Source organism: Polynucleobacter sp. JS-Fieb-80-E5 (assembly GCF_018882015.1).
Taxonomy (GTDB): domain Bacteria; phylum Pseudomonadota; class Gammaproteobacteria; order Burkholderiales; family Burkholderiaceae; genus Polynucleobacter.
Genome location: NZ_JACVPH010000003.1, coordinates 1 through 115,343 on the forward strand (window position 1 = coordinate 1; position 115,343 = coordinate 115,343).

104 protein-coding genes, 1 tRNA gene and 1 pseudogene (1 of these 106 running past the window's edge) are annotated in these 115,343 nt (G+C 45.7%); 76 read left to right on the forward strand and 30 right to left on the reverse strand.

What is annotated here, in order from left to right; all coding sequences use genetic code 11:
• Positions 1 to 132 precede the first annotated feature (132 nt).
• Entirely contained in the window at positions 133 to 414 is a 282-nt protein-coding gene (locus ICN44_RS04920; protein WP_028819441.1) for a transposase, read from the reverse strand.
• A 74-nt stretch (positions 415 to 488) separates the two neighbouring features.
• On the opposite strand from ICN44_RS04920, the pseudogene ICN44_RS04925 reads away from it, so the two are divergent.
• Both ICN44_RS04925 and gspF read left to right on the forward strand, forming a co-directional pair.
• A pseudogene (locus ICN44_RS04925) lies at positions 489 to 1,136 on the forward strand (GspE/PulE family protein); the annotation flags it as partial.
• Positions 1,137 to 1,148: 12 nt separating this feature from the next.
• On the forward strand, positions 1,149 to 2,369 hold the full coding sequence (gene gspF, locus ICN44_RS04930; RefSeq protein ID WP_216262963.1) for a type II secretion system inner membrane protein GspF: 1,221 nt from the start codon (positions 1,149 to 1,151) through the stop codon (positions 2,367 to 2,369).
• Between the two features lie 67 nt (positions 2,370 to 2,436).
• Here the strand turns inward: gspF and ICN44_RS04935 are convergent, their stop codons facing one another.
• Positions 2,437 to 3,129 carry a TetR/AcrR family transcriptional regulator gene (locus ICN44_RS04935; RefSeq protein ID WP_216262964.1) on the reverse strand — a complete coding sequence of 231 codons (693 nt, stop codon included), beginning with the start codon at positions 3,127 to 3,129 and terminating at the stop codon, positions 2,437 to 2,439.
• Positions 3,130 to 3,227: 98 nt separating this feature from the next.
• Between ICN44_RS04935 and ICN44_RS04940 the strand changes: the two genes are divergently transcribed.
• Genes ICN44_RS04940 through ICN44_RS04950 form a run of 3 tightly spaced genes read left to right on the forward strand, consistent with a single transcriptional unit; the run spans position 3,228 to position 7,419 of the window.
• Positions 3,228 to 4,427 carry a YHYH protein gene (locus ICN44_RS04940; RefSeq protein ID WP_216262965.1) on the forward strand — a complete coding sequence of 400 codons (1,200 nt, stop codon included), beginning with the start codon at positions 3,228 to 3,230 and terminating at the stop codon, positions 4,425 to 4,427.
• Between the two features lie 39 nt (positions 4,428 to 4,466).
• Complete coding sequence (locus ICN44_RS04945) at positions 4,467 to 5,555, forward strand: hypothetical protein (RefSeq protein WP_216262966.1); 1,089 nt, start codon at positions 4,467 to 4,469, stop codon at positions 5,553 to 5,555.
• Between the two features lies 1 nt (position 5,556).
• The gene (locus tag ICN44_RS04950) at positions 5,557 to 7,419 is read left to right on the forward strand and encodes a multicopper oxidase family protein (protein ID WP_216262967.1); all 1,863 of its coding nucleotides are present in this window, start codon (positions 5,557 to 5,559) and stop codon (positions 7,417 to 7,419) included.
• A 21-nt stretch (positions 7,420 to 7,440) separates the two neighbouring features.
• On the opposite strand, the gene ICN44_RS04955 is transcribed toward ICN44_RS04950, so the two are convergent.
• From ICN44_RS04955 to ICN44_RS04965, 3 genes are all read right to left on the reverse strand, one after another.
• Positions 7,441 to 8,133 carry a TetR/AcrR family transcriptional regulator gene (locus tag ICN44_RS04955; protein ID WP_216262968.1) on the reverse strand — a complete coding sequence of 231 codons (693 nt, stop codon included), beginning with the start codon at positions 8,131 to 8,133 and terminating at the stop codon, positions 7,441 to 7,443.
• A gap of 56 nt (positions 8,134 to 8,189) precedes the next feature.
• A complete protein-coding gene (locus ICN44_RS04960; RefSeq protein ID WP_216262969.1) occupies positions 8,190 to 8,813 on the reverse strand; it encodes a hypothetical protein in 624 nt (207 codons plus the stop codon).
• A gap of 158 nt (positions 8,814 to 8,971) precedes the next feature.
• Positions 8,972 to 9,595 (reverse strand): hypothetical protein, encoded by a 624-nt coding sequence (locus ICN44_RS04965; RefSeq protein WP_216262970.1) that lies wholly within the window; start codon positions 9,593 to 9,595, stop codon positions 8,972 to 8,974.
• A gap of 198 nt (positions 9,596 to 9,793) precedes the next feature.
• On the opposite strand from ICN44_RS04965, the gene ICN44_RS04970 reads away from it, so the two are divergent.
• The 6 genes from ICN44_RS04970 to ICN44_RS04995 all read left to right on the forward strand — a co-directional run bounded on the left by ICN44_RS04970 (position 9,794) and on the right by ICN44_RS04995 (position 13,740).
• Entirely contained in the window at positions 9,794 to 10,090 is a 297-nt protein-coding gene (locus ICN44_RS04970; protein ID WP_216262971.1) for a hypothetical protein, read from the forward strand.
• A 146-nt stretch (positions 10,091 to 10,236) separates the two neighbouring features.
• Positions 10,237 to 11,514 (forward strand): TolC family protein, encoded by a 1,278-nt coding sequence (locus ICN44_RS04975; protein WP_216262972.1) that lies wholly within the window; start codon positions 10,237 to 10,239, stop codon positions 11,512 to 11,514.
• Entirely contained in the window at positions 11,511 to 11,870 is a 360-nt protein-coding gene (locus tag ICN44_RS04980) for a hypothetical protein (RefSeq protein ID WP_216262973.1), read from the forward strand. The genes ICN44_RS04975 and ICN44_RS04980 overlap by 4 nt, the downstream gene beginning before the upstream one ends.
• Positions 11,871 to 12,214: 344 nt before the next feature.
• Positions 12,215 to 12,427, forward strand: a complete 213-nt coding sequence (locus tag ICN44_RS04985; RefSeq protein WP_216262974.1) for a hypothetical protein — start codon at positions 12,215 to 12,217, stop codon at positions 12,425 to 12,427.
• A 33-nt stretch (positions 12,428 to 12,460) separates the two neighbouring features.
• A complete protein-coding gene (locus tag ICN44_RS04990) occupies positions 12,461 to 13,138 on the forward strand; it encodes a hypothetical protein (protein WP_216262975.1) in 678 nt (225 codons plus the stop codon).
• Between the two features lie 170 nt (positions 13,139 to 13,308).
• The gene (locus ICN44_RS04995; protein WP_216262976.1) at positions 13,309 to 13,740 is read left to right on the forward strand and encodes a hypothetical protein; all 432 of its coding nucleotides are present in this window, start codon (positions 13,309 to 13,311) and stop codon (positions 13,738 to 13,740) included.
• 253 nt (positions 13,741 to 13,993) lie between these two features.
• Here ICN44_RS04995 and ICN44_RS05000 read toward each other — a convergent pair.
• Positions 13,994 to 14,080, reverse strand: a tRNA-Leu gene (locus ICN44_RS05000).
• 155 nt (positions 14,081 to 14,235) lie between these two features.
• On the opposite strand from ICN44_RS05000, the gene rnr reads away from it, so the two are divergent.
• From rnr to ICN44_RS05020, 4 genes are all read left to right on the forward strand, one after another.
• On the forward strand, positions 14,236 to 16,617 hold the full coding sequence (gene rnr / locus ICN44_RS05005; RefSeq protein ID WP_216262977.1) for a ribonuclease R: 2,382 nt from the start codon (positions 14,236 to 14,238) through the stop codon (positions 16,615 to 16,617).
• Positions 16,618 to 16,632: 15 nt separating this feature from the next.
• A complete protein-coding gene (gene rlmB, locus ICN44_RS05010; protein WP_216262978.1) occupies positions 16,633 to 17,400 on the forward strand; it encodes a 23S rRNA (guanosine(2251)-2'-O)-methyltransferase RlmB in 768 nt (255 codons plus the stop codon).
• Positions 17,401 to 17,415: 15 nt separating this feature from the next.
• Positions 17,416 to 17,601, forward strand: coding sequence for a DUF2892 domain-containing protein (locus tag ICN44_RS05015; RefSeq protein ID WP_216262979.1), 186 nt, complete (start codon positions 17,416 to 17,418; stop codon positions 17,599 to 17,601).
• Positions 17,602 to 17,828: 227 nt separating this feature from the next.
• Complete coding sequence (locus tag ICN44_RS05020; protein WP_216262980.1) at positions 17,829 to 19,688, forward strand: carboxypeptidase-like regulatory domain-containing protein; 1,860 nt, start codon at positions 17,829 to 17,831, stop codon at positions 19,686 to 19,688.
• Positions 19,689 to 19,841: 153 nt separating this feature from the next.
• Here ICN44_RS05020 and tal read toward each other — a convergent pair whose 3' ends face one another.
• Complete coding sequence (tal, locus tag ICN44_RS05025; protein ID WP_216262981.1) at positions 19,842 to 20,819, reverse strand: transaldolase; 978 nt, start codon at positions 20,817 to 20,819, stop codon at positions 19,842 to 19,844.
• A 93-nt stretch (positions 20,820 to 20,912) separates the two neighbouring features.
• Between tal and rpiA the strand changes: the two genes are divergently transcribed.
• Positions 20,913 to 21,623 (forward strand): ribose-5-phosphate isomerase RpiA, encoded by a 711-nt coding sequence (rpiA, locus tag ICN44_RS05030; protein ID WP_216262982.1) that lies wholly within the window; start codon positions 20,913 to 20,915, stop codon positions 21,621 to 21,623.
• Positions 21,624 to 21,882: 259 nt separating this feature from the next.
• Here the strand turns inward: rpiA and ICN44_RS05035 are convergent, their stop codons facing one another.
• Both ICN44_RS05035 and argA read right to left on the reverse strand, forming a co-directional pair.
• On the reverse strand, positions 21,883 to 22,155 hold the full coding sequence (locus ICN44_RS05035; protein ID WP_046330271.1) for an oxidative damage protection protein: 273 nt from the start codon (positions 22,153 to 22,155) through the stop codon (positions 21,883 to 21,885).
• A 41-nt stretch (positions 22,156 to 22,196) separates the two neighbouring features.
• Positions 22,197 to 23,561 carry an amino-acid N-acetyltransferase gene (gene argA, locus ICN44_RS05040; protein WP_216262983.1) on the reverse strand — a complete coding sequence of 455 codons (1,365 nt, stop codon included), beginning with the start codon at positions 23,559 to 23,561 and terminating at the stop codon, positions 22,197 to 22,199.
• Positions 23,562 to 23,578: 17 nt separating this feature from the next.
• Between argA and hrpA the strand changes: the two genes are divergently transcribed.
• The 14 genes from hrpA to ICN44_RS05110 all read left to right on the forward strand — a co-directional run bounded on the left by hrpA (position 23,579) and on the right by ICN44_RS05110 (position 44,892).
• Positions 23,579 to 27,649 carry an ATP-dependent RNA helicase HrpA gene (gene hrpA / locus ICN44_RS05045; RefSeq protein ID WP_370624870.1) on the forward strand — a complete coding sequence of 1,357 codons (4,071 nt, stop codon included), beginning with the start codon at positions 23,579 to 23,581 and terminating at the stop codon, positions 27,647 to 27,649.
• A gap of 87 nt (positions 27,650 to 27,736) precedes the next feature.
• Positions 27,737 to 28,756: a cytochrome D1 domain-containing protein gene (locus tag ICN44_RS05050; protein WP_370624877.1), complete on the forward strand. Its 1,020-nt coding sequence runs from the start codon at positions 27,737 to 27,739 to the stop codon at positions 28,754 to 28,756.
• 8 nt (positions 28,757 to 28,764) lie between these two features.
• The gene (locus ICN44_RS05055) at positions 28,765 to 29,553 is read left to right on the forward strand and encodes a polysaccharide deacetylase family protein (RefSeq protein ID WP_216262984.1); all 789 of its coding nucleotides are present in this window, start codon (positions 28,765 to 28,767) and stop codon (positions 29,551 to 29,553) included.
• Positions 29,554 to 29,556: 3 nt separating this feature from the next.
• Positions 29,557 to 30,528, forward strand: a complete 972-nt coding sequence (locus tag ICN44_RS05060; RefSeq protein ID WP_216262985.1) for a sterol desaturase family protein — start codon at positions 29,557 to 29,559, stop codon at positions 30,526 to 30,528.
• Positions 30,529 to 30,557: 29 nt separating this feature from the next.
• The gene (locus ICN44_RS05065) at positions 30,558 to 31,427 is read left to right on the forward strand and encodes an EI24 domain-containing protein (RefSeq protein WP_216262986.1); all 870 of its coding nucleotides are present in this window, start codon (positions 30,558 to 30,560) and stop codon (positions 31,425 to 31,427) included.
• The gene (locus tag ICN44_RS05070) at positions 31,420 to 32,280 is read left to right on the forward strand and encodes a molybdopterin-binding protein (RefSeq protein WP_216262987.1); all 861 of its coding nucleotides are present in this window, start codon (positions 31,420 to 31,422) and stop codon (positions 32,278 to 32,280) included. Before ICN44_RS05065 ends, ICN44_RS05070 begins: the two co-directional genes overlap by 8 nt.
• A 199-nt stretch (positions 32,281 to 32,479) precedes the next feature.
• Positions 32,480 to 33,895, forward strand: a complete 1,416-nt coding sequence (gene glnA, locus ICN44_RS05075; protein ID WP_215321863.1) for a type I glutamate--ammonia ligase — start codon at positions 32,480 to 32,482, stop codon at positions 33,893 to 33,895.
• A 26-nt stretch (positions 33,896 to 33,921) separates the two neighbouring features.
• Positions 33,922 to 35,043 (forward strand): nitrogen regulation protein NR(II), encoded by a 1,122-nt coding sequence (glnL, locus tag ICN44_RS05080; protein ID WP_370624878.1) that lies wholly within the window; start codon positions 33,922 to 33,924, stop codon positions 35,041 to 35,043.
• Positions 35,040 to 36,491 (forward strand): nitrogen regulation protein NR(I), encoded by a 1,452-nt coding sequence (gene ntrC, locus ICN44_RS05085; RefSeq protein WP_216262989.1) that lies wholly within the window; start codon positions 35,040 to 35,042, stop codon positions 36,489 to 36,491. Before glnL ends, ntrC begins: the two co-directional genes overlap by 4 nt.
• The gene (gene xth, locus ICN44_RS05090) at positions 36,484 to 37,332 is read left to right on the forward strand and encodes an exodeoxyribonuclease III (protein WP_216262990.1); all 849 of its coding nucleotides are present in this window, start codon (positions 36,484 to 36,486) and stop codon (positions 37,330 to 37,332) included. Before ntrC ends, xth begins: the two co-directional genes overlap by 8 nt.
• A gap of 88 nt (positions 37,333 to 37,420) precedes the next feature.
• Positions 37,421 to 39,097, forward strand: a complete 1,677-nt coding sequence (locus tag ICN44_RS05095) for an efflux transporter outer membrane subunit (RefSeq protein ID WP_216262991.1) — start codon at positions 37,421 to 37,423, stop codon at positions 39,095 to 39,097.
• The gene (locus ICN44_RS05100) at positions 39,094 to 40,347 is read left to right on the forward strand and encodes an efflux RND transporter periplasmic adaptor subunit (protein ID WP_216262992.1); all 1,254 of its coding nucleotides are present in this window, start codon (positions 39,094 to 39,096) and stop codon (positions 40,345 to 40,347) included. The genes ICN44_RS05095 and ICN44_RS05100 overlap by 4 nt, the downstream gene beginning before the upstream one ends.
• A gap of 2 nt (positions 40,348 to 40,349) precedes the next feature.
• Positions 40,350 to 43,484: an efflux RND transporter permease subunit gene (locus ICN44_RS05105; protein WP_216262993.1), complete on the forward strand. Its 3,135-nt coding sequence runs from the start codon at positions 40,350 to 40,352 to the stop codon at positions 43,482 to 43,484.
• Positions 43,485 to 43,566: 82 nt separating this feature from the next.
• Positions 43,567 to 44,892, forward strand: coding sequence for a lipase family protein (locus tag ICN44_RS05110; protein ID WP_216262994.1), 1,326 nt, complete (start codon positions 43,567 to 43,569; stop codon positions 44,890 to 44,892).
• Positions 44,893 to 44,962: 70 nt separating this feature from the next.
• Here the strand turns inward: ICN44_RS05110 and ICN44_RS05115 are convergent, their stop codons facing one another.
• Genes ICN44_RS05115 through ICN44_RS05130 form a run of 4 tightly spaced genes read right to left on the reverse strand, consistent with a single transcriptional unit; the run spans position 44,963 to position 51,230 of the window.
• Positions 44,963 to 47,101, reverse strand: coding sequence for a M3 family metallopeptidase (locus ICN44_RS05115; RefSeq protein ID WP_216262995.1), 2,139 nt, complete (start codon positions 47,099 to 47,101; stop codon positions 44,963 to 44,965).
• 53 nt (positions 47,102 to 47,154) lie between these two features.
• Entirely contained in the window at positions 47,155 to 48,009 is an 855-nt protein-coding gene (folD, locus tag ICN44_RS05120; RefSeq protein ID WP_216262996.1) for a bifunctional methylenetetrahydrofolate dehydrogenase/methenyltetrahydrofolate cyclohydrolase FolD, read from the reverse strand.
• Between the two features lie 15 nt (positions 48,010 to 48,024).
• A complete protein-coding gene (locus tag ICN44_RS05125) occupies positions 48,025 to 48,672 on the reverse strand; it encodes a response regulator transcription factor (RefSeq protein WP_216262997.1) in 648 nt (215 codons plus the stop codon).
• 35 nt (positions 48,673 to 48,707) lie between these two features.
• Positions 48,708 to 51,230, reverse strand: coding sequence for a PAS domain-containing sensor histidine kinase (locus tag ICN44_RS05130; RefSeq protein WP_216262998.1), 2,523 nt, complete (start codon positions 51,228 to 51,230; stop codon positions 48,708 to 48,710).
• 205 nt (positions 51,231 to 51,435) lie between these two features.
• Here ICN44_RS05130 and aceE point away from each other — a divergent pair, with 205 nt between their 5' ends.
• The 18 genes from aceE (at position 51,436) to ICN44_RS05220 (ending at position 73,253) form a co-directional block, all read left to right on the forward strand.
• On the forward strand, positions 51,436 to 54,132 hold the full coding sequence (gene aceE / locus ICN44_RS05135) for a pyruvate dehydrogenase (acetyl-transferring), homodimeric type (RefSeq protein ID WP_216262999.1): 2,697 nt from the start codon (positions 51,436 to 51,438) through the stop codon (positions 54,130 to 54,132).
• 15 nt (positions 54,133 to 54,147) lie between these two features.
• Positions 54,148 to 55,752 carry a dihydrolipoyllysine-residue acetyltransferase gene (gene aceF / locus ICN44_RS05140; RefSeq protein ID WP_216263000.1) on the forward strand — a complete coding sequence of 535 codons (1,605 nt, stop codon included), beginning with the start codon at positions 54,148 to 54,150 and terminating at the stop codon, positions 55,750 to 55,752.
• 9 nt (positions 55,753 to 55,761) lie between these two features.
• Positions 55,762 to 57,540 (forward strand): dihydrolipoyl dehydrogenase, encoded by a 1,779-nt coding sequence (gene lpdA / locus ICN44_RS05145; RefSeq protein ID WP_216263001.1) that lies wholly within the window; start codon positions 55,762 to 55,764, stop codon positions 57,538 to 57,540.
• Between the two features lie 111 nt (positions 57,541 to 57,651).
• Positions 57,652 to 58,512 carry a helix-turn-helix transcriptional regulator gene (locus ICN44_RS05150; RefSeq protein WP_216156913.1) on the forward strand — a complete coding sequence of 287 codons (861 nt, stop codon included), beginning with the start codon at positions 57,652 to 57,654 and terminating at the stop codon, positions 58,510 to 58,512.
• 126 nt (positions 58,513 to 58,638) lie between these two features.
• Positions 58,639 to 61,623, forward strand: coding sequence for a molybdopterin cofactor-binding domain-containing protein (locus ICN44_RS05155; protein WP_216263002.1), 2,985 nt, complete (start codon positions 58,639 to 58,641; stop codon positions 61,621 to 61,623).
• Positions 61,620 to 62,459 carry a xanthine dehydrogenase family protein subunit M gene (locus tag ICN44_RS05160; protein ID WP_216263003.1) on the forward strand — a complete coding sequence of 280 codons (840 nt, stop codon included), beginning with the start codon at positions 61,620 to 61,622 and terminating at the stop codon, positions 62,457 to 62,459. Before ICN44_RS05155 ends, ICN44_RS05160 begins: the two co-directional genes overlap by 4 nt.
• Entirely contained in the window at positions 62,456 to 62,950 is a 495-nt protein-coding gene (locus ICN44_RS05165; protein ID WP_216263004.1) for a (2Fe-2S)-binding protein, read from the forward strand. The genes ICN44_RS05160 and ICN44_RS05165 overlap by 4 nt, the downstream gene beginning before the upstream one ends.
• Positions 62,943 to 64,478 carry an AMP-binding protein gene (locus tag ICN44_RS05170; protein ID WP_216263005.1) on the forward strand — a complete coding sequence of 512 codons (1,536 nt, stop codon included), beginning with the start codon at positions 62,943 to 62,945 and terminating at the stop codon, positions 64,476 to 64,478. Before ICN44_RS05165 ends, ICN44_RS05170 begins: the two co-directional genes overlap by 8 nt.
• Before the next feature lie 22 nt (positions 64,479 to 64,500).
• Complete coding sequence (locus ICN44_RS05175) at positions 64,501 to 65,310, forward strand: enoyl-CoA hydratase/isomerase family protein (protein ID WP_216263006.1); 810 nt, start codon at positions 64,501 to 64,503, stop codon at positions 65,308 to 65,310.
• Positions 65,311 to 65,333: 23 nt separating this feature from the next.
• Positions 65,334 to 66,515: an ABC transporter substrate-binding protein gene (locus tag ICN44_RS05180; protein WP_216263007.1), complete on the forward strand. Its 1,182-nt coding sequence runs from the start codon at positions 65,334 to 65,336 to the stop codon at positions 66,513 to 66,515.
• An 83-nt stretch (positions 66,516 to 66,598) separates the two neighbouring features.
• A complete protein-coding gene (locus tag ICN44_RS05185; protein ID WP_216156893.1) occupies positions 66,599 to 67,483 on the forward strand; it encodes a branched-chain amino acid ABC transporter permease in 885 nt (294 codons plus the stop codon).
• On the forward strand, positions 67,476 to 68,459 hold the full coding sequence (locus ICN44_RS05190) for a branched-chain amino acid ABC transporter permease (RefSeq protein WP_216263008.1): 984 nt from the start codon (positions 67,476 to 67,478) through the stop codon (positions 68,457 to 68,459). The genes ICN44_RS05185 and ICN44_RS05190 overlap by 8 nt, the downstream gene beginning before the upstream one ends.
• Positions 68,456 to 69,214 (forward strand): ABC transporter ATP-binding protein, encoded by a 759-nt coding sequence (locus ICN44_RS05195; RefSeq protein ID WP_255537431.1) that lies wholly within the window; start codon positions 68,456 to 68,458, stop codon positions 69,212 to 69,214. Before ICN44_RS05190 ends, ICN44_RS05195 begins: the two co-directional genes overlap by 4 nt.
• Complete coding sequence (locus tag ICN44_RS05200) at positions 69,211 to 69,921, forward strand: ABC transporter ATP-binding protein (protein ID WP_216860464.1); 711 nt, start codon at positions 69,211 to 69,213, stop codon at positions 69,919 to 69,921. The genes ICN44_RS05195 and ICN44_RS05200 overlap by 4 nt, the downstream gene beginning before the upstream one ends.
• 19 nt (positions 69,922 to 69,940) lie before the next feature.
• Positions 69,941 to 70,927: a tripartite tricarboxylate transporter substrate binding protein gene (locus ICN44_RS05205; protein WP_255537432.1), complete on the forward strand. Its 987-nt coding sequence runs from the start codon at positions 69,941 to 69,943 to the stop codon at positions 70,925 to 70,927.
• A gap of 32 nt (positions 70,928 to 70,959) precedes the next feature.
• Positions 70,960 to 72,384, forward strand: a complete 1,425-nt coding sequence (locus tag ICN44_RS05210; RefSeq protein WP_216156886.1) for a UbiD family decarboxylase — start codon at positions 70,960 to 70,962, stop codon at positions 72,382 to 72,384.
• Positions 72,385 to 72,396: 12 nt separating this feature from the next.
• Positions 72,397 to 72,975, forward strand: a complete 579-nt coding sequence (locus tag ICN44_RS05215; RefSeq protein WP_216157678.1) for a UbiX family flavin prenyltransferase — start codon at positions 72,397 to 72,399, stop codon at positions 72,973 to 72,975.
• Positions 72,972 to 73,253, forward strand: coding sequence for a DUF4936 family protein (locus tag ICN44_RS05220; protein ID WP_216263009.1), 282 nt, complete (start codon positions 72,972 to 72,974; stop codon positions 73,251 to 73,253). The genes ICN44_RS05215 and ICN44_RS05220 overlap by 4 nt, the downstream gene beginning before the upstream one ends.
• Before the next feature lie 82 nt (positions 73,254 to 73,335).
• Here ICN44_RS05220 and ICN44_RS05225 read toward each other — a convergent pair whose 3' ends face one another.
• The gene (locus ICN44_RS05225) at positions 73,336 to 73,899 is read right to left on the reverse strand and encodes a phasin family protein (RefSeq protein WP_216156881.1); all 564 of its coding nucleotides are present in this window, start codon (positions 73,897 to 73,899) and stop codon (positions 73,336 to 73,338) included.
• 199 nt (positions 73,900 to 74,098) lie between these two features.
• Between ICN44_RS05225 and ICN44_RS05230 the strand changes: the two genes are divergently transcribed.
• Together ICN44_RS05230 and ICN44_RS05235 are read left to right on the forward strand one after the other, a co-directional pair.
• Positions 74,099 to 74,986 (forward strand): DMT family transporter, encoded by an 888-nt coding sequence (locus ICN44_RS05230; RefSeq protein WP_216156878.1) that lies wholly within the window; start codon positions 74,099 to 74,101, stop codon positions 74,984 to 74,986.
• Positions 74,987 to 75,095: 109 nt separating this feature from the next.
• Complete coding sequence (locus ICN44_RS05235; protein WP_216263010.1) at positions 75,096 to 76,100, forward strand: serine hydrolase; 1,005 nt, start codon at positions 75,096 to 75,098, stop codon at positions 76,098 to 76,100.
• 8 nt (positions 76,101 to 76,108) lie between these two features.
• Here ICN44_RS05235 and ICN44_RS05240 read toward each other — a convergent pair whose 3' ends face one another.
• From ICN44_RS05240 to ICN44_RS05305, 14 genes are all read right to left on the reverse strand, one after another.
• The gene (locus tag ICN44_RS05240; protein WP_216263011.1) at positions 76,109 to 76,942 is read right to left on the reverse strand and encodes an IclR family transcriptional regulator; all 834 of its coding nucleotides are present in this window, start codon (positions 76,940 to 76,942) and stop codon (positions 76,109 to 76,111) included.
• A gap of 103 nt (positions 76,943 to 77,045) precedes the next feature.
• Positions 77,046 to 78,080 (reverse strand): quinone-dependent dihydroorotate dehydrogenase, encoded by a 1,035-nt coding sequence (locus tag ICN44_RS05245; protein ID WP_216263012.1) that lies wholly within the window; start codon positions 78,078 to 78,080, stop codon positions 77,046 to 77,048.
• A gap of 9 nt (positions 78,081 to 78,089) precedes the next feature.
• Positions 78,090 to 78,836 carry an arginyltransferase gene (locus ICN44_RS05250; RefSeq protein WP_216263013.1) on the reverse strand — a complete coding sequence of 249 codons (747 nt, stop codon included), beginning with the start codon at positions 78,834 to 78,836 and terminating at the stop codon, positions 78,090 to 78,092.
• On the reverse strand, positions 78,833 to 79,570 hold the full coding sequence (gene aat, locus ICN44_RS05255; protein ID WP_216263014.1) for a leucyl/phenylalanyl-tRNA--protein transferase: 738 nt from the start codon (positions 79,568 to 79,570) through the stop codon (positions 78,833 to 78,835). The genes ICN44_RS05250 and aat overlap by 4 nt, the downstream gene beginning before the upstream one ends.
• Before the next feature lie 9 nt (positions 79,571 to 79,579).
• Positions 79,580 to 80,140, reverse strand: coding sequence for an NUDIX hydrolase (locus ICN44_RS05260; protein WP_216263015.1), 561 nt, complete (start codon positions 80,138 to 80,140; stop codon positions 79,580 to 79,582).
• A 9-nt stretch (positions 80,141 to 80,149) separates the two neighbouring features.
• Positions 80,150 to 81,976 carry a bifunctional chorismate-binding protein/class IV aminotransferase gene (locus ICN44_RS05265; protein ID WP_216263016.1) on the reverse strand — a complete coding sequence of 609 codons (1,827 nt, stop codon included), beginning with the start codon at positions 81,974 to 81,976 and terminating at the stop codon, positions 80,150 to 80,152.
• Positions 81,977 to 82,000: 24 nt separating this feature from the next.
• Complete coding sequence (locus ICN44_RS05270) at positions 82,001 to 82,576, reverse strand: peptidylprolyl isomerase (protein ID WP_216263017.1); 576 nt, start codon at positions 82,574 to 82,576, stop codon at positions 82,001 to 82,003.
• Between the two features lie 30 nt (positions 82,577 to 82,606).
• A complete protein-coding gene (locus tag ICN44_RS05275) occupies positions 82,607 to 83,842 on the reverse strand; it encodes a DUF1566 domain-containing protein (protein WP_216263018.1) in 1,236 nt (411 codons plus the stop codon).
• A 97-nt stretch (positions 83,843 to 83,939) separates the two neighbouring features.
• On the reverse strand, positions 83,940 to 84,566 hold the full coding sequence (locus ICN44_RS05280) for a 2-hydroxychromene-2-carboxylate isomerase (RefSeq protein WP_216263019.1): 627 nt from the start codon (positions 84,564 to 84,566) through the stop codon (positions 83,940 to 83,942).
• Positions 84,567 to 84,572: 6 nt separating this feature from the next.
• Complete coding sequence (locus ICN44_RS05285) at positions 84,573 to 85,886, reverse strand: replication-associated recombination protein A (protein WP_216263020.1); 1,314 nt, start codon at positions 85,884 to 85,886, stop codon at positions 84,573 to 84,575.
• A 4-nt stretch (positions 85,887 to 85,890) separates the two neighbouring features.
• Complete coding sequence (locus ICN44_RS05290; RefSeq protein ID WP_370624871.1) at positions 85,891 to 86,370, reverse strand: DUF3429 domain-containing protein; 480 nt, start codon at positions 86,368 to 86,370, stop codon at positions 85,891 to 85,893.
• 36 nt (positions 86,371 to 86,406) lie between these two features.
• Positions 86,407 to 87,261 carry a 3-hydroxybutyryl-CoA dehydrogenase gene (locus tag ICN44_RS05295; RefSeq protein ID WP_216263021.1) on the reverse strand — a complete coding sequence of 285 codons (855 nt, stop codon included), beginning with the start codon at positions 87,259 to 87,261 and terminating at the stop codon, positions 86,407 to 86,409.
• A gap of 1 nt (position 87,262) precedes the next feature.
• A complete protein-coding gene (locus ICN44_RS05300) occupies positions 87,263 to 87,970 on the reverse strand; it encodes a glutathione binding-like protein (protein WP_216263221.1) in 708 nt (235 codons plus the stop codon).
• Positions 87,971 to 88,005: 35 nt separating this feature from the next.
• Complete coding sequence (locus ICN44_RS05305) at positions 88,006 to 89,202, reverse strand: pyridoxal phosphate-dependent aminotransferase (RefSeq protein ID WP_216263022.1); 1,197 nt, start codon at positions 89,200 to 89,202, stop codon at positions 88,006 to 88,008.
• A gap of 84 nt (positions 89,203 to 89,286) precedes the next feature.
• On the opposite strand from ICN44_RS05305, the gene yaaA reads away from it, so the two are divergent.
• Positions 89,287 to 90,063, forward strand: a complete 777-nt coding sequence (gene yaaA / locus ICN44_RS05310) for a peroxide stress protein YaaA (protein ID WP_216263023.1) — start codon at positions 89,287 to 89,289, stop codon at positions 90,061 to 90,063.
• The gene (locus ICN44_RS05315) at positions 90,063 to 91,274 is read left to right on the forward strand and encodes a DUF2863 family protein (RefSeq protein WP_216263024.1); all 1,212 of its coding nucleotides are present in this window, start codon (positions 90,063 to 90,065) and stop codon (positions 91,272 to 91,274) included. Before yaaA ends, ICN44_RS05315 begins: the two co-directional genes overlap by 1 nt.
• A gap of 69 nt (positions 91,275 to 91,343) precedes the next feature.
• Here ICN44_RS05315 and ICN44_RS05320 read toward each other — a convergent pair whose 3' ends face one another.
• Both ICN44_RS05320 and ICN44_RS05325 read right to left on the reverse strand, forming a co-directional pair.
• Positions 91,344 to 91,718: a hypothetical protein gene (locus ICN44_RS05320; RefSeq protein ID WP_216263025.1), complete on the reverse strand. Its 375-nt coding sequence runs from the start codon at positions 91,716 to 91,718 to the stop codon at positions 91,344 to 91,346.
• Between the two features lie 10 nt (positions 91,719 to 91,728).
• Positions 91,729 to 92,718: a malate dehydrogenase gene (locus ICN44_RS05325; protein ID WP_072582234.1), complete on the reverse strand. Its 990-nt coding sequence runs from the start codon at positions 92,716 to 92,718 to the stop codon at positions 91,729 to 91,731.
• 167 nt (positions 92,719 to 92,885) lie between these two features.
• Here ICN44_RS05325 and ICN44_RS05330 point away from each other — a divergent pair, with 167 nt between their 5' ends.
• The 24 genes from ICN44_RS05330 to ICN44_RS05445 all read left to right on the forward strand — a co-directional run.
• Complete coding sequence (locus ICN44_RS05330) at positions 92,886 to 93,614, forward strand: GntR family transcriptional regulator (RefSeq protein ID WP_370624879.1); 729 nt, start codon at positions 92,886 to 92,888, stop codon at positions 93,612 to 93,614.
• 144 nt (positions 93,615 to 93,758) lie between these two features.
• Positions 93,759 to 94,178 (forward strand): succinate dehydrogenase, cytochrome b556 subunit, encoded by a 420-nt coding sequence (gene sdhC, locus ICN44_RS05335; RefSeq protein WP_216263027.1) that lies wholly within the window; start codon positions 93,759 to 93,761, stop codon positions 94,176 to 94,178.
• 24 nt (positions 94,179 to 94,202) lie between these two features.
• Entirely contained in the window at positions 94,203 to 94,568 is a 366-nt protein-coding gene (gene sdhD / locus ICN44_RS05340) for a succinate dehydrogenase, hydrophobic membrane anchor protein (RefSeq protein WP_216263028.1), read from the forward strand.
• A 4-nt stretch (positions 94,569 to 94,572) separates the two neighbouring features.
• On the forward strand, positions 94,573 to 96,351 hold the full coding sequence (gene sdhA, locus ICN44_RS05345) for a succinate dehydrogenase flavoprotein subunit (protein WP_216263029.1): 1,779 nt from the start codon (positions 94,573 to 94,575) through the stop codon (positions 96,349 to 96,351).
• Between the two features lie 16 nt (positions 96,352 to 96,367).
• On the forward strand, positions 96,368 to 97,072 hold the full coding sequence (locus tag ICN44_RS05350) for a succinate dehydrogenase iron-sulfur subunit (protein WP_215392479.1): 705 nt from the start codon (positions 96,368 to 96,370) through the stop codon (positions 97,070 to 97,072).
• The gene (locus ICN44_RS05355) at positions 97,069 to 97,338 is read left to right on the forward strand and encodes a succinate dehydrogenase assembly factor 2 (protein WP_216263030.1); all 270 of its coding nucleotides are present in this window, start codon (positions 97,069 to 97,071) and stop codon (positions 97,336 to 97,338) included. Before ICN44_RS05350 ends, ICN44_RS05355 begins: the two co-directional genes overlap by 4 nt.
• A gap of 82 nt (positions 97,339 to 97,420) precedes the next feature.
• On the forward strand, positions 97,421 to 98,734 hold the full coding sequence (gene gltA / locus ICN44_RS05360) for a citrate synthase (RefSeq protein WP_216263031.1): 1,314 nt from the start codon (positions 97,421 to 97,423) through the stop codon (positions 98,732 to 98,734).
• A 17-nt stretch (positions 98,735 to 98,751) separates the two neighbouring features.
• Positions 98,752 to 100,161 carry a 3-isopropylmalate dehydratase large subunit gene (leuC, locus tag ICN44_RS05365; protein WP_216263032.1) on the forward strand — a complete coding sequence of 470 codons (1,410 nt, stop codon included), beginning with the start codon at positions 98,752 to 98,754 and terminating at the stop codon, positions 100,159 to 100,161.
• A gap of 12 nt (positions 100,162 to 100,173) precedes the next feature.
• Positions 100,174 to 100,380 carry a hypothetical protein gene (locus tag ICN44_RS05370; RefSeq protein WP_216263033.1) on the forward strand — a complete coding sequence of 69 codons (207 nt, stop codon included), beginning with the start codon at positions 100,174 to 100,176 and terminating at the stop codon, positions 100,378 to 100,380.
• Between the two features lie 32 nt (positions 100,381 to 100,412).
• Entirely contained in the window at positions 100,413 to 101,060 is a 648-nt protein-coding gene (leuD, locus tag ICN44_RS05375; RefSeq protein WP_215363275.1) for a 3-isopropylmalate dehydratase small subunit, read from the forward strand.
• A 23-nt stretch (positions 101,061 to 101,083) separates the two neighbouring features.
• Positions 101,084 to 102,154 (forward strand): 3-isopropylmalate dehydrogenase, encoded by a 1,071-nt coding sequence (gene leuB, locus ICN44_RS05380; protein ID WP_216263034.1) that lies wholly within the window; start codon positions 101,084 to 101,086, stop codon positions 102,152 to 102,154.
• A gap of 69 nt (positions 102,155 to 102,223) precedes the next feature.
• Entirely contained in the window at positions 102,224 to 103,381 is a 1,158-nt protein-coding gene (asd, locus tag ICN44_RS05385; RefSeq protein ID WP_216263035.1) for an aspartate-semialdehyde dehydrogenase, read from the forward strand.
• A gap of 10 nt (positions 103,382 to 103,391) precedes the next feature.
• Positions 103,392 to 104,774, forward strand: coding sequence for a FimV/HubP family polar landmark protein (locus ICN44_RS05390; protein WP_216263036.1), 1,383 nt, complete (start codon positions 103,392 to 103,394; stop codon positions 104,772 to 104,774).
• Between the two features lie 3 nt (positions 104,775 to 104,777).
• On the forward strand, positions 104,778 to 105,629 hold the full coding sequence (gene truA, locus ICN44_RS05395) for a tRNA pseudouridine(38-40) synthase TruA (RefSeq protein WP_216263037.1): 852 nt from the start codon (positions 104,778 to 104,780) through the stop codon (positions 105,627 to 105,629).
• Between the two features lie 25 nt (positions 105,630 to 105,654).
• Entirely contained in the window at positions 105,655 to 106,332 is a 678-nt protein-coding gene (locus ICN44_RS05400; protein WP_216263038.1) for a phosphoribosylanthranilate isomerase, read from the forward strand.
• Between the two features lie 30 nt (positions 106,333 to 106,362).
• Positions 106,363 to 107,556: a tryptophan synthase subunit beta gene (gene trpB / locus ICN44_RS05405; RefSeq protein ID WP_216191411.1), complete on the forward strand. Its 1,194-nt coding sequence runs from the start codon at positions 106,363 to 106,365 to the stop codon at positions 107,554 to 107,556.
• Positions 107,557 to 107,565: 9 nt separating this feature from the next.
• Positions 107,566 to 108,363 (forward strand): tryptophan synthase subunit alpha, encoded by a 798-nt coding sequence (trpA, locus tag ICN44_RS05410; RefSeq protein ID WP_216263039.1) that lies wholly within the window; start codon positions 107,566 to 107,568, stop codon positions 108,361 to 108,363.
• A gap of 6 nt (positions 108,364 to 108,369) precedes the next feature.
• Positions 108,370 to 109,257 (forward strand): acetyl-CoA carboxylase, carboxyltransferase subunit beta, encoded by an 888-nt coding sequence (gene accD / locus ICN44_RS05415; protein WP_216263040.1) that lies wholly within the window; start codon positions 108,370 to 108,372, stop codon positions 109,255 to 109,257.
• Positions 109,258 to 109,261: 4 nt separating this feature from the next.
• A complete protein-coding gene (gene folC, locus ICN44_RS05420; RefSeq protein ID WP_216263041.1) occupies positions 109,262 to 110,587 on the forward strand; it encodes a bifunctional tetrahydrofolate synthase/dihydrofolate synthase in 1,326 nt (441 codons plus the stop codon).
• A 3-nt stretch (positions 110,588 to 110,590) separates the two neighbouring features.
• Entirely contained in the window at positions 110,591 to 111,400 is an 810-nt protein-coding gene (locus tag ICN44_RS05425; RefSeq protein ID WP_216263042.1) for an SPOR domain-containing protein, read from the forward strand.
• Positions 111,400 to 111,966 carry a CvpA family protein gene (locus ICN44_RS05430; protein ID WP_216263043.1) on the forward strand — a complete coding sequence of 189 codons (567 nt, stop codon included), beginning with the start codon at positions 111,400 to 111,402 and terminating at the stop codon, positions 111,964 to 111,966. Before ICN44_RS05425 ends, ICN44_RS05430 begins: the two co-directional genes overlap by 1 nt.
• A 4-nt stretch (positions 111,967 to 111,970) precedes the next feature.
• Positions 111,971 to 113,509, forward strand: coding sequence for an amidophosphoribosyltransferase (gene purF, locus ICN44_RS05435; protein ID WP_216122321.1), 1,539 nt, complete (start codon positions 111,971 to 111,973; stop codon positions 113,507 to 113,509).
• A 60-nt stretch (positions 113,510 to 113,569) separates the two neighbouring features.
• Positions 113,570 to 114,778 carry an O-succinylhomoserine sulfhydrylase gene (locus ICN44_RS05440; RefSeq protein ID WP_216263044.1) on the forward strand — a complete coding sequence of 403 codons (1,209 nt, stop codon included), beginning with the start codon at positions 113,570 to 113,572 and terminating at the stop codon, positions 114,776 to 114,778.
• A gap of 22 nt (positions 114,779 to 114,800) precedes the next feature.
• Positions 114,801 to 115,343, forward strand: the 5' portion of a protein-coding gene (locus tag ICN44_RS05445; RefSeq protein WP_216263045.1) for a bifunctional 2-polyprenyl-6-hydroxyphenol methylase/3-demethylubiquinol 3-O-methyltransferase UbiG. It continues 75 nt past the right edge of the window; the window shows 543 of its 618 coding nt (coding positions 1–543); its start codon is at positions 114,801 to 114,803; its stop codon lies beyond the right edge, outside the window.

The window sequence follows — 115,343 nt, forward strand, 5'->3', positions numbered from 1 at the left end:
CTTCGTCATCTCTAGGCAATGGCATATAGCGATACGCTGCTCTAGATAGCCCCACTAAACTGCAGGCAGTCCGCTCAGAGATAGAATGCTGGTCCATGAGCAGCTGCGCTGCATTTTTACGCCTAGTAGGGCTTAGAAGTTTCCCTTAATGACTTCCTTAAGCATGACTTCTCGTAGCGATAAGTCCGCTACGAGCTTCTTGAGTCGGGTATTTTCCAGTTCTAGATCTTTGTACTTACGAGCTTGATCGACCTTCATGCCGCCATAAATCTTGCGCCAACGATAGTAGCTTTGCTCTACCGTTCCCACTTCTTTACAGGCCTGGGCTAGGGTTTTGCCGTTCGTTGTCAGGACATCGATTTGACGCAATAAGGTGACGATTTGCTCGGGTTTAAGACGTTGGCCTTTTGCCATATTTAGCACTCCTTTAAGGTGAAGATTATCAAAAATCCTCTCTTCTGGAGTGGTACTAAAAATCAGGTCAGTTCAGTGGCAAAACAACTACGCTGTATGGTGCATTACTACGACTCCGGAATAAAACCAACAACATCATGACGGTAGAAGATCCTATCGAATACAACCTCGATGGTATTGGTCAAACTCAGGTCAACCCCCGGATTGATATGAATTTTGCAAGAGCATTGCGAGCTATTTTGCGCCAAGATCCAGACATCGTGATGATTGGAGAAATTCGAGATTTAGAAACCGCCCAGATTGCAGTGCAAGCCTCTTTGACCGGGCATTTAGTGTTAGCAACTCTACATACTAATGATGCTCCATCGGCGGTGACCCGTTTAATAGATATGGGCATTGAACCCTTTTTACTTTCCTCCACCTTGCTGGGTGTATTGGGTCAAAGACTGATTCGTCTTCAATGCCGCTCATGTCATGGCAAGGGCTGTGAGGTCTGTAGCGAATCTGGTTATAGCGGCAGGGCAGGTATCTATGAACTCATGATGGCAACAGAATCCATTAAAGAGCTGATTCATAATCGTGCCGCTGAAAGCGAGCTTCGTAAGCAAGCAGCTAATAATGGTATGCGAAGCCTGGCAGATGATTGCCAAAGATGGATTGATTCCGGGCAATCTACCGTTGAAGAAATGATGCGCGTTACTGGCGCGGTTGTCATAGACTAATTAGCACTCTATATGACGCGCTATCGCTTTGAAGCACTCACCTATGGCGGTAAAAGTGAACGTGGTATCGCTGAAGGGGAGAGCGCTCGCGCCATCCGCCAGCAGTTACTATCAAAACAGCTCGTGCCAGTTAGCGTCGAACCTGAAACCCAGTGGACCAAAACAGCATTTTGGCAAGGCTACTTCTCTGAAAATAAGCCTCTCTCTCGAAGTGAGTTAGCTGTTTTGACCAAGCAATTTGCATTGCTAGTGCGATCAGGAGTTCAGATTGATGAAGCCCTCATGATTTTGTCTGAGGAAAGTTCAAAAAAGCATATTAAAGCTACTCTGCAGTCGATCATCACTGAATTACGAGCCGGCCTCTCTCTGTCGGGCGCGATAGCAACACAAGACACCAGTTTTGATTCCTTATATCAAGGGGTGGTTGCAGCTGCAGAGCAATCCGGAAAAATGGGGCAAGTCCTCACTCAGTTAGCCGATTTTTTAGAAAAGCGCCAAGCCTTAAAGCAAAAAGCCTTAACCGCTTTAGTCTACCCAGCGATGTTGACAGGCGTCTCATTCATGGTGATTATATTTTTAATGACTTATGTTGTTCCGCAGATCGCCAGGGTATTTGAAAGCACTAAACAAGTTCTCCCTTTTAGCACTCACTTTATTTTGGGCCTATCTCATTTTTTAGTGGATTGGGGTTGGCTCCTCGTCATTGTCATTGGCATTGCTATTTATTTGACTAAAAGAATGCTTGAGAGACCTGATCTTCGCCTGCGCTTTGATACTTTCTATTTAAACTTACCTGTTATTGGACCATTGCTGTTGGGTTTTGAGACGGCTAGGTTTGCCAATACGATGGCAATGCTGGTGAGCGCGAATGTTCCGATATTGATAGCCTTACAAAGCGCTAAAAATACTTTAAGCAATCATCTCTTGAAAAAAGCGATTGATTTAACCGAGCTGCGTTTAAGAGAGGGCGCTAGCTTGTCTCGTGCATTGGGCACTCAAGGCGTATTTTCTCCAATCTTAATTCACCTCATTCGTTCAGGCGAGGCTTCAGGTCAGTTAGCTGAAATGCTGAAATACGGAGCAGAGAATGCCGAACTGGAAGCAGAGCAAAAAACCAAAATATTTACGAGTTTATTAGAGCCAGTACTGATTTTACTGATGGGCCTTCTGGTGTTGGGGATTGTTATGGCAGTGATGCAACCGATCTTGCAAATGAATTCAGGAATAAGGTAGGGCAGATGCATATCATCCCGCCATAGGCATTTGCTACTTGGCGGATTTCTTGGCCAATTGCTAAGGCTTACTTTTTAGCTAAAGCGCCCATTTCGGCTAACTTCCCAAAGATACCAGTTTCAGGAAGCTGGAGTTTTTCTAGTAGGGGCAATTGAGAAATCTTACTAGCCGATTTAGCATCTATACCCAGGCCTATTAGCACCTGATTGGTAACTTGATCTTCAAAGCCTTTTGCTGGACGCTTAAGAAGCATCGTGTAAATACCACCAATTAAGCTGCCAATTGCAATATTAGCGCCGATAGAGGCTGGCATATTGGCGAAACTTCTCTCTTTAATTCCCAATTGAATATCACGAATAATGTTTTGGAAGATTTCTGAATCCGGGTTTTGACTTGGCCACTGAATTTGCGTCAAGAATCTACCAAGCATCGGAAAATCCACTACCAGGCGCATCAATATTCTCATCGTAGAGGCTAGGCGTGTCACGGTATCTACGCTTGGGGGCATCGATGCACTAATCAGATCGGCAAATTCTTGCATGAGTTGTTTTGCAAGACCATCATATAAAGCAGGAAGTGATGGGAAGTAGTTATAAAAGCTACCCCTAGAGACGTCGGCTTGCCGTATGACATCCTCAACTTCTAAATCATGGATGGAGTTCGTAGAGGCTAGCGTTAGTCCGGAAAATAGGAGGTGCAACTGCATCTCCTCACGGCGGAGTGCGGCAACCCTTACTCGGTGATCTAAAGCTTTAGCCATAAAGAGATTCTACCTTTTTTGCTTGACTCAGAGTTGATTTATGTCAAAATGACACCATGTATATTTAGAGGTTCCGGAGTCAAAAAATGCTGTGGAAAATGAATATTTCTAAAGTCTCCAAAAAGACTGGATTAGCTCTTGGCCTTTTGCTTACGACAGCAATTATTTTGGTGGCTTGTGGTGGTGGAGGTGGTGGAGGTGGTGGAGGTGGGAGCGATTGTACCTCTTCAGTATCTGACGATACAGGTGGGAAGACATTAGTCACTGCTGTTCCAGGAAGCAGTAACGCTATCTGCGGCAAGAATGTTCAATGCGTTGATTATATTTTTGCTTTGGTTGCTAAAATGCCATCTACCATCAGCCAACTCTCAACCCCATGGACCAATACCTGCACTAACATTATTTACGATTCAAAAATTGCTTTTGTGGATGGCTCAAATGATGCAACTGTTTATGCCGCGGCAGGTAGTGTTTTTGCAATGACTACCAATCCATTGCTACACATTACTGGATTTGCTGGTCAAGGCACTCGAGCTTTTGTTGGAAATGGCTTACCTACAACGAAAATGGGGACGTTTCCCGTCCAAGCTGGAACCGCTGCTTATCCTTACTATGCTGCTTTGCCAGGTGGTTCCAACCCTGCAGGTACTAGTGTGGCTACCGGTAATCCAGAGTATGTAAACGCCGCTGCAATTGGAATTTCACCTTACCCGTTCGAGGGCGTTGTTCCTTTAAATCCAGTGATTAGTGGGGCATATCCGATTAATTCTTTAATTTCGGGGTTTGCTCTTACCGGTGCTCCATGGCATATCGAAAAGGCTAATGACTCCAGTGGAAATTATTACAGCCCCATTAACGCTCTACCTAACGATGCGTGTTACGGCCATCCTTACAATCAGCAGTATCACTACCATGCATATTCTTGGAAGTGTTTCCCCAACCAAGGAACTACTGGTCAATCGCCGGTCTTTGGTTTTGCTTTAGATGGCTTTCCAATCACTGGTCCTCGCGGAGCTGACGGCAATGAACTGACCAATGCAGACTTAGATGAATGCCATGGGACTACATCAGTACTCGACATTCCCGATGGAGCCGGCGGATTCGTAACAAAGCTCACCTATCACTATGTTCTGAATAGGGAGTATCCATACTCAGTTGGTTGCTTTAGAGGCAAGGTGAACTATAAGGCAGCACTTGGAGGGGCTGGGGATGTTCCGATTGTTATAAACGGCCAAACTTTTTATACCAATAATTATATGAAAGAAGGCTTCGCTTATCCAGATTCAGCACAACCCTAAACTCCATGATGAGCATGATCATCTTTTGTGGGTAACTTTGTGTCGGGGTTAGCAAATGATTCATTTCAAGTTATATCTATATCAGGGGGTAAGGACCAGACTTTAGCTTTATTAAAGTCTGGTGAAGTATTGGGCTGGGGTGGTGCAGGTAGTGGTCGTGTAACCCCACCTTTTGTTGATATTTGCAGCTCTTTTAAAGCGGCAGATGCCAAGCCAGTATTCGTTGGCAAACTATCCGGTTGTTCTAATATCTCTGCAGGATTTGGTGTTAGCTTAGTAGTGACTGAGCAGCAGCAAACATTGATCTGGGGATTTTGCCAAGTCGGCATTGGCGGAATTGCTCTATTTTCTGAGGAGCCTACGCTCATCAATGGCGTTAACAATATCTCTAAGGTTGTGGCCGGACAATTTCTATACGCCGCAATAGATCAAGCGGGGAAAGTTTATACCTGGGGGTTGAATACAGATGGTGCCTTAGGGCGCCCATCAGCGCAAACCAATGCATCACCAGAAGCAATAGCTTCTTTACCTGAGATCCAAGATATTGCGATTGGCGATAACTTCATGATGGTGCTCACTAAAGACGGCAAGTTATACGGCTGGGGCAGTAATTCAGCAGGGCAGTTAGGTCTTGGGCATCTCAGAGCGGCAAGTACTCCCGAGACAATTTCACTTCCGATAAAAATCAATAGTATTGCGACGGGCTCTACTCATGTGCTTGCAGTTTCTTCTGAAGGCAAGGTGTATGGATGGGGTAGTAACAATTTTGGCCAGCTGGGGAGTAGTGCTCATCCTTATATTGATAACCCAAAGTTGATTTCGTTCCCAGAAAAGATCGCAGCTGTTGCTGCTGGCATGCATTACTCACTTGCAATGGCTACAAGCGGAAAGGTCTACGCCTGGGGCTGGAATGGATTCGGTCAGCTTGGACTGGGTGATCTGAAAGCTCGCAACACTCCTACACGTATTCCTAATTTATCTGGAGTACGAGCTATTGCTGCTGGTGAGTCACATGCATTGGCGATCGGAAAAGGCCAGCTGCTAGGCTGGGGCAGTAATGAGTCAGGTCAATTGGGTAATGCAGTGATAAAGCAAATGACCCCGAACCCATTCTTGGCAATTGCTTAAGATGAAATCAGAATTTAAACGCCGCCACTTCTTGCGCATGAGTGCGACCCTCGCTTCGGGCATAGCAGTTCCCGCAAGTTTCACTGCTTGCAGTCGTGAAGAAGAAGCGACGCCAGCTACTCCAAAACAAACATTTGTTCAGCCCACCATGCTTGAGGCTAAAAATGGCTTGCTAGATGTGACTCTCACAGCGTCTTATTTGAATACAAAGCTAGCTGGGGATGATTCAAGCAAACAATATCCGGTGTCCTTGCGTGCTTATGGCTACGACAATCAAGGCCCTAGTTACTCTGGACCCACATTGGTAGTGAAGGGCGGAGATCAATTGCGTATTAAGTTGGTAAATAACTTGCCTGTCAATCCACCGTTTATGGCTTTACGTGATCCGACTAATTACATGAAGCCAAATACCACTAATTTGCATGTACATGGTCTGCATGTCTATCCAGGAATCTACTCAGATCGCAAGCCGCTGGAGTATGGTGATTACGTAGTTGATCCGAATATTGGTGGTGTTTTGCCAAACGGCGATTCAAGGCAGTATGTATATCAAATTCCGAAAGACCATCCTGAGGGACCATTTTATTACCACCCTCAATACCATGGCAGTAGTGCAATTCAGGCGGCTAGCCTGATGTCTGGGGCCATCATGGTGCGCGGGCCTGTAGATGATTTGCCAGAGATGTCTCAAGCAGAAGAATTGATTTTCTTATTTCAGGCGCCTTATTTTGCAAGTAGCCAAATTAGTAATAACTATGGTGTCAAAGATGGCTTGCTTGAGAAGTTCGCCCAAATTGCCAATCATCCAACAGGTCATGGAGTTCATAGCTCCAACCAAGATTATGTAGATACTCAGCCTGTTTTGATTAACGGTGTGCGTCAACCTACCATCGTCATGCAAAGTGGGGAAGTGCAGCGATGGCGCTTCATTAATACGCAAGTTTTTAATTACCTTAATCTGAGTTTAGATGGCCATACCCTAAATCAATACACGACAGACGGATGGGGTAGCAGTACTTACCAGGAATATCCTGATGCACGGCAAAAGAATGGCAAAGGTATTTTGTTGGCAGCTGGTAATCGCTCTTCAGTATTAATGAAAGCTGGCGAGCCTGGCACTTATCTACTCAGATCATTACCAGTCAAAATTGCTCAAGGCAAACAAACTGCTATATTGCCAGGAGATGTTTTGGCTAAGATTGTGGTGATCGATTCTAAAAAGGTAATGGCATTACCACCAACACCATTACCTATTAGCACTTTCTTAAAGCCCATTACTGATCAAGAGTTCGCTAGTGCAGGTGGAAAAAAGCGCAGCATCATCTTCAATATGGTTGGTAACGATAATCTAGACCCTTCTCGTAATGAACCATCTGCGATTGAGAAGGCAACGGCTAGCGCAACGGTTATTGCATCAGAAATCACAGAGTCAGCCAAGAAGGGTATTGCTTTGGTCAAAGCAGAGATTTCTAAGGTGACGGGAAAGCCCATCGAAGGCTCTAAATACTTTCCGCCATTTGTATTTCCTACTTATGATTATCAGTTACAAGCAGCCAATATCATTATTCAGAATGTGATTCTAGGAGCAATTGAAGAGTGGACTATTTTTAATTGCAATAGCATTGCCCATGCATTTCATATTCACGTTAATCCAATGTTTATCACGAAGATTAATGGTGCACCCATCAATCCCTATTGGTGTGACACTGTGTCTTTGCCAGTTGGAGGCACTCCAGAGATGCCTACTTCAGTAACATTTCGGATACGTTTTACAGACTTCGTAGGTCCTTACATTCTTCACAGCCAAATGCTGCAATATTCTGACTTGGGGATGGTTCAGCGGGTAACAGTAGTACCAGCGTAAAGGATGGTATTACCTAATACCTCAATCAGTTTTTGTATGATTTTGTAATGACGCTATATTAGAAGCCATTCCCTTTGGCGGCACAGGAAATGCTGAGACAGAGCTTTTTGATAGAGCAGCAGCAGTTTTCGAATCTACTCCCAAGCTGATGAGGATTTGATAGACAACCTTATCCGCATAATCATCAGATTGTTTGCTTTCAAGAAGATCTTTAACGGCTCCCCTTAAGCATCCAATAATCATATTTGTGCCGATTGATGGCGGCATATCAGAGAAGTAGCCTTGAGTTTTACCTTCTATAAAATCTTTTTCTATATCCTTATACATCACGTGATTTGGATCAGAGCTAGGCCATTCTGTTTTTAGTGCTAATGAGGCCAAAAATGGTGCTTTAGCAGCAAATAATAGCGCTTGTTTAGTTTTAATAACTACGCGAATAGCTGGATTTGGAATTTCGGGGGAATGAGATAAAGCGTATGCCACCATTTCATTTGTCAATTTTTGGCCTAGTGCTTTAAATAGACCATCAGCAGAATTAAATATTTTATAGAATGTGCTGCGAGATACTTGGGCTTTATTGAGGATATCTTCTATCTCGATATGTTCTATGGAGCCCTCTTTAGCTAAATCAGAGGCACTCAATAAAAGGCTTTCTTCTATCTGCTCAAGATGTTTTTCGTCAGACTTAAAGAGATGGTGAACTACCTTTGGCATGAATAGGCTCGGGATTCAGTCTTATATAGGAGATATGTTATCAGGCGAAATATGTTTTACTTACCGAGAAGTCTAACCATCATATCAATGGCAATTTTGCGATGCTCTTGAGTGCCTGCGATGGGATTACCTTCCATAAAAGGTCTTTCTATCGCTAAACAAATCTGCCTTATAAGTATAGACGCTTCATTGGTTGTTAGTGCTCTAAAGGTATCCGTCCGGTTTTTGCTAGCAGCTATTAGATAGGACTCGACCAGTAAATCCATATAGTCAAAGTAATCATGTGGGAGACTATTAATTTTAGTAAAGCGATTCTCAAAAAAACGCATTACCGCGGGATTGATCTGTTGGATGTCAGAAAATGCGGCATCAACTACATTCTCAGCAAAAGCATGAATGGATGTATTGATCTCAAATTGAGTAACTCTGATTGAGAATTCTTGTAGCTTTTTATCCCTACCTTTTTTGATAGCCCATAAAAATACATTTTCAATCGAGCCAAGTCGTCTCACTAAGGTGCCCAAGGCATAGCCCGACCTTTGCGCCAGTGATCTGCTAGTAAATAGTTCTGGATCGGCTCCCGCTGTTAATTGCTCAGCCGCTTGCAAGATGTCCGCCATCGTTTTTAGCGAACGCTCTTGTTTTGCTTCGGCAAATTGGATTGCAGACTTTGCATTCATATTAAGAAATCTTAAAAAAGGATTAAAGCGAAATGCTAGCTAAGAGGCTAACTAATAGCTTTATACAACCAAAATAATAGATTGGGATATATCGTTTATAAATTTCAGAAAAATGTGAACACATTTTCCATGGTTTTATAGACTATTAAGCGGCTATATCACTTGCCTAGTAATCTAGTGATGGCATCAACTAATATGCGTCGATGTTCTGCGGTACCTGCTATGGGGTTGCCTTCTACAAAAGGCCGTTCTCCCATTAAACATAGATGCCTAATAATTAAGGTCGCCTCATCTTTAGTCATTTGTCTAAAGGTATCCGTTTTATTGCTCTGGGCTGATTCTAGATAAGGCTCGACAAAACAATCCCAATAAGAGAAGTAATCTGCTGGGAGACCGTCTCGCTTGGTAAATCTACTCTCAAAAAATCGCATTACCTTGGGGTTCACTTTTTGGATGTTGGCAAATGCACTATCAACCATATCTTCTGCGAATTTTTGAACGGAAACATCCGGATCGAAATGAGCAATATTTAGTGCGAACTCATTTAATAACGAGCTCCTACCCTTTTTGATAGCCCATAAAAATACATTTTCAACGGAGCCAAGGCGCCTTACTAAGGTGCCCAAGGAATAACCCGACCTTTGCGCCAGTGATCTGCTGGTAAATAGCGCGGGATCAGCCTCTAAGGCTAATTTCTCAGCCGCTTGCAAGATGTCCGACATCGTTTTTAGCGAGCGGTCTTGTTTTGACTCGGCAAATAGGATTTCGGACTCTGGATTCATATAAAAAAAGAATTATTGCAATAAAAAGCGGAACACTATCTAAATCAAGTAATAGTCTGCCATAAAGCCCAAATAATATATAGGGTTGAGCGAAAGTATTTATCCGCCAAATGTGAACAGCTAACCGGCTGATTCCGTGATTTTGCATAGTAAATTGGCTAGGTATTTCTCTAAACCCCTTTATTTAATGGAATAGACATGAAAATCAAATTAGCACTTATTACACTTTTATTACCAACCGCTGTTTTTGCGCAGGCAGGCAAATCCCAAGAAAACGCCGGTTATCAAGGCACTACCAGTGCGACACAGGGATTGGGCGCTTCAAACCCTAACGCTGGTAAAGGCAATTCCGGACAAACCCCTGGCTACCAAGGCACTACAAATGCCCAAAAGGGATATGGCTCTGCAAATCCTACTTCGGGCACCGTCATTGTCCCTGGAGCTGGGATGAATAACGCGAATGGTGTAAATCCAGCAGCTGTTAATCCTAGATAACGCAACCCAGCAATTCTTTCAAGTGTGTTTTTTTAGTAAAAGGAACTTGTAATCCTACGCTTGAAAAGTGGTTGGTTTTTGTGTTTATTGTTTTTCAGATAAGCCGCTCTTTGGAGTGGCTTATCTGTTTTGAGAAATTATTTTTTATGTATAAACCATACCGTTACTTAGCGCTATTCGGAACACTGGGACTCCTCTGGTGTGGGTTTACTCATGCCGTAGAGTTTAAGAGCCCTCCGATTTCAATTGAGCAATATTTAGAAATTGTGAGGCAGAATAATTCCCTGATTAAAAATGCTTCCTTAGATGTGCAAATTGCAGGGGCCAATAAAGAAGCTCAAAGTCTCTATCGCATTTCCCCGACAGTTAGTTATTCCCGGGGGCCTATTCAAAATCAAACTCCTTACACGCCCTACAATATTCCAGCCTCAAACTCCTATAGCCTCTCCTTTACCGTCGAAGGGTGGGGCAAGCGGAGTGCCCGAGAAAAGCTTTCTCAATCTCAAATTAATGCCAGTACAACGCAGCTTGAAAATACAAGTAACGATACTCAGACCAATGCTTTATTTACTTATATTAATACCCTCAGACTTTTGCTAATAGTTAATTCTGAAAAGGCTACATTAGATAAATTAGCGACTTATCCTAGCGCTCAAAAAGTAACGGATGCCCAAAAATTTTTAAAGACCCAAATAGCAAAAACCGAAAAAGATTTGCATTTTGCCTCATTAAATTTATTGAATTACTCTGGTGATGCTTTGAAAACGCCACCGCTGCCAAAGGGGAACCTCAATATCCCTATGCAGACCTACCGTATCGAAGATCTCATTGATCAAGCGCAAAATAACCGAGCCGAAGTTCTGAACCTCATGGCATATATCGAAGTAGCAGATAAAAACATAGATTTAACAATGAAAAATCGTAATGTTGATGTGTATCCCTATATAGGCCAAATGCGTACCTCACAATATCAATATTCGAATGGGGCAAATTATTCCTTGCCAGCAATTGGTCCTTTGCCTGCTCAAACAATTAATACAGCTGGTACAACCTATACAGCTCAGAATCAGATTACTGCAGGTATCACCATTCCTATTCCAATTAATAATTTTTTACAAAATGCTGATATTGTGCGTGCCGCAAATCAAAAATTACAAAATGAGATGCAATTAAGGGATCTTAAAGTCCAAATCGGCGTGCAGGTCTTACAGGCCTCCCTACAATATGAAGGCGCTAAGGAGAATTTGATGAATGCTCAAAAAGCGTATGAGGCTGAATTGAAGAAACCCAGTGCAGATTCAGTAGCGAAAATCATGAATGTGCGAGATACAGAGGAAGACTTACTGAATTCCAAAACCAACCACCTTAAAGCCTTAATTAATTTATGGCGTCAAAGTGGAAACTACAGCGTACCAACTTTATGAAAAAAATCTTATTCGGTATTTATATGGGTGTTGCGTGTACTTTGGTTTGGAGTCAGCCTGCCACGTCGTTGCCGCCACTGCCTCCCCCGCCTAATCCTGCTTCAGTTGGTAATGTTGGCTCCCCAGCATTTAATATGCTTCAAAACAATATCAAGTCTGCCCAATCTTCAGAGCAAATCAAAGGCGGACTTATTCTAGAGTCAATTGAGGATAGCCTTATTTCAGGACCTGGGAATACCAAAGGTAAGAAACCTTCAGCTGCCTACGATAAGCAACCTAGAAGTTTACAAATGCCAGAGTCTTTTGAAAGCAATATTCAGGGCCTGCAGTTTATTCAAAAACCCCCATCCCAATAAATTGGTATTTGCTATTTGTATTCACCCCCAGCTAAAAATGAACTGCAATTTCTAGGTCAGAGATTAAGGTTTAATAATTGACTTTCAAAACAATCTCATAAGAGCATTCTTTGTCATTCTGCGATGCTCCTCAGTCTTAGTTTCATGCTAAACCAGCTCTTACAGTGATAAAAAGCGGAACACCCTCAAAAAACTGAAATAGCAGACCGTAAACCCAGACGATATATGGGGTTAAGAGAACGTGTTTATCCGCCAAATGTGAACAGCTAACCGGCTGATTCCGTGATTTTGCATAGTAAATTGGCTAGGTATTTCTCTAAACCCCTTTATTTAATGGACTAGACATGAAAATCAAATTAACGCTTATTGCTCTCTTATTTCCAGCCGCTGTTTTTGCGCAGGCAGGCAAATCCCAAGAAAACGCCGGTTATCAAGGCACTACCAGTGCGACACAGGGATTGGGCTCTGCAAATCTCAATGCCGGAGGTGCTCGCGTTCCACCCGGTAGCGGAGCTCCACAAGCCCCTATATCAATTGATCCTCGGCCTGTAAGGTAATTACCCTTTAACCCATTTCCCATTGGAGATCTTATGAAATACAAACTAACACTTCTTGCACTTTTATTGCCAACTGCGGTGTTTGCCCAATCCACTTCTCAACAGAAAGCTGGGCAAGCTAATGAACAATCAGCTTTGAATTTTTACAATCAATCTAACCCAGGACAGCAGGCCGGATACAACAACACAGCACGCGCAGCTGGCGAAGGCCCTAATAACGTCTCGGTATATAGCGCCGGAAACGTTTATCTGAATGCAGGCCTATATGGTGCGGCAGCGAGTGGTATCGGGTATGGAGGTACGGCAGCAGTTAACGCAGCTACTCCGGGCGCTACTTCTACCAGCAATTCAGCCTTGAACAGTCTTAATTCTGCTGCTAAAAATGCGCCTACTACAGGTACATATGCGGGCGCACAAGCCACTCAAAATGGTCTTAATAACGGTGCTGCTTCAGGCCAATCAGCCTCTAACGCTAGCTACTCAGGTGGCAACACCGCTGCGAGTGGTACTAAATCTGCGGCTAACACCGTTGCAGGCGGCACTACTTCTACAGCTAATACGGTTGCAAGCGGCACTACTTCTGCGGCTAACACCGTTGCAAGCGGCACTACTTCTGCGGCTAACACCGTTGCAAGCGGTGCTAGTTCCGCAACTAACTCAGCCGTGAGCGGTGCTAGTTCTACCGCTAAAAAAGCAACTAGCTGGTTGTAACAGCCTACAAACATGCTCCTAAATTGATTAATTTTACAGTTCTATAAGAGGGCTTTAATTCTTGGTCAATACAGGCCAAAAACAAATAGTGATGATGAAGTCTCTGTTTGTACTTAAGGTCCTCTTTACATCAATTGCAGTAGTTCAACTCTAAAAAGAAAGAGAATCACATGTCTTTACCATTAGCCTTCCCAGTAAAAATGCTTGCCGGAGTAATAGCGGCACTATCCTTTGCAACAGCAGCTCAGGCTGCTATGCCAGAGCCTCCCAGCCCAATGACTCTAGTCAATATGAGTTTTGATCAGCGTATGGCTCATGTCAAACAGGTGCACACGGCTGTTTTGCAATCTACACCTCAAGAAGTCGACAGCTATATGAAAAAGTATGACACTCAAATGTCAAAATTAAGCCCAGCTGACGCTAAAAAATATGAAGAAAAAAGACAGGCAAACGCAAATGCATTAACGCCACAGCAACAAAGTGCATTTGTAGCACAGCAAAAATCTTTCGCTCAATCACTGACGCCAGCACAGAGGGCGGAGTTGAAACCCCATCATGATGCTTGGTTAGCAAATCAAAATGCTATAGCAAATAAAAAATAAGATTTTCTATTAATGAATAGCCAACCCACTGATCTGGGGTGGCTATTTATTTTTCAAAAATAAAGTAGACGGGCTTAACTTCTTTTGGGCCCCAATGGGACTCCTAGACCCTTTATGAAAAGCGAGGGGTTGTCTTTTGAGAAGCCGCTCTCACACACCCCCATCTACTCTTTATGTATTTTTATGTAGAAATGGTCATTTTTCTTTATAATGATCATGTAGTAACCGGCGTAGAGCGCCGTTAAATCTTGTTTGGTGCCCAGGAAGGGACTCGAACCCCCACAACCTTACGATCGCCAGCACCTGAAGCTGGTGCGTCTACCAATTTCGCCACCTGGGCATGCCTTTATTATAGAGGGATGGGTATTTCTTGGTCATTTCTGGCCTGATTCGGCTTTTTCCTCTCAGACTTGCTGGTTTGATACAGTAGCCTTATTCATAATAAAAATAGATATCAGCAGATATATACAGGGCATGTATTGCCGAAGGAATTAAATGCGTAAAGCAAAAGACTTGATGCCACGTGAGGCTGACCGTTTAGGAACAGTTCAGGGGCATCGAGATGGATTTGGATTTGTCATTCCCGATGATGGTGGCGAAGATATCTTTCTATCTGAAAGAGAAATGTCACGTGTCATGCATGGCGATAGAGTCAATGTCAGGGTACTAGGAACGGATCGACGCGGTCGCCCAGAAGGGCAGATTGTTGAAGTAGTTCTGCACGCTAATAAAGTAGTGATCGGTCGTCTCTTAAATGAAAACGGTGTCCTAATTGTTGCGCCTGAAGATAAGCGCATTGGCCACGATATTTTGATTCCGCCTAAAGGGCAGGGCACCGCAAAATTAGGGCAGGTTGTTAGTGTCGAAATTATTGATTACCCAGATAGCTATCGCCAAGCGGTTGGTCGAGTTGTAGAAGTATTGGGCGAAATTGATGATCCCGGTATGGAAATCGAAATCGCTGTACGAAAGTATGGCGTCCCTCATGAATTTTCTGCTGCCGCCATGAAAGAGGCTGCAGCATTACCAGATACAGTTCAGCAAGAAGACTTAGAGGGTCGTGTAGATCTACGCGATGTCCCGCTCGTCACCATTGACGGTGCTGATGCTAGGGACTTCGATGATGCTGTTTACTGTGAGCCGGTCATGTATGGCCAGACTAAAGCCTGGCGACTGATCGTGGCTATTGCTGACGTATCTCATTACGTCAAACCAGGTCACCCATTAGATGACGAAGGCTTATTGCGCGCTACTTCAGTCTACTTTCCAAGACGCGTAATCCCGATGCTTCCCGAGAAGATCTCCAATGGTCTTTGCTCGCTCAATCCAGATGTCGACCGCCTGTGTATGGTGTGCGATTCTGTTGTAGATAACAACGGTATTGTGTTGGCTTACCAGTTTTATCCAGCAGTAATGCATTCGGCGCAGCGCTTTACTTACGATACCGTTTGGGAAATTCTTTCTAACAGCAAGGGCCCTGAGGCAACACGCTTTGCTCAGTTCCGTCCATTGCTGGGTAACCTATATTCGCTTTATAAGATTCTATTAGCTGCTCGTGAGAAGCGGGGCGCTATTGAGTTTGAAACAACCGAAACACAAATCATCAGTAATGAGCTTGGCAAGATTCTGCGCATTGAGCCACGCCTTCGGAATGATGCCCACCGCTTAATTGAAGAATGCATGCTGACGGCTAACGTCTGTGCTGCTGACTTCATTGATAAAAATAAGCACCTTAGTCTTTATCGTGTGCATGGTGAGCCATCAGAAGAGAAGTTGGTTACTTTGCGCCAAGTTCTGAGAACTTCAGGGCTGTCATTGGGGGGTGGCGATAAACCCAAACCACGTGACTACGCTAAATTAATGCGTGAAATTAAAGAGCGCCCCGATGCCAATATGCTGCAGTCAGTGGTATTGCGCTCCATGCAGCAAGCGATGTACCAGCCTGACAACGAAGGCCACTTTGGCTTGGCTTACCCAGCTTACTCACATTTCACAAGTCCGATCCGCCGTTATCCTGATTTACTAACGCATCGCGTGATCAAGTCGATTCTCCAGAAAAAACCATACGTACCGGTATTGCCGCCAAAGGTTCCACTTAATCTCACCTTGCCACGTAAAGGTAAAGGTCGCGAGAATGCAGTCAATGCCAAGAAATCCCAAAGTGATGCCAAGGCAGGAGTAGCAAAAGGCACGAAACCACCTAAGGGTGCCAATGCCGCATTGCCAATCTGGGGCCAATTGGGCGTTCATTGCTCATCCAATGAGCGTCGTGCTGATGAAGCTTCACGTGATGTAGAAGCTTGGCTCAAGTGTTACTACATGCGTGACCATTTAGGTCAAGAATATGCTGGCACTGTCACCGGCGTTGCCAGCTTTGGTTTATTTATTCAACTAGAGAATCTCTTTGTCGAAGGTATGGTGCATGTCACCGAACTTGGCGGAGATTATTTCCAATATGACGAGGCTCGCCAAGAATTACGTGGTGAGCGTACTGGTATTCGTTATCGTTTAGGCGATCGTTTGCATGTATTGGTCAGTCGCGTTGACTTAGATGCGCGCAAGATTGAATTTAGTCTCGTCAAATCCGTTGGTGCTGAGCCTGGCGGATCTTCCAATCGCCGTCAATTACTTTTAGCAACGGATACAGGCAGACCCAATAAAAAAGCAGCCCCTCAAAGAGGTCGTTCTGACAACAGGACTCCACAAAAACCAAGTGGTATTAATGTGAATGCAGCTAAATCTGCTGGAACTCTGGGAGCCAACCAGTCTAAGAGTAAAGCTGCTCGCAAAAATGGCAAAGCAAAGCCCGGCAGGGCCGTCGGCAAGCCTGCAGGCAGTAAGCCTCCAGTTCGCAGCACTAAAGCACGCCGCAAATAAAGAATAGAAAAGAAAATGAAGCAAATATTAGTTGGATTTCATGCGGTACAAGCGCGCTTACGAATTGATCCAGATAGTTTGAAGTCTGTGTACTTTGACTCCGGTCGTCGTGATAGACGTATGGGGGATTTTTTAAAACAAGCTGAAGAGATTTTAGGTGAGCGTTTACACGCCGCTGATGCCGAGCGTTTGCATAAACTGACAGGGCATGATCGCCACCAAGGTGTTGTGGCCTTGGCAGAAAAAATGACTGTGGCACGCACTGTTACTGAAGTGGTTGAAGATGCTGAGAGTGCTCAGAAAAAGCCATTGTTCCTGGTTTTAGATGGCATTACTGATCCCCATAACTTTGGCGCTTGCCTGCGCGTAGCTGATGGCGCTGGCGTAGATGCTGTTGTAGTCCCTAAAGATCGCTCTGCATCAATTAATGCCACTGTAAGCAAGGTATCTAGTGGGGCATCAGAAGTGATACCCATTATTACGGTTACCAACCTCGTTCGAAGTATGAAAGAGATGCAGGAAGCGGGTGTTTGGCTAATTGGCACCGATGATGAGGCTACAAAATCGATTTATGACATCGACCTCACGGGGCCTATTGCCATCGTGATGGGGGCTGAAGGCGAGGGTATGCGCCGCCTGACCAAAGAAACTTGCGATGAGCTGGTGCGCATTCCTATGCAAGGTGCAGTCTCAAGTTTGAATGTGTCTGTCGCAAGTGGCGTATGCTTATACGAGGCATTAAGACAGCGCCTAGCTAAAGTATCTGACAAAGCTGCCAAGTAAAACAAGGAGCTTCATATGAAATGCAATATCGGACATACTGATCGCGTTCTACGAATGACTGTTGGCGTCACGCTAATGGGCTTAGCTGGTTTTGGTATCACTGGCCCATGGGCTTGGATTGGAATCATTCCATTATTAACGGGAATGATTGGCAACTGCCCGGCTTACTCAATACTAGGCTTCAATACTGCCAAGAAGTAAGTAATACTCTTATTTATTGCTGAAATCGTTACCAAAGCCGTCCTCTTGGGCGGCTTTACTTTTGGCGCTGATGGCAGCTTTCGGTCAATAGCGGTCTATAAATGGCTGGAAATCCTCTTCATTGGTAGATCTTATGCAAAGAAGAAGCTACTCCTTATGATTTTCATAAAATTATGATAGATTGGTGTTAATTTTTATAAATTTATTACTTGTCATTCGGGGTTTAAATGAAAAATCGCATATTGCTTAGTTCAGTGATTATTCTTATAGGTGCAATAGTGGTTGCCTGTGGTGGCGGGGGAGGCGGAGGAGGTTCATCTACCGGTGGCTCATCTTCAACTAGCCTATCTGGTACAGCCTCAGTTGGCGCGCCAATGTCTGGAGCAACTATTACATTGACTGACGTTACTGGCGCAACTCAGCAGACTATCGCTGATGAAAATGGCGCCTATAGCTTTAGTGACATTGCCAATCTCAAGGCCCCAATTTTAGTTTCCGCAAGTGGTTATGTTGGCAATAATCCAGCCACTTACTCTGGAATAGTTACCTCGGTTAATTCTGGGGCGGTTACAGTCGCTAACGCCAGTCCACTGACTGATGCTATTGTCTTTCAGGCTTCTGGTCAAAGCGCAGGTACTTTGCTTACAAATCCTAGCGCAATGTCTACCATTACTTCAAGTGCTGTTGCATCATCTGCATCTCAAGTAGCGACAGCTATTTCTAACGTGTTAAACGGAATTACCTCAGGGTCTGCTAACGGCTATAACTCTATTTCAACTGGGTATGTTGCTGATGGTATCGGTGCATATGACAAGGTGCATGACTTAGTTAGCGTCTATATGACTCCGATATCTGGCTCAAGTGCTATGGCCATTAATATTGCAGATAAGTCTGGCACTGTTGGTACAACCACAATTACTCCGGGTCAGACAGTTACCCCCTTACCAACTATTCCTTCTGCCATCTCCAATTTGGCGCTATCTTCATTGCAAAAAGGGTATGTCAAATTTAATAGCGTGATTAGTACAGCATCGGGCTTAAATGGAAGTCAGTTTGGCGCATTTTTTAGCGACAATTATCTCGATAATGGGCAGACCAAGGAGCTACTAATGTCTCAGCTGCGCAATTCAAGTGGGGGATCTTATTTGCTAGGAGCGACTCTTTCTAATCCTGTAGTTAATTCATGCACTATTAATGGAGCGTGTAATGTGTCATTTTTATTAACGCGAGCAGATAAGTCCCTAAATAAAATTAATCAAACTTATATTTATGATTCTAGTTCGGGGAATTGGCTTCTCTATGGAAATCAACAGGGAAATGTACAGGTCGGTTTTCAGTCTTATGCCCAACTTTCAAATGCAACTAATACATTTAATGTTGGCATTAATTTTGGCATTATGGGCAACAATGAGACGGCTGCTAATAATCCCTACAACAGTGCTACAGCTACATTTCAAACGGCAAGTGGTACCGTAGATGCAACTATCAACTTTATTCAGAAAACTAGCGTAGGAGGTTCATGCTCACCAAGTAGCTCAAATTACTACGGATTGCCTATTACAGATGTGACTAACCCCTCAACAAGAACACCTGATTTGGCATCATCAAATGCTTGTAACAACTGGATCACTATTTCAGATGAATCAACCCTAAAAACTGTTAATAGCCATATTGCTGCAGGCGGATATAAGTTGGTTGTTAAGGCGTATACCAGTAATAACTGGACTGGTACGCCTGTCACGGTTACTCAGACCCTAACTTCGCCATTGATTACATCTGATGTAATCAATGTTTCGATGTTTCCAAAGGTTGCGCCAGCAACTGGCGCAAGTGGCCCTTATTTGAGCATTTCCAATGCCAGTGATTACACTTTGGTCGGTTCAGTCTGCATGTCTTCTAATGCCCAAATTGGGTATTGCGATATGACAAATAAGCCATCTAACACTTCAGTTTATAACTCCAATAGCAATGTTGCCTTGCTTGGCAAGTACAGCCCGTTAACTGCTTGGCCATCTGGCCAAACTATCCGAACTTACTTTGTGCATGCACAAGATAAATATGGACGTGATTTAAGGGTAAACAACTAAGTTAGTAAAAAGATTTTTTTGAACCAGCTTCGGCTGGTTGAAATCAAGGTCGTTAGCAGCCATTGCAGAGGTGGTGAAAGCCGCCCTTGCTTTAAAAAGATGCCTCGACATCAAGAGGGCTCTGCGTTTAATAAGCTGTAGCCCTAATCTAAATTACTTGGCTAGTAGCGCTTCCAACTTCTCGGTATCCACGCAGAAGTTCCGAATCCCTTCAGCTAATTTCTCGGTAGCCATTGCATCATTGTTGAGCTGCAGTCGGAAACTGGATTCATCTAGTTTTAGCGGTGTAATGCCTTCCGCCTCTAATGCTGCTTTGGCATAAGCAGCATCGAGTTTTGCCTCGACGGAGATATGACTGCTCTGGAGCTCAGCCAATAGTTCTGGGCTAATAGTCAAAAGGTCACAACCCGCTAGCTCTAGGATCTGGCTGGTATTGCGAAAGCTAGCCCCCATGATTTCAGTAGGGATGCCAAAGTGCTTGTAGTAATGAAAGATTCTCTTTACTGAAGTTACGCCAGGATCATTTGCGCCACCATTAGCACTCTCACTCCAGTTGCTGGCTAACTTAGCTTTATTCCAATCGGTGATGCGACCCACAAATGGAGAAATGAGTTTTGCATTGGCTGCACCACATGCAGCCGCTTGCACGAGTGAGAAGAGTAGGGTCATATTGCAATGAATACCTTGCGCCTCTAATTCTTTGGCGGCGGCAATACCTTCCCATGTTCCTGCTAACTTAATCAAAATTCGTTTACGGTCAATGCCATGAGATTCATATAGGGCAATTAAATGCTTTGCTTTAGTTACAGTCGCCTTGCTATCAAAAGAAAGTCTGGCGTCAACTTCAGTAGAAACGCGACCAGGAACAATCTTCAGAATCTCCAAACCAAACGCAACCAGGATGTAATCCACCAAATCGGCCGGGCTCATACCTGGATGCGCTGCCTTGACCGACTGCACCAAATCTTGGTAATTGCTTTGTTGAGCAGCTTTTAGAATCAGGGAGGGGTTGGTAGTCGCATCTTGCGGCTGAAAAGCCTGCATACGCTCAAAATCGCCTGTATCAGCCACAACGGTGGTGAGTTTCTTCAGTTGCTCTAGTTGGCTTAGTGACGAAGGGGTGTTGTTCATGGGCTTGCTCGCTGCTCAAAGGTGGTTTTCTTGTGGATATCATATGATAGATGGATTAATTACTCAGTTCCAGTAAAGGCATTTGATAGCTATATGAACCAAGATCAACTAAAGCAAATGGTAGGCGAGGCGGCTAGAGATGAAGTCCTTAAGCTGCCTGCCGGACAGATTTTAGGTGTTGGCACAGGCTCGACTGCCAATTGCTTCATTGATGCGCTAGCTCCGCATAAGGATCATTTTGCGGGCACGGTATCGAGCTCTAACGCTACGACTGAACGCTTACTCAAACACGGTTTTAAGGTGCTAGACCCAAATGATGTGCAAGGTCTGCCAGCTTATGTTGATGGGGCAGATGAAATTGATCCTTTGGGTCATATGATTAAGGGTGGCGGCGGAGCGCTCACCAGAGAAAAAATTATTGCCTCCATGGCAAAGCAATTCATTTGCATTTGCGATTCATCAAAACAAGTACCGGTGCTAGGCAACTTTGCATTACCAGTAGAAATCATTCCTCTTGCGAAAGGCGTTGTGAGTCGTGAGTTGGAGAAATTAGGCGGAAAAGTTACCCTCCGTCTGGCAAAGAGCACTAGGGCTGATCTTAATCAAACTCCTAGCGAGCCTTTTGTCACCGATAACGGTGGTTGGATCCTGGATATAGCTGGCCTGAAGATTGCCGACCCTATTCAGATGGAAGCGCAAATCAATCAAATCGCTGGTGTGATTACCGTCGGCCTGTTTGCTAAAGAAAAAGCCAATATTCTGTTGGTCAGCAACGCTGCTGGCGTTGCAAGAATTGCGCTGTAGAAATTAAAAAACCCGACGGGGTATGCCCATCGGGTTTATCTGCCATGATATGCATGGCGCAGATAATCGGAAGGTAATTAGTTCCGACATCTATGAGTGCACAGATGCGCTCATCTTAAGTGGCTTTCGCCAATGTGAGTGTGACACTAATTCTGTCTCACCACAACTTCATCCTACGCTTATCGTTGGCAGTGTCAACAGCAATTCAGAATATATTTTTCAATCATCTCTTTGCTGCAACACCGCAACCGATATTTGCTTACTCTGCAGGCGGTACGTAACCTTGAGCCATATCAGCACCACCCTCAAAAAAGTACTTTTCTACCTGCTTTAAGAGGTACTGACGTGCACGTGGGTCGGCCATATTGAGGCGGTTTTCATTAATCAGCATTGTTTGGTGCTTTAACCAAGCAGCCCAAGCTTCTTTGGAGACTTGATTCCAAACCTTCTTACCTAGCTCGCCTGGAAGCGGGGCGAAATCCATTCCCTCAGCTTCTTTATTGAGTTTGATACATTGAACCATGCGTGCCATCTGTAATGCCTTTCTAGTATTTCTTCAGTTTCTTAAATTACTTATAGATCTTTAGTTAAAACCATAGACTTGCGGTCCCAGTTATATATTTGTTTTCTTTCCTCAGGCAAATCATCAACTGATGCCCGTTTAAAGCCACGCTTTAAGAACCAGTGCTCAGTTCTAGTGGTGAGAACAAATAATTTTTTAATACCTTCTTGCTTGGCGCGCATTTCAACACGCTTGAGTAGACGCTCGCCGTCACCCGAACCTTGTACGTCAGGATCTACTGCGAGACAAGCTAACTCACCAACACCATTCGGGAATGGGAAGAGGGCGGCACAACCAAAAAGAACTCGGTCATGCTCTATAACTGAGAATCGCTGAATGTCACGTTCAATCACGTCTTGTCCACGAGCCGCCAAGATGCCTTCATCTTCCAAAGGCATCGTCAACTGCAAAATACCGCCGACATCATCTTGATTGGCTTCACGTAAGTTCTCGATATCAGATGAGGCTAGCATCATGCCAATACCATCATGGGTAAAGAGCTCTTCGAGGAGCGCTCCATCCTGATTGCAGGGCAAAAAGTGAACCCGGCTAACGCCTGCTCGTATTGCTCTACCAGAGATATTGAGCAAACCCTTCATGCCAAGATCCATGTCTTTATTCTGGGCAACATACTCTTGCAACTGAGGCATAGATAGTTCAGTGATGAAATCACCTTCATCATCTTTTAGGCCTGGATATGGACTCAAGAAGATTAACTTATCTGCTTTCAGTGCAGCAGCAGTCGATGCTGCCACGTCTTCATACGCTAGATTAAATGCTTGTCCTGTTGGTGAGAATCCTAAAGGTGAAAGCAAAACAATTTTATTGCTGTCCAAGGACTGCCCAATAGAGCTAGAGTCGACCTTACGTACAAGGCCAGTATGAATGTAGTCAGTGCCTTCAACAACACCCACAGGCATTGCAGTAATAAAGTTTCCTGAGATCACAGAGATACGTGAGCCAGCCATTGGAGTGTTTGGTAAACCACGGCTAAATGCTGCCTCAATATCGAGGCGCAATTCACCGGCAGCTTCTTTCACGCACTCGAGCGCAGCAGCATCAGTAATCCGATAGCTGTGCAGGACACTCTTACCAAACTTACTTTTAATTTTCCGGAGCATCAATTGCTCTTCAATCTGTGGGCGGATACCGTGAACCAAAACAATCCGCATACCCATAGCATGGAGCATGGCGATATCTTCAATCAGATTCTCAAGGCCGATTTCTTGGACAAGTTCACCCGCAAAGGCGATCACAAAGGTCTTCTCACGGAAGCTATGAATGTAGGGCGCAACATCGCGCAACCACCCTACGAAAGGGAAGTTGGAGGTCGTTTCTTCGGCCATTAAGGCCTGGTTCGGTGCATTTGTTGGCATAGTGAGAAAATTATAGGGTGCAAGAGCCCATAAACCAACAAAAACCCAATGCAATGCCACAGCCTGTGCCTGCTTCCAACACCTTACGTAAGCTAGAAATTCGCTTTCCAGAGGAATTGCCGGTCTCTGGTCAGCGTCAGCTCATCAAGGATGCCCTGCAGAGCCACCAGGTGGTGATTGTGTGCGGTGAGACTGGCTCGGGCAAGACCACCCAGCTTCCGAAGATCTGTTTGGATCTGGGGCGAGGGACGATTAATGGCGGCAAGCTCATTGGCCATACTCAACCTCGACGGATTGCAGCCACCGCTACAGCCAAGCGCATCGCCCAAGAGCTAGGTTCGCCCATTGGCCAAGATGTGGGCTACCAAGTTCGTTTTGCTGATAAGACTAGTCATACCGCTTCTATCAAACTGATGACCGACGGTATCTTGCTAGCAGAGACTCAGCGCGACCCTCAGTTACGCGCCTACGACACGCTCATCATTGACGAAGCGCATGAGCGTAGTCTAAACATTGATTTCTTATTGGGATATCTGCGCCAGCTACTCCCAAAGCGGCCAGATCTCAAGCTGATCATTACCTCAGCAACCATCGATGCCCAGCGTTTTGCCGAGCACTTTGCCATTAATGGCAAGGTAGCGCCCGTTATCGAAGTCAGCGGTAGATTGTTTCCGGTAGAGCAACGTTACTCACCGCTGGAGCCGGATACCAAGCCAGATGGCAAAAAAGAATCCAAAACTGCCAAGGAAATTTCGGATGCGGTGACGGAAGAGATCGCCAGCTTATGGCGAGAAGGAGCAGCGGGCGCAGGAGACGTGTTGGTCTTCTTGCCGGGCGAGCGTGAGATACGCGATTGCGCAGAAGCCTTGCGTAAAGATCATGTCTTGCAGCAACGCTTCCATCCCGAGATTCTGAGTTTATTTGCGCGTCAATCAGTCGCCGAGCAAGAGAGGGTCTTTAGCCCAGGCAATGGGCGACGGATTATTCTGACAACCAACGTTGCAGAGACCTCGTTAACAGTGCCGAACATTCGGTATGTGATCGACAGTGGTCTAGCGAGGGTCAAACGCTACTCCTATCGCAATAAGGTAGAGCAGTTACAAATTGAACCCATCTCGCAAGCTGCTGCCAATCAAAGAGCAGGGCGTTGCGGTCGTGTATCCGATGGCATCTGTGTTCGCTTACATAGCGAGCAAGATTATCTAGGGCGGCCTAAATTTACTGATCCAGAGATATTGCGTAGCTCATTAGCTGCAGTGCTGTTGCGCATGAGCTCCTTACGCTTACCCAAGATCCAGCATTTCCCCTTCATTGATAAACCCTTGGGTAGAGCAATTGCTGATGGCGTGCAGCTTTTGGATGAATTAGGCGCAATTGAATTCGATGAATCAGAGCCTGCAGATGGCAAGGATATTAATAACAGCTTCAAGCTCACTGCTATTGGCAAACAATTAGCAGACTTACCGCTTGATCCGCGCATTGGCAGAATGCTCTTAGCTGCTAAAGAGCAGAATGCCTTAAAGGAAGTCACCATCATCGCATCTGCTTTGGCAACTCAAGATCCGCGTGATCGTCCCATGGACCAAGCTGCCGCCGCCGATCAAGCTCATCTACAGTTTGCTGATGAACGCTCTGAGTTTCTGAGTTTCGTCAAACTCTGGAACTGGTATCAAGATGCCTTAAAGCATAAGAGTAGCAATCGACAGCTTGAGAATTTATGTAAAAGTAAATTTCTATCACCACGTCGCTTACGCGAATGGCGCGATGTTCATGGTCAACTGCATACCATGCTGGGCGAGAAGGGCTGGAAAGAAAATGCTTTAGCTGCAACGTATGAGCAGGTGCACCTTTCTTTATTAACAGGCCTGCTCGGATATATAGCCAAAAAAGAAGAGGACGAGAAATCTCAAGATCGCAATAGCAAAACTGGTGGTTATGTTGGCGCGCGGGGTATTCGTCCATTCATTTGGCCTGGTTCTACTATTGGCAAAAAGGCAGGCGCCTGGATATTGGCTGGGGAACTTCAAGAAACGAATCGCATGTATGCCAGAACGATTGCGAAGATTGAGCCGCAATGGGTGGAGCGTGTTGCTGCGCATCGTCTAATCAAATCCCTTAGTGATCCTTTCTGGGATAACCGTCAGGGTGAGGTAATGGCTTTTGAGCGGGGCACTTTGTATGGCTTGCCGATTTATCATGGCCGTAGGGTTCGATATGAACCACACAATCCCGAGGAAACTAGGGAGTTATTTATTGGCCAAGCCCTGGTGCAGGAAGAAATGTTTGGGCGCATGGATACACCAGCGCTCCAGCGTGAAACAGAAACCGATGCCAAGAAAAAATATCCTAATGCGTTTGGATTCTTTTGGCATAACCGTCGCTTGATTAAAGAAATCGAAGCCTTAGAACACCGCTCGCGTCGACCAGATGTATTAGTAGATGATGATTTGCTATTTGCTTTTTATGAATCTCGAATACCTAAAGAAGTGCGTAGTCGTGAAAGTCTTAAGGCGTGGCTAACGAAAGATAGAAATACCGAAAAAGATCTTGATACTCAACTTCGCCTAGAAAAAGCGGGCTTGATGCGCCATGAGGCGGCTGGTATTACCGTAGATCGCTATCCAAAGACGATGTTAGTCGGTGGTGCGCAGCTGAGTCTCACCTATCACTTCGAGCCCGGCAGCCCAAAGGATGGCGTAACCCTTGTTGTTCCTTTGACCCAGCTTAATCAAGTAGATGGCCGTCGTTGTGAATGGCTAGTACCTGGAATGTGTGAGGAGAAGGTATTGCTGCTTCTTAAATCACTACCGCAAAAACTCAGACGCCATTGCGTGCCATTGCCCGATTATGCAAAGTCTTTTCTTGAGCGCAAGTTAGAAGAGAAGCAATTTGGCGTTGGTGATTTTTTAGATAGCCTGATTGGCGATATCCGCAAAGAGCGCGGCTTAGAAATTAAACGAACTGACTTTAGGCCAGAGGCATTACCACTGCATTCCTCGATGAATTTCCGTCTGATTGACGAACATGGACGCCAGCTCGAGGTAGAGCGCAACTTGGCTCGCTTACGTTCAGAGTATGGACAGACCGCTCGCAATGCCTTCCAAGCGATTGCCCAAGAGACTGCTCAGTTCGAGTTGGGAATGGAGCCACCTCTAGGTGAAAAATCTAAACCCAATGCAAACGGAGGTGCAAACACCGCCGATACCACTCGTAAGGTCGAGCAGGGTGGCTACCGCGTTTGGGAGTTTGGTGAGTTGCCAGAAACTTTAGAGATTCAAAAGGGGAATAAAACTCTGTTTGGTTACCCCGCCCTAGTAGATCGTGTTGACTTTTGTGATCTTGAGGTATTTGATGATTTAGAGGAGGCTCGCAAACAGCATGCTTTAGGACTACGTCGCTTATTTGCACTGAGTAATAAAGACACGCTCAAAGCCCTGCAAAAAAAATTGCCCGGTATTCGTGAATTGGGCTTACTATTTATTAACGTGGGATCAGTAGAGGGCTTGATTGATCAGATTCTGAATATTGCCCTTGAGCGTGCTTTTATGACCGAGCAACTTCCGGTGAATGCAGAACAATTTGCCGAGCGCCTACAAGCTGGAAAACCGAGATTGGCACTCATTGCCCAAGAGATTGCTCGCCACGCGTTAAATGCATTGCAAGCCCATGCAGATTTGCAGAAAAAGATTGCCAGTGCAAAAGCAGCCTCGCCAAGCGCCTACACCGATATACAAGCGCAGATGCAGGAATTGATCTTCCCTAAGTTTGTGGCGGAGATACCATACTCCCAATTGGTGCATGTGCCACGCTACTTAAAAGCAATTGCGATGCGGATTGATAAATTACGATCAAATCCTAGTCGTGATGCCCAATGTCAAAAAGATTGGGAATCGGTTGCTCGTCCGTGGCAAAAACTGATGCAGGGTAACAAGGGGTCTGCCTCTTATGCGATGGCTGAGGATCAAGCTTTAACGGATTTTCGTTGGCAGTTGGAAGAGTTGCGGGTGGCTTTGTATGCTCAAGAGCTCAAAACCCCAACCCCCATGTCCTTAAAGCGGCTCGAAAAGGTTTTAACAAGCTTGCGCTAGGTCAAATCCAAAGCATATCCACTGGATTTGAAGGTCTATTCAGTCTCCCCAATTGCTTACAATGGAGGGATGTACAAATTTATCAAGATTAGAGGTTTTCGCACAATCGCGACCTCTGCATTATTGGCGCTTTTGTTGGCCAATCAAACTGCTTTTGGGCAAACCACTAGCCCCGTAGCCTCATCAACTCCTGCAAATCAACCTAAGTTGGCAGTGATTCTGAATTCTGGTTCTGCATCTGTCAGTTTGATCGATATGAACACGCGTGAGATTGTTAAAACAATCCCAGTTGGTAAGGAACCTCATCACCTCATGATGACCCCAGATCAAAAATCATTATTGATTGCTAATGCTGCAGGTAATGATGTTGTATTGATGAATCCAACTACGGGTGAGTTGACTGGCAAGATTCCGAACATTATTGATCCATACCAAATTGGTTACTCCCCAAACCACAAATGGTTTATAGCCAATGGCAATCGCTTGGATCGAGTGGATATTTATGCTGCCGACAGTGCAAATCTCAAATTAGCTAAGACCGTAAAGCTGGGTAAGACACCTAGTCATATTGCTTTTACATCAGATAGCAAAATTGCATTTATTACTTTGCAAGACTCTAGTGAACTTGCTGCAATAGATCTTGAAACACAAAATGTATTGTGGGTAATGCCCACGGGTAAAGTGCCTGCTGGTTTGTGGATGACGCCTGGCGATCAATGCCTCTTAGTGGGTATTACTGGTGATGACTATGTTCAAGTAATTGATTGGAAAAATCGCAAAGAAGTAAAGCGTATCCCTACTGGGAAGGGTGCTCATAACTTCCGTCCTTTAGGTGACAAAAAGCATGTATTTGTCAGTAACCGCATTGCTTCTACGATCAGCTTGATCAACATGCAAACCTTGGAGAAGGTGGGCGATATCACTGGACTGCCAGCTGGCCCAGACGATATGGAAATTACTCCAGATGGTAAAACGATGTGGGTTACTTTCCGCTTTTCTAAAAAGGTTGGGGTAATTGATATCCCATCAATGAAGTTGGTAACGGTGATTCCGGTTGGTAAGTCACCACATGGTGTGTTTTTTACTCCAAGGGCTGGATGGGAATAATTAATATCATGAAGCGCCTAAGTCCTAACGCATTCATCCGTATCGCAGCCGTACTTATGCTCGGCTGTTTTTCATTGGGCGCCAATGCTCAAGCCGCAGAATGCAGTAAGAAGGTTTACCTCACTTTCGATACCGGCAATATGTCAGTGGCTGAAAAAGTGGCTGAGATTCTCAAGCGGCAAAACGTAAAGGCTACTTTTTTCTTGGCCAATGAAAAAACCTACCGCGGCGACTTTGCTTTAGATGATTCTTGGAAACCCTTTTGGCAGCAATTAGCAAAGGAAGGTAATCATTTTGGTAGCCATACTTACGACCATGATTACTTTGTGAAGGATGGCCCTAAGGGACAGGTTTTTGAGAAGCCGCAATTTGGTCCAAAGGCGGGAGAAACTGTTTTGTATAACGAGGCAGTAATGTGTAAGCAGATACGTCGGGTTGATCAGCGCTTTCAAGAAATGACAAATCAGCCGCTGCAGAAAATCTGGCGTGCGCCCGGAGGTAAAACTTCGCCTACCTTGATTCGAATGGGTGATATGTGCGGTTATCAGCATATTGGCTGGGCTCCCGCTGGTTTCTTGGGAGATGAGTTGAACTCCGAGAAGCATCCCAATCACCTTCTGTTGGACAAAGCGAGTAGAGATCTAAAGGATGGCGATATCACCATGGCTCACTTGGGTATTTGGTCTAGAAAAGATCCATGGGCACCTGCGGTTTTGGAGCAGTTGATTGTTAACCTGAAGGGCCGTGGTTTCTGTTTTGGGCTACTGCCCAAAGATTCTGCAAATCAGTCAAAATAAAGCATGGACCTCACTACCGTCACCTCCATGATTTCGAATGCTTATGCCAGCGTTCAGGAGTTTTTGTTTGCTAATGTAGTGGGTCCGATTCTGTACCAATTCGACTTAATGTCTTGGGCTGAGGATGTATTTGATGGGATCGATTGGTTCTTATTTGGTTGTGTTCAGCTCTTCTTAATCATTGTTTTATTAAGAACGTGGGAGCGCCTAGCCCCAGCAGAAAAGCAAGAGCGTTTTTCAAAGTCGAGCAGGGCAGATGTTTTATATACCTTATTTCATCGTCTGGGAATATTTCATGGCTTGATTTTTATATGCCTATCTGGATTCTTTTTTGAGATTGATTCCATCCTGCATGATTTCCGTTTTGATCGCCTGAATGTAGAGTCCTGGTGGCCAGGCGTGACATCAGTCCCCGTTGTTAGCTTCTTGATCTATCTCATCATTCTGGACTTTGTGGATTTTCTTTATCACCGCGCTTCGCATGCGTTTAACTGGTGGTGGCAATTGCATGCCTTGCATCATAGCCAAACTGTAATGACGGCCTGGTCTGATAATCGTAGTCACATTCTGGATGATGTGATGCGAGCAGCAATCATGTCCTTCTTCGCGCTGTTGATTGGTGTATCGCCAGGGCAATTCATTATGTTGATTGCGCTGAGCCAATTTATTCAAAGTTGGCAGCACGCCAATATTAAGGTTCACTTAGGGTCTGCTAAATATTTATTGGTATCCCCAATGTTTCACCGTATGCATCATGCCGTGGGCTATGGGCATGATGCTATCGGTAAACCCGGCGTATTGGGCGGTTGTAATTTTGGTATTTTGTTTCCGTGGTGGGATATGTTATTCGGAACGGCCATCTTCACCAAAGAGGTCTATCCTACGGGAGTCAGAAATTTAACTGTTTCAGAAAATATCATCACTCAACAATGGCAAAGCTTGGTGCGCGCCATTAAAGAATTCAAGCCTAAGTAGACTGCAAGTCTGCAGGCAATAGGAGTTGTATGGTCGGATTACCGCAAGTATTTAAATCGTTTGGCATGGCATTAGTTGGAACCATGCATCCGCGAATGTTATGGCTGAGCTTCAGGCCATTTTTGATCGTCTCAGTTTTATGGGGTTGCCTCATTTGGCTCACATGGACGCCCGCCTTAGAAACATTAAGCATTTTTCTAACAACTTCCGTCTTTACGAGCTGGATCCAAGAGGGTTTGGTTTGGGCGGGTTTTGAAAATGCTAGAGCGTGGATTGCGCCATTATTTTTTGTCATGCTAATCATCCCCCTGATTACGATTAGCTTGTTAGTCTTCATCGCGTTTTCAACGGTACCCTCGATTGTGAAGATCGCCTCTAAGCAATCACAATTTCAGGATCTAGAGTGCAAGAAGGGTGGCGGTTTCTTTGGCAGTTTGATCTATAGCCTATGGTCAGCCCTCATTTGTCTTGCGTTGGTGATGCTCACCCTACCTGTGTGGTGGGTTCCTCCACTGGTGGCTGTCTTGCCTCCATTGTTATGGGGATGGTTAACGATGCGCCTGATGTCGTATGACGTTCTAGCACAGCATGCCAGTTCAGAAGAGCGCGACCTTCTGCTTCAAAAATATCGCTGGCCTTTATTCTGTATGGGTATAGCCTCAGGCATGTTGGGCGCAGTGCCAACTTTCTTCTGGGCTACCTCTGCATTGGCTTTAGTGTTATTTCCAATAGTGAGCTTTATAGCCCTTTGGATTTATTCTCTGATTTTTGTGTTTGCTGCTTTATGGTTTAGCTACTTCTTATTAGATGCACTCAAGCAATTGAGAGAAGAAGAGTTGGATCAGGCGCTCACAGTGCAATCTCGCGTTGTTGATATGGAACTGCCTTACCATGGTTGATGCAATTAAAAAAGTTGAAATAGAAGTACCAAACAAAGCCCAACGTCGCTTTGGTTTAATCGTGATTGGCGATGAGATTTTGTCTGGTCGTCGTCAAGATAAGCATATGAGTAAGCTTATCGAGTTGCTCAATGAGCGCGGCCTCAGTCTTGCATGGGCTAAATACGTTGCTGATGATCCCGAGCAAATTACTGCAACACTTAAAGACAGTTTTGCAAGTGGTGATGTTGTGTTTAGTACTGGTGGCATTGGCGCGACACCGGATGATCACACCCGTCAATGTGCGGCACTTGCTCTCGGCACAAAAACGCAATTACATCCAACTGCGCAAGAATTGATTGCTGGCCGCATTCAGTCGATGGCTGAAGGAGATCCAATCAAGTCAGATTTAAGTACTCCAGAAAATCAGCATCGCTTCAAGATGGGGGAGTTTCCGATTGGTAGTGAAATTATTCCAAACCCATACAACCAAATTCCAGGATTTCGGATACAGGAGCATCACTTTGTGCCCGGCTTTCCGGTAATGGCTGCGCCGATGATGGCTTGGTGTTTGGATACTTTCTACAAGGATCTATTCCATCAAGAAAATTGGGCAGAGCAAAGCTTCATTGTTCCTAAGGGAGTTGAATCTACCTTGACCCCCTTAATGGAGCGCATAGAGGCTAATTTTCCAGGGGTGAAGGTCTTTAGTCTCCCTTCTGTCGGTGACGCCTCTAAGGGGGGTGTTTATGCCCAGCGTCATATTGAGCTGGGGATTAAGGGCAATGCCAACCTTCTAGAAAGCGCTTGGACTGCCTTGAGAACAGGCACCCAAGAGCTGGGTTACGAAATCCACGACATCAGCCAGTCTTAGTTGCACTAAAAAGGTGCAAATAGGGGTATTTAGGCTTGTATGAGGGATATTTCAGCACTTAAACAGTGCAATAATGAGTGTTCCCATTTGTTTGCTTCAGTAAATTACATACATCCAGTAGGCATGTTTGGTGCCTGGAATGAACAAGGGTGTATGCCTTAAGTTTTGATTCCGAATTTAGTTAATAGAGGAGATTTGCATGACGAAGACCGTCGCTGATGTGATGAAGTTGGTTAAAGAGAAAGAATGTACTTTCGTTGATTTCCGCTTTGTGGATACAAAGGGTAAAGAACAACACACGACAGTGCCTATCTCTGCTTTTGACGAAGATAAATTTGAGAGCGGTCATGCATTTGACGGTTCATCTATCGCTGGTTGGAAAGGTATTGAAGCTTCAGACATGTTGCTCAAACCAGATCCAACAGCTGCTTACATCGATCCATTCTATGAAGAGCCAACCTTGGTTCTTACATGTGACGTTATTGAGCCAGCTGATGGCAAAGGTTACGATCGCGATCCACGTTCTATCGCTAAGCGCGCTGAAGCGTATTTGAAGAGCACCGGCTTAGGTGATGCTGCTTACTTTGGTCCAGAGCCAGAGTTCTTCATTTTTGACGGCGTTCGTTGGGGTGCCGATATGCAGGGTTGCTTCGTGAAGATTGATTCCGAAGAAGCTCCATGGTCATCTGGTGCAGAAATCGAAGGCGGTAACACTGGTCACCGTCCAGGTAAAAAAGGCGGTTACTTCCCAGTTGCTCCTGTAGATACATTCCAAGATATGCGTTCTGAAATGTGCTTGATTCTTGAATCATTGGGCATTCCAGTTGAAGTTCATCACCATGAAGTTGCTGGCCAAGGCCAAAATGAATTGGGTACCAAGTTCAGCACATTGACTCAACGCGCTGACTGGACTATCTGGCAGAAGTATGTCATTCATAACGTTGCTCATGCTTATGGCAAGACAGCAACTTTCATGCCTAAACCAGTAGTTGGCGATAACGGTTCTGGTATGCACGTTCACCAATCCGTTTGGAAGAATGGTGAGAACTTGTTTGCTGGTAACGGTTATGCAGGCTTGTCAGAGTTTGCATTGTTCTACATTGGCGGCATCATCAAGCACGCTAAAGCATTGAATGCAATTACCAACCCAGGTACAAACTCATACAAGCGTTTGGTTCCAGGCTTTGAGGCTCCAGTGAAATTGGCTTACTCAGCACGTAATCGTTCTGCTTCAATCCGTATTCCACACGTTCCAAATCCTAAGGGTCGTCGTATTGAGACTCGTTTCCCAGATCCATTGGCTAACCCATACCTCTGCTTCTCAGCATTGCTGATGGCTGGTTTGGATGGCGTACAGAACAAGATTCATCCAGGCGAAGCTGCTGACAAGAACTTGTATGACTTGCCACCAGAAGAAGATGCAAAGATCCCAACCGTTTGCGCAAGCTTGGAAGAGGCATTGGACGCATTGAAGAAGGATCACGAGTTCTTGACTCGTGGTGGAGTATTCACTGAATCTATGATTGATGCATATATCAATTTGAAGATGGAAGATGTCACACGTTTCCGTATGACTACCCATCCAATCGAATTTGATATGTACTACTCCCTGTAAGCGAAGGAGAGAACTTGAGCGCAGGTCTGTTGCGCAATTCGTTCAAGGGAGCAGCTACGGCTGCTCCTTTTTTTCCGACATTGCTTGATCAGATGCCCAATGCCATCGTGGTATTTGAGGCTGAGAACCAACAATTGGTGTACGTGAACCCGGCTGCTGAGTCAGCTCTGGATCTCTCGCGTAAATCACTTGAGGGTCAATCTGTGCACAACTTATTTGGTGACAACGTAGCATTAAGAGGTATGATTTCTGAAGTGAAACAGGGTCATGTATTGACCCAACGCCAGGAAATGGTTTTGCATTCATTGCCGGGCAGTATTCATCAAGATTCCATTCCAGCGCATGTCGTGGTTGCAGCTTTAGAGGATCCCGCGCTGATCATGATGGAGTGGTTTCCGATTGATCAACAGTTGCGTAGTGAGCGCGATGAACGCGTCACGCAGCAAGTTGAAGCAAATAAACAATTGATGCGTAATTTGGCGCATGAGATTAAAAACCCATTGGGCGGTATTCGTGGAGCGGCACAGCTATTAGAGTTTGAGTTACCAGACAAAGGCTTGCGCGAGTACACGCAAGTCATTATTAAAGAGTCAGATCGCCTGCAGACTTTGGTTGATCGTCTCTTAGCGCCGCATCGCAAAGCGCACGTGATGGAATCTTTCAATGTGCACGAAGCATTAGAGCGCGTGCGTAGTTTGGTCTTGGCAGAGTTTCCCAAAGGTTTGCGAATTATTCGTAACTACGACACTAGCTTGCCTGATGTTCTGGGTGACCGCGAACAATTGATTCAGGCAACATTAAATATTGTGCATAACGCTGCACAAGCGCTTTCTGAAGAGATTAGCAGTGGCATTGCACAAATTGAGCTGAAGACCCGCGTGGCACGTTCAGTCACGATTGCAAAGCATCGCTACAAATTAGCGATGGATCTGCATGTGATTGACAACGGCCCTGGCATTCCAGAAGAAATTATTGAGCGCATCTTCTTCCCATTAGTTTCGGGAAGAGAGGGTGGTAGTGGGCTTGGTCTTACCCTAGCGCAAACCTTTGTACAGCAGCACCAGGGGTCTATTGCTTGTAATAGCCGTCCAGGGCGCACCGATTTTCATATTCAAATTCCATACCGTAGGCAGGAGAAATTATCATGAAACCAATTTGGATCGTTGACGATGATCAATCTATTCGTTGGGTCTTAGAAAAAGCTCTAGCGCGTGAAAATATTCCGCACAAGAGTTTCTCTAATCCAAATGACGTTCTGAATGCCCTGGAAAAAGAATCTCCTCAGGTGCTGATCTCCGATATTCGTATGCCGCGTGGCAACGGCTTGGATTTATTGCAGCACGTGAAGGCAAGTCACCCGAATTTACCAGTCATCATCATGACTGCGTATTCTGATTTGGACTCCGCTGTCTCTTCATTTCAAGGTGGTGCCTTTGAATATCTCACCAAACCTTTTGATGTCGAAAAGGCGATTGAATTAATTCGTCGCGCTGTAGAGCAGGGTATCCGTAATGACTCTGGTGCGAAAGAGTTAACTGCATGGAGGCAAGACGCCACTGAGATTATTGGACAAGCACCGGCAATGCAGGAAATTTTTCGTGCCATTGGGCGCTTAGCTCAATCTAATGCCACAGTACTCATTACTGGTGAGTCCGGTACTGGTAAAGAGTTGGTTGCTCATGCCTTGCATAAGCACAGTCCTTGCGCCAAAGGGCCATTTGTCTCATTAAGCACTTCCGCTGTGCCAAAGGATTTATTGGAGTCGGAGTTATTTGGTCATGAGCGCGGTGCTTTCCCGGGTGCTCAGACCTTACGTCGAGGCCGTTTTGAACAAGCTGACGGCGGCACTCTATTTTTGGGTGAGGTTGGAGATTTACCTTTTGATCTGCAAACCCGTTTACTTCGCGTTCTGACTGACGGACATTTTTATCGCATTGGTGGACAAGATCCGATTAAGGCAAATGTTCGGATCATTGCTTCAACACATCAAAATTTGGATGCGAGAGTAGCCGCTGGTTTCTTTCGAGAAGACTTGTTGCATCGCTTAAATGTGATTCGTTTGCGTATGCCTTCATTGCGTGAGCGTAGTGAAGACATTCCAATGTTAGCTAGACATTTCATGTTGAGCTGCGCTAAGTCTTTGGGTGTTGAACCTAAAAAATTGTCTGATGAAGTTTTAAAAGAAATGAGCGCAATGCCATTTCCGGGAAATGTACGTCAATTAGAGAACTTATGCCACTGGTTAACAGTGATGACGTCTGCAAACGTGATTGGCGTAAGCGATCTTCCGGCTGATATTGTTTCCGAGGCAAATGAACAACTCATCGTTATTCACGGCGAGTCTTCGCCAAGCAATCCCGTTGCTGCCAAGGTTGCTGGAGGTGACTGGGAGAGTGGTTTGGGGCGTCTGGCTGTCAAGATGTTGCAAGATGGTGATAAAGAGGTTTTTGATGCCTTGACCGCACGCTTTGAAAAGGTAGTATTGCAGGCAGCTTTAGAAGTTACTCGTGGCAGAAGAGTAGAGGCTGCTCAGCGTCTAGGTATTGGACGTAATACGATTACTCGTAAGTTGCAAGAGCTCGGTATTGATGACTGATTCAGTTCGAATAGCCGCGTGGAATGTGAACTCCTTAAAGGTTCGTCTTCCACAAGTCCTTCGTTGGTTGCAGGATCAGGAAAGTAAGAAGCAGCCGATTGATGCGCTCTGCTTGCAAGAGCTTAAGCTCACGGATGATAAGTACCCCCACAAAGAGCTGGAGGATGCGGGTTACCTCAGTTTGGCTGCTGGTCAAAAGACTTATAACGGCGTTGCGATCATCTTGCGTAAAGCGGCTCTCGCACCTATTGCTTCAGATATAGAAACAGCCTTTCTAAAGTCCACTAGAAACATACCCAACTACGCAGATGAGCAGCAACGCATTCTCGCGGCGACAGTCTGCTTTGCTGGTACGAAACCGATGAGACTGGTATCAGCCTATTTTCCAAATGGTCAATCGCCCGATAGCGACAAGTTTCAATACAAACTAGGTTGGTTGAAGGCATTACAAACTTGGTTAACAGAGGAGCTTCAACAGAATGAACGCTTGGCACTCTTGGGTGACTTCAATATTGCTCCAGCAGATGAAGATGTGCATGACCCTAAGGCATGGGAAGGGCAGAACCTCGTTTCACCGCCAGAGCGTGAGGCGTTTCAAGACCTGATTAAGCTTGGACTCCATGATTCATTCAGAATGTTTGAGCAGGCGCCGAAAACTTTTAGTTGGTGGGATTACCGCATGATGGGTTTCAGAAGAAATGCCGGCATGCGCATTGATCACATTTTGTTGAGTGAGTCGCTCAAGGGAAGATGTAGTGCTAGCACGGTAGATAAAGTGCCTAGAGCCTGGGAACAGCCCTCGGACCACGCCCCTGTAATAGCAGTCATTAGCAAGGTTTAGTATTCTGAACTAGGGTTTATATTGGCTTATTATTGATGCAAATAGCACCATTTGGTGGGCCCCTTAGCTTTAAAAACTGACCCCTTTAATGCCATTACCTAGAAACACGATTACCCATGCGCTCATAATTTCCGGCACCTTGATGCTTGCCGGTTGCATGATGGTTGGCCCAGATTTTGCAAGACCCCCTGTTAAGGCAGTAGATCAATATAAATCAACAGCACAAACTGAATTTACCGAATCTTTGGGTGAAAACTCAAACAAGATTCTGGATCCAGTAGATTGGTGGAAAAGCTTTAATGATCCGACGCTCAATGCCTTGCTAAAGCAAGCTACTGCACAAAACCTCACTTTGCAACAAACTGCGCTGAGAATATATCAACTGCAGGCGCAACTGGGTGTGAGTGATGCCGCATTATTGCCATCCGCCAATTTAAGTGCTTCGTATTCCAATACCCGCAATAGCGCAATTCAAGAAGCGATTAATGATCCCAATAATTTGGTCTCTAAAAATGCTTTGGTGCAGGTGAGTTGGGAGCTAGATTTTTGGGGAAAAAATCGCCGTGGAATTCAGAGCTCATTAAGCTCCTATTTATCTGGGGTTGTGGCCTTCTACTCAGCAGACGTGTCTTTAACTGCGGATGTTGCGAATACTTACATCAATATCCGCAACTATGAAGAGCTGATCATGGTTGCTAAAACCAATCTAGCTTTGCAAAAAGAAAGTTTACGTATCGCAGGTGCACGCTTTAAATACGGTGCCACATCGATGTTAGATCTGAGTCAGGCGCAAGCTCAGTATGAGCAGACGAAGGCCCAGATTCCGGCATTGATCGCGAATTTAAAGAAAAACCAGCATGCCATGAGTATTTTGCTGGGCGAGCCTCCTGAGTACTATGAAAAGACTTACGGCAACACTAAGGGAAGTCTGAAGCCTCCATCTGAGCTTGGCGTTGGTATGCCAAGGGATTTATTACGTCGCCGCCCAGATGTTCTGCAGGCCGAATTTGATGCCGCCTCTAAGTCCGCCTTGATTGGTGTAAGCAAGGCGCAATTATTCCCGACATTTACCTTGGGCGGCCTCTTTGGTTATGCCACCTCAAATTACGGAACCTTATCCTCCGCTAATTTATTTAGTTGGGGCAATAACTCTTCTGGTGTAAATGCTGGAATTTCCTTGCCGCTGTTTTATAGAGGCGCAATTGTGGATCAAGTCCGCGTGCAGGATGCTATTTTCCAGCAGAGTCTGTTGGCTTATCAAAATCAAGTCTTGAATGCCCAGAAGGAAGTTGAAGATTCGCTCATTACTATCTCGACCACTAAAAGTTCAAAAGAAGATTTAACTCGCGGTGTCATTGCAGCGCAAAGTGCTGCAGATTTAGCGCTTGAGCGTTATAAGGCGGGGCAGAATGATTACACCACGGTCATCACTGCACAGCAGAATCTATTAAATATCCAAAACTCCCTAGTCCAAACTTCATCAAACGAACTCATCGGATATGTGGGTGCATTTAAAGCGCTTGGTGGCGGTTGGACTGCGGACATGAGTCCTCCTAAGTTGCCAGACCAGATGATTGCCGATATGACTGATCGCACAGATTGGGGTTCTGTTCTCACTAAGGCGGGCGATCCCTTAACGGTTAAGGTCGGAAAATTTTTGGTAGACGCTCCAGACCCATCAAAGCCCACTCAAGCTATGCCGCCAACTAAATTAGATATACCCAATACAACGACTCCGCCGACTCAGGGAAGTGCTGCGCCATGAAAGATCTATTAATAAAAGCCAAACTTTTGCTGATGCCCTTGTGGGGCAAGCTTGTGACTTTATGGGGCTCGCTCTTAGGAAAATGGAATGCATTCCTAGTAAAGCTAAGCACGGTTGAGATTCCTATTCTCAAGAAGAAACTTTCACCACGAACAATCGGGATTTGTTTATTGGTTCTCATTGCTTTGATTGCGTTAATCTGTTTGAAGTCTTGTGGCAAAGAAATTAAGCAGACCCCAATTCCAGTGACAACCGCTCAACCACTGTCTCAAGAGATCCGCAGTTTTGCAACCTTTGACGGTCTGGTTGATCCATACCTCACAGTGAACTTAGATGCACGCGTTAAGGGCTACCTTACTAAGATTGGTTTTGCTGACGGAGCAATGGTGAAGAAGGGCGATCTTCTGTTTGTCATTGAGCAGGACCAATACATACAAGAGGTGAAATTAAAGCAAGCAATTTATACCGAAGCTAAGCTTGAGTATGGACGTCAAAAATCTTTGCTCAAAGAAAATGCAACCTCGCAAGCAGCCGTTGATAAGGCTTTATCGCAATACCAGCAATCGGAGGCTAATTTAACGCTCGCAAAGATTAATTTGGGCTATACCGAAATCAGGGCACCTTTTGATGGACTCATGGGAAGACACTTATTGGATGTCGGCACCTATTTAGATTCCACAACAAAGGGCGTGCAACTCTCTACTATTCAGCAGATCTCACCCATTTATGTGTACTTCTCTATTAATGAGAGGGATTACTTAAAGTTTCAAAAGGGTCAAGATGCAAACGCAGAACGCAAGTCTGAAGTAAATACCTTGCCTATCTATGCCGGTCTTCAAGGTGAAGTTGGATATCCTTTTGAAGGTGTTTTGGATTACGCCGCTAATTTGATTTCCACAGAGACTGGGTCCTTGCAATTGCGGGCAATCTTCAAAAATGAGAAGTATGAGTTAATCCCTGGTTTATATGCTCGAGTTATGGCCCAGTATGGCGCACCAAGACAGGCTTTGCTCCTACCCAAGACTGCTGTAATGATGGATCAAGTGGGTGAGTATGTTTTTGTTTTGGATAATGCCATGCGTGCACAACGTCAAGACATTAGCTTGGGTCAGCGCTTTGAGAAGTATGTCGAGATCAGCAAAGGCTTGACTCCCGATAGTAAGGTGGTCATTAATGGTTTTATTAATCTGAGCATTAATCAAATTGCTAACCCAACACAGGTCACGCTTGAGGCAATGCCAGCTCGATAATCATGCTCTCTAAATTTTTTATCGAACGGCCGGTACTGGCTAATGTGATTGCTTTGGTCATGCTATTGATTGGGGCAGTGTCCATTAATAGCTTACCGATCGCTCAGTACCCAAATATCGTTCCACCCACGATTCAGGTGACAGCACGATATCCAGGTGCAAGTGCCACGCTTGTACAGCAATTAGTAGCGAGTAATATTGAAACTCAGGTGAATGGTGTTGATGGCATGCTCTACATGGAGTCTGCGTCCACCAATGACGGAAACTATACCCTCACCGTTACTTTTAAGGTGGGTACGAACCCTGATTTAGCTCAAGTCAATGTGCAAAACCGAGTGGCTATTGCGCTGCCTTCCTTGCCACAGGCAGTTCAAAAGCAGGGCGTCACAACCAAAACGCAGTCAACTGCCATTCTGCAGTTCGTTACCCTCACTTCATCCAACCCAGATCATGACGGCTTATTTTTAAGTAACCTGGCTAACTTAAAGTTGCAACAGCGCTTAGCGCGATTGCCAGGCGTAGCTGCTGCCAACGTCTTTGGTGTGGGCAATTACAGTATGCGAGTTTGGCTTGACCCAGCCCAACTCAAGATGCGCAATTTGACGCCAAATGATGTCATTGCCGTTATTAATAAGCAAAACGTCTTGCTAACTGCAGGTCAAATTGGTGCTCCGCCCACACCGATGGGTCAAGATTTTCAGCTGACGCTCAATGTCACCAGCGCTATGACAACGCCTGAGCAGTTCGGCAGAATTGTTGTAAAGGCTGGTAACAAGGCTGAAATCACGTACTTGCGTGATATCGCCAGAATAGAAATGGGCAGTCAGAACTACAGTCAATTCTTCAAGATTGATGACAAGCCTGCAGGTGGCATAGCCATTTATCAAATGCCGGGTGCCAATGCGATTGCTACCGCACAAGCAGTTCAGGATGAGATGAGGAGTATTGCCAAGACTCTTCCAAAAGAAGTTACTTGGGCTATTCCATTTGATACCACGATGTTTGTGAAGGCCTCCATTCATGAGGTTTATAAAACACTCTATGAGGCAGGCATCTTAGTACTGCTCGTGATTATGATTTTCTTGCAGAACTGGCGTGCCACGCTGGTCCCTGCTACAACAGTACCTGTCACGATTATTGGCGCATTTGCTTGTATGGCCGCCTTGGGCTTCTCTATCAACTTACTCACCTTGTTCGCAATCGTTCTATGTATCGGTATTGTGGTGGACGATGCGATTGTGGTGGTTGAAGCGGTTTCCAAGAAGGTGGAAGAGGGTGAAGATCCTAAGCAAGGTGCAATTGATGCCATGACTGCTTTGATGGGTCCTATTATTGGTATTACCTTAGTCTTGATGGCCGTGTTTATCCCCGCTTCGTTTATTGCTGGTATTACTGGACAAATGTATCGGCAGTTTGCTTTAGTGATTGCAGCAACTGCTTTGATTAGCGGTATCAATGCGATTACTCTGAAGCCAACCCAGTCAGCGCAGTATCTCAAGCCGATTGACCCTAACAAGGTTAAAAATAAGCTCTATCAAAAATTTGATTTGTATTTCAATCGCTTGGCGAGTTGGTATGGCCACAAGATTGAAGGCTTGATGAAGAATCGAGCCAAAGCATCGATGGTGGGGATTGCGATTATTGCCGCCTCTCTCATCGGCTTGATGTTTGTACCTTCTGGCTTTATTCCAAACGAAGACCAAGGCTATTTGGTGGTTTCAACTACTTTGCCTGATGCAGCCTCTTTGCAGCGGACCGAGAGTGGGATGAAAAAAGCAGTTGACGTTATTAAGAAGGTTCCTGGTGTTGACACGGTTGTGGTGATCGGCGGCATTAACTTGCTGAACAATAGTAGCTCCCAATCCAATGCGGGTGGCTTATACGTCATCATGAAGAAGTGGGAAGAGCGGGGCAAAGGTGAGGGCCTGCGTGATATCTATAACAATATGAATCAAGGCCTTAAGCAAGTTCAGGAACTTAAGTCTTTTGTGCTCTTGCCGCCAGCCATTCCGGGTTTGGGTCTATCGGGTGGTTTTGAAATGAGATTGATGCTGACGGATGGTAGTAATAATTTTGCCAAGTTAGATGCTGCAGCCAAGACCTTTATTGCTGAGGCGCAAAAACATCCAGAGATCATGATGATCTTTACGCCATTTCAAAATAATGTTCCGCAACTCCAACTCAGCTTTAATGTAGGCAGGGCTGAAACTTTTGGTGTGGATATTGGGGATGCCTACGATGTATTGCAATCCTATCTTGGATCCTCTTACGTCAATCAATTCTTCAAATACGGCCAAACCTACCAAGTCTATGTTCAGGCTGATGGTAAGTACCGCAACGCTGTAGAGCAGATCAATCGCCTGTATGTAAAAAATAAGAGCGGCAATATGGTCCCCCTAGGATCCTTCATCGATGTCAAAGACACTACTGGACCAGCGTTTGCTTCACAGTTCCAGCTTTATCCTTCTGCTGCCGTTCTAGGTGCTGCCAGTGATGGCTACAGCTCTGGACAGGCAATGAAGGTGCTGGCGCAGGTAGCCGCTAAGACATTGCCAGATGGCGTCGCTTACCAGTGGGCTGGCATGTCTTACCAAGAGGACCTTGTTGGAAATACCGTGATCTTGATCTTTGCACTTTCAATTTTGTTGGTGTACTTAGTGCTCGCTGCTCAATATGAAACTTGGATAGCTCCGTTGGCCGTCCTAACTGCAGTGCCACTTTCTTTATCTGGAACAGTATTGGCCTTATTGCTTACGGGTCTGCCAAATAATATTTACGTACAGATTGGTCTAGTGTTGATGATTGCGCTCTCATGCAAAAACTCGATTTTGATTGTTGAGGTTGCCATTGAGTGCAGGCATAAAGGCATGAGTTTTGTTGACGCTGCCCTTGAGGCCTCAAGAGAGCGCTTTAGACCAATTGTCATGACCTCGATTGCCTTTATTTTGGGGGTCATGCCTTTGCTTCTATCTACCGGTGCGGGTGCAGCAGCGCGTATCTCCTTAGGCATTACCGTATTTAGCGGCATGATCGCTTCTACCTGCCTTGCAGTGGCATTAGTCCCAGTCTTTTATGTAGAAATCGAAACCTTCTTTGAGCGCCGCGCGAACAAGAAAGCCGCCAACAATCAGCAATAAACGAAGCAAATAGGATGTATTGCTGCCCACTGGATCTTAGTGTTTAATGATATTTTTGGATCCCAACTTACCCATTTAAGCTATGAAAAAAATGACTCCTGTTTCTACTTTAGTTTTAGCGCTCGGCACTGCTCTAGGTATTCTTGCTACTACTGTATATGCTGATCCGCCTGTTCCTCCTTTTTATGAGGAGGTTATCAAAATGAGTCCCGATGGTAAGCTCGGACAAATTCTGAAAAAGGAAAAAATCAAGACGTCTGTTCAGGGCGCTCAAGCCTGGAAGATTGCATACATCACATCTGATGTTGGTGGGCGCAAGCATCTTGCCACTGGCTTGGTAGTAGCCCCGATTGGCGCTCCACCTAAAGAGGGTAGGCCCATCATGGCTTGGGGGCATGGGACAACTGGCGCTGCACAAAATTGCGGCCCTTCACAAGTTCTCAATCCAACAGCACCCCTCAATGAATACTTTTTAGTTGGCGGAAATTCTTGGACGGATTACGGCATTCCTAGTGTTGAAGAATTTATCAAAGACGGATATGTAGTAGTTGCAACGGATTACCAAGGCCTAGGTGGTGGGGGCGAGCATCAATATGCTTTAGCAGCAACCAATGCCATGGATATGATTGATTCGGCTAGAGCTGCTAGCGCCTTAAAGGAGGCTGGCGCTGGTAAGAAGACGATTATCTATGGTTGGTCGCAGGGTGGTGGCGCTGTAGTTGCTGCAGCAAGCATGCCAGAATACATCTCTAAAAAGGGAACAATTGCCGATGGCATTGAGCTCGTTGGCGTGGTTGCCTTGGCGCCAGATGATATTGCCATCATGATGCCCAATTCAACAGTAGATGAGGTGAACGCACAAAAATCATTAAGTGGAGTCGTTAAGATGTTCACTGGCAATGTTTTTGATTTTTCACATATGGCAATGAGTATGTGGGGTGTGAGGGCTGGTAATCCAAATTTAAAACTCACCGATATTTTTACGAGTGAAGGCGCTAAAGTGCTCGATGAGGTTATCCGAGACAAGTGTATGCATGCGGTGGCAGATACGCTGAATTTCAATTACAGCAGCCAGTACAAAACATTATTAAAAGATCAATTCACCAATTCTCTTGAGTGGACAAAAGCTATGGTCAAGGGCAGCGTGAATCCTGAAAAACCTATTGCACCGGTAGTGATCTATTGGGGAAATAAGGACACCACGAATCCCCCAATCATGGGTAAGCTCTATCAGGAGCAGATGTGTAAATTAGGAGGCAATGTGAATCGGATTCAGTTGCCAGGAGATCAGTCTCATTTCACAACTCCTGGAGCCTCTGCGCCCCTATATCAGGCCTGGATTAAAGATCGACTAGCGGGTAAGCCGGCACCAAATAATTGTCAGCTAGCAGCCCAGCTCCCAAGTTAAATCACGAGCTTTCTAATAAAAAACCCATCTATAGCGATGGGTTTTTTATTTGGAGCTTTAGGTTTAACTCTTATGCTAACCCGCCATGACGCAATAAGGCATCAATGCTTGGCTCTCTACCTCTAAAGGCTTTAAAAGATTCAGCCGCAGGGCGACTGCCACCAACCTCTAAAATCTCTTCACGATAACGAGCCCCTGTTTTCTCATCTAAGACGCTGCCAGTGAGTTTTGCTGCTTCCTCAAAGGCTGAGTAGACGTCAGCAGATAACACTTCAGCCCACTTATAGCTGTAATAGCCGGCTGCATAACCACCAGCAAAGATATGGCTAAAGGTATTGATCCAACGAGAGATGGCTGGTTGTGGAATAACGTTGAATTGATCAGCGATCGCTCTGGATAGGTCTAATACTGCGTGACCTTGAGCATTCTTCGCATCAAAGCTTGCATGTAAGCGCCAGTCGGTGAGAGACATCACAATCTGACGCAGAGTCATATAACCATTCTGGAAATTCTTGGCAGCGAGGATCTTGTCGAACAATTCACGTGGAAGAGGCTTGCCAGTTTCGGCATGTGCAGTCATCTTTTCTAGCACTTCCCACTCCCAGCAGAAGTTTTCCATAAACTGGCTCGGTAGCTCTACCGCATCCCATTCAACACCATTGATACCTGATACCCCTAAAGCGCTTACTTGAGTTAGAAGGTGGTGTAAACCATGGCCACTCTCATGGAAGAGGGTGATGACATCATCATGAGTAATGGTAGGTTGACGCAACACACCATCCACCTTGACTGGCGGCGCAAAGTTGCAAACTAAATAAGCGACGGGTACTTGAATTTCACCATTAGGTAAAACTCTACGACCACGGGCATCATCCATCCAGGCTCCACCACGCTTGCCGGGACGAGCATAGGGATCCAGGTAGAAGTAGGCCACGATATCACCCTTGGCATTTTTCACGGAAAACGATTGCACATCGGCATGCCAAGTCGGCAAATCCGCCGCTTCAATCTTGACGCCAAAGAGAGTCTGAATGACTTGGAAGAGGCCATCCAACACCTTGGGTAGAGGGAAGTATTGCTTGAGCTCATTCTCTGAAAAGGAATAGCGTTCCTGTTTCAATCTTTCGGATGCAAAAGCAACATCCCACGGCTCTAAGCTATCAGTAATGGATAGCTCGGTCTTGGCAAACTCAGAAAGCTCCCTCCAATCTTTTAATGCAAATGGTTTTGCTTTCTGCGCAAAGTTCGTCAGGAAGGAGTCGACTTCATCAACACTACTTGCCATTTTTGGAGCCAGGCTCAGGGCGGCATAGTTTTTGAAGCCCAGCATGCGCGCTTCTTCATCGCGCAGTCTTAACTGATCGAGCATGTTCTGAGTATTGTCCCAATCCAATTTGCCCTTGGCGTATTGGGGTGCCAGTTCAGAAGCGCGGGTGACATAGGCTTCATACATTAAGCGACGCAGCGCCCGATTCTCAGAGTACTGCATGACAGGGTAGTAGGAAGGGAAGTGCAGCGTGAATGCCCAGCCATGCAAGTTCTTCTGCTGGGCAGTATCTGCTGCCGCAGCAATAGCATCCTCAGGCAGGCCTACTAGCTCAGTTTTATCGCTTACGAGATGAATAAAACCATCAGTAGCATCTAAGACGTGGTCTGAAAATGCTTTACCTAAGGTTGCCTGCTCATCCTGAATTTGTGAAAAGCGGGGCTTATCTGCATCACTAAGTTCTGCTCCACCCAGACGAAAATCTCGTAAGGAGTTTTCAATCACTTTCTTTTGAGCTGCACTTAATTTTGAAAAGTCAGGCGCTTTGCTAAGTTCTTTAAACTTTTTGTAGAGCTCTAAATTTTGACTAAGGCTTGAGAAGAAAGCAGTGACCTTAGGTAGCATCTCGCCATAGGCAGCGCGCAATTCTGGGGTATCAGCAACGCTATTGAGGTGGGATATCACGCCCCAAGATCTACCAAAAAATTCAGTAGCATCTTCTAGCGGCTCAGCCAAGGCATCCCAAGTAGATGGAGTACCTGGATTGACTGCTACATCCACAGCGTCTTGCGCTTGCTTGAGTAAATATTCAATCGCTGGTGCAATATGCTCAGGCTTGACTTCTGAGTAAGCAGCAATGCCGCGTCCAAAGGTAGTTAGCGGGTTGTTTTGCAATTCTGCGGGGAGGATGTTGCTCAGGGAGCTAGATGTGGATGTAGTCATCCCTCTAGCTTAATGGACTGGGAGCAATTTTGCCAAAAGTCCCAGCTAATTCCTCAGAGCTTGGCGGCCTTTTCGGCAGCTTCTAAGGTATTCATGAGAAGCATAGTGATGGTCATCGGGCCAACACCACCAGGAACCGGGGTAATCCAACCGGCAATGTATTTGGCTGTATCAAAATCCACGTCGCCACAGAGCTTGCCATCAGGGAGGCGATTAATGCCCACATCAATGACAACGGCACCATTCTTCACCATATCGCCAGTAATCATTTTGGGTTTACCGGTAGCAACCACCAAAATGTCAGCATCTTTGGTGTGATGTGCCAAGTCACGAGTCTTACTATTGCAAATAGTGACCGTTGCACCGGCTTGCAATAGCAGCATTGCCATTGGCTTACCCACAATATTGGAGGCCCCAACAATCACGGCGCGAGCACCGCGAATAGGGTAATCAATACTTTCGAGAATCTTCATGCAGCCATAAGGAGTGCAAGGCTTGAATTCTGGTTGACCAACCATCAAGGCGCCAGCATTAGCCACATGAAAGCCATCCACATCTTTTTCTGGGGCAATTGCTTCCAGAACACGCTCAGAGGCAATGTGCTCTGGTAGCGGGAGTTGCACCAAGATGCCGTGTATTGCAGGATCCGCATTGAGAGTGGCAATACGAGCGAGTAACTCTTCTTCGCCAAGTTCTACAGAATAGCGCTCTAAAACAGAATGAAAGCCAACGTCTTCACAGGCTTTTACTTTGTTGCGAACATATACCGCGCTGGCAGGGTTGTCGCCAACCACGATGACTGCTAAACCAGGTCTAGTGCCTTTAGCGGTGACAATTGCACCACGTGCAGCAATTTCCGTACGTAGTTTTTTAGAGAGTATGTTTCCGTCTAATAATTGAGCTGGCATAGAAAACCCCGGGAATTAATTAGGTTGGGGATCAGACAAAGCTAGGCGGAGTAGGTCGGCAACCGTGTTGACGTTGAGCTTTTCCATGATGTTGGCGCGGTGTGCTTCAACAGTCTTAATGGATATACCCAGGTCATCAGCAATTTGTTTATTCAAACGGCCTGCAACAATGCGCTCTAGAACCTGACGCTCACGACCAGTTAACTTGCTGAGTAAGCTCTGGGTAATTTTGCGTTGACTAGCTTGTGAATAATCGATGCGCGCTTTAGCAAGCATGCGATCGACTAAACCACAAAGATCATTTTCTTTAAAAGGCTTTTCAATAAAGTCTACTGCGCCACGTTTCATCGTGGAGACAGCCATCGATACATCGCCATGACCAGTGATGAATGCAACTGGCATTGGTAGGTTTTCGTTGGTTAACCGCTCTTGCAATTCAAGGTCTGACATACCAGGCATGCGCACATCCAAAATGGCGCAAGAGATGGTGGACTTATCGGTACTTTGCAAGGACTGTAAGAAACGTTCTGCGCTAGCATGGCATCGCACAACATAACCATTGCTTTCTAAGAGCCAAGTAAGAGAATCTCTTACCGCTTCGTCATCATCAACTACATAGACAACTTCAGCTTGGTTTGGTTTTGCAGTAGCGCTTAAGTTCATATAAGTTCTCGTGAGGTGAATCTATAAATTCGAAGTTAAACAGTAGCCTTGGATTCAGGGGATTCCAGTGGTAGAAGTATTGTAAAGGTGCAGCCAGCCAGCTTGGTCTGTTCTGAGTCTTGGACATTGGTTGCCCAAAGCCTGCCATGGTGAGATTCAATAATGGAGCGGCAAATATTGAGTCCCATGCCCATTCCGTCGGACTTTGTGCTGAAAAACGGCTCAAATATGCGTTCCAGGACGTTTTCCGAGATTCCGCCCCCTGCATCGGTCACCTGGATTCTGAGCATGGCTGGGAAGATGCTGGTGTCCAAATCTGCGCTAATCCGAACTGGCGGCGCTGACCAACGGGAGGAAAGGGGGTAAGCCTCACGGACGCTATCCAAGGCGTTTTTCAGAAGATTGACCACTACCTGGAGGATTAGGACTGGATCCAGGTTAACTACGGGCAGATTTTCAGCAATTTCCGAGCTAATGACTAAGCGATGGCGGTGGGCTTCAATTTCAACCAAGCCAACTGCGTCATTAATAATTTCAGTAATGTTTGCCGCTTTACGTTGAGGCTCACTGCGTTTTACAAAACCTCGTATGCGCTGAATGATGGTGCCAGCACGATGGGCTTGTTCAGAAGCCTTTTCTAATGCCGGCAAAATATCTTTAGTTAGCGCAGGGTCAAGATGCCCATCCAAGCGCTTAGCAACACCCATGCAGTAGTTTGATATGGCTGAAAGAGGTTGGTTTAGTTCATGAGCTAAAGAGGATGCCATTTCACCCATTGTGGTGAGACGACTAGTGAACTGCATCCGCTCTTGTTGTTGCAGGGCTAAATCATCTGCTTCTTTACGAGCAGTAATGTCAGTGGCAATCAATAGCTGCGCAAGATGTCCATCTACCCACGGGATGTAACGACGTCTAACTTCAAACCATTGATTATTCTCATCACCTAGCTGAACTTCTTCTGACTCGGATTCTTGGTACAGGAATGATGTTGGAATTTCAGGGGGAGAATCCTCAAGATCTTCTGCAATATCTCGCATCGTCGTGTTGCTGGTATCGCTGCCAGCTAATTGGAAGTGACCTTTAGAGTTATCTCCAAAGCGCTCGCGGTAAAAACGATTAGCAAATAGCAGGGCGTTAGTTTCTAGTGAGACCACCGACACAGCTGCGTCTAGACTTTCTAGAACAGTGGTGAAGCGATCTTGAGAAGCAGCTAATTCTTCGCGAATCTTTTTAGGCTCGGAAATATCAATTAATGAAGTAACCCAACCAGTCTGCTTACCTTTTTCATTTATTAGTGGAGCAATAAAGGTACGGGTCTGTATCAAGGAGCCGTCTTTCTTTAAGATCGCTCCTTCGATGCCGACCCTCATGACAACGCTGATGTCGGACTTCATTGCCCGATTCATTTTCTCAACCAGTTCATCTCTTCTGCTATCTGGCCAGAATGGAAAGGGCGGAGTGAGACCTATTAACTCTTCTGATGTCCAGCCTGTCATTTCGCAAAATGCTCGATTCACATAAGTAATGCGCTTTTGCATATCATGCGCACGAATGCCCACAGGAGTGGAGTCTTCCATGGCATTACGAAAGCTGGTTTCTTTGCGCAGGCTTGCTTCTGCCTCTTGGCGTACTTGCATTTGCTTTAGTACAGACCACAAGCTCCAAACCACGAATGCGCTTAATCCGATCACGACTCCAATTAACATCCTGAAAGTGAGGTTGGTTGGCGGAGGATAGGTATCGATGCGTAAATTAATGTTGGGGCTTAAGACCCCAATGTCTAAACTTGTCTGATTGCTAAATGCTCTTTTAGGGGTATCTCTATCGGAAGAAATGCCCAATACTCTTTCATTGTCGGTGAGCAAGGTAAAGCGGTAATGGGACTTCAGTTCACTAGGCAGGGCATCCAATATTCCTTGAGTCGTATAGAGTGCTGCCAAGAAACCAACCACTTCTCCACCAACAATATTGGGTACCACTTGCCATAGAACGATTTTTCTATCGGTGGGGATCGGAGCGTCACCTGGTAAATTTAAGGAAACAAACTGGCTAAAGGCTGCTCGACTGGTTACTCGGCTAAGCTCAATAGTTGAGGCAAGACTGGAATTAATGAGCTGATCATTTTGAGTTTTGCTAATCCAATCCGATTTGTTACTTTCAGCGGGAGCTGCCCATAGCCGCTGATTTTGATTATTTAACCAAATGATTTTGACGATCTCATGGTTATTTAAAACGAGATCTTCTGCTTGCTCGCGCGCAATTTGTCTGAGCTTGAATTGATCCTCGTTTGCAGCCATTTCTCGATTAATCGTTGTTAATGCATCAAGGTTGCTAGCGAAACGAGATTGAATACGCTGTTTGGCAAATGACAGCTCTCTAAATAGGGCAGCCTCTTGCTGATTCTTTTCTTGTAAATGCAGCGTACCCAAAATAATGCCCATGACTACTGTAAAGAGAACAATGGCTAAAAGCGGGGTGTAAACAATCCTAAACCCGCGTATTTTGCGGAGCCACCTAAAGGGGCTGAGGACTAGGCTGGAAAATGCTGTTTTTCTCATGAATACTAAGCATTTTGCCTGATTTGCTCATCCAAAATGCCATTTCTTCCCGTTTCATAGCTTCTTATTTGCACCGCAATAAAATACCACATTATGAGAAATACTATCATTATGTGGAAAATTGCTTGTTTACACCCATATACCTTCCTAGAATGTTGCCTATAGAGTTGATTACAAATTAAGCATTATTCAATGGAGACAAAAAATGGCAGCAGTTCCAGACCAAGTATTAGGTAAACAGAACACTCAGGATGCGGATCCTGGTGAGACTCAGGAATGGTTACAAGCGCTCGATGGCGTGATTCGTAACGAAGGTCCCGAGAGAGCTGCCTATCTCATTGATCAACAAATTTCTCACGCTCGTGTAAACGGAGTAGTGCAGCCATTCCATGCTGAGACTCCTTATATCAATACTATTCCTGTTGAAAATCAAGCACGTTTACCTGGCGATCAAAATATAGAACATCGCATTCGTTCATATACGCGGTGGAATGCTATGGCGATGGTGCTGCGTGCGAACAAAGATACAAACGTTGGTGGACACATTTCATCGTTCCAGTCAGCAGCTACTTTGTATGACGTTGGCTTCAACCATTTCTGGCACGCACCGTCGCCTGAGAATGGTGGCGATTTAATATTTGTGCAAGGACACTCTGCTCCCGGCGTCTATGCACGTGCTTATATGTTGGGCCGTCTCGAAGAAGGTCAGCTCAATAACTTCCGTCAGGAAGTTGGCGGCAAAGGTATCTCTAGCTATCCACATCCTTGGTTGATGCCAGACTTCTGGCAGTTCCCAACCGTATCGATGGGTTTAGGCCCGATCATGGCGATTTACCAAGCGCGCTTTATGAAGTACCTAACAGACCGCGGCTTCATTCAAGAGCAAGGCCGTAAAGTTTGGGCATTCCTGGGCGATGGCGAAACCGACGAACCAGAATCCTTGGGTGCGATTGGTATGGCCGGTCGTGAAAAACTCGATAACCTGATTTTCGTAATTAACTGTAATTTGCAGCGTCTAGATGGACCAGTGCGCGGCAACGGCAGCATCATTCAAGAGCTTGAGAGCGAGTTCCGCGGTGCCGGCTGGAATGTGATCAAAGTAGTGTGGGGCGGTCAGTGGGACGCTCTCTTTGCGCGCGATAAAAAAGGCATCCTGATGCAGCGCTTAGGCGAGATCGTTGACGGCCAGTATCAGACTATGAAGTCTAAGAACGGTAGCTACGTTCGCGAGATCGTTTTCAATACTCCAGAATTAAAGGCCTTAGTAAGTGACTGGAGTGATGATGAAATTTGGCAGCTGAATCGCGGTGGTCATGATCCACATAAAGTGTATGCAGCATTTCATGCGGCGGTCAATCACAAGAATCAACCTACAGTGATCCTAGCCCACACCATTAAAGGTTATGGCATGGGTGGCTCAGGTGAGGCGATGAACATTGCCCACCAAGCGAAGAAGATGAACGATGACGACGTGCGTCGCTTCCGTGATCGATTTGAGATTCCCGTTAAGGATGAAGAGTTGGACGAAATGCCTTTGGTCAAGTTTGCCGAAGGTAGCCCAGAATTGGAGTACATGAAGGCGCGTCGTCAAGAGTTGGGTGGTTACTTGCCGCAACGTCGCACCAAAGCAGAGAGTTTGCCAGTTCCTACTTTAGAAGTATTTGCTCCATTGCTTGAAGCCACTAGTGAAGGCCGTGAGATTTCTACAACCATGGCATTTGTACGCATACTCAATACAGTAGTGCGCGATAAGGTGTTGGGTAAGCGGGTGGTACCGATTGTTCCAGATGAGTCCCGTACTTTTGGTATGGAAGGCATGTTCCGTCAATTAGGAATCTGGAATCAATTAGGACAACTTTACACACCAGAAGATCACGATCAATTGATGTTTTACAAAGAGGACAAGACAGGTCAAATTCTGCAAGAAGGTATTAATGAAGCCGGCGGTATGTGCGACTGGATCGCTGCTGCGACTTCTTATTCCACTCATGGCGTACCCATGTTGCCTTTCTATATCTTTTATTCCATGTTTGGTTTCCAGCGTATCGGTGATTTAGCTTGGGCTGCAGGGGATATGCGTAGCCGCGGTTTCTTGCTAGGTGGTACAGCTGGAAGAACTACCTTGAACGGCGAAGGCTTACAGCACGAAGATGGCCATAGTCATTTGTGGAGTGGTGCGGTTCCTAACTGCATCAGCTATGACCCAACCTTCTCATTTGAATTAGCTGTAGTGATTCAGGATGGTATGCGTCGTATGTTGGAAGTTCAGGAAGACGTTTACTACTACGTTACTTTGATGAATGAAAACTATTCACACCCAGCAATGCCTAAGGGTGCGGAGAAAGACATCATCAAGGGTATGTATAAGCTCAAGTCTGTTGGTGATGACAAGGCAAAACTGCGTGTACAACTCTTAGGTTCGGGAACGATCTTCCGTGAAGTGATTGAAGCTGCAGAGATTCTGCATAAAGACTGGGGTGTTGCTTCAGACTTGTGGGGTTGCCCAAGCTTTACTGAGCTAGGTCGCGATTGGACTGCAGTTCACCGTAGCAATCTGCTGAACCCAACTGCTGCACCCGCCTTATCTCATGTAGAGAAATGCTTGAAAGATACTACAGGCCCAATCGTTGCAGCTACCGACTATGTTCGTTTATTTGCTGAACAGATTCGTCCAGCAATTCAGCACATGGGTCGCCGTTATGAAGTATTGGGTACTGATGGCTTTGGACGTTCTGATACTCGTGAAAAACTCCGTGACTTCTTTGAGGTAGATCGTCGCTGGGTCGTTCTCACTGCCTTGAGGTCGTTGGTTGACTCTGGTCAGCTTGATCGCTCTAAGTTGGCTGAGGCGATTCAGAAGTACAACATTGACACTACTAAACCAAACCCAATGACGGTTTGATAAGAGACAAATACTATGAGTCAAATAATTGAAATCAAAGTTCCGGATATCGGCGACTATAAAGATGTACCAGTGATCGAAGTCTTGGTTAAAGCCGGTGACAAGATTGAGAAAGAGCAATCCATCGTTGTGCTGGAGTCTGATAAAGCCACCATGGATGTTCCTTCTTCACACTCAGGCATCGTCAAAGAAGTTAAGGTAAAGGTAGGCGACAACCTGTCTGAGGGATCTCTTGTAATTACCTTGGAAGAGGGCGTGGCAGCAACAACTCCTGCATCAGCGACAGCAGTAGCAAGCGCTCCTGCACCAGTAGCAGCTGCCAGCGGCGGATCCCCCATCGAAATCAAAGTTCCGGATATCGGCGACTATAAAGATGTACCAGTGATCGAAGTCTTGGTTAAAGCCGGTGACAAGATTGAGAAAGAGCAATCCATCGTTGTGCTGGAGTCTGATAAAGCCACCATGGATGTTCCTTCTTCACACTCAGGCATCGTCAAAGAAGTTAAGGTAAAGGTAGGCGATAACTTATCCGAAGGATCGGTAGTTGTCATCTTGGAAGGTGGAGCATCTGGTGTATCGACTCCTGTGTCTACTCCTGCAGCTGCACCAGCCGCGCCAGCAATTAAAGCGGTAGAGCCACCGATTGCGCGCGCACCCGCACCGCCACCTATCAGCAATACTCCTCCGCCAGTAGACTCTGCAGTAAGTCATGCAAGTCCATCTGTGCGTAAGTTTGCGCGTGAGCTTGGTGTCACTATTACGCAAGTTAAAGGATCTGGCCCTAAAGGCCGCATTACTCAGGAAGACGTCCAAGCATTTGTGAAGGCGGCTATGAGTGGTGGTGCAGGTAGTCCTGCGGCTGCTTCAAGCGGCGGTAGTTTAGGTGGCTTGAATCTGATTCCTTGGCCTAAGGTTGATTTCACGAAGTTTGGTGAAATCGAGCGCCAACCACTCAATCGTATTAAGAAACTTACTGCAGCCAATTTGGGTCGTAACTGGGTGATGATCCCAGCCGTGACTTATCACGAAGATGCTGACATCACTGATTTAGAGGTATTCCGCGTTCTCACCAATAAGGAGAATGAGAAGAAGGGTGTCAAGATCACGATGCTGGCTTTCTTAATGAAGGCTGCAGTCGCTGCATTGAAAAAATATCCAGAGTTCAACAGCTCTTTGGATGGTGATGATCTGATTTTGAAGAAGTACTTCAATATTGGATTTGCCGCAGATACTCCAACTGGATTAGTTGTGCCGGTCATTAAAGATGCCGATAAGAAAGGCATCTTTGAGTTAGCTAAAGAAACTTCTGACTTGGCGGCACTCGCTCGTGATGGCAAGTTAAAGCCAGATCAAATGCAAGGCGCTAGCTTTACGATCTCATCACTAGGTGGTATCGGTGGAACGTATTTCTCCCCCATCGTGAATGCTCCTGAAGTAGCGATTATGGGCGTGAGCAAAGCGGCCATGAAGCCAGTGTGGGATGGTAAGCAGTTTGTGCCGCGACTTATTTGCCCGCTGTCTCTCTCTGCAGATCACCGCGTGATTGATGGTGCTTTAGCTACCCGCTTCAATGTGTACATTGCACAGCTCTTGGCCGACTTCCGTCGCGCCAGTCTGTAAGGGGGGTCTATGGCTAAGCAAATGATCCTTGTGCCGGATATTGGCGATTACTCAGATGTACCCGTCATTGAAGTGCTAATTAAAGTTGGTGATGTTATCGAAAAAGAGCAGGCGCTACTAGTTCTCGAATCCGATAAAGCAACCATGGAAGTTCCAGCCGATGCTGCAGGTACTGTTACGAGTATTGCCGTCAAGCTTGGAGATAAAGTGAGTAAAGGTTCTGTGATTGCGGAGATAGAGGCTAGTGGTGCAGCGCCTGCGCCTCAACCAGCTCCAGCAGCAAAACCTGCAGCACCAGCCACACCTGCTGCCATTGCTCCTGCTCCAGTAGCAGGGCAGTACAGCGGTAAGGTTGATCATGAATGTGAAGTGTTGGTACTTGGTGCTGGCCCTGGTGGTTATAGCGCAGCGTTTCGTAGCGCCGACTTGGGCATGAATACCGTTTTAGTGGAGCGTTACCCCACTTTGGGTGGGGTTTGCTTAAACGTTGGGTGCATTCCATCTAAAGCATTGCTACACACTACCTCAGTTATGGATGAAGTCAAAACCATGGCTAAGCACGGCATTACTTTTGGCACACCGAAGATTGAGATTGACCAGCTTCGCGGTTACAAAGAGTCCGTCATTGCTAAATTGACCGGTGGTCTTGCTGGTATGGCAAAGGCTCGTAAGGTAAAAGTAGTACGTGGTCTAGGTAAGTTCTTGGATGCAAACCATGTCGAGGTTGAATTAACTGATGGTACTGGTCAGGATCTCACTGGTAAAAAAGAAGTGGTGCGCTTTCAGAAGGCCATCATTGCCGCTGGTAGTCAGCCAGTGAAGCTGCCATTCTTACCAGAAGACCCGCGCATTGTAGATAGTACCGGTGCTTTATTGCTCAAGAGCATTCCAAAGCGGATGCTTGTTATTGGTGGCGGCATTATTGGCCTAGAGATGGCTACGGTTTACAGCACATTAGGCTCACGCATTGATATCGCCGAGATGATGGATGGCTTGATGGCGGGTGCTGATCGTGATTTAGAAAAGGTCTGGGAGAAGTTCAATGCCGGACGTTTTGAAAAGATCATGCTTAAGACTCGTGCTGCTAAGGCAGAAGTAAAGCCTGACGGAATTCAAGTTTCTTTTGAGGGCGAGAACGCGCCAGCTGAACCACAAACATATGACTTGGTATTGGTTGCAGTAGGCCGTACTCCGAATGGCAAAAAGATTGATGCCGGTAAAGCGGGTGTGCAGGTGGATGAGCGCGGCTTTATTCCAGTTGATAAACAAATGCGGACCAATGTCTCTAATATTTTTGCAATTGGCGACTTGGTTGGCCAGCCGATGTTGGCTCACAAGGCAGTACATGAAGGTCACGTTGCTGCGGAAGCTGCTGCTGGAGAAAAATCCTACTTCGATGCCAAGCAGATTCCATCGGTTGCCTACACTGATCCTGAAGTGGCATGGGCTGGCTTGACAGAGGAGCAATGTAAAGCTCAAGGTATTGCTTATGAGAAGGGTTTATTCCCATGGGCAGCTAGTGGACGCGCGATCGCTAATGGACGTGATGAAGGTTTCACAAAACTCATTTTTGATGCTACTACCCATCGCATTATTGGTGGCGGTATTGTTGGCACGCACGCTGGCGATTTAATCGGCGAAGTGTGTTTGGCAATTGAGATGGGTGCTGATGCGGTGGATATCGGTAAAACGATTCATCCACATCCAACGCTAGGTGAATCAGTAGGACTTGCGGCTGAAGCAGCTCACGGCCATTGCACTGATTTGCCGCCTGTCAAGAAAAAATAGATTTCAGATAGACCCCAGCAATTAAAAGCCCTGAGAAGTTAGGGCTTTTTCTTTTGCAGTGCAATATAAAAATGCATATCACTATGGTCTGTGTATGAGATGATTTAACGCATGTCAAAAGTAATACGACTTCTTCACGGCGATTTTGGTAGGGTGGCGCTTCTTGAGATGGATGCGCCCTTAGTCACCCATGCGCATCATCACTGCCACATCTTATGCAAGGTGGCGGGCCCAGATATTGCTTTTCAGGTTAGGGGACAGCTATGCCCCCTAACAGATGACAATGCAGTTCTCATCAATGCCTGGGAAGAACATTCCTACCTTCATTTACCAGTGAATGGTGAAAATCCCATTTTGCTTGCGTTGTACCTGGAACCAAAGTGGTTGGCATCGTTTAGCAAAAAATTCTTAGCAAGTAGCCATCCTCGTTTCTTTATTAATAACTTGTCTGGGTTAGGTAACCATCAAAAGCAGGTATTGGAAAAGATCTCAATGGAACTTTGGTGGGCCGATCAGATTACCCATGACTACCTTGAATCCATCTTGCTTGAGCTCGTGCTGAGTTTTATGGATGATGCCGACCTTCTAACCCAAGGTGATTTGCGTAATTCAGGCAATTCATTGGCATTTATGGATCCAAGAATACGAAAAGCAATCCATATCATGCGCACATCTCCTCAAGGGTTTAGTGATATTTCAATGGTTGCTCAAAGTGTCGATCTTTCGCGCTCTCACTTTTTTGAGCTCTTTAGGCGATGCACTGGACTTTCACCCGTTGTATTTGCGAATGTACTCAGAATGGAGTTTGCATTTGATGCCCTTGCCGATAAAGGGGAGAGCTTGATTCATATTGGTGATGAGCTCGGTTTTTCTGCTCAAAGCCATTTCACCCGATTCTTTAAGCAGCATCAAGGGGTCACCCCGAGCCTCTATCGTCAGCAGGTAGAAAAGGCGCCCAAGCTAGACTCTTAGGGTTTTCCTGATACACATAATCGGACTCTAGGGTAAGTAATCGGACTTTAAGGTAAGCGTCCTCTTAGTCTGATCATTAAGCTTCTTTCAGCATTAATTATTCTTAATTTAGCTGAAAAGATTGCATTGAAAACAAGTTCAAACTATTTAGGCAAGGCATGTGAGCGTGTAGAAGATATTGCTCTTCTGACGGGTGGGGGTCGCTATCTGGATGATCTTCCGTTGCCAGTTGGAATCTTATATGCTGCTGTGGTTCGTTCACCCATTGCGCATGGAAAAATTATTTCTGTAGATATAGAACCAGCATTACAGATAAAGGGGGTCAGGGCAATCCTGACAATCGATGATGTTCAGGCCTGGTCCAATCCATTGGTCGTTGCCGTTAAAACTCCAATGCGTCAGTGGGTGCTGGCCAATGAGTATGTGCGCTATGTGGGCGAGCCTATAGCAGTAGTCATCGCTGAATCAAGAGCTTTGGCAGAGGATGGGGTTGAGAAGGTTGAATTAAACATTCAGCCACTTCCTGCGGTTGTCGATGTAGATATTGCACTATCAGATACATCGATTATTCTTCATCAAGACATTGGTAGTAATTGTGTTTTAGATCGATCACATCAATACGGCGATCCTGAGGGGGCATTTAATAAAGCTGCCAGTATCGTCGAGGTTGATATTCGTTATCCCCGCAACTCCTGCACACCCATAGAAACTGGTGGAGTTGTTGCTCAATGGCGAGGTGCAGACTCTTCGTATGAAGTAACGTCAAATTTTATGGGGCCATTTTCACTGCATGTAGTCATGGCTGCGGCTTTGAAGGTGCCGGGAACAAAGTTGCGTCATCACGTTGCCCCTGATTCAGGTGGCAGCTTCGGAGTTAAGCAATCCGTCTTGCCATACATCATCATGTCTTGCTTGGCATCGCGTAAGGCAGGCGCCCCAGTGAAATTTATCGAAGATCGCTTAGAGCATCTTCAAGCAGCCACTTCTGCGACCTCCCGCCATACTCATTTACGTGCAGCTGTGGATGGGGATGGAAAAATATTGGCATTAGACTACGATCAAATTGAAGATTGTGGGGCTTATTTAAGGGCGCCTGAGCCGGCAACACTTTATAGGATGCATGGTTGTGTTACCGGCCCTTATCAAATCCAGAATTTAAAAATTCGCAATCGTGTCGTATTAATTAATAAAACTCCAACCGGATTGGTTAGAGGGTTTGGCGGTCCTCAGGTTTATTACGCACTTGAGCGTTTAATTCAAAAAATCGCAAAAACTTTAGGTAAAACGCATCAAGAAATCGCGGCATTAAATTATGTTCAAAAAGAGCAGTTCCCTTACCGAGCGGCTGCAGGTGCATTGCTAGACTCAGGTGACTATCAAAAGGCCTTAAAAACACTAGAGAGCTCACCAGAATTTAGAAAATTATTAGATCGTAGAGATCAGGCAAGGAAAGAAGGACGCCACTACGGAATTGGTATTGCGTCGATTGTTGAGCCTTCAGTGTCCAATATGGGCTATATCACTACCGTCCTTACAAAAGAGCAAAGAGCAAAAGCAGGCCCTAAAAATGGCGCCATCACCTCTGCGACAGTCAGCATAGACCCCTCTGGTAATATTGCGGCAAATATTGCTTCAGCCCCTGCTGGACAGGGCCATCAAACGGTCATTAGTCAATTATTGGCAGATGTTTTTGGAGTACTGCCATCCCAAATCCAAGTCAATGTCGATTTTGATACTGCAAAGGATGCATGGTCTATTGCCGCCGGTAATTACTCGAGTCGTTTTGCTGGTGCTGTCGCGGGAACAGTATTTTTGGCTGCGGAAAAGTTGAAGGCGCGAATTGCGGACTACGCTGCCCACCTACTTAAGGTCAAGCCGGATCAATTAATTTTTGCAAACGGCAATATATCTATTATTGGTTCTGAGGACAGCGGTATACCCTTTTCTAGGGTCTGTGGAAACTTTCACTGGTCACCTGGATTAATTCAAGAGGCTCTCGGAAGAGAAGCAATACTTGCGCTACAGGAAACACAGTTTTGGAGCGCAGATGTTTTAGAGGCTCCCGATGAGGCTGATCGAATTAATACTTCTGCAGCATACGGATTTGCTCTTGATGCTTGCGGCATAGAAATAGATACCGAAACCTGTTCTGCAAAGATAGACCAGTACATTACCGTGCATGATGCGGGCAGGATATTAAACCCAGCCTTAGCGGATGGGCAGATATATGGCGCGTATGCCCAAGCAGTGGGCGCAGCCCTTTTTGAAGAGTTTGTTTATAGTAGTGATGGCAATTTTCTCTCAGGTACTTTTGCTGACTATCGTTTGCCTACTGCAAGTGATATTGGTACTCCAAAAATTTATCATCAAGAATCTCCAAGCCCATTTACGCCATTAGGTGCCAAAGGAATTGGCGAGGGTAATAGCATGAGTACCCCTGTTTGTATTGCAAATGCAATTGCAGATGCTTTAGATGTTGAAGAAATTGTTCTGCCTGCAACCCCCAGTCGAATTCATGCGCTTCTTGTGGGCAAAGGTTTGTTAAAGCTTGACAAACCTTCTAGTCAAGTTTCATCAATGGCTATAAATACTGACTATCCTTTGAAAGCTCAGGGCGCGGTTAGATTGCAAGTACTACCTGAGGATATTTTTGCTGTATTGCTTGATCCAGAAAGATTAAAGAATGTCATACCAGGTTGTGAGTCTATTCATAAAAAAATAATTGCAAATGGTATTCAGTTTGACTGCATTGCAGTTGTGCGCATTGGTATTGCAAAGGCCCGATTTGCGGCTAAGGTTGAATTAACGAATGTACAAAGCCCTAATAGTTTCACCCTAGGCGGTGAGGGTCGGGGCCCCCTAGGTATGGCTCTCGGAATGGGACAAGTTGACCTTACAAAAGATGGCATTGTGACTGTACTGAAGTACGACTACCAAGCGCAAGTATCGGGAAGGCTTGCGGCAATTGGAAGTAGGTTATTGGAGGGCGCTATTCGATTGGTATTAGATCAGCTATTTAGAGCCCTTGCAAAAGAAGCTGGAGCAAAACAAGAAGGCATATTTAAAGCTCTGATTGGCAGACTATTTGCTTTATTAGGAGCAAGCAAATGAAATCTGCTCCTTTCGTGATGCACCAAGCCAGCTCTAAAGAAAATGTTTTGGAGTTGCTGGATAAGTATGGTGAAGATGCCCGCATTATTGCCGGAGGACAAACTCTTGTCCCTGTCTTGGCAATGCGGGTGGCTAGCCCTGATCACTTAATTGATATTAATAAGGTTGAGGAGTTTAAAAGCTTCAATGTATCGGGCCATGCGCTTCGGGTTGGGGCAGGCGTAAGGCAGTCTGAATTAGAGCATTGGAGTGATCTTGGTAAAACCCAGCCATTATTAAGCATGATGTTTCCTTGGATTGCTCACGTCCCTATTCGAAATCGTGGAACTGTATGTGGGTCGATTGCGCATGCTGATCCTAGTGCCGAGCTGGTCCTTGGATTGTCAGTACTAGAGGGTTCGGTCTCTCTCGTAAGTAAGAAGAAGAAGCGAGTAGTTCATGCCAAAGACTTTTTCCTGGGAGCCCTTCAAACCAGTCGTCAGCCAACGGAATTCATTGAGTTTGTCGAGTTTCCTATTCGTGGGCCAAATGCTGGTTTTGGGTTTGCTGAATATGGTTATCGCCACGGAGACTTTGCAGTAGTTGCCGTAGCAGTTATTAAGGAAGATGATCGCTGGACTATAGGATTTGGCGGCATTGATGATGTTGTGAGGGTTTATAAATGTATTGCAAGTTCATTAGATGGGGTCTATCAATTTATTGATGATTTAGCGGCCAAAACTGAGGCGAGAGAAGATCCCACGGCCACCGCAGGATTACGTAGACATTTGATGCGCTCACTTGGAATGCGCGCGTGTCAACAAGCCATAGATTTTAAAAGTGAAGAAATGAAATGAAGAGCCACTTGATAAAGCTGAATTTAAATGGGGTAGAGCGTGAAGGTTCCTGTGAATCACGCACAACATTGCTAGATTTTATTCGCCATGATTTGGGGGCAACGGGTACTCATGCAGGTTGTGAGCATGGCGTATGTGGCGCATGTACGGTTGAGGTTGATGGGCAGATCGTACGTTCTTGTCTCATCTTTGCATGTCAGGCTGATGGCGCCATAGTAAAAACTGTAGAAGGCCTTGCAAAGTCAGGGGAGATGTCTGATTTGCAAAATGCCTTTAAGAAGCATCATGCATTGCAGTGTGGATTTTGTACTTCTGGATTTTTACTATCGGCAGAGGATTTTCTCAAAAAGAATCCCCATCCAACTGAGCTAGAGGTGCGAGAAGGTTTATCGGGAAATTTATGTCGCTGCACTGGATACGTTGGAATTGTCGAGGCAGTTTTAGAGGTTGCCGCATCCAGAGCGCACAAAAATGGAGGAGAGCATGCTTGATTTAGGTCGAACTTTTTTGCAGGCTGTTGAGCGTGAGCCTAATAGACTAGCGATTGTAGATGGAGACAGGCGCCATACATATGCTGAGTGGGCACTTCATATTGGCGCTATTCAACAGTTTTTTTACAAGCAAGGCCTAAAACGTGGCGATCGTATTTTGACTGTTTTGCAAAATCGATACGAGGCGGCAACAATTCATTGGGCATGCCAGATGGCAGGCATAGCTATTGTTCCTTTAAATTGGCGTTCCAAGCCAGATGAAATTGATTATTGTGCGCAAAATGCTGATGTGAAATTAGCATTTGTTGAGGAGATATCTCTCAACAATTACCTTGAATCCGAAACAAGTAACTCTATCTCTGTAATTCTCTGTATGGAGAAAGCTGCCTTAGATGGATATACCTATTTTGATCAGTTAATTCAGGATGGATTCGAGCCTGAGGCATGCGGCCATGTTGAGGATATATCTGTCATGCTTTTTACATCTGGCACGACAGGAAAACCAAAAGGGGTCCCAAGAAAGCAGCGAGCAGAACGCGCGGCAGGAATTGCACACGTTGCGCAAAATCAGTATGCAATGGGTGAGGTGACTTTAGGGGTAATGCCGCTCTATCACACTATGGGGGTAAGAACGCTGTTGTCTTTATGTATTGTGAATGGTACCTATGTTGCAGTACCACGTTGGGATGTGAATAAAGCGATAGAGGCAATCGAGAGTGAGGCTGTAACTCACCTTTATTTGGTGCCAACGCTATATCATGACATGATTCAGTCAAGTCATTTTAATTCGGCTCGAGTGAAGACTGTTAAGAAGCTTGGGTTTGCTGGGGCCCCTATGCATGATGCTTTATTACTTAAATTAAACGAAGCCTTTTCTCCTGAATTATTTGTAAATCACTATGGTTCAAGTGAGATTTACACATACACCATCAATCAGATGGCGGCATTAAAGCCAGGCTGCGCTGGAAAGGCCGGTATCAATGCGCGTATTAGAGTGGTGCAACTGGATCAAGGTTCCGTGCAAACATCACCAAGTCAAGTAGCAGCTTCTCATGAAGAGGGGCAGATCATTTGCGATCTCTCGGGTGATGAGGCATTTGAGGGTTATTGGAAGCGACCTGATGCTGATCAAAAGTCTATTCGTGACGGATGGTATTTCACGGGGGATACGGGCTACTTTGACGAGTCTGGTGACTTATTTGTTACTGGTAGGGTCGATGACATGATTATTTCTGGGGGAGAAAATATTTCCCCCGTTGAAATTGAATCTATTTTGTCTTTGCATCCTTCTGTGAGTGAAGTGGCCGTTGCAGGATTAAAAGATGATCGCCTTGGGCAAAAAGTAGTTGCCTTCATTAGAGCTTCGGGGAGTGTAGATTCCGATGTCTTAGATGAATATTGCCGAGGATCCGATTTGATTAACTTTAAACGCCCTCGAGAGTATGTATTTGTTAAAGAAATTCCCAAGTCGCCAGTAGGAAAAGTGCTGCGACGCATGTTAGTTGCCGGCGAATACGAAAGAGCTTAATTTTTTTTACCAGAAAGACTATATGACTACAATTTTGAAGCATCCTTTTAGTAATATCCTTGATAACCTTGATGGTTTCTATGTGGAAATTGATGAAGCCCATCAAAGGGCCGACATTGTTTTAAAGAGACCTCCATTCAATGTCATACAAATGCCTCAGCGTGATCAATTAAGAGCTGCATTTGAATCTTTGGATGCTGACGATCGTGTCCGCATTATCGTATTAAGAGCCGAAGGTGAGCATTTCTCCAGCGGTGGAGATATTAAAGGCTTCTTGGAGGCAACGCCAGAACACGTGTCTAAACTTGCTTGGAATATTGCAGCGCCTACACGTTGTACTAAGCCCGTCATAGCTGCAAATCATGGCTACTGCTTCGGGGTGGGTTTTGAAATTTCTCTAGCGTGCGATTTTCGTATTGCCGCTGAATCAACCTTGTATGCCCTGCCAGAGCAAAAGTTAGGTCAAATTCCTGGTTCAGGTGGATCAGCGCGATTGCAAAAAATGGTGGGCATCACCAGAACTAAGGATATTGTGATGCGCTCCCGACGTATTAAGGGTCAGCAAGCCTATGAATGGGGCGTTGCAACTGAATGTGTTCCAGACTCAGAGCTTGCTATTGCTGTATCTAAGTTAGTGGACGAGCTGCGCGCATTCTCACCAATGGCTCAAAGAACTGCCAAAAAAATGCTTAATGAAACGGAGGATTGTTTATTAACTACAGCAATAGAAGTTGAGGGTCACTGTTATAGCCGTTTGCGTAATTCTGAAGATTTTAAAGAAGGGGTTGAGGCATTCCATGGAAAGCGGCAACCCAATTTTGTCGGTCGTTAATTTTTTTAAAGGAGACGTACATCGTGAAAAAGAAATTTCAAACAAAGAAAATCGCTCTAGCTGTTGCTTTAAGTTTTGGTGCTTCGTTGGTTTTGGCACAATCAGGCCCAATTAAGATTGGTGTGGTAACGCCTTTATCTGGCACTTACACGCCAATTGGTGAGCAAGTAAAAATGGGTTTAGACCTAGCGGCAAAGGAAATTAATGCAGCAGGCGGTATTAATGGAAAAAAAATCGATTTAATTTATGAGGATGAAGAGGCAAACCCAGCGGTTGCTACCCAAAAGGCTGAGAAGTTATTCCAGGTAGAAAAGGTAGACTTTTTAACTGGAACGGTTAATTCAGGTTCAACCTTGGCTGTAGGCCAGCTGGCTGAGAGAAACAATAAGCTAATAGCGACAACGGTTTCATTCGCCGATTCAATTACAGCCGATAAATGTTCGCCGAACGTATTTCGCGTAAATGCTCGCGCTGGTATGCAGTCTGCTGCATTGGCAGCATGGGTAGATAAAGAGATTCCTAAGGCTAATATTTTCTTTATTGGCCCTGACTATGAGATGGGGCGTAGTACGGTCTCAGCTTTTAAGAAGGCATCTACAGAAAAAGGCGCTAAGGATGTTGGCGAGGTTTTCGCACCGCTCGACAACAAAGATTATTCACCATATTTTGGCCAAGTAAGAGCTGCCAAGCCTAATGTTATTTACACCTCTGTGGCTGGTAACGATACAGTGCGCTTATTTACTCAAATGGATGAATATGGCGTCAATAAAGGCGTAACAATTGTTGGGGCCTCTGGTACCGTCACCTCTCAAAATATGGGCGCAATCGGAAAATCTGCAAATGGATTTGTTACGGGTGTAGGTTACTCCCCTAAATTAGATAACCCGGCTAATAAAAAGTTTGTAGCAGATTTCCAAAAGGCCTACAACAAGCTTCCAGATCTCTATGGTGCTGATTCCTATGGCCTCTTATATTTTTATAAGGCGGCGGTTGAAAAAGCGAAGTCTACAGAAACAGACAAAGTTCGCAATGCCATGAATGATTTAAGCTGGCAAACCCCTCAGGGCACTAAGAAGATGCGCGCTGGCGATCACCAGGCTATGCAAGATATGTTTGCAGTTCGAGTAGAGAACGGCGAGTTCAATATTGTTGGAAGAGTACCTTCTGATCAGGCAATTGGCCCTGATACATGTACTCGTTTTTAATTAATTAGTAAATTACTCCACATCCACCCTATGCGGGTGTGGAGTTTTTGGCTTGTGAATTTCACTAAGGGATTGGATTTTCAATGCTAGAGAGCTTGCAATATATTTATGCACCACAGATAGTCAATGGGCTTTCAATTGGCGTTGCTGTGGTCCTCATGGCTTTGGGGTTGACTATTATTTTTGGTTTGCTAGACGTAATTAATATGTCGCATGGCGAATTCTACGCAGCTGGAGCGTTCATTAGTGTGAGTCTGATGGCAATGGGCGTTTCATTCTGGTTATGTCTATTGTTAGTTCCCTTGTTCTTGATTCCAATTGGTTTTGCAATGGAAAGGCTTTTGATTCAAAAAGTATTTCACTATAAAGACCGACATATTTTGACTCTGCTGCTGACTTTTGGTGTTGCGATGGTTTTGGAAGATGGATACAAGATTATTTGGGGTGCAAATCCAATTAAGCCTAGCGCCCCAATCTCAGGTGCCAGCGAGTTGTTAGGAGTGATGTTCCCAAATTACCGACTATTTCTGATGGGGTTTGGTGCCTTAATTATTTTCTCTGTATGGGCGTTGATTTATAAAACTCAGCTGGGAGCAATTGTGAGGGCTTCAGCATATGACAAAGATATGAGCTCTTCACTAGGCATACCGGTGAAGCGAGTTTATGCGCTGACTTTTGCATTCGGCGTTGCTTTGGCTGGCATAGCAGGAGTCTTGCTTGCTCCAATCTATTCCGTTTTCCCCACCATGGGACGAGATTTTATTTTGATGGCTTTTAGTGTTGTCATTGTTGGTGGTCTTGGAAGCATTAAGGGTGCAGTCATTGCCGGAATTTTATTGACACAATTACAGTCAATATCCTCTTTATTCATTTCGCCGGTTTGGTCAGATCCTCTGGTATTTACAGTAATGGTTTTGGTGTTGATGTTTAAGCCAACGGGTTTGTATGGGGGCATGAAAAATGCATAATCCACAGGCCAAGGCTATCCGACTAATTGAGATACTGTTATTAGTCTCTGCGGTAGCCTTATTTGTCATTGGTAGTATTTTGGGCGATACCTTCTTTCTGAGGTTAGCCACCGAATCATTAATCTTTGGCGGATTAGCGATGTCCGTTGATTTATTGCTTGGAATAGTTGGGTTACTCTCTCTTGGGCAGGCTCTGTATTTTGGTTTTGGTGCTTATTTATCCGCCTTAGTTTTAAAAGAAATTTCCCCATCATTTTTCTTGGCAATAGGCGTTGTAACTTTGTCGTCTATCGCACTAGGGTGGGTGGCAAGTTTTGTGGCGCTTAGATCAAAGGGCGTCTACTTTGCGTTAATTACCTTCGGACTGGCACAAGTAGTTGCTAAGGTTGTTTACAACACGAGAAGTCTCGGAGCGTCTGACGGCATGATGGGCGTTCCTATTTTGCAAATCTGGACTCCATTTGGCATTGTGGATGCCGGCCAACCCGGCATATTTTTTGTTATCACCATGATTACTATCGGTGCACTATATGCAGTCCTAAAATATTTTTTGACGACCCCTATGGGTTCCATTTGGCATGCAATTCGATCCAATGAGGATCGTCTAGCTTATGTTGGGTATAAGTCTAAAGGTCCAAAACAAGTGGCATTTATTTTGGCTGCAGTAGTAGCGGCTGTGTCTGGCGCTCTCTATCCGATGCTAAGAGGTTTTGTTTCTCCAGAGCTGATGTTTTTTAGTGTTTCAGGGAATGCTGTTGTAACAGTTGTCTTAGGTGGTGTCGGCACTTTGATTGGACCCATACTAGGAAGCGTTCTGTTAACTTCCTTTAAATCCATTATTGGAACTTGGACAGTTCATCACCATATTGTTATTGGACTTATCTTTGTAGTTGTAGTTGTTTCTGCACCTAAAGGAATAGCGGGACTACTGGCTAAATATTTCGGAAAAGCTCACTCTGGTAAGGGAGGGGAATGATGAGCAATAGTGAGATCATTCTGAAGGCAAGGAGCCTCAGCAAGCGATTTGGAGGCCTCAAAGCGGTCGATGATGTTAGTTTTGAAGTAACTCGTTTAGGCGTTACTTCAATTATTGGTCCAAACGGAGCGGGTAAGAGTACGCTATTTAACTTGCTTAGTGGAACTTTTATGGCTGATTCGGGATTGGTTGAGCTTGACGGTCAAAATGTTACGCGCATGAGTCCCGAGGGACGTCTGTCATCTGGAATGGCTAGATCATTTCAAATTACTAATTTATTTTTCGATCTAACAGTAATTGAGAACTTAAGAATTGCAAGCCAGGCATTAGAGCCACATTCCAATTTGTTTTTTCCTTTGAGCAAAAGTACTGTCGCAATTGATAGGGCTAACGAATTATTGACGGAATTTGGATTGCTTGAGAGTCGTAATCAGCTTGCGGGAGCCCTATCGCATGGTCAGCAAAGACGCCTAGAGATTGCGGTGACATTGGCAACCCGGCCAAAACTTTTGTTATTAGATGAGCCAACCCAAGGGATGTCTCAGGGCGATACTCAGGATACCGCTGAGCTCATTAAGCGCCTTGGATCAAAAATAACAGTGCTACTGATTGAGCATGATGTAGACCTTGTAATGGATTTATCCAAAATAGTGATTGTCATGGCGCAGGGTAAAAAATTAGCGGAAGGTATTCCGAGCGAGGTTCGTGCTAATCCACTTGTTCAAACAGCATACTTTGGTGAGGAGTTGGCATGATATTGGAGATGCATGATGTACATGTCAATCTTGGCTTGTCTCATGTTTTACAGGGTGTGAATTTATCCATTCACCCTGGTGAGACTGTGGGCTTGTTTGGTAGAAACGGCGTTGGGAAAACGACCATTGTCAAAACTATTGCCGGCTGGCATAGACCTTCTCGGGGAGAAATACTATTCCGAGATCAATCCATTGGAGCTTTACCTCCAAATGAAATTACCCGCTTGGGCGTGGGCTTAGTTCCTGAAGATCGCAGAATATTTCCCGGTTTAAGCGTTGAAGGAAATCTGAAGCTTGGATTGATGCAAGTCCAAGCAGGCGAGCGTAAGGAAGCTGAACAAAGAATACAGATGGTCTTTGAAAGGTTTCCACGTTTGCGGGAAAGGCGAAATCAATCGGGTATCACCTTATCTGGTGGCGAGCAGCAAATGTTAGCAATGGCTCGCGTATTGGTGGGTAATCCAAAGTTACTGTTAATTGATGAGCCTACAGAGGGTCTTGCGCCAATGGTGGTGGCTGATATCTTTCGCTTGATGGAAGAGCTTAAAGCACAGGGGATATCAATTCTATTAATTGAACAGAATATTCATAAGGCTATTCATTTGTGTGATAGACATTATGTAGTTGAGCGAGGACAAGTTGTGCTTGAGGGTAACTCCCAAGATTTGGATCAGCGTAAAGAATTAATTAGGCGCGTTAGTGTTTAAAACAATATTGGAGATACTTATGAGATTAAAAACAGTGGCTTATTGTCTTGCATTAGTAGTTGGCATGTTTGGGTTTACTTCAAGCCAATTATTTGCGCAAGGCTCTGCCGCGTACCCAGAAAAACCGATCACCATCATCGTCCCTTACCCGCCTGGCGGTTTTAACGATACCCTTGGTAGGATTGTTGGGAAAAAATTGAGCGATGCTTGGGGCGTAAATGTAATCATAGAAAATAAGCCGGGTGCAGGCACTACTATTGGTACTAACTTTGTCGCCAGATCTGCGCCAGATGGTTACACAATATTAGTTGCTCAATTCCCATTTGCTGCCAATCCATTTATATACAAGTCGCTTCCGTATGACACCAGCAAGGCATTTTCACCGGTTGTGCTGGCAGGTAGAGCCCCTATGGTTTTAGTTGTGAATGAAAACTCCAAGATTAGATCGCTTGGTGACTTATTGGCTGCTGCCAAGAAAAGTCCTGGCAAGATCGACTATGGTTCCTCGGGGTCAGGATCTTCGGAGCATTTAGCAATGGCCCTATTTGAGAATATGGCCAATGTTAGTCTCAATCAAATTCCTTATAAGGGAAGCACTCCATTGTTAACGGATTTAGCTGGTGGTCAAGTAGAGGTTGCATTCGATGTATTTCCAATGGTTCGTCCATTTATTCAATCTGGAAAAATTAGGCCTATCGCTATTGCCACGGATATGCGGTCTCCGCTTTTACCTCAGGTTCCTACTGTTACTGAGGCTGGATTAAAGGGGTACGAGGTATCTTCATGGCATGGGTTTATGGTTCCCTCAGGTACTCCACCTGTAATTATTGATAAGTTAAATAAGCAGATTAATATTATCTTGACTCAAGAAGATATTAAAAAGACGTTTAATGAGCAGGGGGTAGTGCCTGATGGTGGAACAGCCAACCAATTTGATGTGTTTATTCGAAAACAAATGGAAATCTGGAAAAAAGTTGTTGCCCAGGCAGGAATTATTCCAGAGTGATATTTATTCTCTATATCTTATAGGTTGCATTGATGAAAAAATTTACCCAACTTCGAACATGGCTATCCCACCTTGCCGATACCAATCGTTTGGTTGTTACCAAGAAGAATGTCTTGCTCAAGCACGAGCTAGCAGCCATTGCTAAAAAGCTAGATGGAAAAAGTAGCGTTTTTTTCCCGGGCCCAGATGGGCACTCAATGCCAGTAGTTTCCGGTTTTATGTCTTCGCGTTCATGGATTGCCGAGGCAATGGGTGTGAGTGAGGCTGATTTGCTAAATGCATATCGTTTGGCGGCCGATAATCCCTTGCCTTGTAATTTAGTTAAAGAGGGCCCTTGCCAGGAGGTTGTGCATCGTGATTTTGATGTGAGAACTTTATTGCCGGTTCCTACACACAGCGAGCATGATAGTGGGCCGTACATCACTGCCGGTTTGGTAATTGCAAAAAACCCCAAGACTGGCGTCCAAAATGTCTCAATCAACCGTATTCAGGTAAATTCAAAAGATCGCATGGCAGTGCTAATTTTGCCTAGACATCTGCATGCCTTTCAACAGGCTGCTGAAGAGTTGAATCAGCCATTGCCTGTTGCGGTGGTTATTGGCGTAGATCCATTGACACTTCTTGCCTCTCAGGCGATTGCGCCGATTGATTCAGATGAGCTAGAAATTGCCGGTGCCCTACATGGACAGCCTTTAGATGTAGTGAAATGCTTAAGCAATGATGTTCTGGTACCAGCAAATGCAGAAATTGTGATTGAGGGGCATATTCCGCCTAAGGTGCGTGAGCTGGAAGGCCCCTTCGGCGAGTATCCTAAATACTATAGCTCTCAAGAGAAGCGCCAGGTAATTGTGGTGGATACAGTGACTCATAGAAAAGATCCAATATTTCACACCATTGTTCCAGCAGAGCTAGAGCATCTATTACTTGGATCCATTCCTAGAGAGGCAACAATTTTGTCCCATCTGCGAAGAAGCTTCCCTGGCGTTTTAGATGTGCATTTATCGCTCGGTGGCGTCGGAAGATATCACCTTTATGTTCAGATTAAAAAGACGCATGAGGGCTTGCCTAAGAATGTAATATCAGGCGCTTTTAGTTCTCACTATGATGTGAAGCATGTTGTGGTGGTGGATGAGGATGTCGATGTCCATGACCCTGCTCAGGTTGAATGGGCTATAGCTACAAGATTTCAAGCTAAACGTGGCTTGATTGTTATCCATGATGCTCAAGGATCTGTTTTAGATCCCTCTACGACTGTTGGATTACCTATCGATGAAGATGGAGTGATCCCTGCTCAATTTCAAGGGATGAGTTCAAAGATGGGTCTAGATGCAACTAAGCCGCTCATTTATGAAGGGCACGTATTTACCAAGGTCAAGATTCCCGGGGAAGAGGCGATAAATTTAGATGCTGTGCTTGATCCTCAGTTTCCGATAACCGCATATCTGACATCAAATTAATTACTAGGACTTATTTTGAACAAACGCTTAATTGTTGCCATTACAGGTGCATCAGGAACGATTTATGGAATTCGTATTCTGGAGGCTCTGAAGAATCTTGGCATTGAATCTCATCTGGTAATGAGTGACTCAGCGAAGTTGACTATGGCAGCGGAAACAGATTACAAGCCAGCCCAAATTGAAGCTATGGCTGATGTTGTTCATTCTGCGAAAAATGTTGGCGCCTCCATCTCTTCGGGCTCCTTTAAGAGTCTTGGCATGGTTATTGCCCCATGCTCAATTAGAACGTTGTCAGAGATTGCTAGTGGGGTGACTAGTAGTCTGGTTTCTAGGGCTGCTGATGTAGCGTTAAAAGAGCGTCGTCGTTTGGTCCTGTTGGTCAGAGAGACCCCCCTACATGCGGGTCATTTACGCTCTATGTCTCAGGTTACCGAATGTGGTGCAATTGTGATGCCTCCAGTACCTGCCTTTTATGCCAAGCCAGAGTCTATTGGGGATATGGTAAATCACACTGTTGGAAGATGCCTAGATCTTTTCGACCTGGATAATACGCTGGTAACTCGCTGGAATGGAATGGATGGCAGTAAATGAACTTATATGTTTACTTTAAACTTGTTGTTTCAGAATATCCTCTGGTCTTAAGTAATCTTAGAAAAATGCATGCTCAGTTATCGCATGAGTTCCCGGGTTTAGTTTGTGAGTTACTCAAAAGACCATTGCCAGATCAAGATGGCAAGGAGACTTGGATGGAGGTGTACCGTGGAGCAGCAGCTCAGGAGTCTGAGTTCAATGAGCGACTTTCAGAATTGGCTTTAAAGAATCAATTGCCTCAGCCTAGAAGAAATGAAGTCTTTATTCCGATCGAGTAGGGCGCTCTGAAAAGAAAAGGCCCCGACTGCTCGGGGCTTTTGCGTTCGAAAGAGTTTTCTTGATTGGGCCCTCGAGGGAGGCCTACCTAGATTGCTTCTTCTTCGGAGCTTTGCTAGCTGTATCGGCAGTCTTCAACACTGTTTCAGTGGCGGTGCTGAGGTTGGTTTGCGCAACTTCGACCGCATGCTTCACAGCCTTTTGGCTAGTTTCGAATACGTTATTTGCAGAAGCAATTGCTTGCTTCATTGCTTGCATAGCTGCATCTGATCCAGCCGGTGCATTTCTAGTCCACTCTTCTACTAAAGAGTTAATTTTCTTTTGGCCGGCTTGAAATTCTTTTTCAGCAGATTGGGTAAAGCTGTTTTGTGTTTCGTGAGCTAACTCATATAAATGACGGCTATAGGCCATAATTTTTTCTGCCATTGGTTGCACTGCTTCGGCTTGATGGGCTAGCAACTGCTGAATGTCTTTCACTTCCAATGCTTTCTTGGCGCTATTCATGCTATCGCTCAAACTTTGTTTCGCAATATGCATATTGAGCTCAACCAACTTTTCAATGCTTTGCAAAGCTTGATTGGTCAATCCACTCAAGGTCTCTAAGTTTGCTTTTTGTGCGGCTGCAATTTGTTCTGGAGTTAAGTTCATCTGCATCTCTTTCCGTTTAACTGTTTTGAATATTTTGATCTTCGGCTTTTACCTAATGTACTCTCTTTGCACCATTGTATGGCATAGATGTTGCGTTGCAGCATAAATGGCTTGCCATGGAGATGAAGGGTTCAAATGAGAAAAGAGCCTAAAATTAGAGTCTCAGTAAAAAAATCTCAATATTTTCAGTAAGTTACCCATGAAGCTTTCGCTTGATAACGCCATTGCACCGATCTTTGTCCTCATTTGGAGTACCGGCTTTGTGATTGCGCGTATGGCAATGCCATATGTAGAGCCAGCCACCTTCCTATTTTGGCGTTTTGCAGGGGTTCTAGCGGCTATGGCAGCGCTCAGCCTCGTCTGGAGAATCACCTGGCCCAGTCGGTCTCAAATCAAGCACATTGCTATTGCCGGGATCTTGCTGCAGTTTGGTTATTTGATGGGTGTTTGGGTTGCGGTTAGATTGGGTATGACCGCTGGATTAGTGGCTCTGATAGTTGGTCTGCAGCCTATTTTGACTGCTTGGTTCGCCGCATGGGTTTCCGAGAAAGTTACAACCAGGCAATGGATCGGTTTGGTGTTTGGATTTATGGGGGTTGCTTTAGTTGTCGCTGCAAAAGTGGGGTTATTGAGTATTCCGCTTATAAGTTATTTTCTGGCATTTGCTGCTTTGCTCTCAATTACTTTTGGGACGATATATCAGAAGAAATTCTGCCCCATATTTGACCTGCGTGCCGGATCTACAATTCAATTTGGCGTGTCCGCCATCCTTTCTTTCTTTTGTATGTATTTCTTTGAAACTGGAGTGATGGTTTGGAATGCGTCGGTCATTGGTGCGCTGCTATGGGCGATATTCCCCATATCAATCGGATCCATCAGTTTGCTATTTATGATGATTCGCAAGGGGGCAGCCACTAAGGTGACTAGCTTGCTCTATTTAACACCTCCGACAACCGCTGCAATGGCTTGGCTCTTATTTGATGAGCCGTTTACATTGCTGATGGCAGTAGGTTTGTGTTTGACGATGACTGGCGTGGTGTTAGTGAATGCCCGTCAGACCAATACAGTAGCGACGATTGCCGAGTAGGGCAGTCATTTGGTGGGATAAATTACCTGGATTGGGGCGAATAAAACCGCTTTGTCTTCGGAAATTAATTATCATTCCGTATGTTGAAAGTTTTGGAAGGTATTTTGGGATGCGTTTGAATCGATTTTGGCCCCTAGTCATTGCATTGCTCTTTTGGCTGGGAGTGCTGGGTAACGCACCTGTTCAGGCCGCAACAAAAGATAAGCAGAAGCAAGCAAAGTCAACAAAAGTGGTGACTAAGTCACCCAAAAGAGCCAAGACTGTCCGCGTCACTGTTACTAGATCATCTGCACCCGTAGTTGCAGGACCTCCATCATTAGCTACTGCATTAGGTTTGCGTGGTCAGCGCGATGAGCTCAATCTTAAATCCACTGTAGTGATGGTGGTCAATCAAGACACAAAGGAAGTCTATTACGAGAAGAATCCTTCGGTCAGTTTGCCTATTGCCTCTATCACCAAACTCATGACTGCCATGGTGACGCTCGATGCAAAATTGCCGATGGATGAGGTCGTCGTGATTAATGCTGAAGACGCGCATATTTATCGGCACTCTCGTTTGGCTGAAGGCACTTCACTTACCCGAGAAGATGCGCTGCATTTGGCTTTGATGTCCTCTGAGAACCGCGCCGCATATACCCTAGCCAGAAACTATCCCGGCGGGCTACCCGCATTTGTTGCTGCTATGAACCGTAAGGCAAAAGATCTTGGTATGGAGCACTCTCACTTTGAGGATCCCACTGGACTGACTAGTGAGAACGTTGCTTCAGCAGAAGATCTCACACGCATGCTCAATGCTGCCTATCAGTACAAAACCATTCGTGAGTTCTCAACCTGGCCAGATTTAACGATGGTGATCGCCAATCGCCCGCAAAAGTTTTTGAACACAAACCGTTTGGTACGTTCCGGGGATATGGATATTGGATTGCAGAAGACTGGCTTCATTAACGCTGCAGGTCGATGCTTAGTCATGCAGGCAAGAGTAAACAACACGCCATTGCTATTGGTCTTTTTAGATTCGGTAGGAACGCAATCCCGTTTTGCCGATGCAGTGCGGGTGCGCGATTGGTATGAGCGCATGCCATCGGGCGCGCAACCCATTCGTCGCTTGATGTAACTAATGAATTAAGCTGCTGAGCCTGGCTCGGCAGACTTGGGTTTAAAGCCCATGCCTTTGGATATCTGTAGGGCAGTCTCTTGTAGAGCGCGGAGCCAATCTGCCTGTATACGATCCGTTGGGGCGCTTAAAGATAAGCCGGCAACCAATTTCCCAGTGTCATCCAAAATGGCTGCAGCTAAACAGCTCACACCCAACTCTAGTTCTTCGTCATCGCGAGCGCTACCCACTTTACGCACGTGATTGAGTTCAGTTTCGAGTTTGCCCAATTCGGTAATACTGTTACGAGTGTGTCCAGACAAACCGGTGCGAGTGACATAAGCACGTACTTGTCCAGGGTCGTCGCTTGCGAGGAAGAGTTTGCCAACCGATGTGAGATGCAAGGGGGCGCGACCACCAATGGCACGAACTACCTGCATGCCTGAGCGTTCACTATAAGCACGATCAACGTAGACAATTTCATCGCCTTGACGCACTGATAGGTTAACGGTTTCACCAGTGAGCTTATGGAGAGTACGCATTGGTAGTTGTGCAGCCTCACGTACAGATAAGCGTGCCTTCACTAAATTACCCAGCTCTAAAAGTTTTAAGCCAAGGCGATAGGTGCCACCATCGCCACGCTCAACCAATCGGCAAGCAACGAGGTCATTCAAAATTCGGTGGGCAGTAGAAGGGTGCAGTCCAGTTGTCTCTGCGAGATTCTTCAGGCTGCTGGATTCTTCTTGCTCAGCAAGAGCGTCTAGCAAATTCATCATGCGCTCCACCACTTGGATAGCTGTCTTGCCAACCTCGCCGGTAGATTTGGGGGTTTTGATGGTCTTGCTCGTGTTCATAGGTCTCATTGTAGCGATTTCGGACGAAATTGCATATTATGAAATGCTATTTTACAAAGGCATCTGCTGACAATATCCCCTTTTTATAGGGAATCAGGGGATTAAGGCTCTTTTAGGATTGCCTTAAAGCAGCAGCACACTCATTGACTAAGTCAGGCCCTCGATAAATCAGGCCGCTATAGAGTTGCACTAAGCTGGCGCCTGCCATGATCTTTTCACGGGCATCTGCGCCACTCATGATGCCGCCCACGCCGATGATGGGTAGTTGATTACCCAATCTCGCCTTTAAAGCTTTGATGACAATATTAGAGGCATTACGCACGGGCGCGCCAGATAAACCGCCAGCCTCTTCACCAAATTCCATTCCCTTGACTACATCACGAGAGATGGTTGTATTGGTGGCGATGACAGCATCAATGCCAAACTCGAGCAGGAGATCGGCAATGAGATGAATGTCGCTATGGTCTAGATCGGGTGCAATTTTCAAAAAGAGTGGTTTGCGTACGCCATAACGATCGCTTAAGCGCTTTCTGGCTTCATCAAGACTGCCCAATAATTCGCGGAGCATTTCTTCGCCTTGTAAGGCGCGCAGATTTTTGGTATTCGGTGAAGAAATGTTGACGGTGATATAGGTAGAGATTTCATAAACGGCTTCCATCGCCAGGATGTAATCTCGAGAAGCCTCTTCAATCGGGGTGCTGGCGTTCTTGCCAATATTTAAACCAAGTACACCACCACTTTGCCAAAACTGAGAGCGACGCACTCTGGCAACACAGGCATCAACGCCATCGTTATTAAAGCCCATGCGATTAATAATGCCCTGAGCTTGCGGTAAACGAAACATGCGTGGCTTAGGATTGCCAGGCTGTGGCCGTGGCGTGACTGTGCCGATTTCTAAAAATCCAAACCCCAATGCAGCGAGTGCATCGATATGCTTACCATCTTTATCTAAGCCTGCCGCTAATCCAACTGGGTTAGGAAAATCAATGCCACAGAGTGTTTGTGGATCATTAATGGGCTTGCTTACTAAACGCTCCAATAAACCCCAGCGCTGCGCACGGTCCATATTGCTTAAGGTGAGGTTGTGCGCCTTTTCTGGGTCTATAGAAAACAGCCAGGGGCGGAGGAGGGAGTAACGACCGATCATGGGTAGATATTATGACTCAGGGAGCTCTTGCCAATGATCGTCAATCAAACCTTCCATGGGTTGATATTTCACCTTATACGACATCTTGTCGCTTTCCTTAATGTAGTAGCCAAGGTAAAGGTAAGGCAAACCCAATATGCGAGCTTGTTCAATTTGCCACAGAATGCTATAGCTACCATAACTGGCCGCAGAGCTTGTGGTGTCGTAAAAGGTATAAACAGAAGAGATTCCCTGTTCCAGAATATCGATCATGCTCACCATACGTAATCGACCGGGGTGCGGGTCATGTGGACCATCCCGAAACTCCACAATACGGGAGTTCACTCGGCTTTGTAATAAGAACTGCATGTATTGATCTTGATCATCGCTATCCATGTCACCACCTGCGTGCCGCTCAGTTTGATAACGTTGATAGAGTTGGTAGTGTTCCTCTTGGTAACCTAGATTGAGGACTGAGGCCTGAAGATCAGAGTGTTTTTTTTGGGCGCGGCGCTGGCTGCGAGAAGGCGTAAATTGATTTACCAAAATACGCGTAGAAATACAGGCTTTACATTCGTCGCAATATGGTCGATAGGTATACAAACCACTTCGACGAAAGCCAGCATTAAGTAAATCGTTATACACATCCGCATGAATCAGATGCGATGGTGTGGCTACTTGTGAGCGAGCTGTTTTATTGGGTAGGTAGCTACAAGCATAGGGAGCAGTTGCATAGAACTGCAGGGTGGTTAGGGGAAGTTCTTTAAGCTGAGTCATAACCAGTGATGCAAAATTGCTTTGTCAAAAGTCCAGGATTTCTCAATCTTAGTTTGATTTAAGGATATTTGCAGTTGCTCTAAAAAGACCTGCCTGGGTATTGGGCTGGCACCTAAGGACAACAGGTGAGCCGTTTCTTGCTGGCAGTCGATCATCTGGACTTCATTCATCAGGCACCATGCACTCAGGGCTGCTAAAGAGATTTTTGATGCATTGGTCTTACGACTAAACATAGACTCACCAAACACCATTCCTCCAAAGGCAACACAATAAAGTCCGCCAGTAAGCTGGCCATCTTCGATTACGGCAATACTGTGGGCGTTGCCTGCTTCGTGAAGTGCGGTGTAGGCATCAATGATTTCATGGGTAATCCAAGTACCATCCTGATCTTTGCGAGTGCTCGTGGCACAGGAGCGTATGACCGCACCAAAATCGGCATCAACCAATATCTGTGACTGCGTGCTTTGACAAAAGAGTCGAATATTCTTTTGCAAAGATTCACTGCACTTAAAGGCGCTGGGCTTTAACACCATTCTAGGGTCCGGCGACCACCAGAGAATAGGTTGGTTATCCGAGTACCACGGAAAAATACCTTGTTGATAGGCGCGAGCTAGTTGACCGGGGTATATCTGCTCACTGACGGCAATGAGCCCAGGAACGCTGGGATCGGGATCTGCCTCAAGCAGCGGATTTGGGAAAGGGTCGTTGGGCCCTAGCCAGGCAATCTGACCCATATTGACTCTTTAGATTCTTTCGGAAGGTAGAACGTCACGACTGCGCACATGAAATTCCTTACCAGCCTCTAAGTTGCCAGCAGCGCGGTCTGCAAAGAACCATTCAAGGGTTTGCTTGACAGTGGGAAAGGCCAATTCTTCCCACGGAATATCATGCTCATGAAAAAGGGCTACTTCAAGACTTTCTTCACCAGCAGAAAATTCTGGATGGGTCATCGTGGCTAAATAGAATAGGTGCACCTGTTCTGCGTGAGGCACATTCAGCAAAGAATAGAGTGGTCCAATTTCCACGGCGGCACCAGCTTCTTCCAGAGTCTCGCGGGCTGCGCCGTGGCTAGTGCTTTCACCTAACTCCATAAAGCCCGCAGGTAAAGTCCAAAAGCCATGACGAGGTTCAATCGCACGACGACATAAGAGCACTTGCTTGCCGTATACCGGAATACTTCCCACTACGTTGCGAGGATTTTGATAATGAATGCTGCCGCACGCTTCACAGACATGACGCTCACGAGAGTCATCCGCTGGAATCTTGATAGTTAATACTGAGGCGCAGTTAGAGCAATACTTCATGCTGACTTTCTAAAAATGGGCTTTGATGGCGCCGCGTAATGCATTGCTAAGCATAATCTCATCTGCCATTGAAACATCATTAATAGTCAGTTTGGCTTCACGGGCATTTAGAGTGGGATCTGTAAGTAGGGCGGCACGCATTACCCCAGGCAAGAGACCGGCCGATACTGGTGGCGTAAGCCATTCAGAGCTACCCTGAGGTTTAACAAAAATGCTAGTCCTTCCGCCCTCAGTAACAAAGCCTTGTTCATTGACAAATAAGGCATCAAATCCACCTAAGTTCACGGCTTCTTGCCAAGCTTGGTCATAGAGAGATCGATTGCTGATTTTATGACGCAGTAAAGCGTCTCCAGAAAACATCGTTGTATCACCCGGCAGAATATCTTTTACCCAGAATATTTTGACGGGTTCATTGATCAAATCCATCGTAGCAGTTGTAACCAATAGCTCACCAGTATTTGAGAGATCAAGTCTTAATCGATATAACAAGTTTTTATCAAGTGATGCACAAGTACTGCAAATCAAATTCTGGGCAGTCTCAAGTTGAAAAGGCATTCTTAAGGCAATCGCAGATGCAGACAGGCGGCGTAAGTGTGTATCTAATCTCTGAGGCACACCGCTAATAACTGCAATAGTCTCAAATAAGCCTATGGCACTTGGCAGATCCATTAAGAAGGCTGCTTTAATGCGACATTCCCGCCACTCCTGACTGGCATCAGAATCATTGGTAATGCCAGCGCCTATACCTAGCGTGAAGGAAGAGGTATGCGACTGACTATCCTCAGTAATTTCAACAGTACGAATCGGCACACTAAAAGCAAAATTGCCATTGGGATCAAGCCAGCCTAAGGCGCCACAGTAGTAGCCCCGATCCTCAGGCTCTAATGCTTGAATGATTTCCATACTGCGTTTTTTTGGGGCCCCTGTAACAGACCCGCATGGAAACACGGCTTTGAAAATATCAAACAAAGTAGTTTCTGGTTTGATCTGACCTTGCACAGTGGAAGTCATTTGCAAAACATCCCCATGTCTTGCTACTTCAAATAAGTTAGGAACGGTTACCGTTCCTGGCAGAGAGATGCGGCTCAGATCGTTGCGTAACAAGTCAACAATCATGACGTTCTCTGCCTGATTCTTTGGGTCCTCAGAGAGGGCGCTCGCTACTTCAGATAAAGCACTAGCAGTGCCTTTCATTGGCATTGCTTTTAATGTATCACCATCGCGTGCAATAAATAATTCAGGGGACTGTGATAACAGAAAATTGCCTGCATGCTCTATATAAGCACCAAAACGCCCGGGCTGGCGATCTCTTAAACGACTATACAGGGCAAGTGGAGCGCCATAAGCTTTGCCTGTGATCCGATAGGTGTGATTAATCTGGTAGGTATCACCACTGCGAATGTATTCTTGAATTGCATCAATATCAGCTGCAAAACGAGCCTCATTTAAAGACTCCCTAATATCCATTACCCCAGCATTTCTTTGGGATGGATTAAAGGAGGCCAGCTTTTGGCTAATGCAGAGATCTACATCTTGCTTGGATAATTTTTTGAAGTCTGAGAAAGACCAAGCCTCAATTAAAGGATGGGGATTCTCAGATAGATTTGATCTATGTGGCAGTTTGTGAAAGTGCCTACCTAATTCGTAAGCAAAAGCGCCTACAACATATTCTCCTCTAGAGAGAGCGGCAGATATTTCAGCAAGACAGTTCTGAGACGAAGCTAAATCCGCTTTGCGATCGTTGCTTGGAAGAACTCGCCAGTAGTGAATTGTATTTTCATACAGGCGGCTAGTAGGTGAAGCCGCGGTACTTTGCGCATCATCGAGCAAAATCATCGCGGCTAACCTAGTCAGTTCGGATTACTTCAGAATCGTGGCAGATTCGATGGTGACTGGCTTAGTAGGAACATCTGCCATTCTGCCCATGCGCGGAGCGGGTGCAACCATTGTCGGTACCTTACGAATGGCATCAATGGTTTGAGTACCAGAGATGACCTTGCCAAACACGGTATATCCATTACCCATTGCATTAGGGTAGTCCAATGCTGGATTGTCTTTCACATTGATAAAGAACTGCGAAGTTGCAGAATCAGGATCAGATGTACGAGCCATCGCAATGGTGTAGGCGTTGTTCTTCAGGCCATTCTGGGCTTCAGAAACCACTGGAGCATCCGTTTGTTTCTGAGTTAAGTCGGCAGTAAAGCCACCGCCCTGAATCATGAAGCCATCAATAACGCGATGAAAGATCGTGCCGTTATAAAAACCACTCTTCACATAGTGTAAAAAGTTGGCAGTTGTCTTGGGAGCTTTAACATCATCCAACTCCACTACGAAATTACCCATCGTAGTTTTAAATTCGACCTTTGGCCCAGCAAATGCTGCTTGACTAGCAAAACAAGAAACAGCAACAACAATAGCGGCAAATAGCTTACGCATAAAAACTCCTATAAGAATAAATAAAGTTAGTTAATTTGTTAGTGCTCTTGTGCAGCGAACGGATGCCAATGCAGTCGTTTTGCTAGCTCCATTAACGACACTTCCACCAAAAGGGTCAAAATAATTCACCCATACCACACTAGCAGGATTAAAAGAGACTTCAGTTGAGCTCCAAAAGTAGTTAGTCAAAGGTACGATACCTGTATTGACAAGTTTTGATTGGATATCCTGCGTTGCTGGATTGCATGATGATGATACTAAGCTGGTTGTATTATTCATTTCGCAAATCGATGGCAGATACCAATCGCCATAACCACTAATTGTAGATTTACATAGTCCGGCTGCATATTGACCATATGGAACACTGAGTGCCGTGTAGTAAGAAACTATCTGAGTTGTATCACAACGCCCATGATTAGCCCCATTACAAGGTGATGTATCTGTTTCAGTGATGCCTGGGATGTTATTGTCTGTAGTACTCCAATAAGAAGATGTAGGCTGACTTGATAAAGCCAAAACTTTTCCACCAATATTATTTGTGGCAGAAGGGGAATCATCAATAGAAAAGATATACCCAGATTGATAAATACTTCCATATGTCAGGACATAAATATTTGCATCCAGACTATTGGTATTAGAGCCGCTGATTGCTAAGGTGCTAGGTACTGCTGCAGTGCCTGCTGATGCAGATGCACTCGCTGCAGATCCTGGTGTGATGGTTATGGTGCATGATGATCCTGCCGTCAAGGTCCCACCGCAAGTTGATGCGCTAGTAGTGCCATAGGGAAGTACTGGATTCGCTGAGAAATTTACTGTTGATGCAGAAACTTGCCCTGTATTTGTGACGATAACTATTCTTGGAGTACCACTTGTAGCCAAAGCTAAAGTAGTTGTACTCAAAGATAAGGATGTAGTACTCGGGGGATTATTGGTGCAGATAATTAAAATCGTGGTTATATTCTCGTTTACATTGGTGCCGGAGTAATTGGAAAGAGTGCACGTTTGGGTATTTGGTTGCGCGGTTATGGTGACGTTATATTGGCCACCTTGGCTAACTGGTTTATCAAAAGTAAATTGTCCTGAAGAAGTGATAATTGACTGATCAGTAGCATTATTTTTAATAGTCAAGGATCCGTTAAGGCCTGAAACGGAGCCGCCGATTGTGTAGGTGGTTGTGCTTGGGGTGGGTGTTGGGATACTTTGCGAGCTTGTGTCTGAACTACCGCCGCCACAACCCGTTATAAGTGCTGAAAAACTGGCAACCAATAATATCCAAATTAGTTTTTTCACTTGCACTTTCTCCAGTTGGCACTTTCTTTTAATGATTCAAAGAATACCTTACTTGTAGTATTTCAATCTTTAGCTAAATAAGCCCATTAGGCACATTGCTGGCATAGGCATATGAGGCCTCTGTGAACATGTTGGGTCTAGCAAGGTAGTCCAGTGTCCAGTCAATAGTGTCAACACCCCAAAAGCAATGTTGATTCACTATCAGGGCCGGCACTCCAAAGGCGCCATCGGCTTTTGCTTGATTGGTATTAGCGATCAGCTTTGCCTTCACTTCTGGATTTTCAGGTTTAGGTGTATCTGCGGGAAGCCCTAAATGACTACAAAATTCTGGCCAAGATAGGTTGGGGTCTTTACCTTCCGCCCAAACATAATCAAAAGCACGCTCAACCATCACCCAATCGGCATTCTGTTCAACGAGAAGACGTTGTGCAGCAACTGTCATAAAGGGGTGATGTTCTGGAAAGCGAAACGGAATACCTAACTTCTCCGCCTGCCATACACAAAACTGATAGGTGTGTGGGCGTTTGGCAGCAACTTCTCCTGGACCCTTATTTTCAGAAGCTCTGAGCAGGCCACCCAGCAGAATAGGAATAGGTTTAATCTCTAGCTTGCTTTCAAGACGCTGTCTTTGCTTGGTGTACAGATAAGCAAACGGGGAAACAATATCGTAATAAAAAGTAGCTGCAATCTTTGTACTCATATCGCCTTATTTTTTCTTGTGCTCTTCATCGAGCTTCTTTAAGAATGCTAGTTTTTCTTTGATCTGCGACTCTAGGCCACGCTCAACTGGTTCGTACCAATGCGGCTCCTTCATGCCTTCTGGCAGATAGGTTTCACCAGCGGCATAGCCATGCGGCTCATCATGGGCATAGCGATATTCCTTGCCGTGACCAAGCTCTTTCATTAACTTAGTGGGTGCATTGCGCAGATGATTCGGAACGGGTTTGGATTGATCTTTTGCTACATAAGCGCGAGCAGCATTAAAAGCGTTGTAGCTTGCATTGCTTTTTGAGGCAACGGCAAGATAGACTACTGCTTGCCCAAGAGCTAACTCACCCTCAGGGGATCCTAGTCTTTCATAGGTCTGCGCTGCATCGTTAGCCAATTGCATCGCTCTTGGATCTGCCAGGCCAATATCTTCCCATGCCATCCGAATAATGCGTCTGGCTAGGTAACGGGGATCGGCCCCACCATCGAGCATGCGACAAAACCAATACAAGGCTGCATCTGGATTAGATCCGCGCACCGATTTATGCAAGGCAGAGATTTGGTCATAGAAATGATCGCCGCCTTTATCAAAGCGACGCGCTTGAGCACTTAGAGCATTCTCAATAAATTGCTGATCAACTACTTTCACTTCAGCATTGGGTGTCAGCACTGCATTGCGCACTTGTTCAACTAGATTCAGAAGACGTCGTGCATCACCATCAGCATTAGAAATGAGTGCATCGATGGCGCTAGATTTAAATTGAACATCGGGCATTGCATGTTGGTGTGCACGCTCAAAGAGAAACTTCAACTCCTCTGGAGTCAATGACTTCAATACATATACCTGAGCACGTGATAGCAGTGCTGAGTTCACTTCAAACGAAGGGTTCTCGGTAGTGGCGCCAATAAAGGTAAATAAGCCTGATTCCACATGGGGCAGCAGGGCGTCTTGCTGGCTTTTGTTAAAGCGGTGGATTTCATCTACGAATAAGATTGTTTGTTTGCCATACTGATCCATGTTCCGCTGGGCTTGCTCAATCGCTTCACGGATTTCTTTAACGCCAGCCAAGACTGCAGAGATTGCGATGAATTCTCGATCAAATGCTTTTGCAGACAGACGTGCCAGAGTAGTTTTACCAACACCGGGAGGCCCCCATAAAATCATGGAGTGTGGCTTGCCAGAGGCAAAAGCGAGGTTGAGTGGTTTACCGCTAGCCAATAAATGGGCTTGCCCAATGACTTCTTCAATCGTTTTTGGACGCAGTGCTTCCGCTAAAGGTGGAGGAGGTGCGCTATCAAAAAGACTGCTCATTGCATCATGCTTGAATAAAAAGAATGACTAAAGATGCCCATGTTAGGCATCCAGCAGCAATATAGGTCAAACGATTGCGCATGGTCATAAAAGCAGAGCGGGCGGCTTCGTCGGCAAAATAATATTGATAGGTGTTCTGATCAATATTGCGCTGAATGATTAGAGTGGAAGCCAAAATAAGTAAGCCCACTGGAATATAAATGTGAAGCGCTAACCAAGCCACTAAAGCGGGGATGACACCCCAGATCCATGCATTACGGTCTTCCCAGCGATCACCAGCAGGTGCCTTACCTAGAAGATGTAAATTGGCACCCCAATGCAAAGCCCCCATAAAGGAAGTAATCACGGCACCATAACCCGCCAAAGATTCAGCGCTTAAATAATTTACGGGTGTTGGCGCTAATTGCACCATGAGGGCTAGCCCAATAAATGGAATAAGACCAGCATAGCCAAGTTTGCGAACTAAAGGTGGGATGGGGTTCACGATGACGATATCTAGGTTAAGGGGTTGTGAATGAAATTATTTATCGTAGGTGTATACGCCGCGACCTGTTTTGCGACCGAGATATCCAGCGGCAACCATTTCACGAAGCAACGGGCAAGGGCGGTATTTGGAATCGCTGAAGTTTTCAAAATAGACTTCCATCACTGCCAAGCAAGTATCAAGACCAATGAGATCTGCTAAGGCTAGTGGGCCAATCGGTTGATTGCAGCCTAACTTCATGCCAGCATCAATATCTTCTGGACTAGCAAGACCTTCTGATAAAACAAAGAAAGCCTCATTAATCATGGGTAGCAAAATGCGATTCACCACAAAGCCAGGTGAGTTTTTAACAGTAATTGGCTCTTTGCCAACACGCTTAGCCATCTCAATAATGGCAGCGTGGGTAGCGTCACTAGTTTGCAAGCCACGAATGACTTCCACTAAGGCCATTAGGGGTGGTGGGTTGAAGAAGTGCATGCCAATAAAGCGGGCAGGGTTTGAGTCAAGTGCCGCTAGCTTGGTAATCGATAGGGAGGAGGTGTTTGTGGCAATGATAGTGTCTTTGCTCACGATCTCGTCTACTTGCTTGAGAATCTTTTCTTTAATTGCTTGGTTCTCGGTTGCTGCTTCAATCACCAATCCCAAGCCTTTAAAGTCAGCATAAGAAGTGCTTCCTTTAATACGTTTGAGTGCAGCTTCCTTTGCTTCAACAGTTAGCGTTTCTTTTTTGACAAGACGATCCAAACTCTTGCTGATTTGCTCAAGACCGCGTTGTACTGCTGCCTCATTAATATCAACCATCACGACATCAAGGCCTGCAACCGCACACACTTGTGCAATTCCATTGCCCATAGTGCCCGCACCAATGACGCCTACTGATTGAATACTCATCTTATTTCCTCTTTTGATATTGGGTGGAACCAAATAACTGCTCTCTAGCCTTGTCATCGTGCAAGGGTTTGCGTAATGCGGTTAATACCTCGCAACCACGTATTACTGCTTGCCGTGAACCAATCTTTTCAAACCACTTTTTGAAATGCGGGTAATCATTGATTTCAATGCCTTGATTTTTCCAATTACGAGTCCATGGATAAATCGCAATATCAGCAATGGAATAGCTTTTGCCTGCAATATAGGGATTATCTTTCAGTTGACCATCCAATACACCATAGATGCGCTTGGCTTCATTGGTGTAACGATTAATGGCGTATTCAATTTTCTCAGGTGCGTAGAGTCTGAAGTGGTGGTTTTGCCCAAGCATGGGGCCAAGGCCACCCATTTGGAACATCAGCCATTGCAGCACCTCGTACTTACCGCGGGTGCTCTGGGGTAAGAACTTGCCAGTCTTACCTGCTAAATAGAGAAGGATGGCGCCAGACTCAAAGACATTGATCGATTTTCCGTCTGGACCATCTGGGTCAACGATTGCTGGAATCTTATTGTTGGGGCTAATCCTGAGGAACTCAGGCGTAAATTGATCGCCGGCGCCAATATCAATCGGATGAGCAATCCAGTCGCGACCTAGGCGGTAGCCGCATTCTTCCAACATGATGTGGACCTTATGGCCATTTGGGGTTGGCCAACTGTAAACATCAATCACCTGTTTTGATTTTGGGGTTGCCATTTTTTTTTCCTCTATAAATTTTGTAAGCGCTGTAAGGCATTGGCGAGTGTTTGCTCTTGCTTTGCAAAACAAAAACGAATGACGCCAGACTCGGTAGGTTGTTCATAAAAAGCAGAAACTGGAATGGCAGCTACCCCAACTTCACTGGTAAGCCATTTACAAAAATCCGCCTCGTTCAATTTAGTCTGAGGTATTCCCAGCGCGGAGTAATCAGCGCATTGAAAATAACTACCGGGACTAGGAAGCAATTTAAATTTGGTTTTACTTAAACCAGCCCTAAAAAAGTCTCGCTTAGCTTGATAAAAGGCGGGAAGATTTAAATAATGTTTTTCATCTGCAAGATAAGTAGCTAAGCCATATTGCATGGGAGTATTAACCGCAAATACATTAAACTGATGCACCTTGCGGAACTCTTTTGTTAGCGCAGATGGCGCAGCTACATAACCCACTTTCCAACCAGTGACGTGATAGGTCTTGCCAAAGCTAGAAACTAGAAAGCTCCTAGCTGCTAACTCTGGATGAGAGGAGATGCTATGGTGCTTGGTGCCGTCATAGACCATATGCTCATAGACTTCGTCACTCAGAATCAAAGCGGAAGTATCGCGAACTAAGGCTGCTAGGTGATCAAGATCTGATGTATCCCACACCATGCCAGTCGGATTATGCGGAGTGTTAATCAAAATGAGTCGCGTTTTAGGGTTGATAGCATTTGCTAATACATCCCACGGAATTTGATACGAAGCCACTTGTCCTGATTCATCACGCACAACCTGCAATGAAATGGCAATCGTTTTACCCCCAGCTAAATCTATTGCAGGTCGGTAGCAGTCAAAGGCAGGTTCGATGATGATGACTTCATCGCCAGGACCAACGCAAGAGAGTATGGCTGTAAATATGGCCTGTGTGCCACCTGCAGTAATCGTGATTTCAGTATCAGCGTCGTAGTGGTGACCATATAAACGGCTGATCTTCTGACTAATGCCATGACGAAGCTCTGCAACTCCAGCCATAGGTGGGTATTGATTGTGATCTGCCATCATGGCGGCATTCACATCAGCAATCAGTTTTCTGTCGCATGGAAAATCCGGAAAGCCTTGCCCAAGATTAATAGCCTGATGCTCTGCGGCCAGGGAGGACATCACCGTAAAGATGGTGGTTCCAACTTTTGGTAGGCGACTTGGAAAAGAGGGTGTCTCTAGCGGGTTCATGAGGGCAGGGGTAATGATCGGTCTTTTACAGCGGATATATCCGGTAGTCGCTAGAATGGTAAAAATACATAAACAAATTGTGCCATGCTGATCGTTCTTTCACCTGCTAAATCCTTGGATTACAAGACCCCCGCCAAGGTCAAGGCACCGACTTTGCCCGAGTTTGTCTCGGAATCAGCCAAGCTCATTGCTGATCTCAAGAAGCTAGCACCGCAAGACATTGCTAAATTGATGGGTTTATCCGATCAGTTGGCCATTCTGAATGTCGGTCGCTACCGGGATTGGTCCAAGAAATTCACAGAAGAAAACAGTAAGCCGGCGATCTATGCCTTTGATGGGGATGTCTATGATGGTTTTGACGTTAAAACCCTGAATGCCAAAGCAGTAGAGTTTGCCCAAGATCACATCCGAATTTTGTCCGGCCTTTATGGTGCGCTGAAGCCTCTGGATTTGATGCAGCCTTATCGCCTAGAAATGGGCACCTCATTCAAAAACGCCAGAGGTAAGGATCTTTATGCATTCTGGGGGAGTCGCGTAACTGATTCCATCAAGAAGGTTCTAGAAAAGCAAAAGAAGCCAGCCCTACTTAATCTGGCTTCAGAAGAGTATTTCAAGGTGCTCCAACCTAAAGAATTGGATTGCCAGGTCATTTCCCCGGTGTTTCAGGATGCTAAGGATGGCAAGTACAAGATTATTTCTTTTTATGCCAAGCGAGCCCGAGGCTTGATGGCTCGCTATGTGGTTGAGAATCGTATTACTGATCCCGCTGATTTAAAGGGCTTTAATTTAGATGGTTACAAGTACTATGCCGCTGAATCAAAAGTAGATAAGCCTGTATTTAGAAGGGCAGAAAGAAAATAATGGCCGTGCATCGCACTAAAGCATCGCAACGAAATTCTCCAGAAGTGGAGAAGATGGTAGCTGACGCTATTTCTTTGGCCGCATCTGGCAGTCAGATCGAGGATCGCTTCTGGGAAGAGCGTCTGAACATGCGCTTAATGCGCTTGCTCAAAAGTCAAAATCAAAACGTGATTGATGCCACCTTAGATCAAACCTTTCGTATCAATACGGTAGCCTTTGAAGTGCTTGCCGATATTGCCGAAACGTTGGCTGAGTCATTGAGGGTTGAGCATGAAGGGCAGGAGTGGGATGTGTTGTTACTAGCAATGCCGATCGTTGCGCATACTCGTTATCAGATTCCATCTGGGCCATTGCCTGTCAATATTATTGAGTCAACTGCTCAGGCCCTACAAAGCGCTATCGCTTCAACTGACACGCGCATAGCCATTGTTCCTTGGCTTTACAGCATTGATCAAATGCCGCATTCCCATTGTCAAACCCGCATACTGACCGAAGCTTTAGCAACAGCTGCAATCTCCGGAAAAGACGTCAAGCTTGAGCTGCGCGACATGTCAGAAACAATTGCCGTTTTAGCAGACCCCCGTTTTATTATTGCCGCCTTAAGTGCGCCTACTGGTTCGCCAATATTTCGTTGGCAGGCAGAGCCACCAGCTCGTCAGGAGCGTGGTGTGAGCTTGATTGGTTGGCAAACTGCTATGCAAGAGCCAATTGCATCTTTATTGCCCGGTTGCGAGTTTGAGCTTCTCTTGCCAGAGGCGTATTTCACGAACTGCCGTTTAGCGGATAAGCATGTGAGGCCTTTGAGTATTCGCGCAGCAGTCAATTTCCTGGAAAGCACCTTGGGCATTCTGCCAGCTGGCTTATCTTGTGTGGTCGGCGCCTTTGGTGAAGAGCAGGCAGATGAGTACCGAATTTCGTTCAGCGCAAAAGGGTCGTCAGAGGTGATGTATGGAGTGATCTGGCCACTATATGACCGAGAAAGTGTGGCAAGTGACGCTTTGAATGACCTCTCAGAAGATGAGAGTCCGATTAAGAAGATTTGTGACGCCTTGCATGATGCGGGGGTAGAGGATGTATTCCGTCATGCGATGCTATTTGACCCCGAGCTCTGCGATGACTGTGGTGCCCCTTTATTTCCAGATCGCTCAGGTGAAGCAGTCCACGCTGAGATGCCCGATGACGCGCCATCACAGCAGCCTTTATTTCACTAGATAAACAAAGAGGTATGCAATAAAAAAGCCGAGAAGTCTCGGCTTTTTTATTTGATGCAGTGTGAGAAATTAATTCTGCACAAAAGGTTCTGCGCCAGCAAACAAGTGTGGCAACTTACCAGATCTCATATCTGCTGTTTGGCAGAAATCGGCAAGGCGTACACCTGCTTTAATGTTGAATAACATTGCTTTGTTACCTAATACCACTAGATCGTAACCAGAGTTGGTATTTTTGTAACGAAGGCTGCCCGGCAATGAAGTTTGGCGATCCAAATCATAAGTCTTGGACTCCCAAGTTAAGCGGATCTTTTCAGTTGAGCCAGCAGTTTTGAACTGCTTGCTTTCTTGACAGGTCCAAGTAAATGCTTCTTCATCAGCAAATGCATTTGCAGCACCTAAAGTGCTAGCAAGTACAAGGCTAATGGCGAGAAGGTTTTTCTTCATCTAGTTTTCCTTATGAGAGCAAGTGCTTAACGCCAGCCTGCTCTTCGAGTAATTCATTCAGGGTGTGGGTCATGCGCTCACGGGAGAATGCATCGATCTCTAAACCTTCGATCATTTTATATTCGCCGTTTTCGCAAACTACTGGGAAGCCATAAATCACTTCAGCAGGAATGTCGTATTCGCCTTTAGAAGGAATGCCCATCGTTACCCACTTACCGTTAGTGCCGAGAACCCAATCATGAATATGATCAATCGCCGCATTGGCTGCAGAAGCTGCAGAAGACAGGCCACGCGCTTCAATGATGGCTGCACCACGCTTACCAACAGTTGGAATAAATACATCTTTGTTCCAAGCTGCATCGTTGATAGAGTCTTTGACTGACTTGCCATCGATCGTTGCAAAGCGATAGTCTGGATACATTGTTGGGCTGTGGTTGCCCCATACAACCAATTTCTCAATATCAGCTACCGGCTTGTTTAACTTGCTAGCCAATTGTGAGAGGGCGCGGTTGTGATCCAGGCGCAACATGGCTGTGAAATTCTTCGCAGGAATATCTGGAGCAGATTTCATGGCGATGTACGCATTGGTATTTGCTGGATTACCAACAACCAATACTTTTACAGTCTTCTTAGCAACGGCATTCAATGCTTTGCCTTGAGCTGTGAAAATTTGTGCGTTAGCGGAGAGCAAGTCTTTACGCTCCATGCCGGGACCACGTGGACGTGCGCCAACTAAAAGGGCAACGTCGATATCTTTAAAAGCGGTCATTGGGTCAGAGTGCGCTGACATACCTGCCAATAGCGGGAATGCGCAGTCTTCCAACTCCATCATGACGCCAGTTAAGGCTTTTTGAGCTTTTTCATCAGGAATCTCAAGTAATTGCAGGATGACGGGCTGATCTTTGCCCAGCAGGTCGCCATTGGCGATGCGGAATAAAAGGGAATATCCGATTTGACCGGCTGCACCGGTTACAGCGACACGCATTGGGGCTTTTGCCATTACTGAGAACTCCAAAGGAAGGTTAATTGGGTTAAATAAAGAAAACTTTTCTATTATCCATTCAAGTGTAGGGACTTTAGCTTTACACTGTCAATGATGTCTTATATAAGACTAGAATTACCTTGAATTTTATCCAATTGACACGGCCTGGAGTTAATTTGTCTGATGTGAATTTGCCTGTTGCCTCATTTAGCCCTCTGTACGAACAGATCAAGGCGATGATTTTGGCTAGTTTGCAAGCCTCGGAATGGCTTCCAGGGATGGCTATTCCCAGTGAAATGGAGCTCGCAGCCCGTTATGCCGTGAGTCAAGGGACTGTCCGTAAAGCCATTGATGAACTAGCTGCCCAAAATTTACTGGTTCGCCGCCAAGGCAAGGGCACCTTTGTCGCCACCCATCAAGAAGACGACTGGCAATATCGTTTTTTACGCTTAGCCCCGGATTCTGGTGAGAAATTTCACCTGACCAACCAGTTTTTGACCTGCGAAAAGATTAAAGCTACGGCTTACGTGGCTAATTTGCTCAAATTAAAGGCAGGTGACTCGATTATTCATATCGACCGGGTTCAGAGTTTTGCAGGAAAGCCCATTGTTTTTGAAGAGATTTTTCTACCCGGAGCTCGTTTTAAGGGCTTAGATCTTGAGGCGCTGAATGCATGGCATGGTCCTGTATATGCATTCTATGAGGGGCACTACGCCACCCATATGGTGCGCGCAGAAGAAAAAATTAAGGCAGTAGCTGCTGATGAAATGCTGGCAAAACATCTGCATCTGGAAGAAGGCGCGCCAATCCTTTCTGTAGAGCGGGTAGCTTTCACCTACGGGAATAAGCCAGTAGAAATTCGTCACGCTAGATACGACACTTCAGAGCAGCATTACGAAAACAAATTGAACTAAGTGCGTTGATGAACATATCCGTTAAAACCCCTATTAAACCCCTATAAACCCGTAAAAATCCCCACCAGACTTAAGGTTTCCAATAGAATATGTTGCGACACAACAAAACCACAATGAACCTCCACCTAAAGATAGAGATTACCCATGGTTGATTCACAGCAAAATGTAAAAAAAGATAGACCGGTTTACCGAAATATTGGTCTTGCCCAGTTGATTAAATACCGTCTCCCTTGGGCGGGTAAGGTGTCGATTCTTCACCGTATTAGCGGAGCAGCATTGTTTTTAATGTTACCTTTCTTGCTTTATCTTCTAGACCAAAGCTTAGCCTCAGAATTGAGCTATCAAAAGTTCCAAGCAATTACTGGTCATATGCTGGTGAAAATTATTTGCCTTGGATTGATTTGGTGTTTCTTGCACCATTTCTGCGCTGGTATTCGCTATCTCCTATTGGACTTAGAAATTGGTGTTGAAAAAGTGGATGCAAACCGCTCAGCTATCTTTGTGTTTTGCTTGGGCCTGGCTTTGACCGCAGTTGTTGGTCTCAAATTATTCGGCTTGTACTAAGCGCACATCATTTAAGGAAATTTCATGCCTATTTATCAAATTGGACCAAAGCGCTTAGTTGTGGGCGCGCACTACGGCCTTAAAGAATGGATCATCCAACGCGCTACTGCGATAGTGATGGTGGTATTTACGATTGTTTTGCTAGTGGACTATTGCATTACTGGCAGCGCTACTTATGAAGGTTGGTCTGCTTTGTTCAGCAACCAATTTATGAAGTTGTTGACGCTCTTGGCGTTCATCAGTCTGTTTTACCACGCCTGGATTGGTATCCGTGATATCTGGATGGATTACATCAAGCCCGTCAGCATTCGTTTGACACTGCAAGTGTTAACCGTTTTGTATCTAGTAGCCTGTGCAGCCTATGCTGTGCAAATTTTGTGGAAAGTGTAATTCGATGACTGCAATTAAAAAATCATTGCCACGCCGCCGTTTTGATGCGGTGATTATTGGGGCAGGTGGTTCCGGTATGCGCGCATCTTTACAGTTGGCTGAAGCCGGCTTGAATGTTGCTGTATTAACTAAGGTATTCCCAACACGTTCACATACAGTTGCTGCCCAAGGGGGTATCGGTGCTTCATTAGGCAATATGAGTGAAGACAATTGGCACTATCACTTCTATGACACCATCAAGGGATCTGACTGGTTAGGTGACCAAGACGTGATCGAGTTCATGTGTCGCGAAGCTCCAAAAGTTGTTTATGAGTTAGAGCACTTCGGCATGCCATTTGACCGTAACCCAGATGGCACGATTTATCAGCGTCCATTCGGTGGTCACACAGCAAACTATGGCGAGAAGCCTGTGCAACGTGCTTGTGCTGCTGCTGACCGAACTGGCCATGCCATGTTGCATACCTTGTATCAACGTAACGTGCGCGCTAAAACAAACTTCTTTGTAGAGTGGTTGGCGCTAGATTTAATTCGTGATGATGCAGGTGATGTTGTTGGCGTTACTGCACTCGAAATGGAAACAGGCCAGGTCTATATTTTGGAAGCCAAGATTGTGATGTTGGCAACTGGTGGTGCAGGACGTATTTGGGATGCATCGACTAACGCGTTTATTAATACCGGTGACGGTATGGGCTTAGCAGCTCGCGCAGGTATTCCATTGGAAGATATGGAGTTCTGGCAATTTCACCCAACTGGCGTAGCTGGTGCAGGCGTGTTGTTGACAGAAGGTTGTCGCGGTGAAGGCGGTATCTTGCGTAACAAAGATGGCGAGCGTTTCATGGAACGTTATGCGCCAACCTATAAAGATTTGGCCCCACGCGATTTCGTATCCCGCTGTATGGACCAAGAAATTAAAGAAGGGCGCGGTTGCGGTCCTAACGGTGACTATGTTGTACTCGATCTGACACACATTGGTGCCGAGACCATCATGAAGCGTTTACCTTCTGTTTATGAGATTGGTATTAACTTTGCGAACGTTGATGTCACTAAAGAACCAATTCCAGTAGTGCCTACGATTCACTATCAGATGGGCGGCATTCCAACGAACATCAATGGTCAAGTGGTTGTTCCTGCAAATGGTATCCACAATGAAATCGTCAATGGTTTGTATGCAATTGGTGAGTGTTCATGTGTATCCGTACACGGTGCGAACCGCTTAGGCACTAACTCATTGCTCGACCTCTTGGTATTCGGTCGCGCAGCCGGTAACCACATTGTTGGCCTAGATCTTAAAAATCGCGAGTTCAAGCCCTTACCTGCGAATGCTGGTGAGCAAACATTGGAGCGTATTGCGAAGCTGGATAACTCAACTTCAGGTGAGTACGCGCAAGACGTTGCAAATGATATTCGTAAGTGCATGCAGAAATATGCTGGTGTGTTCCGTAATCAAGAGTTGATGGACGAAGGTGTTCGTCAAATGGCTAAATTGACAGAGCGCGCCAATAACTTGTGGCTTAAAGACAAATCCGAGATTTTCAATACAGCACGTATTGAGGCTTTGGAAGTGGCTAACTTGGTCGAAACTGCAAATGCAACCATGATTTCTGCTGCAGCTCGTAAAGAGAGTCGTGGTGCACATTCGCATGATGACCATCAAGAGCGCGATGATGAGAATTGGATGAAGCACACCCTTTGGTACAGCGAGGGAAATAAGCTTTCTTACAAGCCGGTTGTCTTGAAGCCCCTCACTGTTGAGTCCTTCCCTCCTAAAGAACGTACTTTCTAAGCAAAAGAGATAGAAGATGAGTGATATCCGTATATTCGAAATTTACCGCTACGATCCAGATGTCGATGCTGCTCCACGCATGCAACGTTATGAGTTAGAACTCACTGGTGAGCGTATGTTGTTGGACGCTTTGATTTCTTTGAAGAAGCAAGATGAGACGATTTCTTATCGTCGCTCATGCCGTGAAGGCGTCTGCGGTTCAGACGCTATGAACATCAATGGTAAAAATGGTTTGGCTTGTTTGACTAATATGTTGACTTTGCCTAAGGTCATCACATTGCGCCCATTGCCTGGCTTGCCAGTCGTGCGCGATTTAATTGTCGATATGACTTTGTTCTTCAAGCAGTATTTGTCAATCAAGCCTTACTTGGTAAACGAAAATCCACCTCCTGAAAAAGAGCGTCTTCAGAGTCCTGAAGAGCGTGAAGAGTTGAACGGCTTGTATGAGTGCATCTTATGCGCATCATGCTCAACTTCATGCCCATCTTTCTGGTGGAATCCAGATAAGTTCGTTGGCCCAGCTGGTTTACTGCAGGCTTATCGCTTTATTGCGGATAGCCGTGATGAAGATACCAATCAGCGTTTGGATAATTTAGAAGACCCATACCGCCTATTCCGTTGCCACACGATCATGAATTGCGTAGATGTATGTCCTAAGCACTTGAATCCAACGAAGGCAATTGGCAAGATCAAGGAGTTGATGGTTCGTAGGGCAGTATGACCCTCGGCAATGCAGAGTTATATCGTTTAAAGAGTGATGCTCGTAGGGGCTTGCTAGAGAACGATTTAATTCTGCAGCGTTTCTTTGAGCGTTACGGCACTCAATTAAGCGTAGAAGATGGAAAAGTTTTAAGCCAGTTATTAGCTTTAGATGACAACGACTTGATGGATTTATTGATTGGTCGTAAAGACTCTATAGCCAGCCTGGAGAAAGAGATGCAAACAGACTCTTTCAAGATGGTTTTACAAAGGCTGAGAGAGAAGTAATTCAGCTTTTTGGTGCAGTAGCGTTATAGACGCATGGTTGAATAGTGTATTAATCATAATTTTGAATGACTAAGGATTAGAAATGATTGAATCGGACATCAAAGCAAAACTCTCGTTTTCGGATGGCACACCAGATATTGATCTGCCAATTTATAAAGGGACAGTGGGTCCTGATGTAATCGACATTCGTAAGCTCTATGGTCAGACTGGTAAGTTCACTTATGACTCAGGCTTCTTATCTACTGCGTCATGTAATAGCAAAATTACCTACATCGATGGCGATAAGGGTGAGTTGCTCTATCGCGGCTACCCAATCGAAGATTTAGCTAATAACTGTGACTTCTTGGAAGTATGCTACCTGTTGATCAATGGTGACTTGCCAAACCCTGCCGAGAAAAAAGCTTTTGATGAAATGGTGATTCACCACACCATGGTTCATGAGCAAATGCAATTCTTCTTGCGTGGCTTCCGTCGTGATGCACATCCAATGTCTGTATTAACTGGCCTGGTTGGTGCAATGGCTGCGTTCTATCATGACGAGATCGACTATGCCGATGAAAAGGCGCGTGAAGTGGCGCAAATTCGTTTGATCGCAAAAATGCCAACCCTAGTTGCAATGTCTTATAAGTATTCCGTAGGGCAACCGTTTATTTATCCAGATAACTCGTTGTCATACACTGCAAACTTCATGCGTATGATGTTTGCAACGCCATGTGAGCAGTACAAAGTAAATCCAGTATTGGTACGCGCCTTAGATCGTATCTTTATCTTACATGCAGACCATGAGCAAAATGCGTCTACATCAACTGTACGTTTGTGTGGTTCTTCAGGCACGAATCCATTTGCTGCTATTTCTGCTGGTATTGCTTGCCTCTGGGGCCCTGCACACGGCGGTGCTAACGAAGCCTGCTTGCAAATGTTAAATGAGATCCAGGCTAGTGGCGGTGTAGATAAGATTCATGAATTCATCGCTCAAGTAAAAGATAAGAACTCAAGCGTTCGCTTGATGGGCTTTGGTCACCGTGTTTACAAAAACTTTGATCCACGTGCAAAGTTGATGCGTGAAACTTGCTACGAAGTATTGAATGAACTTGGTCTGCAAGATGACCCATTATTCAAGTTGGCCATGACTCTTGAGAAGATTGCTTTGGAAGATGAGTACTTTGTTAGCCGTAAGCTCTATCCAAACGTTGACTTCTACTCTGGCATCGTTCAACGTGCTCTAGGGATCCCAACAGAAATGTTCACCTGTATTTTTGCTTTGGCAAGAACAGTAGGTTGGATTGCTCAGTGGGAAGAAATGATTACTGATCCTGAATACAAAATTGGTCGTCCACGTCAGTTATACGTAGGCGAAACAACGCGTAAGGTTCCAAACATCTCTGTTCGTAAATAAGGTATCTAAGGTCTCTCATGTCTCGTACGCTTTATGACAAATTGTGGGATGACCACGTTGTTTACTCTGAAGAGGATGGCACAGCCACGATTTATATTGATCGTCAATTGCTGCATGAGGTAACTAGTCCTCAGGCATTTGAAGGTTTGAATTTGGCTGGTCGTCCAGTTTGGCGTATCTCCGCTAATTTGGCAGTTTCTGATCACAACGTACCAACGACTGATCGCTCCGAAGGAATTACTGATCCGATATCCAAGTTGCAAGTAGATACTTTGGATCAAAACTGCGATGCCTTCGGGATTACCCAATACAAGATGAACGACACCCGCCAAGGGATTGTTCATGTCATCGGACCAGAGCAGGGTGCAACTTTGCCTGGCATGACCGTGGTTTGTGGTGATTCGCATACTAGTACGCATGGTGCTTTTGGTGCTTTGGCGTTTGGTATTGGCACTTCGGAAGTCGAGCACGTATTGGCAACCCAAACTTTGCTCATGAAGAAGAGCAAAAATATGCTGGTGCGTGTTGCTGGTCGCTTGCAACCAGGCTCTACTGCTAAGGACATCGTTCTCGCTGTGATTGGCAAGATTGGTACTGCAGGCGGTACGGGTTACACCATTGAGTTTGCTGGCGAAGCCATTCGCAACCTTTCAATGGAAGGTCGTATGACTATCTGCAATATGGCGATTGAAGCTGGCGCGCGCGCTGGTTTAGTTGCTGTAGATGAAACTACAATTGAATATATTCAGGGTCGTCCATATGCGCCTAAGGGCCCAGCGATGTTGCAAGCTTTGCAATATTGGAGAACCTTGCATTCAGATCCTGATGCAAAGTTTGATGCCGTAATTGAATTGCGTGCAGAAGAAATCGCTCCACAGGTTACCTGGGGAACTTCACCAGAAATGGTGCTTGCGATTAGTGAGCGTGTTCCTGACCCAGAAAAAGAACGTGATCCAAACAAGCGCTCCGCAATGGAACGTGCTTTGGAGTACATGAACCTTACGCCAAACACTCCTCTAAGCAGTATCTCTGTGGATAAAGTATTTATCGGCTCATGCACTAACAGTCGCATTGAAGATATGCGTGCTGCTGCTAAGGTGGTCGATCGTCTAGGTAAGAAAGTAGCTGCTAATGTGAAGTTGGCGTTAGTTGTTCCTGGTTCTGGCTTAGTCAAAGCGCAAGCAGAGCGTGAAGGTCTGGATCGTATATTCAAGGCTGCTGGTTTTGAATGGCGTGAGCCTGGTTGCTCAATGTGCTTGGCGATGAATGCCGATCGCTTGGAGCCAGGAGAGCGTTGTGCCTCAACATCGAATCGCAACTTCGAAGGTCGTCAAGGCAATGGTGGCCGCACACATTTGGTTAGCCCTGCGATGGCAGCTGCTGCAGCGATCGAAGGTCACTTTGTTGACGTACGTAAGATTTCATAAGGAAACTAATTAATGAAATTTTCTTCACTTTGTTTAATTTCTAGACTCGCAATTATTGGCATCGCTGGATTCATTATTTCTGCATGTAGCAGCACTATGGAAGGTGTTGGTAAAGACTTGCAGAACATGGGAACTTCCATGGGTGGATCAAGTAATACACAGCAAAACAATCAATCTCAAACCAAGGGTAAGGATGTTGTTATTACCCCTGTGAAGTAAACATTCAGAGTAAATAGAGTAAAAGTCGAATCATGGAAAAATTTACGGTATACAAAGGTTTAGTTGCTCCGCTTAATCGCGAGAACGTGGATACCGATGCCATTATTCCGAAGCAGTTTCTAAAATCAATCAAGAAGACTGGCTTTGGTCAAAACCTGTTTGATGAATGGCGCTACCTCGATCATGGTGAACCTGGTCAAGATTGCAGTACACGTCCCATTAACCCAGACTTTGTTCTCAATCAACCCCGTTACAAAGGTGCTGGCATTCTGTTGGCTCGTAAGAACTTTGGCTGCGGCAGTTCCCGTGAGCATGCACCCTGGGCCTTGGATCAATTTGGCTTTAGAGCGGTGATTGCGCCTAGTTTTGCAGATATCTTCTACAACAATTGCTTCAAAAACGGTGTTTTGCCGATTGTCTTGACTGAAATGCAGGTTGATCATCTTTTTAATGAAACCCAAGCGTTTAACGGCTATCAATTAACAATTGATCTAGCGGCACAGCAGGTTATTGCCCCCGATGGCACTGCTTATAGCTTCGAAGTGGCCCCATTTAGAAAGTATTGCCTTCTTAACGGCTTAGACGATATTGGCCTAACCCTGCAACATGCAGATAAAATCAAGGCTTATGAAGCCGAGCGCATTCTAAAAATGCCTTGGCTTGCGACACAATTGCCGTAATTTAGTTGATTTAAGGGCCTTTCATGAAAATTGCAGTTCTACCGGGCGATGGTATCGGCCCGGAAATCGTTGCTCAAGCTGTTCGAGTGCTCCAAGCGCTTGGCCCAAAGTTTGATTTAGAAGAAGCTCCCGTAGGCGGAGCAGCTTATGACGTCGCTGGACATCCTTTGCCACCAGCCACCCTAGAGCTCGCTAAAAAAGCGGATGCTATTTTGTTTGGCGCAGTAGGTGATTGGAAATACGACACGCTTGCACGTGAACTACGTCCGGAGCAGGCTATCTTGGGTTTACGTAAACACCTCGAGTTGTTTGCTAATTTCAGGCCAGCCATTTGTTACCCAGAGCTCACTGCTGCATCCAGCCTTAAGCCAGAAATCATTGGCGGCTTGGATATCTTGATTGTGCGTGAGCTCAATGGCGATATTTACTTTGGTCAGCCACGCGGTATTCGCACTTCAGAGTTGCCCTTGTTCAAGGGCGCTCGTGAAGGTTTTGACACTATGCATTACAGCGAGCCAGAAGTAGAGCGCATTGGACATGTTGCTTTTGAGGCAGCACGCAAGCGCGGTAAAAAAGTGTGCAGCGTAGACAAGGCAAACGTATTAGAGACTTCTCAGCTTTGGCGTGAAGTCATGATTCGGGTTTCTAAAGACTACCCAGATGTTGAGTTATCGCATATGTATGTGGATAACGCTGCAATGCAGTTAGTTAAAGCGCCTAAAGCATTTGATGTGGTGGTAACCGGCAATCTATTTGGCGACATCTTGTCTGATGAAGCTGCGATGTTGACTGGCTCTATCGGCATGTTGCCATCTGCATCTTTAGATAAGAACAATAAGGGCTTGTATGAGCCTAGCCATGGTTCTGCACCGGATATTGCTGGCAAGGGCATCGCCAATCCATTGGCAACCATTTTGTCTGCGGCAATGATGTTGCGTTATTCATTAGGCATGCCTGCAGAAGCGGATCGCATTGAAAAAGCTGTGCAGAAAGTATTGGCACAAGGATTGCGTACTGCCGATATTTATACCGAAGGTACGAAAAAAGTATCAACGGTTGAAATGGGCGATGCTGTAGTTGCAGCGCTTGCGTAAGATATTGACTAGAAATAAGTAGAAGCAAAAAAAAGAAACAAAACAAACACATTCACTAGATAGTTCATCATGGCAAATTCAAAAACACCTTTAGTTGGTTTGGTTGGCTGGCGCGGTATGGTTGGTAGCGTTCTCATGGAGAGAATGTTGGCTGAAAAAGATTTCGATCTGATCGAGCCTGTATTTTTTAGTACTAGCCAAGCGGGTGGAGAGGTGCCTTTGCTCAATGGTCAAAAAGTGACTAAGAGCGAAAGCACTTTGCAAGATGCGAATGACATCAAAGCATTGTCACGTTGCGACATCATCTTGACTTGCCAGGGCGGCGATTACACCAATGACATCTTCCCTAAGTTGCGTGCAGCAGGGTGGAATGGTCACTGGATTGATGCTGCTAGTGCATTGCGTATGAAGGATGACGCAGTATTGGTTTTAGATCCTGTTAATCGCTCGGTGATTGATAAGGCTTTAGCCGCTGGTGGGAAGAATTGGATTGGTGCAAATTGCACTGTGAGTTTGATGATGATGGCTATGGGTGGCTTGGTTAAGGCTGACATGGTTGAGTGGATTAGCGCTATGACTTATCAAGCAGCTTCTGGTGCTGGCGCTCAAAACATGCGCGAGCTATTGCTGCAGATGGGTGCTTTGCGTGACAGCGTAGCTACTGAGTTGGCTGATCCATCCTCTTGGATTCTCGATATTGACCGCAAGGTTACTGAGACATTGCGTTCTGCTGATTTTCCGAAAAAGAATTTCCGTAACACCGCTTTAGCGGGTAGCCTGATTCCATGGATCGATGTACCTGTTGAAAATGGTCAAACTAAAGAAGAGTGGAAGGGTGGCGCTGAGTTCAATAAGATCTTAGGTCGTCCTGCATTCCGCACACCTGGCAGTATTCCAATCGATGGTTTGTGCGTTCGTGTGGGTGCGATGCGTTGCCATTCACAAGGTTTGACTGTGAAGCTCAAAAAAGATATTCCACTGAAAGAAATCGAAGCGATTTTGGCTGCAGATAATCAGTGGGTCAAAGTAGTTCCGAATGATCGTGAAACTACCGAGCGTGATTTATCTCCTGCTGCTGTCAGCGGTACATTGACTGTACCTATTGGCCGTTTGCATAAGATGGCAATGGGCCCAGAGTATTTGGGCGCTTTTACTGTTGGCGACCAACTCTTATGGGGTGCTGCTGAGCCATTGCGCCGCATGCTTTGCATTCTGCTTGAGAAGTAATCCACCGTTTATGTTTACGACAAACCACCTCGGCTTAAAGCTCCTATGTGTTGTTTTGCTTGGCTGGACATCCGTTGCTAACGCTATTACCTTAGGCGTTCCGCAACTTCAGTCCCGCCCTGGTGAGCCATTACGAGTAGAGATCCCTATTCGAGTTAGAGCGGATGAGCAAGGTGCTTTATCTAGCCTGAATGTGGTAATGCCTAACAAGGCATCTTATGAGCGCTTAGGCATTTCCCAAAAGATTCTAGAATTGAATCCACAGGCGATGGTTTACCGTAATCGCCAAGAACAACTCATGGTGTTGGTCGAGACTGTGAATTCAGTTCCGATGGCCGATGATCCATTTTTGGATGTATTGGTCAATCTGAATTGGTCCAGCGGTAGCCTTACTAAGACATTTACATTGTTACTCGGTGACGTGCAGAAGGTAACAGTAAAGCCTGGGCAGGCCTTATCTGAAATTGCTGTTATATTTGCGCCCCAATTGGATGGTGCAACCTTAGATCAAACCATGATGGCTTTGTATAAAGCTAACCCCGATGCGTTTGCCAGTGGAAGTATCAATCGCTTAGCTGCTGGCGTTGAGTTATCTAAGCCAAGCCAAGCGCTGCTACGCTCCATTAGTCCGGCAGAGGCAAATCAGTTTGTTACAGATGCTAATCAGCAATGGCGTCAAGAGCGCGAGGACAAGGACGGGGTCTCAAGCGTATCAAAATCTACGAACTCTAAAACGACTGAAGCATCTCCTAAGGATCGTCTGAAGATTGGTTCAAGCGCTGAGGGCAATGAGCAAGAACGTCGCTACACGGAAGAGTTAGTAGCCCAAGAGAAGATGCTGGAGCAGACTAAAGCTCGTGTTGCTGAGTTAGAAAAGAATATTACCGACTTGCAAAAACTCTTGGACAAATCTAAGGGGAAAAAAGCAGTCGACAATAACTTTGGCCTAGGTGGCTTGGGACCAGCGATACTGGCTGTAACCTTAATAGGTTTCACTGGTTTATTGCTCTGGGGCTTAGCTCGTAATGCGCGTCGCTCAGAGACGCCAAGCTTTCATGCGGATGTACATCATGCTGTTAAAGATGAGAAACCTGCAACCAGCGCTCATTTTGAAATGCCAGCTCGCGCAAAGGCATTGTTTGATGGTATTGATCTTGATCTTTCAAAACCCGCAGAAGAGGTCCCCGTAATAACTGCTACCCCAGCGTCAAATCCACTTGCAGATACCTTGCGTGTCAAATTGAATTTAGCGCGTGCTTACATCACGATTGAAGATTTCTCTGCAGCTAAAAATTCTTTGGATGAAGTGCTTCGTATTAGTAATTCTGTTGATCCGGAAATCACCATTGAAGCGCAAGGCTTGTTGGCAGAGATCTCGCACCGCAATACCTAAACCATGCGCATAGCCCTTGGCCTTCAGTATGACGGCAGCCCCTATTCCGGCTGGCAAACCCAAGTTAATCACAACACAGTACAAGATGAATTAGAAAAGGCGATTACAGCCTTTGTTGGTGAGCAGGCTTGTGCAGAACATCCCATTCATACAATTACTGCAGGAAGAACCGACACCGGTGTTCATGCCTTAGGGCAGGTTGTGCACTTTGATACTAATGTTGAGCGTGAAGACTTTTCATGGGTAAGGGGTGTGAACTCATTCTTGCCGCCATCGATTGTTATTAACTGGGCAAAGCCAGTTTCTGATCAGTTCAGTGCGCGCTTCTCTGCTTATGAGCGCGAATATATTTATGCCTTGCAAGCGGGGCCCTGTCGTTCGCCGATGTCGCACTCACGCGCAGGTTACTTACTGGTACCCCAAAATCAATGGCTTGATGTCGAGGCTATGAAAAAATCAGCTGAGTGCTTGATTGGCGAACACGACTTCAGTTCTTTTCGCTCATCCGAGTGCCAGAGCAAAACACCGGTTAAAACGATTTACTCCATTGAGATTATTTCTGAGCAACCATGGCTGTATTTCCGAATTCGGGGAAATGCTTTTTTGCATCACATGATCCGCAATGTAGTCGGCTGTTTTTTGCAAATTGGTCAGGGTAGACAAAAGCCGGAGTGGATGGCCGAAGTCTTGGCTGCTAAGAATAGACAAATCGCCGCTCCTACTTTTATGGCCGATGGCCTGTATTTGGCCAAAATCACTTATCCGGACGAATTTGCCATCCCCCAGCCTTGGTTGGAAAACTCCTGGCTGCCAGATCAGGTCATTGGGAAACAAAAGAGAGCGCAAGGGAAATAAAGGCCCTTGGCCTTATCATTCATTTATGGGCTTACTGACATATTCTCCGGACCGAACTAGGGTCAAAATCTGTGGCTTAAAAACGGCTGCTGACATCGATTCCGCTGTTTCTGCGGGGGTGGACGCTGTTGGCTTCGTCTTTTATCCCCCTAGCGTGAGGGCTGTGAGCCCCAATATCGCAGCCCAACTTATCTCTAGGCTCCCAGCAGGGGTAGATGCCGTTGGATTGGTTGTAAATGCTACAGATGAGCAATTTGCCGCAATTCGGGCTGCCGCCTCGATCACCTTATGGCAGTTTCATGGGGATGAGACCCCAGAGCGCTGTGCCCAGCTTGCTGCAGGCGAGCCTTGGATGAAGGCTGCTCGTGTAGGAACTGGCTTCGCTTTTGACGATTTTTCCCTACAATATGGGGATGCAAACGCTTTTCTGCTGGATGCCCTGGTTGAGGGATACGGTGGCGGGGGCGTTCCTTTTGATTGGCAGGGGATTCCACAGACATGGGTAAGCGAAAACGCGCCTCGGGTCGTTTTGAGTGGTGGATTGAACACGCACAACGTGGGCGAGGCCATTGCACGCCTGCATCCTTGCGCGGTTGACGTCAGTAGTGGCGTAGAAAGCAGCAGGGGTGTTAAAGATCCTGCGCTCATGGCCCAATTTGTTCAAGCAGTGCGCGCAGCGGATGCCAAAGCATCATCCCAATAATTTGCTGTAGATAAATCAAAAGAGGTAGCTATGTACGACAAGCCAGATGCACGAGGACACTTCGGTCCTTACGGTGGCGTGTTTGTTTCTGAGACATTGATGTTTGCCTTAGATGAGCTTAAAGAAGCTTATGCAAAGTATCAATACGATCCAGAATTCATTGAAGAGTTTCATTACGAGCTTAAACATTTTGTTGGTAGACCTTCACCGGTTTATCACGCTAAGCGTTGGAGCGAAATGCTGGGTGGTGCACAAATCTACCTGAAGCGTGAAGATTTAAATCACACTGGCGCACACAAGATTAATAACGTGATTGGTCAAGCGATGTTGGCCAAGCGCATGGGTAAGCCTCGCATTATTGCTGAGACAGGGGCAGGGCAGCACGGTGTTGCTACAGCAACGATCTGCGCTCGCTTTGGCTTAGACTGCACGGTCTATCAAGGCTCTGTGGACGTAGCCCGTCAGGCGCAAAACGTATTCCGCATGAAGTTACTTGGCGCAAAGGTAGTTCCAGTGGAATCTGGTACCAAGACCCTGAAAGATGCGCTCAATGAAGCGATGCGCGATTGGGTGACGAATGTGGATAACACCTTCTACATCATCGGCACCGTCGCAGGACCACATCCTTATCCAATGATGGTGAGAGATTTTCAGAGTGTGATTGGTGAAGAGTGCAAAGTACAGATGCCAGAGATGACCGGTCGTCAACCTGACTATGTTTTAGCTTGTGTTGGCGGCGGCTCTAATGCGATGGGTATTTTTTATCCTTATATTGATTTCCCGGAAGTGAAACTCGTTGGTGTTGAAGCTGCAGGACATGGTCTGGGAAGTGGTTTGCATTCAGCAGCTTTGTGCGTTGGTACGCCTGGCGTGTTACACGGCAACCGTACTTATTTATTGCAAGATAAGAATGGCCAGATCTCTGAAACACATTCTGTTTCTGCTGGCATGGATTACCCAGGCGTTGGCCCTGAGCATGCATGGCTAAAAGATTCTGGTCGCGCAGACTATGTGGCGATTACAGATGAAGAGGCGCTCCAAGCATTCCATGATTGCTGTCAGATTGAAGGCATTATTCCCGCGCTCGAGTCATCTCATGCTATTGCCTATGCCTGCAAGCTTGCTAAGACCTTGCCTAAAGACAAGACGATCTTGGTCAACCTCTCTGGCCGTGGTGATAAGGATATGCATACCGTTGCGCAGGCAACAGGTTCAGAAGGTTAAGAAAGAGTTATGTCAAAAATTACTGCGCTCTTCAAGGAGCTAAAAGCAACAGGCAAAAAAGGATTGATTCCTTTTATTACTGCTGGTGATCCAGATCCTAAACAAACCGTTGAACTCATGCATGCATTGGTTCGTGGCGGCTCAAGTGTGATTGAATTAGGTGTGCCGTTTTCAGATCCAATGGCTGATGGTCCTGTCATTCAGAGATCATCGGAACGCGCACTGACTCAAGGCGTCACTTTGCATAGCTGCTTAGAGATGGTGAAAGAGTTTCGCAAGCAGGATGCTAATACACCAGTTGTTTTGATGGGTTATGCAAACCCAGTAGAGCAAATGGGGGCAGAGCGTTTTGCAACCGAAGCGAAGGCTGCTGGTGTCGATGGTGTTCTCGTAGTAGATTACCCGCCAGAAGAGTGTGTGGACTTTGCCGCTCGTATGCGTGTTGCCGGTATTGACCCGATCTTCTTATTAGCGCCTACTTCATCACATGAGCGCATTAAAGAGGCGGCCAAAATAGCTTCTGGTTATATCTATTATGTTTCTATGAGAGGGGTTACTGGCGCATCTAACCTCAATACGCAGGATGTGGCCAGCATCATCCCGAAAATTCGTGAAGAGACGGATATTCCAATTGCTGTAGGCTTTGGAATTAGTGATGCAGCTAGCGCGAAGGCGGTGTCGGTAAGTGCTGATGCAGTGGTGATCGGCAGCCGAATCATTCGTCTTTTAGAGGATGCGCCCCCTGGGCAGGCGGTACAATCACTGGAAATCTTCATTCGTGAGATACGCGACGCATTGGATAGCTAAAAACTAATGAGCTGGATAGATAAATTACTCCCACCCCAAATACAACATACTGATCCTGCAAATCGCAAGTCGGTACCTGAGGGATTGTGGGTTAAGTGCCCCAGTTGTGAAACTGTTCTGTACAGCACCGACATTGAAGCTAATTTATCGGTATGCCCAAAATGTAGTCATCACATGCGTATCGGAGCGCGTCTACGCTTAGATAGCTTGTTGGATGAAAAAGGCCGCTACGAAATCGGTGCTGATATCTATCCAATTGACCCGCTTAAATTTAAAGACTCAAAAAAATACCCAGATCGTATTAAAGAAGCGAATGATGCTTCTGGCGAATCTGAAGCCTTGATTGTGATGGGTGGCAAGATTGAAACCATTCCTGTAGTAGCTGCTTGTTTCGAATTCCAATACATGGGTGGTTCAATGGGCTCTGTAGTAGGCGAGCGTTTTGCCCGCGGAGTGCAAGAGGCAATTAATAAGAAGTGCGCCTTCATTTGTGTAACCGCTACTGGTGGTGCGCGGATGCAAGAAAGCTTGTTATCCCTTTTCCAAATGGCGAAGACTAACTCGATGTTGACCTTGTTAGCTAAAAAAGGCTTACCTTATATCAGCGTGCTTACTGACCCGACGATGGGTGGTATTTCTGCAAGTTTTGCCTTCATGGGTGATGTAGTGATGGCCGAACCAAAAGCCTTGATTGGATTTGCTGGCCCACGCGTGATTGAGCAAACAGTGCGTGAGAAGTTGCCAGAAGGATTCCAGAGATCTGAGTTCCTGATGCAAAAGGGCGGTATTGACATGATTGTTGATCGTCGTCAGATGCGCGGTGAAATTGCGCGTTTACTTGCTTTGTTGCAAAAGCTTCCCGAGCCTGCTATCGCGGGTAGCGCAGTCGTTTAAGCGCTTGAGCTCAGCACACCAAGCCCCCATATTATTTCCTAGCCTAGAGGCTTGGCTTAGCCACCTCGAAACTGCTCACCCCGTTGGCATAGACATGGGGCTTGAGCGCATCAATCGCGTGAAGGCTGCATTAGATCTCCATTTTGATTGCCCAGTAATTACGGTTGCCGGCACAAATGGCAAAGGCTCGACCTGTGCATTTCTGGAGAGCATTCTGTTGGCTTCTGGCTATAGAGTCGGTTGCCATACCTCTCCACATTTACTCAAATTCAATGAGCGTGCTCGCATCAATGGTGAAGATGTCAAAGACAATCTCTTGCTTGAGCATTTTGCTGCTGTCGAAGAGGCTCGGGTGAGTCTAGTCGATGCGCCAACCTTAACGTATTTTGAGTTCACCACCTTAGCCATCATGCATCTGTTTGCTAAGTCCAATTTAGATGCGGTTGTCTTGGAAGTGGGAATGGGTGGTCGCTTAGATGCTGTCAACATCGTTGATGCTGATTGCGCAATCGTGACTAGTATCGATATCGATCATGCGGATTTTTTGGGTGGCACACGCGAAGCCATTGGCCTAGAAAAGGCCGGTATTTTCCGCCCAGGACATATCGCCGTATGCGGTGATCCTGTACCGCCACAATCGCTGATTGATCATGCTGAAAAACTGGGCTGCGATCTCTGGTTACAGGGGCGTGACTACAACTTCCAGGGCGATAAACAGCAATGGGGTTGGGCAGGGCGCAAAAAGCGCTTTAGTGGGCTTGGGTACCCAGCGTTGCGAGGTGCCAATCAGATTCTGAATGCCTCGGCAGTAATAGCTGCCTTGATGGCCTTACATCAGCGCCTACCAGTGAGCGCCCAGGACATTCGTAATGGTTTTGCTTTGGTTGAGCTACCAGGCCGATTCCAGGTTCTCCCAGGTCAGCCTACCGTGGTATTGGATGTTGCTCACAATCCCCATGCTGCTGCTACCTTGGCTCAGGGGCTCGATAAGATGGGTTACCACCCCTACACCTATGCCATTTTTGGGGTTATGGCTGACAAGGATATTGAGGGGGTGATTAAACCCCTCTTAAGCATCGTAGATTTCTGGTTTTGTACTGATTTACCAACCCCCAGAGCTGCCAGCGCCAAGGCCCTGGCCGAGAAGCTTGAATCTATGGGAGTAAAGCCAAAAAATGGGTCAGACGGGGGTATTGAATGCCTCCCAGAACCTGCTTTAGCGTATCAAAAAGCGCTATCTTTGGCGGGTGAGGGTGATAGAATTGTGATCTTCGGATCCTTCTATACCGTTGCAGGCGTAATGACTTACCGAAACAACCAGGCCCACTGATCCATGATTCGTTTACCAAGCTTTTTTAAGCGAAAAACCCAGTTTGATGACCTTGAAATAGGTTCAAGGGGTAGTCGCACCGCCAAACGAGCAGCCCCACGCAGTTTTCAGCGCGCAGCAGAAGCTGAAGAACTTGCCCTCACAGAAGATCCAGAACAACAAAGAGCGCGCCATCGCCTGATTGGTGCTGCTGTCCTCGTATTAATTGCTGTTATTGGCTTACCTCGTATTTTGGATAACAAACCAAAGGCATCATCTAACGACATCGCAGTAAACATTGTTACCAGCTTACCTATTCCTGGTACAGAACCTAAGGCTGAAGAGAAACCAAAAGTAGAGACTCCTGTTGAGCCTGCTAAAGAAGCTCCTAAGGTCGCCGCTGCACCTGCACCAGAAGTCAAGCCAGAAGCAAAAGTAGAAACTAAGGCAGACACTAAACCAGCAGTGCCTGCAGCAAACAAATCTGGCACATTAGGTTTAGCGGCGGGTGAAGAGGTTGTTGCTGCAGCAAGTCCTAAGGCTGATGCGAAACCTAAGGCAGAAGATGCCCCTAAGCCCAGCACTTCCGGCTCAGGTAAGTATGTGATTCAGATTGGCGCCTTTGCTTCAGAAGAGCGCGCTAAGGGTTGGATTGCAAAACTAAAAGATCAAAAGATTCCTAACTACGTCTTAAATAAGACGGGCAGTGATGGCGCAAAGCTGTACGTATTGCGCGCAGGGCCTTACACCGATAAAGATGCTGCAGAAGCGGCGGAAAAGAAAATTAAGGCGATGGGTCTTTCGCCAAGACTTGTCGAGTCCGGTAAACAGTAATGGAATACTTGTCCACCCTCAAGCTAACATCGGTGGATTACTTCACCCTAGTCGTACTCTTGGTTTCTGCCCTGGTAGGTATCTCACGCGGCTTGTTTAAAGAGGTGCTTGCTTTAGCCTCTTGGTTTGCAGCTTCTTGGGTTGCTTATCACTACAGTAATTACCTCTCAACTGAGTGGCTCTCAACATTTCATCTGGATGAGTTGCTGAGTCTTGGTGTGAGCTTCATCATTTTGTTTGTACTAACGCTCATCATCTGCGGTTTGTTTGGTGGAGTAGTGCAGAAGATTATTTTGTCAGTAGGTCTTAGTATTACAGACCGTTTTTTGGGTTTGATATTTGGCGTGATTCGTGGCGGCTTAGTTATAGTAGTGTTGGCTACCTTAGCTGCACTCACACCCATTCCGCAAAGTATGGCTTGGAAGAATGCTATTACCAGACCAGCAATTGATATGGCAACCGGTTTAATTAAAGGTTGGCTTCCTGCCGACTGGGCTAAACAATTAGGTGATGCAATGCCTAAAGTTACCCCTACCATTACTCCTAAATTAACAATAGGAATCTAGAGATATGTGCGGCGTCGTCGGAACTGTTTCCCACTCACCAGTAAATCAACTTCTCTATGATGCATTGCTGCTTTTGCAGCATCGCGGACAAGATGCGGCAGGTATTGCAACGATGAACGGTAACTCATTCACGATGCATAAAGCCAATGGCTTGGTACGAGATGTGTTTAGAACTCGTAATATGCGTAGCTTGGTTGGTAACGCTGGCATTGGCCAAGTGCGTTACCCAACTGCAGGTTCTGCAAGTAGCGAAGAAGAAGCGCAACCCTTTTATGTAAGCGCTCCTTACGGCATTATCTTGGCGCATAACGGCAACCTGACTAATGCACCAAGTCTGCGTGTGGAGATGGCCTATCGTGACCGTCGTCACATTAATACCAGCTCTGACACTGAAGTGTTGCTTAACGTATTGGCTGATGAACTCCAAAAAGAAACTAATAGTGCAGCCCTAGATGAGGGCGCGATGTTTAACGCCGTGACTGGTGTAACCAATCGCGTTAAAGGCTCTTATGCAGTAGTTTCTTTAATAGCCGGTTATGGCTTATTGGCCTTCCGCGATCAGTACGGTATCCGTCCGCTGTGTATTGGACGTATCGATACTCCTCAAGGTCCTGAGTGGATGATTGCATCTGAGTCTGTTGCTCTTGAGGGCTTAGGCTTTACCTTTGTTCGCGACGTTCATCCAGGTGAGGCAATTTATATCGACTTGGATGGTAATTTCTATTCACGTCAATGTGTACCGAATGCAGTGCTAACGCCTTGCATTTTTGAGTATGTCTATATGGCCCGTCCAGACTCAACCATTGACGGTGTGACTGTCTACAACGTGCGTATGCGTATGGGCGACTACTTGGCTGAGAAGATCCGCAAAGAAACCAATGTCGATGAAATTGATGTGGTGATGCCAATTCCGGATTCCAGCCGTCCAGCAGCTATGCAGGTAGCAAAGAAATTGGGCGTGGATTACCGTGAAGGCTTCTTTAAGAACCGTTACATCGGCCGTACATTTATCATGCCTGGCCAAGCTGTTCGTAAGAAGTCTGTTCGTCAAAAACTCAATGCCATGCGTATTGAATTTAAAGACAAGACGGTATTGATTGTGGATGACTCCATCGTTCGTGGCACAACCTCATTTGAGATTGTGCAGATGGCACGTGAATCTGGTGCGAAGAAGGTGATTTTTGCATCTGCAGCACCCCCAGTCCGTTTCCCGAACGTTTACGGCATTGATATGCCAACTCGCAGCGAATTAGTAGCCTATGGGCGTACCGATGAAGAAATCAACAAGATGATTGGTGCAGATCAGTTGATCTATCAAAGCATTGAAGATATGAAGCAGGCAGTGAGAGATGTCAATCCAGATATCAAGAACTTTGAAGCATCTTGCTTTGATGGCTTCTATATTACGGGTGACATTACTGAGTCCTATCTTGATGCCTTAGAGGCCGCTAGAAATACCTCTGATGCGAAAGCTGATCGTCAGAAGGATTCGAGCGACTTCGCCCGTTCACAGCTCCACCTGCATTTGGCCACCGAAGACTAAAAAGCGACAGGAATTTGCCTCACTCGAGGCAAATTCGTAATTCGGTGTCAAAATAGCAGTATGAAGAGCAAAACTATCCGTAAAAAACCCGATTTTTCTAAGCTAGCGCTCGAGACCTTAGCGGTTCGCGCCGGTACTCGTCGCACTGCTGAATACCAAGAGCATTCAGAGGCGATGTTTCTGACATCCAGCTTCTGTTTTGATAGCGCAGAGCTAGCGGCTGATGGTTTTGCACATGCTGACCAAGGCTTTATCTATTCTCGCTTTACTAATCCAACTGTAAGCATGTTCCAGGATCGCTTGGCTGCTTTAGAGGGTGGCGAGGCTTGTATTGCTACCGCTTCCGGAATGTCTGCCATTCTGACAATGGCAATGGCGCATTTACAAGCAGGTGATCACGTGGTTTGCTCGCGCTCAGTATTTGGTGCAACCATTCAGTTGTTCACCAATATCTTAGGTCGCTTTGGCATCACAACCACTTATGCTGATTTGACTGATACCAAATCATGGCAGGCTGCTGTGCAACCCAATACCAAACTCTTTTATCTAGAGACGCCTTCCAATCCTTTAACTGAGATTGCTGATATCAGGGCGATATCAAAGATTGCTAAAAAAGCAGGCGCCTTATTCGCAGTGGATAACTGCTTCTGTACGCCTGCTTTGCAAAAACCATTGGCGCTTGGTGCTGATGTGGTGATTCATTCAGCCACTAAGTACTTGGATGGACAGGGTCGAGTGGTAGGCGGGGCCATTGTCGGTAGCAAAGATTTCATCATGGGTAAAGTTTTCCCATATGTTCGTACCGCAGGTCCAACACTCTCGGCGTTTAATGCTTGGGTATTCCTCAAAGGCCTGGAGACTTTAGAGCTTCGCATGAAGCAGCAGAGTCAAAATGCGCTCGCCTTGGCTCAATGGCTTGAGAAGCAATCTGGAGTAGAGCGCGTTTACCATCCTGGCCTGAAATCGCATCCTCAACATGCGTTGGCAATGCGCCAGCAAAAAGAGGGTGGGGCGATTGTTTCTTTCACTCTGAAGGGTGGCAAGAAGGCGGCGTTCAAGCTTATCAACCAAACGAAGCTTTGCTCGATTACTGCAAATTTGGGCGATACCCGTACGACTATTACTCATCCAGCCACAACAACGCATTGCCGTGTAACACCTGAGGCTCGTAAAGCCGCCGGTATTTCTGATGGCTTGGTGCGTATTGCTGTTGGCCTTGAAAACATCAACGACTTAAAGAACGACCTCGTTGGTGGACTCAAAAAATAATCAAGTTCATCAGGATAGGTCTATGAGTTTCGCGGATGCCACCCAGTTCTGGAACGAACGCTTTGATAAAGAAGAGTTCATTTTTGGCAAAGAGCCTAACGAGTATCTTGTTGAGAAAACAAAGCAATACCTAAAGCCCAAAGATAAGGTTCTCTGTATTGCTGATGGCGAAGGTCGCAATGGCGTCTGGCTTGCTAAGCAAGGCATGCAGGTTATTGGATTTGATGCGTCTGATATCGCGCTTGCTAAAGCAAAGCAGTTTGCCAAAGATAATCAAGTGCAAGTTGAGTATTCCTTCTCTGATACTGATAGCTATGCGTGGCAAGAAAATACTTATGACGCAGTGATTGGGATCTTCATTCAATTTGCCGATCCAGCAATGCGCGCTAGAATCTTTGAGCAAGCTTACAAGGCGACAAAACCTGGTGGACTCTTTATCTTGCAGGGCTATACTCCTAAGCAACTAGATTACAAAACCGGCGGCCCATCATTAATAGAGCATCTCTACACAGAAGAGTTAATTAGAGATCTTGCCAAAGACTTTGAAATACTTGAGCTTGTAAGT

What these genes read in the sequence shown, in the direction of transcription:
- ICN44_RS04920 (WP_028819441.1), bottom strand. Translation starts at nt 414, where the DNA reads ATGGCAAAAGGCCAACGTCTTAAACCCGAGCAAATCGTCACCTTATTG.
- gspF (WP_216262963.1), top strand. Translation starts at nt 1,149, where the DNA reads ATGACGCGCTATCGCTTTGAAGCACTCACCTATGGCGGTAAAAGTGAA.
- ICN44_RS04935 (WP_216262964.1), bottom strand. Translation starts at nt 3,129, where the DNA reads ATGGCTAAAGCTTTAGATCACCGAGTAAGGGTTGCCGCACTCCGCCGT.
- ICN44_RS04940 (WP_216262965.1), top strand. Translation starts at nt 3,228, where the DNA reads ATGAATATTTCTAAAGTCTCCAAAAAGACTGGATTAGCTCTTGGCCTT.
- ICN44_RS04950 (WP_216262967.1), top strand. Translation starts at nt 5,557, where the DNA reads ATGAAATCAGAATTTAAACGCCGCCACTTCTTGCGCATGAGTGCGACC.
- ICN44_RS04955 (WP_216262968.1), bottom strand. Translation starts at nt 8,133, where the DNA reads ATGCCAAAGGTAGTTCACCATCTCTTTAAGTCTGACGAAAAACATCTT.
- ICN44_RS04960 (WP_216262969.1), bottom strand. Translation starts at nt 8,813, where the DNA reads ATGAATGCAAAGTCTGCAATCCAATTTGCCGAAGCAAAACAAGAGCGT.
- ICN44_RS04965 (WP_216262970.1), bottom strand. Translation starts at nt 9,595, where the DNA reads ATGAATCCAGAGTCCGAAATCCTATTTGCCGAGTCAAAACAAGACCGC.
- ICN44_RS04970 (WP_216262971.1), top strand. Translation starts at nt 9,794, where the DNA reads ATGAAAATCAAATTAGCACTTATTACACTTTTATTACCAACCGCTGTT.
- ICN44_RS04975 (WP_216262972.1), top strand. Translation starts at nt 10,237, where the DNA reads ATGTATAAACCATACCGTTACTTAGCGCTATTCGGAACACTGGGACTC.
- ICN44_RS04980 (WP_216262973.1), top strand. Translation starts at nt 11,511, where the DNA reads ATGAAAAAAATCTTATTCGGTATTTATATGGGTGTTGCGTGTACTTTG.
- ICN44_RS04985 (WP_216262974.1), top strand. Translation starts at nt 12,215, where the DNA reads ATGAAAATCAAATTAACGCTTATTGCTCTCTTATTTCCAGCCGCTGTT.
- ICN44_RS04990 (WP_216262975.1), top strand. Translation starts at nt 12,461, where the DNA reads ATGAAATACAAACTAACACTTCTTGCACTTTTATTGCCAACTGCGGTG.
- ICN44_RS04995 (WP_216262976.1), top strand. Translation starts at nt 13,309, where the DNA reads ATGTCTTTACCATTAGCCTTCCCAGTAAAAATGCTTGCCGGAGTAATA.
- rnr (WP_216262977.1), top strand. Translation starts at nt 14,236, where the DNA reads ATGCGTAAAGCAAAAGACTTGATGCCACGTGAGGCTGACCGTTTAGGA.
- rlmB (WP_216262978.1), top strand. Translation starts at nt 16,633, where the DNA reads ATGAAGCAAATATTAGTTGGATTTCATGCGGTACAAGCGCGCTTACGA.
- ICN44_RS05015 (WP_216262979.1), top strand. Translation starts at nt 17,416, where the DNA reads ATGAAATGCAATATCGGACATACTGATCGCGTTCTACGAATGACTGTT.
- ICN44_RS05020 (WP_216262980.1), top strand. Translation starts at nt 17,829, where the DNA reads ATGAAAAATCGCATATTGCTTAGTTCAGTGATTATTCTTATAGGTGCA.
- tal (WP_216262981.1), bottom strand. Translation starts at nt 20,819, where the DNA reads ATGAACAACACCCCTTCGTCACTAAGCCAACTAGAGCAACTGAAGAAA.
- rpiA (WP_216262982.1), top strand. Translation starts at nt 20,913, where the DNA reads ATGAACCAAGATCAACTAAAGCAAATGGTAGGCGAGGCGGCTAGAGAT.
- ICN44_RS05035 (WP_046330271.1), bottom strand. Translation starts at nt 22,155, where the DNA reads ATGGCACGCATGGTTCAATGTATCAAACTCAATAAAGAAGCTGAGGGA.
- argA (WP_216262983.1), bottom strand. Translation starts at nt 23,561, where the DNA reads ATGCCAACAAATGCACCGAACCAGGCCTTAATGGCCGAAGAAACGACC.
- ICN44_RS05055 (WP_216262984.1), top strand. Translation starts at nt 28,765, where the DNA reads ATGAAGCGCCTAAGTCCTAACGCATTCATCCGTATCGCAGCCGTACTT.
- ICN44_RS05060 (WP_216262985.1), top strand. Translation starts at nt 29,557, where the DNA reads ATGGACCTCACTACCGTCACCTCCATGATTTCGAATGCTTATGCCAGC.
- ICN44_RS05065 (WP_216262986.1), top strand. Translation starts at nt 30,558, where the DNA reads ATGGTCGGATTACCGCAAGTATTTAAATCGTTTGGCATGGCATTAGTT.
- ICN44_RS05070 (WP_216262987.1), top strand. Translation starts at nt 31,420, where the DNA reads ATGGTTGATGCAATTAAAAAAGTTGAAATAGAAGTACCAAACAAAGCC.
- glnA (WP_215321863.1), top strand. Translation starts at nt 32,480, where the DNA reads ATGACGAAGACCGTCGCTGATGTGATGAAGTTGGTTAAAGAGAAAGAA.
- ntrC (WP_216262989.1), top strand. Translation starts at nt 35,040, where the DNA reads ATGAAACCAATTTGGATCGTTGACGATGATCAATCTATTCGTTGGGTC.
- xth (WP_216262990.1), top strand. Translation starts at nt 36,484, where the DNA reads ATGACTGATTCAGTTCGAATAGCCGCGTGGAATGTGAACTCCTTAAAG.
- ICN44_RS05095 (WP_216262991.1), top strand. Translation starts at nt 37,421, where the DNA reads ATGCCATTACCTAGAAACACGATTACCCATGCGCTCATAATTTCCGGC.
- ICN44_RS05100 (WP_216262992.1), top strand. Translation starts at nt 39,094, where the DNA reads ATGAAAGATCTATTAATAAAAGCCAAACTTTTGCTGATGCCCTTGTGG.
- ICN44_RS05105 (WP_216262993.1), top strand. Translation starts at nt 40,350, where the DNA reads ATGCTCTCTAAATTTTTTATCGAACGGCCGGTACTGGCTAATGTGATT.
- ICN44_RS05110 (WP_216262994.1), top strand. Translation starts at nt 43,567, where the DNA reads ATGAAAAAAATGACTCCTGTTTCTACTTTAGTTTTAGCGCTCGGCACT.
- ICN44_RS05115 (WP_216262995.1), bottom strand. Translation starts at nt 47,101, where the DNA reads ATGACTACATCCACATCTAGCTCCCTGAGCAACATCCTCCCCGCAGAA.
- folD (WP_216262996.1), bottom strand. Translation starts at nt 48,009, where the DNA reads ATGCCAGCTCAATTATTAGACGGAAACATACTCTCTAAAAAACTACGT.
- ICN44_RS05125 (WP_216262997.1), bottom strand. Translation starts at nt 48,672, where the DNA reads ATGAACTTAAGCGCTACTGCAAAACCAAACCAAGCTGAAGTTGTCTAT.
- ICN44_RS05130 (WP_216262998.1), bottom strand. Translation starts at nt 51,230, where the DNA reads ATGAGAAAAACAGCATTTTCCAGCCTAGTCCTCAGCCCCTTTAGGTGG.
- aceE (WP_216262999.1), top strand. Translation starts at nt 51,436, where the DNA reads ATGGCAGCAGTTCCAGACCAAGTATTAGGTAAACAGAACACTCAGGAT.
- aceF (WP_216263000.1), top strand. Translation starts at nt 54,148, where the DNA reads ATGAGTCAAATAATTGAAATCAAAGTTCCGGATATCGGCGACTATAAA.
- lpdA (WP_216263001.1), top strand. Translation starts at nt 55,762, where the DNA reads ATGGCTAAGCAAATGATCCTTGTGCCGGATATTGGCGATTACTCAGAT.
- ICN44_RS05150 (WP_216156913.1), top strand. Translation starts at nt 57,652, where the DNA reads ATGTCAAAAGTAATACGACTTCTTCACGGCGATTTTGGTAGGGTGGCG.
- ICN44_RS05160 (WP_216263003.1), top strand. Translation starts at nt 61,620, where the DNA reads ATGAAATCTGCTCCTTTCGTGATGCACCAAGCCAGCTCTAAAGAAAAT.
- ICN44_RS05165 (WP_216263004.1), top strand. Translation starts at nt 62,456, where the DNA reads ATGAAGAGCCACTTGATAAAGCTGAATTTAAATGGGGTAGAGCGTGAA.
- ICN44_RS05170 (WP_216263005.1), top strand. Translation starts at nt 62,943, where the DNA reads ATGCTTGATTTAGGTCGAACTTTTTTGCAGGCTGTTGAGCGTGAGCCT.
- ICN44_RS05175 (WP_216263006.1), top strand. Translation starts at nt 64,501, where the DNA reads ATGACTACAATTTTGAAGCATCCTTTTAGTAATATCCTTGATAACCTT.
- ICN44_RS05185 (WP_216156893.1), top strand. Translation starts at nt 66,599, where the DNA reads ATGCTAGAGAGCTTGCAATATATTTATGCACCACAGATAGTCAATGGG.
- ICN44_RS05190 (WP_216263008.1), top strand. Translation starts at nt 67,476, where the DNA reads ATGCATAATCCACAGGCCAAGGCTATCCGACTAATTGAGATACTGTTA.
- ICN44_RS05195 (WP_255537431.1), top strand. Translation starts at nt 68,456, where the DNA reads ATGATGAGCAATAGTGAGATCATTCTGAAGGCAAGGAGCCTCAGCAAG.
- ICN44_RS05200 (WP_216860464.1), top strand. Translation starts at nt 69,211, where the DNA reads ATGATATTGGAGATGCATGATGTACATGTCAATCTTGGCTTGTCTCAT.
- ICN44_RS05205 (WP_255537432.1), top strand. Translation starts at nt 69,941, where the DNA reads ATGAGATTAAAAACAGTGGCTTATTGTCTTGCATTAGTAGTTGGCATG.
- ICN44_RS05210 (WP_216156886.1), top strand. Translation starts at nt 70,960, where the DNA reads ATGAAAAAATTTACCCAACTTCGAACATGGCTATCCCACCTTGCCGAT.
- ICN44_RS05220 (WP_216263009.1), top strand. Translation starts at nt 72,972, where the DNA reads ATGAACTTATATGTTTACTTTAAACTTGTTGTTTCAGAATATCCTCTG.
- ICN44_RS05225 (WP_216156881.1), bottom strand. Translation starts at nt 73,899, where the DNA reads ATGAACTTAACTCCAGAACAAATTGCAGCCGCACAAAAAGCAAACTTA.
- ICN44_RS05230 (WP_216156878.1), top strand. Translation starts at nt 74,099, where the DNA reads ATGAAGCTTTCGCTTGATAACGCCATTGCACCGATCTTTGTCCTCATT.
- ICN44_RS05235 (WP_216263010.1), top strand. Translation starts at nt 75,096, where the DNA reads ATGCGTTTGAATCGATTTTGGCCCCTAGTCATTGCATTGCTCTTTTGG.
- ICN44_RS05240 (WP_216263011.1), bottom strand. Translation starts at nt 76,942, where the DNA reads ATGAGACCTATGAACACGAGCAAGACCATCAAAACCCCCAAATCTACC.
- ICN44_RS05245 (WP_216263012.1), bottom strand. Translation starts at nt 78,080, where the DNA reads ATGATCGGTCGTTACTCCCTCCTCCGCCCCTGGCTGTTTTCTATAGAC.
- ICN44_RS05250 (WP_216263013.1), bottom strand. Translation starts at nt 78,836, where the DNA reads ATGACTCAGCTTAAAGAACTTCCCCTAACCACCCTGCAGTTCTATGCA.
- aat (WP_216263014.1), bottom strand. Translation starts at nt 79,570, where the DNA reads ATGGGTCAGATTGCCTGGCTAGGGCCCAACGACCCTTTCCCAAATCCG.
- ICN44_RS05260 (WP_216263015.1), bottom strand. Translation starts at nt 80,140, where the DNA reads ATGAAGTATTGCTCTAACTGCGCCTCAGTATTAACTATCAAGATTCCA.
- ICN44_RS05265 (WP_216263016.1), bottom strand. Translation starts at nt 81,976, where the DNA reads ATGATTTTGCTCGATGATGCGCAAAGTACCGCGGCTTCACCTACTAGC.
- ICN44_RS05270 (WP_216263017.1), bottom strand. Translation starts at nt 82,576, where the DNA reads ATGCGTAAGCTATTTGCCGCTATTGTTGTTGCTGTTTCTTGTTTTGCT.
- ICN44_RS05280 (WP_216263019.1), bottom strand. Translation starts at nt 84,566, where the DNA reads ATGAGTACAAAGATTGCAGCTACTTTTTATTACGATATTGTTTCCCCG.
- ICN44_RS05285 (WP_216263020.1), bottom strand. Translation starts at nt 85,886, where the DNA reads ATGAGCAGTCTTTTTGATAGCGCACCTCCTCCACCTTTAGCGGAAGCA.
- ICN44_RS05295 (WP_216263021.1), bottom strand. Translation starts at nt 87,261, where the DNA reads ATGAGTATTCAATCAGTAGGCGTCATTGGTGCGGGCACTATGGGCAAT.
- ICN44_RS05305 (WP_216263022.1), bottom strand. Translation starts at nt 89,202, where the DNA reads ATGAACCCGCTAGAGACACCCTCTTTTCCAAGTCGCCTACCAAAAGTT.
- yaaA (WP_216263023.1), top strand. Translation starts at nt 89,287, where the DNA reads ATGCTGATCGTTCTTTCACCTGCTAAATCCTTGGATTACAAGACCCCC.
- ICN44_RS05315 (WP_216263024.1), top strand. Translation starts at nt 90,063, where the DNA reads ATGGCCGTGCATCGCACTAAAGCATCGCAACGAAATTCTCCAGAAGTG.
- ICN44_RS05320 (WP_216263025.1), bottom strand. Translation starts at nt 91,718, where the DNA reads ATGAAGAAAAACCTTCTCGCCATTAGCCTTGTACTTGCTAGCACTTTA.
- ICN44_RS05325 (WP_072582234.1), bottom strand. Translation starts at nt 92,718, where the DNA reads ATGGCAAAAGCCCCAATGCGTGTCGCTGTAACCGGTGCAGCCGGTCAA.
- sdhC (WP_216263027.1), top strand. Translation starts at nt 93,759, where the DNA reads ATGGTTGATTCACAGCAAAATGTAAAAAAAGATAGACCGGTTTACCGA.
- sdhD (WP_216263028.1), top strand. Translation starts at nt 94,203, where the DNA reads ATGCCTATTTATCAAATTGGACCAAAGCGCTTAGTTGTGGGCGCGCAC.
- sdhA (WP_216263029.1), top strand. Translation starts at nt 94,573, where the DNA reads ATGACTGCAATTAAAAAATCATTGCCACGCCGCCGTTTTGATGCGGTG.
- ICN44_RS05350 (WP_215392479.1), top strand. Translation starts at nt 96,368, where the DNA reads ATGAGTGATATCCGTATATTCGAAATTTACCGCTACGATCCAGATGTC.
- ICN44_RS05355 (WP_216263030.1), top strand. Translation starts at nt 97,069, where the DNA reads ATGACCCTCGGCAATGCAGAGTTATATCGTTTAAAGAGTGATGCTCGT.
- gltA (WP_216263031.1), top strand. Translation starts at nt 97,421, where the DNA reads ATGATTGAATCGGACATCAAAGCAAAACTCTCGTTTTCGGATGGCACA.
- leuC (WP_216263032.1), top strand. Translation starts at nt 98,752, where the DNA reads ATGTCTCGTACGCTTTATGACAAATTGTGGGATGACCACGTTGTTTAC.
- ICN44_RS05370 (WP_216263033.1), top strand. Translation starts at nt 100,174, where the DNA reads ATGAAATTTTCTTCACTTTGTTTAATTTCTAGACTCGCAATTATTGGC.
- leuD (WP_215363275.1), top strand. Translation starts at nt 100,413, where the DNA reads ATGGAAAAATTTACGGTATACAAAGGTTTAGTTGCTCCGCTTAATCGC.
- leuB (WP_216263034.1), top strand. Translation starts at nt 101,084, where the DNA reads ATGAAAATTGCAGTTCTACCGGGCGATGGTATCGGCCCGGAAATCGTT.
- asd (WP_216263035.1), top strand. Translation starts at nt 102,224, where the DNA reads ATGGCAAATTCAAAAACACCTTTAGTTGGTTTGGTTGGCTGGCGCGGT.
- ICN44_RS05390 (WP_216263036.1), top strand. Translation starts at nt 103,392, where the DNA reads ATGTTTACGACAAACCACCTCGGCTTAAAGCTCCTATGTGTTGTTTTG.
- truA (WP_216263037.1), top strand. Translation starts at nt 104,778, where the DNA reads ATGCGCATAGCCCTTGGCCTTCAGTATGACGGCAGCCCCTATTCCGGC.
- ICN44_RS05400 (WP_216263038.1), top strand. Translation starts at nt 105,655, where the DNA reads ATGGGCTTACTGACATATTCTCCGGACCGAACTAGGGTCAAAATCTGT.
- trpB (WP_216191411.1), top strand. Translation starts at nt 106,363, where the DNA reads ATGTACGACAAGCCAGATGCACGAGGACACTTCGGTCCTTACGGTGGC.
- trpA (WP_216263039.1), top strand. Translation starts at nt 107,566, where the DNA reads ATGTCAAAAATTACTGCGCTCTTCAAGGAGCTAAAAGCAACAGGCAAA.
- accD (WP_216263040.1), top strand. Translation starts at nt 108,370, where the DNA reads ATGAGCTGGATAGATAAATTACTCCCACCCCAAATACAACATACTGAT.
- ICN44_RS05425 (WP_216263042.1), top strand. Translation starts at nt 110,591, where the DNA reads ATGATTCGTTTACCAAGCTTTTTTAAGCGAAAAACCCAGTTTGATGAC.
- ICN44_RS05430 (WP_216263043.1), top strand. Translation starts at nt 111,400, where the DNA reads ATGGAATACTTGTCCACCCTCAAGCTAACATCGGTGGATTACTTCACC.
- purF (WP_216122321.1), top strand. Translation starts at nt 111,971, where the DNA reads ATGTGCGGCGTCGTCGGAACTGTTTCCCACTCACCAGTAAATCAACTT.
- ICN44_RS05440 (WP_216263044.1), top strand. Translation starts at nt 113,570, where the DNA reads ATGAAGAGCAAAACTATCCGTAAAAAACCCGATTTTTCTAAGCTAGCG.